Source organism: Ruegeria sp. HKCCD6647-2 (assembly GCF_057221075.1).
In genome coordinates, this window is record NZ_JBWVBD010000003.1 from 230,352 (window position 1) to 345,694 (window position 115,343).

A 115,343-nucleotide genomic window follows, 5' to 3' on the forward strand; every position below is an offset into this window, starting at 1 on the left:
CCCAGCGTGCCGGAACGCGCCGTCAGATCGGCTGACAGCAGACCAAAGATGCAGGCCCAGGCGGTGATCAGAAACGCATTGTCGCCGGCTGCGATAGGTGTGTGATGCCCAAGGGCAAACAAGGCCGAAGGCAGTACCATCCAGATCAGCGGCGACCGGAACCGGGCCGCCAGGCTTTGCTGAATGTAACCGCGAAACAGGATTTCCTCGGCGCTGGTCTGAACCAGAACGGCGGGGATCGACAGGGGTAACAGCACCAACCACATGGACCATGACAAGTTGGGCACCAGGGGAGCCCCCATATCATAAGGGGGTAGGATCAGCAGGACAGCTCCCAGCAGAATCAAGGCCCGCAGTACCCGCCAGAACTGCCAAAAGGCTTCGATACGGTCTCCGACGATTGAACCAAGCGTCCGATGCTGCAGTTGCCAGGCGGCGATGCCAACTCCGAGCGTCGCAAAGGCAAAGCTGAAAAGAACAACAAGCAGAGAAATCGGTGTCGCGCCGTTCAGAAAGTCCGCGACCCAGTCCGGAGGACCAAGACTTGCAACGGTAATAAACAGCACGGCGTTCATGGCAAGTATGATGACTGTAACGACCACCAAACCGACGATCAGACGCCAGATTTCCGGGTAATGTCGGGCGTCCGCGACCAGCTGCTCGTGGCTGGCGTATACCCTTCCTGTCCGGTCAGCCAGCATTTTGAGACTCCGAAATCTGTGTCTCTTCTCCAACAGGCATATTTGATTCGCGCACCCGTTCTGCAAGGAGCGTCAGGTATCCCGCAACGGTTTCGAGCAATTGCATCGCCACAGTCGCATCACTTTCAATAACCGCCCGCAGTTCCTCGGCCCCGATCCTGAGGAAGGTGCAGTTTGTGGTGGCAACCAAGTCCATTTGGCGCATCTCACCCGTAATGATCGCGAGATCGCCAATTAGGCGGCCAGGTTCGACTGTGGATATCAGTCGTTTTTGACCATCCTGACCTTGCCAATACAGATTTGCCTCGCCCGAGATGCAGAGATAGGCAGCGTCCGGGACCTGACCACGCGCAAAGATGATTTGATCGGCGGCGGCTTCGTACCATTGGGCAGAAAACGCCAGCAATCTCTGGTTCCGACCGTCCAGGCGCGAGAAGAGCTCAGTAGACGATATAATCTTGAGTTTGCGGCTCAGATCATCCGAGCCGCTGTCGTCGGTCTCGATCCGCGTGCGCGAAACACCGTCGATGCGGCCGTCCTTGATTTCTACGAACAGGTCATAGGCTTCGGGATGGGCAAAGTGATCTTCCATGAAGATCATGATGGAATCTGGCAGCAATTCCCGCAGCTTTAGTCGCGTGCGCAGGCGGCTTTCAGAATCGTGACTGGCCAGCGCCTTGTCGAGAATCAGGACATCGGGGCGTTTGATTCCGGCCCGCGAGAACGAGGCACGTTCCTGAAACACCGTCGGAAGGTTGTTGCCACCCAGACCTGACGGCAGATCATAGATGATAGCGGCTGCACGTCGACGAAGCCCAGCCTCGTTCATGACTTCGGCGACAAGGTCTTCGATTGCTTCGGCATGCGAACCAGCCATTATGGAAACCCGCCCATACAACGCGTTTTCGAGCGCAGTCAGGCGCGGCAGATAGGCTTCTGGCGAAACGGGAACGAACATCCCGCCCATGGCGTTTCTCAGGTCTTCGGCCTGGTTTTGGCGAATGGCCAGAATTTTTTCTTTGTACTCCTCCGGGAAACTCGGTCCGATCTGTTCGGCTGTCAGCATGAAAGGCACGGTCAGCAGCAACGCGCGGTCTTTGTCACTAAGGTCGGCCTCACCCTTTGTCCTGCGCCGCTCCCAGATGTCCAGAAGGCGGTGAAACATATCCTTTGACAAACCCAGCCGCAGGAAAAGCGGATGGTCAGCACCATCGCGTCCAAAGGTCTGGTTCAGCGTTTCCAGGACAGCTTCGGAAATGCCAAGCGCATCATCGTCCAGCCCGTGCGCGGTCAGCAAAGACAGGAAACGCCCGTCCCCGGCCAGCAAATCCGGAGAAATGTCATGGGACGGGGCCGAAAACAAAAGATTTCCACCCAAAGGAACCGCCGGGTTAAAGGCAGCGGGATCAAATCTGTAAACGTATTTGTCCAAACCTTTTTCCCGCAGGCGATCAGCCACGATGCCTCGGAGGTTCACGATTTCCTGCGCCAGAACCGGATGCAGATCAGGGTCAAACTGCGACCGCAGGGTGCGGCGGAACATGAACTCGTCAATTCCCATCGCTTCGACCAGTTTGAACCACCAGTCGCGGATATCCTCAATATCCTCCAGTCCGGCCAACCCCGGATCGACCCATTCTTCGCTTAGCGAATCGGGTGAGTTTCCGGAGCGCACGGCTTCGATCTGACGCCGCGAAGGGACTTTTAAGGCCTCATCTTCGTGGTGCGGATGGGTGCGCAGCGGCATCAACAGGTTATCACCCAGCGTACCGTCAAACAGATACGGCCGGGAATAGGCGTAACCGATGCGGGCTGCGATTACCTTTTGATGCAGGTCGTTGAGGTTATGGCCGGCCATGATGACCTCGCCCTGCGCCGGCATCAACTCGCGCGTCAGCAGCTGTGCCAGAGCACTGCGTTCGGACGCATGCGTGGATTGAATGGCCACACGCGCACCCTTTGGGATGGTCAGATCGATGTCTTCCAGGATCGTCTTGCCGTCATCATCCCGCACGGTCACATTGCGCAGTTCGATTTCGCCGGTCAGACGGGGAATGGTCTCGGGCTCGCCGTCAAAAAGCTCTTCCGGGATCATGTTCGAAGGGGCGAAGCGTTCGGTGACGATCTCCCACCGAAGGGACATATCCTGAACCTGGTTGTAGTAGGTCAACAGGTCTTTCCACGGACCGCTCAGATCCTTGTAGGCCCCCAGCGCGGCCACCAGGGCGCCCACCGTTACTTCACCCGTGATCGCCAGATAACCGCCCACCGAATAGAATAGGAACGGGGTTATCTGAGTGATCAGGTTGTTCAGAAATTTCATGAAAAATTTCTTGTTGTAGATCTTGTACCGGATCTCAAACAAGGTGCCCAACCGGTGGCTGAACTGGGCCAGACGATAGCGCCATCCACCATTGGTGCGCAGATCGCTGATGCCCGCGGCACTTTCCCCGATTTCAGAGCTCAGCCGCCGGACTTCCTGAATGCGGTCCTTGTTCAGCAAGTTGATCTGACGTTGCAACTTGGGGATCAGCCATGCTTGGAGAGGGATCAGTGCGATACTGGCGAGGCCGAACCACACACTTTGCATGAACAGAAACGTGACAATGGTCATCATCTGGCCGAACTGGAACACCGGCTGTGCGATGGCGTCGCCCATCAGCCCCCCCATCGGTTCCGCCTCGGAGGTGATCATCGAGACAAGCTCGCCCTGGCTGGTGGTGGCAAAATAGGACTTAGGAAAGCGCATGGACCGGCTGATCAGTGTGAACCGCAGGCGGCGCAGCATGCGTTCGGCCAGCACACCTTTCATCGTATTGATGCGCATTTTCATGAGGCCGCTGGCAATCACGGTAGCCAGAAAGGCAAAGCAAAGGATCATCAGGTACTGAACCTGAGTTACGGTCCATCCGAATATGGTTACCGTGTTGGTAGGCGCACCAATCGCATCATTGATAATCTGCTTTGGCAACTCCAGCGAGGCGTACAGAAACGGGAAAGACAGCACGGTCAGCACCAAGAGGACCAGTTGCTGTTTTTTTGAGTATTTCCAGATGAATGAAAATAGGGTGGGTTCCATGCCCTGCCTTATCGCCTGTTTCGTTGACCTGCGGCACCATGTGAGTATGCCTACGACCAGAGCGCAGACGGTAAGCCGCGTATCACCCTATTGCAAGAATGCGGGCTATGAGAAATCCGCAAAATACCTGCGCTGGTATCCGACCCATTCACAATTCAGGCATTTTCCGAAAGTAATTTATCAAGACGGGTTTAACCCGCGCCTGATCTTTGACTAAAGAGGATCAATTACGGACGATAACAGCATGGGCAGACTTCTGGACCGTTTCTTGAACCAAAAGGTTCTTTCACGCTGGCGCCTGGCGGGGCAACAGGCAGACAAGGCCGCATTGCCCACGCTGCGTCGTCAGCGCGATGCGGCTCGGGTGCTGCGGGTGCAACTGGATCGTTTGATCCAGAAGGCAGATGGTCGGTTGCTTCGTCCAATGATCGGTTCAACGCAGTTTCCCAAACCCCTGGGCACGGATTGGTCCTGGCGCCCGGATCTTTGGCGTGGGCCTTTGGCCCGACCAGGCATAGCGTCGGCTTCGCGCAAGGCAGCGATGGACGGGCAAGTGACACTGTTTCACGATTGTGACCTGGCAGAGATTGCCGTGCGGCAACTCCGAAACCGAAGGGACAAGGATCTGGCGCCTTTCAGTCTTGCGCTTGAAGCATTCGAGTTTCAGGGGACTTTTTTGTCCCTGTCCATCGAGTTGCCGACCGAAGCCGCGGCGGGCTTGACCCGGCAACACCTGATGCGGGTCGATGCGGTCATCGAGGCCGAACGACCCACCGGAGGTTTTGCCCGGCTAAACATCCAGCACGGGCCCAACACCGAGCAGGTCCTGAGGGAATTGGAAATGACCAACCCAGACGTTTCGGTGGATTTTGATCTCGCGCACCTGAACATCAACGAGCGCAGGATTGAAAAAGTCTGGCTGGACCTGATCCTTGACCGGCCAACCATGAACCGGATAGTCCTGCGCGATCTGACCTTCTGTCGCCATCACCGGGCGGACATGTAAATGGAAAACCCATGGCCGATATCACATTGACCCCGACCCGGTTCGAAAACGGTATTTGGGAAGGGCATCTGTCCAGCCCGAAAACCCCAGAGATTGAGGTTCTGTGCCACAGCGAAACGGTTCCGGGCGTTGAGGTCGCGCCAGACAGCGACGGGTGGAACTTGCGCTTTCCCGTTCCGGTTTCGGCCTTGTCCGAAGGCATTCATACCTTTGTTATCTGCGATGCCACCTCGGGTCAGAAACTGGAGTCCTTTTCAGTAATTGCCGGGTCTCCTGCAGCGGATGACCTGCAAGCCGAGGTCGCCCTGTTGCGCGCCGAGCTGGACATGCTGAAACGCGCTTTCCGTCGAATGCAAAGCCAGGATCGGTGAACACTTTGGGGTATCAGTGACGGCCCAGAAGGAATTTTCCTGTTATTTCCGCATTTTCCGTGCATCATTAAAGGATCGGGATCAAGCGGGGTAACCCAATGGACCGCACGAGCATCGTTAAGGTCATCACTCTGATGGTGACGGCATTTGGCATCGGCATCGATTTCACGGGCGCGCTGATGCTGGTCCCGGCCATTGAGAACAGCTTTGATGCGGATATCACCAGTACGCAATGGGTGCTGAATATCTACGCGCTGTTCTTTGCGATGACGATGGTTACCGGTGGACGCCTTGGCGACATGTACGGACATCGCAAAGTGATGATCATTGGTCTGTCGATCTTTCTGTTCGCGTCGATTCTTTGCTTTGTGTCGCCGGGGCTGGACTATCTGATCGGTGCCCGTGCGTTGCAGGGGATCGGCGCGGGATGCGTCTGGCCCTGCACACTGGCTTTTGGCGCGACCAAAGTGTCCAAACCTGAACACCGGGCGATGGTCATGGGGCTAATCCTTGCAGGCGTGACCACCGGCAACGTCTTCGGCCCGATGATCAGCGGCGCGGCGGTCGACTTCGGTGACTGGCGGTTTTTCTTTCTGGCGAATGTCGTGTTTTCGAGCATCTCGATAACGACAGCGGTCCTGCTGATGGAAAAGGAAACTCAGCACAAGCAGGGCGAGCATATCGATTTCGCCGGATTGGGCGTTCTGTCCTTTGCGGTTTTGCTGTTGCTCTACGGCCTGGATGTTGGCGCGGATTGGGGATGGACCTCTGTTCCGCTGCTCCTGTTGTTCTTCGTCAGTGCGGTTCTCTTCGTTCTATTCCCAAGGGTCGAAAAGCGGGTAAAGGAACCGCTGCTGCTGCCTCAACTGATGCAGAACCGAGAATTTCTGATCACGTTGGGGCTGAATATGTTCAACGTTTCAGCAGCCTTCGTTGCGCTGCTTTATTTTCCACAATACATGCAAAAGGTGCTTGGCTGGTCGGTTTTTCAGTCCGCCTTAGGGCTTGCGCCGTTGACGGTATTGCTGGCTGTCGGGTCCATCATCTCAGGTACATTGTACAATGACTTCGGCCCCAAACGCCTGCTGTTTTGGGGCTATATTTGCGCCACCGTGGGCGCGGCAAGCATTGTGGTGATGCCGGAAAGTCTGGGCTATTTCCAGATCCTGCCGGGCATGGCGCTGATCGGGCTTGGCGCAACCCTTACTGTGGGTCCGTCGGGCACTGCAGCGGTTTGTGCCGTAAAACCCGAGCGTGCAGGACTGGTAGGCGGCCTCAGCTTCATGACGCATCTGGTATACGGTGCAATCTCGGTCGCCTGCGCTACTGCCATCATGTATGTCGCCAGCCTGTCCAGTCTTCGCGATCTGCTCAGTGAAGCTGGCATAAAGATGTCCGAAGCCGATCAGAAAACCATAAACGGCGGTACGCTGGACACGGCTTCGGCGCAGGTAGTCATGCAGAAACTGAGTTCAGCCGAGGCTGAAAAAGTCAAAACTGCAATCGCGGCCGCATTTGATACCGGCATGAACATGGCTTTTGTCTTTGCCGCATTTTCGGTCGCGTTCGGGATCGTACTGGCGTTGATGTTGGACGAAAAGAAATTGCACAAAGTCGAAGGCTGAACGCCAAAAAAAAGGGCCGCTTCATGCTGCGGCCCCCTGATCGTGTTCCCGGTTACTGCGAGGGCCCGGTAGGATTCATTGCCGCCAACCCTTTCAGGATGTCGATGGCATAAGCCAGTTGATAATCCTCTTTGCGCAATTCGGCGGTTTTTTCCGCTTTGGCACGATCTTCTTCGATCTGACGAATTTCATCGTCGCTGAGGCTGTCATTATTCAGGCTGCCCCGCAGTTGCGCCTCGGAGCGGGTGCGGGCATTCGACTCGTCTTCCTCTTCGTTTGCAGGCGCGGGGCGCGGTTGTTCGACGATAATGTCGGGGCTGACACCCAATGCCTGAATCGAGCGGCCAGACGGAGTGTAGTACCGCGACGTGGTAAGCCGCATGGCTCCATCGCCGCGCAGGGGCATGACTGTCTGGACCGATCCCTTGCCAAAACTCTTAGTGCCCACAACGATGGCCCGGTGGTGATCCTGAAGCGCACCGGCAACGATTTCCGAGGCCGAAGCCGAACCTCCGTTGATTAGAACCACAATAGGTTTGCCTTCAGCCAGATCGCCGGGTGTTGCGTTGAAACGCTCGCCATCCTGGGGATCGCGACCACGGGTCGAGACAATCTCGCCCTCATTCAGGAAGGCATCGGACACTTTGATTGCCTGTGTCAGCAAACCGCCCGGGTTGTTTCTCAGGTCCAGTACGATCCCATTGACGTTTTCGATGCCGCCGGCCTCTTCAATCTGTTCCTCAAGCCCGGATTCCAGATTGGGAAAGGTCTGGTCGTTGAAAGTGGTCACACGCAAGACAACGCTGGTACCTTCGGTGCGGGCCCGAACAGCAGTCAGCTTGATTGTGTCTCGGATGATGGTGATATCGAAAGGTTCCTGTTCACCTTCGCGCACGACGGTGATCACGATCTCGGACCCGACCGGCCCGCGCATCAGTTCCACCGCCTTGTCCAGCGTCAAACCCAGAATGCTCTCGCCATCCACATGCGTGATGAAATCACCCGCTTCGATCCCCGCGGCGTCTGCTGGCGTGTCATCGATGGGAGAGACGACTTTGACATAGCCCTCTTCCTGTGTGACCTCGATACCCAGACCGCCAAACTCGCCGCGAGTCTGCACGCGCATCTGCTCGGCATCATCAGGCGACAAATAGCTGGAATGCGGGTCCAACGAGGTCAGCATGCCATCAATTGCGGCTTCGATCAGTTCTTCCGGCTCTACCTCTTCAACGTATTGGGCGCGTATGCGTTCGAAGATGTCTCCGAACAGATCCAGTTGTTCATAGACGCTGGCCTTGTTTTCAGCCTCCTGCGCAAGCAACGGTCCCGCGATCTGAGTTGTTGCGATCATCCCTGCCAAGGTCCCGGCTATTCCGGCGATCAGAAATCTTTTCATACTCGTCTATCCATTCCTATCCGTCTGAAACCACGCTTCCGGGTCAACGGGAGTGTTATCTTGTCTTACCTCTATATAGAGCGTTTCTGACCGATCAGTTCCAGTGCCATCACCGCTTGTTGACATAATTGCGCCGATTCCGGGTGTCTCTCCGGGCATCAGGCCCACCGGAGTGCCTTCGGGAATCACCTCTCCGGCCTGACCATAGACCTCCTGCAGGCCCGAGAACACAAACAACAAACCCGGTTGAGGCTCGAGGATCACAAGATTGCCCAGATCCAGCAACGGGCCGCGGTATCGGATGGTCGCCGCTGTTGGCGTGGTAACCAACGCCCGCGGGCGTGTGCCAAGAAGAAGTCCGGGCCGCGTGACGCCCGCGGCGTCCGTTTCCCCGGCCCTATGCAGCAACACGCCCTGTACCGGCAGCGATATGCCGCCCTTTCTGTCTGAAACGCTGGCGTGCGACTCGATTATCTCACCGGCTGAAATCTCTGACAATCCGCTTGCAAACCCATCGAGCGTTTCCGTGGAAGAGATCAGGATTGCCGTGCGCACCGGATCTTCCACAAAGCGGCGTGGAAGGTCAGTCCGATCCGCTATGGCTTCGCTTAAGCGAGTACGGGCGTCCTGAACACCGGTCAGGCCCTCAGTCAGGGTCTTTGCGGCGCTTTGCTGCAACTGGCGCAGGGTTTTGACTTCGTTCAGATCATTTGACAGCGCCTGTGCCTGCGCAGACAGACCGGGCGTGACTTCAGATAGCATCATCCCTGTACGCGCTGCACCCAATGGCCCGGACGGGTGCAACATCAATACAGGTGGCGCGGTCGTTTCGATCGTTTGAAGTACGCCCAGCAACTGCGCAATGTCCTTTTCGCTGGCCCTCAGTTCGGCGCTGAGTTGCGCTTCGCGCAGGGTTGCCTTTCGCAAACCGTCCCGCATGACTGTCAGTCCGGCCTCGAATGCCTGGATCGTTTCTGTCAGGGCGCGCACTCGATCCCGGGCGCTGTCGGCCTCGGTCAATGCGATCGAAGCTTTTTCCAGCATCCGCGCAGCTTCCAAAGCCGCCTGAGACGGGTCACTTTGAGCCTGAGCGGGAACCGCCCAGAGAAACAAAGCTACGGCAGCGGCCGTTACCCTCATGTCAGCAGACTTTCCCCGGTCATTTCCGGCGGTTTGGGCAGACCCATCAGTGCCAACAAAGTGGGTGCCAGATCGGACAGGCGACCGTCCCGCAAGCGCGCACCCTCTGGCCCGCCGACCAAAGCGACAGGTACCGGATTCAAAGTATGCGCCGTATGGGGACCCCCCGTATCAGGGTCCACCATGACCTCGCAATTGCCGTGATCCGCGGTAACGATCATCGCGCCGCCAGCCTTTTGCAGGGCGGCAACCACCTGGGCCAGACCCTTATCCACCGCCTCGCAAGCTCTGATGGCGGCCTGCAGATCACCGGTATGCCCAACCATGTCCGGGTTGGCATAGTTGGTGACGATCAGATCATATCCTTCCCCAATCGCCTCGACAAACTTAGCCGTGACCTCGGCCGACGACATCTCGGGCTGCAGATCATATGTCGCCACTTTCGGCGATTTGGGCATATAACGGTCTTCACCTATTTCAGGTGTTTCCTTGCCGCCGTTCAGAAAAAAGGTGACGTGCGGATATTTTTCGGTCTCGGCGAGCCTGAATTGACGAAGACCCTGTTTCGCAACCCACTCGCCCAGAGTGTTGACGATGTCGCGTTTGGGAAACACAGTCGTCATATAGGCATTGTGATCGTCAGAGTATTCAACCATGCCCAGCAAGGCCGACAGGTGTGGGTGCGCACCCGTGTCGAATTCGGCAAACCCAGGCTCACCAATGGCGCGCAGTATTTCACGGGCGCGGTCAGCGCGGAAATTGAGGCAGAAGAACCCGTCGCCATCCAATAGGCCGTGGTAACCATCCAGAACGCTCGGGGTAATGAACTCATCGGTCTCGGACTGGTTGTAGGCGTGATCGACTGCGGAATGAGCGTTCGGAACCACACGCCCCTGCCCTTTGACAATGGCATTGTAGGCTTCTGACACCCTCTCCCACCGATTGTCGCGATCCATTGCGAAATAGCGTCCGCTGACCGTGACAACCCGCGCGCCTTCAGGCAAGCGGTCTTCCAGTTCCGCAATGTAGGAAAATGCAGATTTCGGAGCCACATCGCGCCCATCGGTGATCGCGTGCAAAACAACCGGAACGCCTGCGTCGTCAATGGCATTGGCCGCTGCAACAATGTGGTTCAGATGCCCGTGGACACCACCGTCCGAGACCAGACCCATAAGATGCGCGGTACCTCCCGCGGCTTTCACCTTAGCGATGAATTCCTTCAGGGCCGCATTGTCAAAGAACGTCCCGTCCTCGATTGCCAGGTCGATTTGTCCGAGATCCATCGCCACCACGCGACCAGCGCCGATATTGGTGTGCCCGACTTCGGAATTCCCCATTTGCCCGCTGGGCAGACCCACATCGGGCCCGTGGGTGATCAGTGTCGCATGCGGCCCATTGGCCATGATCGCGTCAAAAGTCGGCGTATTTGCCAGAAAGGGCGCGTTGGCCGCGGTGTCATCCGACAGGCCCCAACCATCGAGAATGCACAAAACAACTGGCTTGGGCGCGGTCATTGGGGACTCCGGTTACTGCTCTTGGCCATCTTCTACCCCCTGCCCGCCTTGGCGTGAACCGCCTTTCGGGCAATCGGAGAGGAATTGTGTGGCTGGTCTGGCAGCCCCAGCCTTAGCTTTCCATCTGCTGCAGTATCTTCTTGGCGCGTTTGCATTGCAACTGATCGCGCAGGGGACTGTCGGGATCGATGTCCTTTTTACAGACCACGCATTTGTCGGCGCCGGAAATCGCGTTCAAACCACCGCAGCTGCCCTTGATGGTCTTGCCCATCAACAGCACACCCAAGGACATACCGACCACAATGATCAGCAAAAGGATGAATGCCAGAATAAAGGTGCTCATCTCGGTATCCGCCCCTCAGTTCGATCCCAGTGTATCACTGAATGCGCTGCTTTGTACCGTGATATAGGCATCATCTCCAGCATTGACATCTCGCGAGATGAAGAACACGGCAAGATCATGCTCTTCGGCCAGTTCCAACCCTTTTTCCTGCCCCAACGCCAGCATCGCCGTCGCCCACGCGTCAGCCAGCATTGCATCTTCCGCCAGAACCGTGACTGAGGTTGTCCTGTGGGTGATCGGACGGCCAGTGGTTGGGTCAATGATATGCGAATACCGAATGCCATCCTGTTCGAAGAAATTCTTGTAGTCGCCCGAGGTGGCCATGCCCAAATCGTCCAGTGGCACAATCAACTGAATGCTTTGTGAGCCGGTTTCGGGTTTTTCCACGCCAATACGCCAGCTTTCGCCTTTTTCGTTTTCGCCCTTGGCAACCAGATCACCACCGATCTCGACCATGTAATTCTCGACCCCGGCTTCTTGCAGGGCAGCCGCCACTGCATCAATGCCATAGCCCTTGGCGATGGCCGACAGGTTGATGCCAACGGCCGGATCGGATTTCGTCAGGGTGCCAGCCTCACGGTCGAGATTCAGCAGACGCGCCTGCCCCACCGATTCCAAGGCCGTGCGTATATCGACCTCGGCCGGAACCGGATCTTCGGGCTTGCGCGGGCCAAACCCCCACAGCTCGATGAGCGGGCCAAGCGTAATGTCGAATGTTCCGTTGCTTTTGGCATGCACGTCGTTCGCCGCTTCGATCACCAGCGCGAATTCGTCGGAAACCGCAATCGGGCCCGTGTCTTTTGAGGCTGAGAATGTCGAAACCTCGGAATTCGGATCCCAGTTGGACATCTTTGCATTAACGCGCGCCAGCGTGTTCTGCACGGCGGTTCCAAGCGCGGTTTCGTCCAGATCATCTCCAATAGCGGTGATATTGAAGGTTGTTCCCATCGTCTCACCCGACAGGCGCACGACATCGGGTTCTTTGTCAAACAGGCAGCCAGAAACAAAAAGTGCAAAGGCCAGAGCCGTCAAAAGGCGCATTGGGCGTTCTCCTGGAAAAAACCGTGCCCGGCATATGCCAGCGGCCCCAATCAGAGTCAAACCGGCCTAGAGTTTCAACGGCACGAACCCGAGTACAAGTAGCCCGAGGGCCGCCGGAACTCCGAACAGCCATGCACGCTTCTGCCATCCAGGAGGCTGCTGTTTCCACAGCTTCCGAAAATTGTGCCCACAGATCACGACGCCGAAAAAGATCAAAGCGGCTATGGGAGGGGTGAGATACAACTGGCTCACGTGGCCGGATTTCCTTGTAAAGTGGCGGAGTTGCGCCAGTTTATGAATTTGCACCCTATACAGAGTTTGTCCCTGCGCTAAGGTGAACCAGACAGCCAAATTCTGTGAAAGAGGAGACCGCCAATGGCCCCAAGCTCTTACCAGCCCCCGACACGCGGCGACAAGGGCGAGCCCGCCACCCGCAGCCAAACCGTCGAGTCGAATTTGTCGCAGACACAGTCAACCGTGGCCAAGCTTCTGGAAGGCAAGGGGGATGCGGTTTTTGCCGTTCGGCCAAACGACACGATTCATGCTGTCGTGGATATTTTGAAGGAAAAACGTATCGGTGCGGTTGTCGTGACAGATCAGAATGGCGCATTGCAGGGCATTTTGTCGGAGCGCGACATCGTGCGGCGCATGGCAGACACGCCGGGGCAAACCCTGCCGCAATCGGTCGAAGACCTCATGACGCACGAGGTGCATACCTGCGCCCCCGAGGATCGGCTGATGGACGTACTGAAAACCATGACCGAAGGACGTTTCCGCCATATGCCGGTGCTCAGCGATGGCCATTTGCGTGGAATAATAACCATAGGCGACGTGGTGCATTTCCGGCTGAAAGAGCTGGAATATGAAGCCCTTAGAATGAAGCAGATGATCGTTGGCTAGTTAACCTCGGGTTCCGAGGAGCTGAGACTACGTGCTCCAGGCATTGTCCTGGTGCCAATTTCAGCAACGGTCAAATAAATCGCAACACCAGCCTGCGCGATCACCGATGCATCGTGCAGTACCAGACGAAACGATCGTTTCTTGGCAAATTGGTTCTCAGGCCATCCTCGCACAGAATTGGGCTTGAGACAGATGACCCGGCATCCGGTGATCTGTCGAGGCCTGAATCTGCGTGGAAAGCACATACGGCTGACACGCTATCGCACATTCAGGTCCAAATCTCATGGATTTCGCGTTCTCGCGGTTTGCGGCCCATCACCCAACGCTTGGCGTTTTGAATGACAACTGGCCACTACAACCGTTCATCAGCCTGTTGAAATGAACCGAGCGTTACCGACGGAAATTTCGACCGCTGTCAGACGTCCAGTCGCGAACGCGCCCGTGTCGATGGAAATGACGCCGTTTGCAGCACTTGGGTCCGCGACGATGGTATGGCCGTGAACCACCCATTGTCCGTCGCTGCGTCGGATCTGCGAAAACTGGCGGCGACCCCATAGGCATGTTTGCCTGTGCTGGTTCTCAATGGGACGGGCCGGATCAAGGGCCGCGTGAACCGCCGTTACATTGCCGCTGGTCCAAATCAGCGGGCGCTTTTGGACCCAAGTCAAAAGCGTGCCCCCCATTGCCTGTCGCAACCGGGCTGCAACATCGACGAATTCTTCGTCGTCAAGCGCCTCGTCGATCCCTGTCACACCAAAGGATGCCAGGGTTTGCACCCCCCCGTTTCTCAGCCACAATCGGCTGCTGTATTCGGGCGTATTCAGAAATTGCAGCATCATTTCCTCATGGTTTCCCATGAGACAGACGATCCGCCGATCGGTTTGCGTGTCGAGGTTATGCAGGAACCGAAGAACTTGCGCACTTTGGTTCCCGCGATCGATGTAATCTCCGACAAAGACAAGAGGGCACCCGGGATCCAAACGGTCCAGAAGCGATTGAAGAAGGTCACACCGCCCATGAATGTCGCCAATTGCAAAAAACCGCTCGTCAGGCGCAAGCGCCGACAATTCCTCACTTTCTGGTGCCGGTTTACCGAACAGTTTTTTGAACCAAGTCAGTCTCATTAGATTTGATCAGTACCTTGGTGAGCATCCCGGGGCAATTGTCCCTTGGGGCTCGGCGTGTACCGTCCGTTGCGCAGATTTCGGGCAAACCTCGTTCAATCAAACATAACGTTTGGCTTGCAAACTCAATCCCGACCGTTGGTGATGCGGAACGAGTCGTTCAGAATGGTGGGTTCATATGTGGCTCTACGGGGACTCCGGACCCGTTGACGAAAACGCAGAAAGGTCACCAAGCGCCGCTGTGGATCTGGCGAATGGCTGACAAACTGGGAAAACCTCTTGACCTTGCTCAAGGGAAAGTATCCCTGAGAACCAAGAGTAAGTTATGCATCCGAGGGTTACATGAAACGAGTTCTGGTCACTGGTTCAGCGGGATTTATCGGGTTTCACCTTGCCGAGCTGCTGCTGTCAGAAGGGTACCGTGTGCATGGCTACGACGGAATGACGGACTATTACGATGTCGCACTCAAACAGCGCCGCCATCAGATGCTGTTGCAAAAACCCGGCTTCACCGCCACCGAAGACCTGCTGGAAAACCACGAGCGCCTGATGCAGGTGGCCGAGGAGTTTCAGCCCGAAGTGATCGTTCACTTGGCCGCACAGGCCGGAGTACGCTACAGCCTTGAACACCCGCGCAGCTATATCGACTCGAATGTCGTGGGCACCTTCAACGTTATGGAGATTGCCCGACAACATAAGGTGGATCACCTGCTGATGGCCTCGACTTCTTCCATCTATGGCGCCAGCGAAGATATGCCCTTTACCGAAGTGCAGAAAGTCGACAACCAGCTGACCATCTATGCCGCGACCAAAAAGGCGAATGAGGCGATGGGCCATTCCTATGCCCATCTTTGGGACCTTCCGACAACCATGTTCCGGTTCTTCACGGTCTACGGCACCTGGGGCCGGCCTGACCTGGCCTATTTCAAATTTGTGGCGGCGATATTGGATGGCCGCCCAATAGACATCTACAATCACGGCGACATGTTTCGCGATTTCACTCATGTGGAAGACCTTGTACGCGGCATCCGGTTGTTGATGGACGTTCTCCCGGTCCGGCCGGCCAGCAACGATGAAATTGAGGATGGCGACAGCCTGTCCCCGGTCGCGCCCTATCGCGTCGTTAATATCGGCAATGGCGACAAGGTGCGCCTGATGGATTTCATCGAAGCCATCGAAGATGCGGTGGGTCAGAAAGCCATCCGGAACTATATGCCGATGCAGTTGGGTGACGTTCCGGCAACCTGGGCCGATAACAGCCTGTTGCAACGACTGACAGGGTACCGGCCGCAAACTGCGTTCAAGGACGGTATTAACGAATTCGTCAAATGGTATCGCGACTATTACGGCAAGTGACGACGTCCGAAACCGGACTTTCCTGCCCCTCACCCCAAAAAGTAAACCGGCGCTTTAGGCGCCGGTTCCTTTTTTCTTATCCGCCAAAATCGTCGAGCATGATGTCTTCGCGATCCACGCCCAGATCCAGCAACATGTTGATGACCGACTGGTTCATGATTGGCGGGCCGCACATGTAGTATTCGCAGTCTTCCGGCGCCGGGTGGTTCTTGAGGTATTCCTCGTACAGAACATTGTGGATGAAGCCGGTGTAACCTTTCCAGTCATCCTCGGGCTGCGCGTCGGACAACGCGACATGCCATTCGAAATTCGGGAATTCCGCGGCAAGCTGGTCGAAGTCCTCGACAAAGAACATCTCTTTCTTGGAACGCGCACCGTACCAGAAGGTGATCTTGCGATCCTTGTTCTTCAAACGCTTGAGCTGGTCGAAGATGTGGCTGCGCATCGGCGCCATGCCGGCACCGCCGCCGATGAAGACCATCTCTTTGTTGGTCTCGCGTGCGAAGAACTCACCGAACGGACCCGAGATCGTGACCTTGTCACCCGGTTTCAGGTTGAAGATATACGAGGACATCTGGCCCGGCGGGATACCTTCCGAGCCCGGAGGCGGTGAAGCGACCCGGACGTTTAGCATTATCATGCCCTTTTCGTCCGGATAGTTGGCCATCGAATAGGCACGCTCGATCGGTTCGTTCACCACGGACTTGTATTGCCACAGATTGAAGCGATCCCAATCTTCGCGGTACTCCTCTTCGACATCGAAATCGGTATAGGCCAGCTGGTGTGCAGGCGCTTCGATCTGGATGTAGCCACCGGCGCGAAAGTTGACGTCTTCGCCTTCAGGCAGGTCCAGCGTCAGCGCCTTGATGAAGGTCGCCACGTTCTCGTTCGAACGAACGGTGCATTCCCACTTCTTGACGCCGAAGACCTCTTCGGGAACTTCGATGTTCATGTCCTGCTTGACCGCCACCTGACAGGACAGGCGGTCGCCACAGGCGGCCTCGCGCTTGGTGATATGGCTTTCCTCGGTCGGCAGGATCGAGCCGCCACCCGAGTGCACCCGAACGCGGCATTGGGCGCAAGTGCCACCACCGCCGCAGGCGGACGGGACGAAGAGTTTCTCGGCCGCAAGCGTCTGAAGCAACTTGCCGCCTGCAGGAACCGAAATTGTTTTCTCACCGTTGATGGTGATGTTGACGTTTCCGGTCGACACCAGTTTGGACCGGGCGGCCATGATGATCGCCACCAATGCCAGAACGATCAGCGTGAAAAGGATGACGCCTAAGCTAAACGTTTCCATCGGCCCCTCCTTACAGTTTCACGCCCGAGAAGGACATGAAGGCCATCGCCATCAGTCCCGCGGTGATGAAGGTGATCCCCAGACCCTGAAGGCCATCGGGAATGTCCGAGTATTTCAGTTTTTCCCGAACGCCCGCCATCGCGGTGATTGCCAGCGCCCAGCCAAAGCCGGAAGACAGACCATAGGTCGCGGCTTCGGCAAAGTTATAGTCGCGCTCCACCATAAACAGCGAACCACCCAGGATGGCGCAGTTCACCGTGATCAGCGGCAGGAAGATCCCCAGCGCGTTGTAGAGCGGAGGGAAATACTTATCCAGGATCATCTCGAGTATCTGAACCATCGCTGCGATCACGCCGATATACGAGATCAGGCCAAGGAAGGTCAGGTCCACATCCGGGAAGCCGGCCCATGCCAACGCACCCGGTTTCAACAGGTAGTTCAGCAGCAGGTTGTTGGTCGGCACAGTGATCGCCTGCACCAGCATCACCGAGATACCCAGACCCAGCGCGGTCGAAATCTTCTTGGACACGGCGATGAATGTACACATGCCGAGGAAGAAGCTGAGCGCAAGGTTTTCAACAAAGATGGCCTTTACGGCCAGAGAGATGAGCCCTTCCATCAGTGCGCCTCTACCTGCTGGATTTTGTATTCACGCTCTTCCACCTGGTTCGGCTTCCATGTGCGGAATGCCCAGATGATCAGACCGATGATGAAGAACGCCGAGGGCGGCAGCAGCAGCATGCCGTTGGGCACGTACCAGCCGCCATTGTTCACGGTCTCGAGGATTGTCACACCGAACAGGGATCCCGCTCCGAACAATTCGCGAATAAAGCCGACCAGCAGCAGGATCAGGCCGTAGCCCATTCCGTTGCCCATGCCGTCGATAAACGACGCAACCGGTGGGTTCTTCATCGCAAACGCCTCGGCGCGTCCCATCACGATACAGTTGGTGATGATCAGGCCAACGAAGACCGACAGGGTTTTCGAAATCTCAAAAGCGTAGGCCTTGAGAATCTGATCCACCAGGATCACCAGCGAGGCGATGATCACCATCTGCACGATGATCCGGATCGAACCCGGGATCTGGTTGCGCAGGCACGAGATGAAGAAGGACGAGAACGAGGTCACAAAGATCACTGCCAGCGCCATCACGATGGACACTTGCAGCGAAGAGGTCACCGCAAGCGCCGAACAGATGCCCAACACCTGCAGCGTGATCGGGTTGTTGTCGACAAGCGGGTCGACCAGCATCTCTTTCTTGGTCTGAGACATCAGAATTCTCCTGCTTGCAGTTTGGCCAGGAACGGAGCGTAGCCCGCGTCGCCCATCCAGAATTTCACCAGGTTATCGACACCGACCGAGGTCAGCGTGGCGCCGGCCAACGCATCGACATAGAATTCGGGTCCGGCGGCGGGTTGCGTTTTGGCGACGGTAATCTGAAGATCGCCGGCATCGTCACGCAGTTTCTTTCCGCTCCACAGTGCTTTCCAGCGCGGGTTGTCCACCTCGGCCCCAAGGCCGGGGGTTTCGCCATGCTGATAGAACTGCAGGCCGAAGATATCGTTGCCGTTGTTTTCCAGCGCGATAAAGCCATATAGCGTGGACCACAGGCCATAGCCGTGCAGTGGCAGGATCACTTTGTCCAGATCACCAGCGTCGTCGCGCAGCAGATAGATCACGCGGTACTTGGACTTGCGGCCAATGCCCGCTGGATCATCATCGAGTGCCACGCTCAGCTCAGGATCGCTGGCTGCGGCAATATCGTCGAACGTCGCCGGGTCGAATTGGTCATCGACGAATTCGCCAGTGGTCAGTTCCAATACGTGTGGCTCGAACGCTGCGAAGGCTTCGGTTACGTCGATGCCGGGTTCATAGACACCGGCCACCTGCAATACGTTGACCTGCTTGTCCTTTAGCGCGTTGGCCTCCTGCACCGGGCGCAGGCTAACCGCAGCGGCGGACACGATCATCGACGCGACGAGGCAGACGGCGACGGCGATAAAGATCGTCTTGCCGACGGAATCCGGCGAAGCCGCCAGAAACTTGGCAATCGCGCCTTTGGGTTCCGGGGATTGCGTATCAGACATGGCGACGCGCCCTCCGTTTGATGTTTGCCTGCACGACGAAATAGTCGATCAGCGGTGCGAAGACGTTGCCGAACAGAATGGCCAGCATCATGCCTTCGGGGAAGGCCGGGTTCACCACACGGATCAACACAACCATGACACCGATCAGCGCGCCGTAGATGTAGCGGCCCATGTTGGTGTGGCTGGCGGAAACCGGTTCAGTCACCATGAAAGCCAGACCAAAGGCGTAGCCACCCAATACAACATGCCAGTACCAAGGCATCGCGAACATCGGGTTGGTATCTGATCCGATCAGGTTCAGCAGCCAGGTAAACACGATTGTCCCGGCCAGACAGCCGACGATCAGGCGATAGTTGGCAATCTTGGTGATCAGCAGGAAGGCAAGACCGATGATACAGGCCAATGTCGAGGTCTCACCAAAGCTGCCCTGAATGGTACCATAGAAGGCGTTCCACCATGTGATGCCGTCGGCGGCCAGCGCCTGATATCCATCTGCTGCCGAAACAGCCAGTGCGGTTGCGCCCGAGAATCCGTCAACAGGTGTCCATATCGCATCGCCCGACATTTGTGCCGGATAGGCGAAATACAGAAAGGCACGACCCACAAGCGCGGGATTGAGGAAGTTCTTGCCGGTGCCGCCGAACACCTCTTTGCCGATCACTACCCCGAAGATGATGCCCAAAGCGACCTGCCACAGGGGCGTGGTCGCAGGCATTATCAGCGTGTAAAGCATTGAGGTAACAAGAAAACCCTCGTTCACTTCATGGCCGCGCACGGTGGCAAAGATAACCTCGAAGATACCGCCTGCGACAAGCGTGACGATGTAGATCGGCAGAAAGTACAGCAACCCGTGCACCACGTTCGCAAAGATACTGGACGGGTCCAGAGAAATGCCGAACAACTGCAAAAGTGCGATCCGCCAGCCGGTGGCCGAGTCCGGACCCAGCGTGGCAATGGCCGAATTGGCCTGATAGCCGGTGTTCCACATCCCCCACAAGATACAGGGGATCGTCGCGATCACGACGTAAGTCATGATCCGCTTCATATCCACATAAGACCGCGCGTGGGGGGCGACAGTGGTTACGGTTTTCGGAGTATAGATGAAACTTTCCACCATCTCGTAGATGGGGAAAAACTTCTCGTACTTGCCGCCCTTGGTAAAGTTCGGCTCGATCCGGTCAAAGAAGTTGCGCAAACCCATTCGGATCAGCCCTCCTTTTCAATCTTGGTCAGGCAGTCGCGCAGCGCCAACCCGTATTCATATTTCGCCGGGCAGGCAAAGCCGACAAGGCCCAGATCCTCTTCGTCCAACTCCAGCGCACCCAGCGCTTGTGCCGTGTCGGTGTCCATCACCAGCAGCGCGCGCAGCAACTGCGTCGGCAGGTAATCCTGCGGCATCAGCTCCTCGAACGTGCCGGTGGGCACCATCGCCCGGCGGCCACCATTCAGGTTACTGGTGAAAGCAAACAGTTTCTTGGCAAAGGCCGAGCCCAGAACCGGCTGCACGGCGTATTTCGATGGCATCGGACGAATCCAGCCCATCGGGATCTGGTCGGGGTCCTCGCGAATGATGGTGATCTGGCGCGCAAAACGCCCCAAATACGCGGTCGGTCCTTCTGCATGCTGCCCGGACAGGACCGATCCCGAAATAATGCGCGCCGTCCCGTCAATATTGACCTCATGACGGGTCAGATCCTCGGTCGAGGCCCCCATAACGGTTCGGATCAGGCGCGGCTGCCGGGCACCCGGCCCTGTCAGGCCGATCACGATGTTCGGATCCAGATGCCCGGATTGCATCAGGCGACCAATGGCGATTACGTCCTGATAGCCGACGGTCCAGACCTGCTTATCTCCGGCCAGAGGCTCAAGAAAATGGATATGCGTACCTGCCAGCCCTGCAGGATGAGGGCCGGAAAACCCGGCTGTTTCGACACCCGGCAGATCGGCACCGAGGATCGAGGCACCGTCCTTCTGGCAGAGATAGGTCTTGCCATCCGTCAATTGCGACACGGCAGCTAGACCCGCTGCGAATGCCTCACCGGCATCAGCGATAATCAGGGCTGCATCAGGCGCCAGCGGATCGGTGTCCATGGCAGTGACGAAGATCGAAGCTGGTTTACTACCGGGTTCCGGCATTTTCGAGTACGGTCGGGTCCGGAAAGCCGTCCACAAACCGGCGGCACAGAGTTTTGCGGTAACGCCTTCGGCACTGCCCGCATCGCCGGTGCCCGAGAAATCGACGCCTGGGTCATTGGCGTCGGAAACTTCGATCACAACGCTTTGCAACACGCGGCGGGCGCCGCGATTGATCGCGACGACCTTGCCGGTAAGGGGCGCGACCATCATAGCGTCCGGTGCATCCTTGTGACAGAACAGCGGAGTGCCGCGCTGAACCTCGTCGCCTTCCTGCACCAGCATCCGGGGTTTCAGGCCGATGTAATCACCGCCCAATACGGCCACCGTGGAAAACTCCGGTCCTGGCTGGATGGTCTGATCGGGTGCGCCTTCTATCGGCAGGTCCAACCCTTTTTTCAGTTTGAAAGTTTGCATGTGGCTACGTTCTTCCAAGCTTTTTTCCTGCGCCCGCTGATTGCGACGTCCCGTTAGGGGTCATCCAATAGCTTGGCTTTTTTCGGCAACGGTCGCAAAAGCGGCGAAAACCGTCCAAAATCCGTAGGCGTTATTCCGATTACGGCTCCTTTACGCGGGGATGGGGCCAAACGCAAACCTGTTACCGCAGAAACTGGTGGCCGATCAGCATTTTTTCTATGGATATGCCGCGATTCCGGGCTGTTTGACCACACTCATTTGCCGGTCGCACCCAATGGCTATCCGGTGTAAGCAGCCAAAATGGAAAATGCCGATGAACAAGAGATATTCCTGATTGCCACACCAGGGCTCGAAGCGCCTTTGTTCGCCGAAACCGTCCAAAACGGATTCGCCGCTGCGCGGATCGTTCCTGGCGGTGTCGTTTGCCGGGGAAGCTGGCCTGAAGTCTGGCGGGCAAACCTTGTGCTACGGGGGGCCAACAAGGTTCTTGTTCGTCTGGGCAGTTTTCCGGCCGTGCATCTTGCGCAGCTTGATAAGCGCGCCCGCAAGTTTCCCTGGGCCGGCGTGTTGCGCCCCGACATCCCGATCAAAGTAGAGGCGACCAGCCGAAAATCACGCATCTACCATGCCGGGGCTGCGCGTCAGCGCGTGGAAAAAGCCATAGCTGAGACGCTCGGCGCTCCCATCTCGTCCGATGCCACATTGCGCGTCCTGCTGCGAATCGAAAAGGACATCTGCACGTTCTCGGTCGACAGTTCGGGCGAGCCTTTGCACAAACGAGGTCACAAATCCGCGGTGGCCAAGGCACCGATGCGCGAGACCATGGCGGCGATGTTCCTGCGTGAGTGCGGGTTCGATGGAACCGAACCTGTTCTGGATCCCATGTGCGGCTCGGGTACATTTGTGATCGAAGCGGCCGAGATTGCGTCCGGCTTGGTTCCCGGCCGGTCTCGCCACTTCGCCTTCGAAGATCTTGTGACGTTTGACGAGCAGGGCTGGCAGGACATGCGGCGCAACGCAATCGCGAATTCGACAGACCTTAAATTCTGGGGGTCGGATCGGAATGCAGGCGCCGTCGAGGCATCGTCGACCAACGCCTCGCGGGCGGGTGTTGCGGAGTTTACGCGTTTTCAGCAACGTTCAGTCAGTGATCTGAAACCGCCAGTGGGACCGCCGGGCCTGGTCATGGCCAATCCGCCCTATGGCGCGCGGATCGGCGACGAAAAACGCTTGCGCTCGCTTTATGGCAGCCTCGGAAAGGTTCTGATGAGCCGTTTCCACGGCTGGCGCGTCGGGATTGTCACCAACAATAACGCACTGGCCCGCGCGACACGGCTGCCCTTGCTGCCTCCCGGCCCGGTTGTTGATCACGGGGGCACAAAAATCCGTTTGTACCGAACTGACCCCTTGCCCTGATCAAGGTCCGGCCCAGAACACAGATCTGACCGCTAACCGGAAGTGGATCGGGGTGTGGCCTTCGATTCAGACTGGGGGCAAACGCGCCCTGGATCACGCATCGCGCTGAGCGATCCAGTCATGATCAGGATCGTTTTTGAAGCGCCATTTACGCAGCGGTCCGGCCATGACGTTCAGATAATACATCTCGTACCCGTAAGGCGCCCCACATGGATGGTGACCGCGTGGGACAAGCACGACATCGCCATCCTTGACCGCCATGGTTTCGTCCAGGCTGCCATCTTCGGAATAGACCCGTTGAATCCCAAAGCCCTGCGCGGGGTTCAGCCGGTGGTAATAAGTTTCCTCCAGATAGGTCATGTTGGGAAAGTCATCCTCGTCATGACGATGGCTGGGATATGATGACCAGTTGCCATCCGGTGTAAACACCTCGGTCACCAGCAGGCTGTCGGCCACATCACGACCCTCCATGGCGATATTGTTGATATAGCGCATGTTTTGACCGGTTCCGCGGGGGGTCAGCTCGATACCCTCCGGCCCGAGACACCTGGCCGGGTAGTTGCCCTTGCCCGGCGCGCTGCACACGGCCAGGACGCATCGTGTGGTGGCAGTCGCGGACCACGCATTTTCATTCGGGACATACGCGCAGTGCGGCGGTGTCTTTTCAAACACGCTCATCCGCCCGCCCATTTCTCCAAAATCCAAACTGTCGCAGGACAGTTTCGCCTTGCCTTCGACCAAGACCAGAATGACCTCGCGGTCACCGGTCGCCTCGGACACGGTTTCGCCCGGTTCAAGATGATAAAGGCCAAATCCGACATAGCTCCAATCAGGACTCTGCGACCCTTTTGCGTTGGCCGCGGTGATGTCATGCACTTTGCCTGTGGACGACGTTGGTTTCCGCAGCAGATCAGTCATCCGAGTTCTCCGGTTTGTAAGTCAGCAACAGAGCGTAGACGCACCACGCCCCTACCCCTCCAAACACAAGCGCCCATACCGGAGCGCCAATTAATAATTCAAGTACCGCCCAACCCAGACAGGCCACAACCAAGGCGACCCGCACCCAGAGCGGTCGAAACCAGGGGTGAGACGTGTCGAACATTGCGATCTCAGCTCCGATCCAACCCGAGGTCGTGGGTGGCTTGTTTCAGCCCGGCCAGCCCCATGGACTGATCGCCAAACGTGTTTTGAACCTCGGGGGCTTCACAGGCTCCGGAATTGCAATGAGCTAAGCAGAACGGCAATCTAGGCGCCGGACCGGTAGCGATCATGAAGGCGTCGGTCTCGTCCACAGATTCCACCTTAGTTCCCATGTGGTGATGATATACCGGATCAAGCTCTTGTTCCCCGCAGTATTGAGCAAACTTTTCGACTTTTTCTCCAAACTCCGCCATCTCATTCGCGCCCGGAACCGGTGCGTTGTCTATGGGTGCATCAAGCGCCTTCGCCAATTTCGCGGATTTCCACACATTGCACGGTTTGCCGCCATTGTGCTTGTTCAGATGCGGCTGAATTGCGGCCTTTTCACCCTCAACCGAATGCGCCAGAAGGTTCAGAGAATGACAGCCCGAAATGAGCTTCAGCCCATGCGCGCCCAACACTTGTTTCAGTGCTTCGAATAGGATCATGTGACTGTCCGACTTAACATCCAGCTCATGTGCGCAAGCGTGTTTGGCATTTCTGGCGGACCTCATTCCGTTCGTCCCTGTCACTGAGATCGTGCACCGTACAGATCCACCAAATAACTGTTAATGGCGATAGAATTGAATGCCCAAACTGCGGTTCGCTCAGAGGATTTCGCTCATCGCAACGACACGACCTTCCGCCACGGACTTCAACGCCGCTTCCGACAGGGCCAGCGCCATCATTCCGTCATAGCCTGATGGCGAAGCGACCGCGCCGTCGCGAATTGTGGCGACAAAAGCCGCGATTTCAGCCGCATAGGCTTCGGTGTAGCGAGTCATGAAGAAATCGTGCAGTGGCGGGCGTGTGTACCCGCTGCCATTTGCGATCTCGATCGAAACAGGTCGTTGGTTTTCAGCCGAGACCATACCTTCGGAGCCGAACACCTCGATCCGCTGGTCATAGCCATAAGTGGCGCGGCGCGAATTCAGGATAGTACATTGCTTTCCCGTTGCGGTTGTCAGAACCACAGTTGCAGTGTCGAAATCATTGTGTTCGGCGACCTTGGGATCGACCAGAACCGAAGCTGTGGCCTGCACCGTCGCGATTTCTTCGTCCAGCAGGAAACGAGCCATGTCGAAATCATGAATCGTCATATCCCGGAAAATACCGCCGGAGACATCGATATATTCGAAAGGAGGCAAACCCGGATCGCGCGAGGTGATGGTGACCTGCTCGACTGCACCGATTTTGCCATCGACGATTGCCTGTTTCACGGCACCGAAATGGGGGTCAAAGCGGCGGTTAAAGCCAAGCATCAGCCGGGCATCGTTTTCCTTAGCAACTGCGAGGCAAGCCTTGACCCTGTCCAGGCTCAGGTCCACCGGCTTCTCACAGAAGATCGCCTTACCGGCTCGCGAGAACTGCTCGATCAGGTCTGCGTGCGTATTGGTGGGCGTACATATTATGACCGCTTCGACGGCTTCATCACCGGCGATTTCATCAATGCTGCAAACCGCGCAACCGTACTGTTCAGCGATAGCCTGCGCAGCCTGCGGATATGCATCCGAGACCGCAACCAGTTCAGCATCGGGGTCGCCTGCAATTGCCTGAGCGTGAACCCTTCCGATCCGTCCAGCACCAAGCAGAGCCATTCTTGTTGTCATTATGAACCTCATCGTTTCACCCGGCGGCGCCGGGACTGATTGTGTGCTTCTTTCATCATGCCCGTCCGGCATACCGAAGACCGCGGATCAGAGTTTGTCTGACGCCAGGTCGATTCGAATCATGACACCACCGCACCAAGATCGGCCACCAAATCGGACAGGATTCAATATCTGTTTCTGACCACGGTCGTATAGCTCAGGACGAATGTGAAGGACATGACGATCTCTGCCTGTTTTGCGGGCGGTCAACAGCAAGAACAACTGTCAGGACCAAATAAACCAAACGGCTATGGCTTCACATCTTCCTGGCGACCGCTGCCTTCGCTCGCATTGAAGTGAAGCATGTCTTCAACAAACAACTCGACGGCCCGCCGGCTCGCATGCGCCAATCGGGTTGCAAGAAAAAAGGTCGAGTTCCAATTCAACCGCTCCGGGGCAAGATCCCTGAGCTTGCCGTTGTGTTCCCAGCTCTGCGCAAAATGCACAGGAAGTGTCCCCAGATAATGACCGGTCTCAATCAGTGCGGCCATTGCCTCCATATTTGCTACGACGGCAGGCAATTCAGAGGTTGCCAGTTCCGGTGAAACGAACATGTCGTAGGAGCGTTGGCAAATCTGGTACCGAGACAAAACTTCCGGGCCGATCTCCTTGTCCGGCGTTTCGAAAAGTGGATGACCGCGCCCGCAATACAGCCGGTGTTCCTCATGGCAAAGTTCGATGTAGTTGAGCTCGGGCACCTGATTTCGGAACGGCGCAACAGCGACGTGCAGGTCGCCAGTGATCAATCGCTGGGTCAGTTCGGTTGGCGAGGCGACCACGATCTCCAACCGAACCTCGTTCGGGCGATCCAGAAATCTCTGCAAAGATTTGGTCAGGTGCAGGTCTGCCAGTGTACTGACCGTATCCACCACTCCAATGCGCAAATCCCCGGTAATGGCGTCGCGCAGTTCCAGCAGCTCTGCATCGAAATCCCGAACGTTTCGCAAAATCTCACCCGCTTTCCTGTATGCAATGTCACCTCGTTCAGTCAGGCGAAAGCCACCCCGTCCTCGCTCGCACACACGGTAGCCGAGCGCTGCTTCCAGATCACGGATTCGTATGCTGATCGCCGACTGGGTGATACCCAACGCATATTGCGCATCCGTGAATCCACCACATTCGACGACAGTCACGAAGGTCTCCAACAACGTATTTCTAAGCAGTTTCAACAGGTATTCGCCCTTTAAGATCTTTCGTTTTAGTTACATGAAAAGTCCTTATGTGAACATAATCAATATGATATTTTTTTGTGTAAATTTCTGTGCTGTCCTGACCCTCGATCTCCAAACCGCAATTGATCAATGGGAGGAAACCAGCATGACATTTACCCTTCGGCACGTAAGAAACTCCGCTGCCGCCACTCTGCTCAGCCTGGCGCCGCTGACCGCAGTGGCCGAAGACTGGAAATTCGCCATCGAAGAGATTCCAGGCTCGATCATGGACGCCTATGCGCAAGAGTTCAAATCGCGCATCGAGGCCGCCACGGATGGCGAAGTGACCGTGACCGTCTATCCGATGGGCACCTTGGGCACGCCGACCGAGACGGTCGAGCAGGCCGCCGATGGCGTCATCCAGTTCACCAATGTCTCGATCGGAAATCTGGGTACCGTTGTGCCTGAAAGTCAGGTCTTTCTGCTTCCCTACCTGCTGCCGTCCGATCCGGCTGCGATCTCGAATATTCTCAGCAGCTCGGAAACCATCTATGGGCCGCTGAACGAAGATTTCCGCAAGCGTGGTCTGGAGGTTCTGACCATGTATTCCGAAGGTCCTCAGGTCTGGACCACAAACCGCGAGATTCGCACGCCCGAAGACTTCGACAACTTCAAGATGCGCGTGATGGTGTCGCCGATCCTATTGGAAACTTACAAGAACATGGGCGCCAGCCCGACACCGCTGCCGTTTGGCGAAGTGTTCGGTGCGCTGCAACTGGGTGCTGTCGACGGTCAGGTCAACCCGATCCCGACCATCGAAGAGATGAAGTTCTACGAAGTCACCAGCCACCTGATCTGGGCTGGTGAGCAAGAGCTTGTCACCACAGTTGTAGCCGGGTCCGACTGGTTCGAAACCCTCAGCCCCGACCGTCAGCAACTGGTGCGTGACACGATGGCCGACATGACCGGCTTCATCGACGGTGTAGTTACCGATTTCAATCAGCAGCGTCTGGACATCATCAAGGAAGCCAAGCCGGATATCGGTCTGGTCGTCCTGAGCGAAGAAGAGCGTGACGCGTTCCGCGAGCGCAGCACCGGCACCTCGGCGGCCTATGTCGAGACCGTCGGCGACCGCGGTCAGGAACTGCTGGACGCGCTGCAGGCGGAACTGTCGGGCAACTGATCCCTCCCCCACCACTTACGCAAAGCTTCCTCACGCGCCCTGCGCGTGAGGCATTCAAAAAAGGGAGGACACCATGCACAGCAGCACTGCCACTCCCTTCGGCTTTCTGGGAAAGATTGACGCCGTCATCGAACGGGTCGAAGTCTGGATCCTGGGCTGGGGGATCATCCTGATGGCCGTCAACACCATCGCCAATGTCTTTGGCCGGTATGTGTTCAACCAGTCCATCTATTTTTCCGAGGAACTGAACGAGTTTCTGATCGTCATCGTTACCTTCATGGGGCTGGGCTATGCCACCCGCAAGGGCATCCACATCCGCATGTCGGCCATCTATGACGCACTGCCGATCAAGATGCGCAAGGGGCTGATGGTGGTGATCGCTGCAACAACTGCCGTCGTCATGGCCGTTCTGGCATGGTACGCGCTTGAGTATGTTCAGAAAGTCGCTTCGCGCGGACGGATCACCCCGGCGCTGCAACTGCCACTCTATTTAACCTATGTCTGGGTGGTTATCGGTCTGGCACTGGCCTCGTTCCAATATCTGCTGACGGCGATCCGAAACCTGAATTTCGCCGAGGAGGAGGTCTACGTCTCCTACCTCGAAGTCGACAGTTACGAAGATCCGGAAACCGCAGCAGCTATCCAACGCTTTGAAGAATCCGCGGAGGCAGACAAATGACCGAGTTGATGCTGGTCGTCATGATCGTCCTGCTGCTGGCAGGTTTCCCGATGAAAATGCCGCTGATCGCGGCGGCGGTGCTGGGATTCCTTGTTTATTTCCCTGACATGAACATGCAGATCCTGATCCAACAGATGATCGGCGGGGTGAAACCCGCCGCGCTGATCGCGGTGCCGATGTTCATCCTGGCCGCCGACATCATCACACGGGGACATTCCGCCAACCGACTGATCGATCTGGTGATGAGCTTCATGGGTCATATCAAGGGCGGGCTGGCGATTTCGGTCACCAGCGCGTGTGCGCTGTTCGGCGCGGTCTGCGGCTCGACCCAGGCCACGGTTGTGGCCATCGGTGGCGCCATGCGGCCCCGGATGCTGAAATCGGGTTACAGCGACAGTTTCTCGATTGGCCTGATCGTAAACGCCGCTGACCTTGCCTATCTGATCCCGCCCTCGATTGGCATGATCATTTATGGTGTGGTGTCAGGCACCTCGATCTCTCAGCTGTTTATTGCTGGCATCCTGCCGGGTCTGCTGATCGTGGTCCTGTTCTCAGCCTATTGCATGGTCTACGCCTATCGCCATGACATACCCGTCTTGCCCCGCGAGGGCTGGGGGCAGAGATTCACAGCCCTGCGAAAGGCACTGTGGCCCATGGGCTTTCCTGCCATCATTGTTGGCGGCATCTATGGCGGCGTCTTCTCACCGACCGAGGCGGCGGCGATCTGTGTGCTCTATGCTGTCGTGCTGGAGGTTGTGATCTTCCGCTCGATTAAGGTTGGTGACCTTTTTGATATTGCCTTGTCCACCGGAGCAATCACCTCGGTCGTCTTCATCCTGATCGCAGCGGGTGCGGCGTTTAGCTGGACGCTCAGCTTTGCTCAGGTGCCACAAACCATCATCGCCGCGCTGGGGCTCGAACAGGCAAGCCCGCTGATGGTGCTGCTTGCCATCAACGTGGCCTTTTTTGTCGGTTGCATGTTCGTGGACTCGATCGTAGTCATCCTGATCCTCGTCCCGATCTTCGCCCCAATGATCAAAGCCAGTGGTTTGGATCCGGTATTGGTCGGCGTCCTGATCACGCTTCAGGTCGCCATCGGAGCGGCCACACCACCTTTCGGCTGCAACCTGTTCACCGCCATCGCCGTCTTCCGCCGCCCCTTTGTCGAGGTCGTGCGCGGCGTGCCCCCGTTTCTTATCATCCTTTTGATTGTGACGGGCTTGCTGGTAGCCTTCCCTCAAATCGCCCTGTTCCTTCCGGAACTGGCCTATCGTTGAACCACAATAAACGGAGAATTCATGTCGGGACATGGTTATGAATCTGGTCGCCTGAACCTGCCCTTCGTCGGCATCTCGACCTTTGGCAAGAAACCCTATGTCGAGAACTGGGACGAAATTGATGCGGATGTCGCGATCCTTGGTGCACCGTTTGACTTTGGTTGCCAGTTCCGATCCGGCGCACGGTTCGGGCCGCGGTCTGTTCGCGAGGCTTCGACCCTGTTCAGCTTTGGACACGCCGGAGCCTATGATCACGAGGATGACGCCACCTATCTCGGCAGTGATGTGCGTATCGTCGATCTGGGCGACGCCGATATCATCCACACCAAGACCGAAGAAAGCCACGCCAACATAGAATACGGCGTCAAAAAGATCCTGGATGCGGGCGCCATCCCGGTCACGATCGGCGGAGACCATTCGGTCAACATCCCCTGCATCAATGCCTATGCCGAGGATTGTGCCCGGAACGGTCCGATCCACGTCGTCCAGATCGACGCCCATCTGGATTTCGTCGATGAACGTCACGGCGTGACGGTCGGACACGGCAATCCGATGCGGCGCGCGATCGAAAAGGACTATGTCTCAGGCATGACGCAGTTGGGGATTCGCAACGTCTCGTCCACCGCGAAAGAGGGCTATGATGATGCCCGCGCGCGCGGCTCGGATATCCTGTCAGTGCGCCAGGTGCGAAAGCTGGGTACTCAAGGCGTTCTGGATCGCATACCGGCAGGCAGCCGCTATTACGTGACAATCGACATTGATGCCTTCTGCCCATCAATTGCCCCGGGCACCGGGACGCCCAGCCATGGTGGGTTCCAGTATTACGACGTACTGGAAATCCTGCAGGGCCTGACCAAACGCGGTGACGTCGTCGGCATTGATCTGGTCGAGGTCGCGCCGGCTTACGACCCTGGCGAGAGCACTCAGATACTGGCCGCGCAGCTATTGTTGAACTTCATCGGGTTCATCTTTCACAATAAGACCTGATCGGGCAAATCCAGCCATCCAAACAAGGCGTTTCGTGCGCCTTGTTTTACTTCCAGAGTTGCATGTGACTATGGGGAACTGCGCTTACTCAGGATTTGAAGGGTCTGCAACATATCATCCAGCCCGTGGCAAGGCTTTACCCCAAGGGCCGTCAGCTCATCCGAAACGTCCACAGGCATATCCGAGTTGGATTTGTCGGCAATCTGGTTCAGTTTACCTCCGATCAAAACGGGCATCACCTGCCTCCGACGGCGAAGCTGGTTCTGAACCTCATGGGCGTAGCCAAGCGCGATTCCGTTATAGGTGCTGACCGCAATTACATCTGCCTCGGCCTCGCAAGCGCTGGCCACAAGTGTTTCGGGGTCCAGCGCAACTCCAGCATCCGTAACCCGCACTCCCAGTCCTTCGAGCGCTTGCCGCACTAGATAAGCCCCATGCTCATGCACATCTGTTGTTCCCAGAACCACGTGTATGCCTTTCAGACCTTCGCTCCGCTGGAGGTTCCTACGAACCCAACCCCGCGCCATTTCATCCAACTCCCGTGCCCAATCCGCCGGGACGAGCGGCCGGTGGTTGGCATCGGTCGGATGCCCCTGCCCCCACAGCGCTTCCATCCGTTTGGCACCCAGCCTGCGAATGGCCAGCATCAGAGCAGCGGGGTCCGAGATGTCGACCCCACGCTCGGCCAGACCAGCCAACGCTGCCCTTGCAAAACCACGCCCACCCCGGACCAGTTTTTGTGCCATGGCATCAACCAACGCACGATCAATCAGTTGTGCGTGGCCCGGAGCGTGTTCCACCAGCCGCGCCGCAAGAGTTTGCGCATCCAGAATCTCATCCACATCCGGAATCCGGATATTTTCCGTGACCGGAACCGGATTGATCGCGTGACCGGTATGAGCATTTGTCAGCGCACAAATATCGGTCAGCAGGTAAATGGCGAGGCTGGCATGATTTGCAGCCGGTTCGCCTTGATAAGCGACCGTGTTGCCAAAGATCATCGTACCCGGCGTTTCAATCTCTTGCGCCAGCGCGGCGTGAAAGGCCGACCGTGTCAGCGGGTCGCAAAAGTGGTGCCCAAAACAAAATGAGGCCCGGGCTCCGATCAGATCTTCGACGATGTACTTTTCGACCAGCATCATGCCAAAGGCACTTGTCACGTCCAGAAACAGTCCCGCAAATCCATCATCCAGATTGGAATGCACCAGAATTTCAACCGGTTGCGCGGCAATCAGCCCAAGCGATGTGACTGTTGCCTCGGTTGTGGCCACGTCGTCGTCCCAGAATGGCAGTCGAAACGTGAAATACTGCCCCAGATTGCCAATGGCTGTCACCCCGGCTGCGATGGCAGCTTTTGTGTTTTCCAAAGCCCCGGGTAACCCAAGCATGAAATCTCCGAAATGCGCGGCGGCGGGGCTGGCATTGGCGATCCGTTCGAAATCCTCGGGTCCGGACAGCACGATGCCGGTACCCCGCCCGGCAGTCGCGCGATGCTCGGGCGGATAGCCCATCGACCAATCCAACGTAATGCCGAAACGGTCGATCTCTAAACCACGCGCCAAGCCCATCTCGTGCAATCGGGTCATCGCGTTCACCGTGCGGTCAATGCTGCGAAATCCGATATGGGCGTGTTGCATGATGCAACCTTTGGCGGCCTGCGCGCGTTTGTACTCTGCTTCGGATTCCACATTCTTGCTGTCCAGAAACAGGTTTCGGCCCAGAGCCCACTCTGCGGCCATGGCTCGGCCCCGCTGCAAAAGTACCGTGCCCGGCACCATCTGCTCGGCAATCAGCTCCGGATCCGATGTCACGAATGCCCCCTTTGGCTGTCTGAGCCCTCCTGTCGAGACAGATCCACTGTTTCACGTCAATGCAATAAGCGTAAACCGCAAAACCAAGCATGGATTATCATCCGAAACGGCTCCTAGTCCGGCGCGGGCTCCACTCGCTGCAACCTCTCGCGAACGGCCAGAACCGAGGAATACGTCGATACGCAATATGGCACGACAAAGGTGAGGGCAATTTTTAGGATCACCCCCGCATCGACGGACCCCGTTAATACCCGGTCTCCGTGATTGATTACTGCCAGTACGGCACCAACAATGAACGCAATTCTAAGCGCCCGCATCACCACGCTGCGTTCGGTGGCAATATTCCAGAACCCTTCGACTTCACCACTGTTGGACATTTTTCGATCCTGACCCCTGGAGCCTTGGTTTTGCGATCACACCGCCGTTCGATAGCAGCTTCACAGAATTGATCCAAGTTTTGGCAGGCAATGTGACTTGATGAAAAATCTCGCCGGTTTTGCTGAGGTGTCGCGTTTTCAGCGCCAACGCTTTGGCACGCCAGACCCCACGTTCGGCCGCCAATGTCGCTTGGATTTCCAGCACGGTTGAAACCCTAAACCGCACAGGAATAGGGAAAATCAGCGAAACTGGTATATACAACTCGAAAATCACGACTGTATGTTTGGGCATCGCCCCGACCATTGTCGGTGCCCTGCCATAGGAGGTGACCCGTGCTGAATATGACGCTCCCCATCCCTCTGATCCTCGCTGCCGCGTTGCCGGCGGTTCTGGAGCGATGTTCCGGAACGGACACGAGTACTGCACTGGGTGTTCTGGCGCGTGACAGGGTGGCACTGACAGCAACGGCCAACGAAATTGTCGTGGACCTGCCCGTTCGCGAAGGGACGTTGGTCAAGGCGGGCGACGTTCTGGTTCAGCTTGACGGTACGCTGCAGACTGCAAAGCTAAATCTGGCGCAGGCAGAGCTTGAGAAGGCAGAGGCCACGCTTCTCAAGCTTCAGGTTGGTCCACGCGTGGAAGAGATCGCAATTGCCGAGGCAAAGGTCGCTGGTGCCGTCGCACGGTTGGTCGATGCCGAAGCCATTTACGACCGAAACTCCAAACTGGTCGAGAATTCCGTCGTTACAGAAGCGCAAGTCGCAAATGATCTGGCCTTGCGGGATTCTGCACGGGCTGAACTGGCCAGTGCGCGGGAGTCTCTGAAGGAACTGCAAAACGGCACACGCCCTGAAGATCTTGCCGTGGCCGAGGCAAATGTCCGGGCTGCGAACGCATTGGTCGAAGCCGAGCAAAACGTGCTCAACGACCTGACCGTGGTTGCAACCCGCGAAGGCGTGCTGGACTCCCTGCCCTGGAACCTTGGCGAACGGGTCACCATGGGCAGCCCGGTTGCTGTCGTGGTTACCGGACAGACGCCTTATGCCCGTGTTTATGTTCCTGAGCCGCATCGCGTGAACATAAAACCGGGTGACAGTCTTGAGGTCCGCGTCGATGGGTTGGATGACCCGCTGGAGGGCATCGTCCGCTGGATCAGCGATGATGCCTCTTTCACCCCATATTACGGGCTGAACAAAGACGACCGGACCCGCCTGGTTTATCTGGCGGAAATCGACCTCCCCGGCGCCTCGCCGGATTTACCGGCCGGAGTCCCGGTGCAGGTCAGGATGCCATGACGGATCTGGTGGTCTCGACGCAAGGTCTGACCCGGCAGTTCGGGGAAAAGACGGCCGTCAATAACCTGGATCTGGAAATCAGAACCGGCCAGATCTACGGGTTCCTCGGGCCCAACGGCTGCGGCAAGACCACAACAATGAGAATGCTGACGGGCTTGCTGACGCCGAGCAGCGGTTCGGTTTCGGTTCTGGGCAAATCGATGCCCGAGGCTGCTGAGCCGCTGAAAAGCGAGATCGGTTACATGACGCAGATCTTTTCGTATTACCGCGACCTGACGGTGATGGAGAACCTTCGGTTTGCAGCCGAGATTTACGGCATTCCCCGGAAAAAAGCCGCACCCCGGATAGATGAACTGCTTCACACTTATGACCTGACCGACAACGTCAATCAGCTAAGCGGCAGCATGAGTGGCGGGCAGCGTCAGAAACTGGCCCTTGCGGCGACGGTCATGCACCACCCGAAGCTGTTGTTTCTCGACGAACCTACTTCGGCCGTTGACCCGGAAACCCGCCGCACTTTTTGGGAGCAGTTGTTCGATCTGGTCGACGACGGCGCAACGATGATCGTGTCCACACATTTCATGGACGAAGCAGAACGGTGTCATCGGCTGGCCATCCTCGAACATGGTGTCAAGAAAGCCGATGGCTCACCCCGGCAGTTGATGGAGGACCTGCAGGCCGTTGTCGTCGAAGTCGAAGGCCCGAACCTGCGAAAGGTCAAGCACGAGCTGGACGGCAAATCCAAGGTTCTGTCGACCGCTCAGGTCGGATCAAGATTGCGGGTCCTGGTCGACAAATCCGAATCCGAACCGGTTGCAATGCTGCAATCGCTTCTCGGTGCGTTTCCGGATCTGTCGCTGACCCCCCAGCGTCCAAATCTCGAGGACGTGTTTGTCAGCGCGACACGAGGGGTGGCGTCATGAATTCTCTGCGCCGCATCACCGCTGTCCTGCGGAAAGAGCTGCTGCAACTGCGCCGCGACAGGATGACTTTCGCGATGGTGATCATGATCCCGCTGATCCAGTTGTTGCTGTTTGGATATGCAATCAACACCAATCTGCGCCACGTCCCGGTTGCCGTTGTCGACCAGGCCAATACGGAGTTGTCCCGAACCCTGGTGCAACTGGTTCAGGCCACGCAAGTTGTGACCGTGACCGAACAGCTCGTAAACCCGCAAGAAGCTGAACAGGCTATCACGGAATCCCGAGTGCGCGCTGCCTTTATTATCCCGCCGGACGTGGACAACCGGATCGCGCGCAGCCCCTCTGTCGGACTGGGTCTTCCTGATGCAACGGACCTGACCAGCAGCCGCCCGGTCGCACATTGGATCGTCGACGGCTCGGATACGATGGTGGCCAGCGCGATCAAATCCCTACGCGTGATGCCATTGACCGAGTTGCTGAAAATGCCACCGAACCGGCAGGTTCCGACATTCGAGGTCACGCTCTATTTCAACCCCGAGCAAAGATCTGCGGTGAATATCGTACCGGGTCTAGTCGGAGTGATCCTGACGATGACGATGATCCTGTTCACCTCGGCCGCGATCGTTCGGGAACGCGAACGAGGAAACATGGAGATGCTAATCAATACACCGATCCGATCGATTGAATTGATGATAGGAAAGATCATCCCTTACATCTTTCTGGGCCTGATACAGGTCGTGATCATTCTTGGCCTCGGGCACGTGCTGTTTGCCGTCCCGATCAATGGCGGGCTCGGAGCACTTTTTGTGGTGACGCTGTTGTTCATTATTGCCAGTCTGTCTCTGGGGTTGGTCATCTCCACCCTGGCCCAGAACCAGCTTCAATCGATGCAGATGACCATTTTCGTGTTGCTGCCTTCGATCCTGATGTCGGGGTTCATGTTCCCGTTCGATGGAATGCCAAAACCCGTACAGATCATCGCTCAGATTCTGCCGGCAACACATTTCATGGACATGATCCGAGGGGTAGTTCTGCGGGACGCGTCCCTTTATGCCCTGCGTTGGGAAATCCTCTGGATGATTGGCTTTGCCGTCTTCGGCTTGCTGGCAGCAACACTCAGATTCAAGAAGCGCCTGGGCTGACCTGCGTGCCATCTGTATTGCATGACTAGCCGATTGCGGTGTTCCCGAGCTCTCGAATTGGAAAGCAACGCCGGATTTCGCGGTCCAAGTCTTCCGGGATGTGCGACGGCGGCGGATTAGACAGAAGCTCGCGCGTACGCGCCCGAGCGCGTTCCAGCAGATCTTTGTCCGGTGCAGCGGCCCACTCTTGCGGGGTGCGCCGGTCCGCAAGCGCGGGGTAGAAATAGTCGCTTTCCATACGGTTCATCGTCTGATCGTGCCCGAGGAAATGCCCCGGCCCGCCGACACACACATCCCGGATGGTTTCCAGTGACAGCGTTTCTTCCGTCACTTCGAAACCGCGTACCGCCCGCATGACCGAACCGATCAAATCATTGTCCAGCACAAAGCTCTCCAATGAGCAGCCCAAAAGTGAGCCGTACATCCCGGCAGCTTCGTAGACAAGATTGGCACCGGCGAGCGCGGCCAGAAGCTCGGTATAGCCTTTCTCATATCCGGCCTGAAAGTCCGGCATCTTGCTATCGGTCATACCTGCGCTCACGGAACAAGGGATGTCGTAGAACCGGGCCATCTGGGCACAGGCCGCCATGAGCAATCCCTGCTCGGCTGATCCACCAGACATGGCGCCCGTTCGCAGATCGCTGACGAAGGGAAGCCCGCCGAACGTGGCCGGATGGCCGGGGTTCAGTAAGTTGACGTATACGATCCCTGCCAGCACCTCGGCCGTTTGTTGTGCAACAGCTCCGGCCAGCGGCGCCGGGCTGGTTGCACCCGCCTGCCCGGCTGATACCAGCTTGAGCGGCATGCCGTGACGCGCGGCACATTCAATCACACCTAACGCCTCTTGGGCGAAAGTGAGCGGCGGAACAATGAAACAGGTCGAAACGCAAAGTGGAGGGCGGGCTCGCAATGCATCCGGGCCACCCATGATGATGGTCATCATTCCAACAGCTTCTTCCATCACTTCGGCTGAACCGAAGGACGTGCCGGTGGGCTTTGCAGTACCTTTGAGACAGGCATAAGCGGTGTTGAGGTCCATCTCACGCGGGTCCGTGATATCCCGCGCCACAACCGTGCGCTGGAACATGTGAACATTGGGCAACTGATCGGCAAGCCTTGCCATGTCGTACAGATCGCGCAGGGTCGTATCGCGGATCTGGCCAGTTTCACTGTCGATGATGTGCACAGCTGCGCCGGAAGTGCCAAAATGAATGCGCGACCCGGAAGGGTCGATGTCATGTTTGTGCTTCAACCCGCACAGTTTGAAACCACGCCCGGCTGTCTTCAACGCCTTGCGCACGAGGATTTCGGGCAACAGCAGCCTTCCGTCGTCCGTCAGGGACCCGCCCGCGGCACAAATCGTATCCACGCAGGTTTGCGTCGCTCCTTTGAGGCCAATCTCTTCGAGAATTCGCATTGCTGTCTGGTCGACCATGGCGAGCTGGGCATCAGTCAGAGGCCGGTATCGCCCGCCTTCAATCCCAGGCCAGATTGCCGTGGTCGGCCCCGAACCGGCCCCCGCAACCCTTGCCTGCCTGCGCGCGGCGCGCCCGCCTGTGCGTTTGCGGTCTGTCATCTGGACATCCTTTGAAAAAACTCTGCAATATCAGCGGCGTGAGGCCAGTCGAGCAACTCTGTGAAGCCTTCGGTCGGGCGGCTAGTCAGGGCAGTAAACTTTTCACCCAACTGCACACTGTTCATTGGGTTTTGCGGCGCGCCGAGCGGATAGGCACAGGTGGTTTCAAGCACATCCCCACCTTCCAAAGTAATGCGCAGGATGTCCGGCTGAGCCGGGTCAAAGTTCAGGGCGCGGTTTCGGGCCGGTTCCGGAATGACGGTCGTAGACTTGATTAGCCGGCGTACCAACGGGTCAAGCCAGAACGCGCGAGCGCTGTCGCCGAGGGTCAGCCCTGCGTTGACCAAAACCTGAGCAACACAAGCAGGGGCTGAAAACAGAGCCTCGTTGCGTGTGGTAGGTGAGTTGAACGGCAGGATTTCAGCGTGAAAATCCGGAAGATACGCCTGAATCGCGATCACCCTATCCAGTCTGCCCGACAGTTTGGGCCGCAACTCCAATGCTGCCGTCATAAGCCGATGCGTGTATCCGCAGGACGGCCAGGGTTTTAAGATCAGGCCATAGTCGTCAATCGCCCAAGGTGACCCCAAGCGGGACAGGGCACGACAAAACCGATCCGGTTCGGGGCTACCCATCAATCCTGCAAATCCCCGTGGATGGTCCAGCACATGGAGCTGCGCCGAAACTCCTTGCGCAGCCAGCAGCGCGGCTTCCAACCCGTTGCGCGCAGCCCACCCCGCCTGAAGCGGTTTGGCACTTGAACCAAATTGCAAGGTATAGCCGGTGGCTTGTGACACGGACAAAGCCATCGCGTGGGCGACCTGTGTTTCTGACAGCTTCAAAAGCCGCGACGCTGCTCCGGCCACACCGATTGCCCCAAGGGTGGCCGTCGAATGAAACCCGCGCGCGTAATGATCCAGCGTCAACGCCTCGCCAAGGCGCATGATGATCTCTGCCCCCACGGCGTAAGCGGCAACAAGTTCAGTGCCACTCGCCGGTTTCAGATGCGCGGCCGCCAGAAGAGCGGGCAATAGAACAACCGTTGGATGCGTGTTTCCCGGCTCCTCCCAATCATCCAGATCCCAGGCGTGGCCGGCCACAGCATTGACCATCGCCGCGTAGGGGGCGTTCAGCCTCTTTGTGTGACCATAAAGTGCAACCGGCCCGGCACCAAATGGCTCCAGCGCAGAACGCACCCGACTGGCAACTTCACTGTCCGCCCCGGCGAGAATGCACCCAAAGCAATCTGCTACGGCTGGCGCGATCACATCGGTCAACTCTGGTCCCGGATCAGCGGAAACAGCAAACCGGGCCAGCCGCTCGGCAGCAGTCACGACACCTTGTCCAGCGCTTCGAGAAACTTGTCCTTTTCCTCAGCATGCATGCGGATGTTGTTTTGCGGATAAGGGAAACTACCGTCCTTTACCGCGCTACCGAAGGCGGACATCGCCGCAGTGCGTTCGCTGCGGATCTGATCGTGCAATCGCTGCAAGTTGCCGAACGCGTGGGCGTGCTTTGGCGGCTTGTCCTCTTCACTGGCCTCCCCGCAGATATCTTTCACAAAGCTGAAGATCGCATCACCCGCATTACCCGAGCCCAGAGAGAACGTGACGATTGAAGTTTTGTCGTTCACCGCCTCCAGCACTTCTTCGGCGATACATTCAGCCTCAACCGCGAAAACGCCCACGTCTTCCATGCGTTTGAGCGTGCGATATATCTCCATCGCCTCGCCCGCCGTGCGGCCCCAACCGCGCAGCCCCCCGCAATAATGGCTGAAGGTCGGGATCAGCCCAATATGCGACTGCACCGGAACGCCCTCCTTGGCCAGGGCCTCCATCACATCGAAGGAGCGCAGGGTGTAATACATGTCCGCGCCCTTTCGCATCATGTCAAAGGCGTGGTCCATGATCTCCTGCGTCGATCCGAACTGCGCCCAGGTGCTGCCGACCCCGGCAAATATGTCCGGCGCGACCTCACGGGTGTGTTCGATATGTTCGTCCCAGACCACCAACAAGTCGATGCCTGCGTCCAAACAGGCCTGAAGCTCGTCCGGGGTAGACGGGTTCGACATCGACAGTTTCCGGCCTGTACCTTTCAGGGCCTTCAAGTCGGCAATCGTGTAATTGCGCACCGCCGGGCGTCGCCCGAAGTCATAGATACGTTTCATACAATCTCCTCCCTCATTCTTCGGTTGCGGCGCCTTTGCGGGCTCAGGCAAATGGATCGGGTTGCTGGGGATTTGTGGACAACCAGACGGATTTGGTCTGCAGAAAGCAGCGCATCCCTTCGAACCCGTTTTCGCGGCCGTAGCCCGATTGTTTCATGCCACCGACCGGCGATTGTGTGGCAGCGTTGAAATAGTTGTTGATATAGACCGTGCCGGCCTCGATCCGGTCGGCAATGCGCATCGCTTTGGCGACATCGCGGGTCCAGATACCTGCGGCAAGCCCGTAGATCGTGTCGTTGGCGATGCGAATTGCTTCTGCCTCGTCCTCCCAAGCCTCGGTGCTGACCACTGGGCCAAAAACTTCATTCTGTGCCAGATCGGAGGTGTTGGGGACATCTGCGAAAATCGTTGGCCCGACGTAATAACCGCTATCCCGGCACGCGGTCCGACCATCCAGCAACAACCTGTGACCCGCTTGCTCGGCCGCAGAAATGCGCGCCAGAACGGTTTCGTAGTGCCGCCGGTTGGCCATCGGCCCGATCTGCGTTGCCGGATCCAGAGGATCACCCACACGGGCTTTTTTCGCCACATCAACCAACCTTTCGGTGAAGTTGTCGATGATGTCGCGATGTACAAGCACGCGTGAACCCGAGATGCAGCTTTGTCCACCCGGAGGGAAAATTCCCGCAGCGACCCCGTTTACAGCCAGCTCTAGATCGGCATCGGGAAAGACAACTTGCGGCGACTTGCCACCAAGCTCCATCACCACCGGCTTAACTTGCTGCGCCGCCGCGATTGCGGCGGCTCGACCGCCCACTGTACCGCCCGTGAAACTGACCATCCTGACATCCGGGTGTTCAATCATCGGCTGGGCCGTCGTCGCCCCTAATCCGGTGACCACATTCAACACCCCGGGCGGCAGATCGGCCTCGAGCAGAACCTCCATCAGCTCCAGCGTCGATGCGCTGGAATGTTCCGAAGGTTTCATTACGACTGTATTTCCCGCCGCAAGACAGGGGGCGAGTTTCCAGAACAGGGTTCCCAGCGGTGAATTCCAGGGCAGTACCTGAGCGACAACGCCGAAGGGTTCCCACTTTACGTAGTTGTGGATGTCGGGTGCTTCGGCGGGGATGATCCGGCCCTCAAACTTGTCGCACATACCGGCGTAATAGTGGAAACTGTCAACCAGCCACTGACCCGCGCGCAATCCCGGAGTGATCATCGACGGCAGCTTGCCGTTGTCGCGGGTTTCGATCGCCCCCAATCGGTCGGCATGGCGAGAGATCACGTCACCCATGCGTCGCAGTATCCTACCCCGTTCGGCTGGCTGCATCCGGCCCCAATGACCTGCGTAATAAGCTGAATGCGCCGCACCCACAGCGAGATCGACATCCGCCTGCCGACAGTCGGGGATACGCGCCCAGACTTCGCCGGTGGCAGGGTTTTCACTGTCGATATATCCCCCGCCTGCGGGTGCGTGCCATGCGTTGCCGGCAAAGAAATCGAAGGTGCGGATGTCGGTCATCGGGTGTGCTCCGTTGGGTATTCCGGTGGCAATGGTGGGCGGCCAAGGATCATGTCGGCAGCCTTTTCCGCCATCATGACCACTGTGGCATACAGGTTGCCAGTGATTTGCATCGGCATCGCCGAAGCGTCGCAAACACGCAGCCCCTCGACCCCATGCACCCTTAATTCATGATCCAGCACGTCGCCCATACGTGCGGTGCAGGCCGGGTGGTGACCCGTATAGGCCGTCTGACGGATCGCCTGAACGATCGCGGCATCGGTGTGGGCGTCTTTCCAGGGCCCAGTCTCACCCGAAACCAGGCTTGCAATCGGTTCCTGCGCCATCACGTCTCGCATAACCTGAACACCGCGTTTCAGATGTTCGGTATCCTGCGGATCCGCGAAATAGTTTGGATCGATCAAAGGCTTCTCACTTGGGTCGGCGCTTGCCAGGCGAACTGTCCCAACCGAGCGGGGCCGCTCAAGGTTTATGTCTATTTGAACACCTGGTTTCGCCACCTTGCGACCGCGTACCAAAAGCCTGCGACCAAGCCGCTGTGTCAGCGGCGCGCGTTCTTCGCACCCATTGCCAAGGTTTTCTTCGACAACCATCGGGGTCATGAAAACTTCTAGCTCGGGCAGCGCAGGGTTGTCGAAGGCATGGAACAACACTGTCGAAAAGAATGCTCCTCCGCCGGGGCCTGAACCGTTCAGCAGCCATTTCCCCATCAGTAACGCCGCCCTGTCCAGCCTCTGATGCCGGGCATGACTGAGATCCGGCCGGTTCGAAGCGTATTGCATCGAAACATCGGGATGATCTGACAGGTTCGCCCCCACAGAGGGTAGATCAGACACAACATTAATCCCGTGCTGACAAAGATGACGGCCCGGCCCGATGCCGGACAGCATCAGCAGATGTGGCGTGCCGAAACTGCCCTGACAGACAATCACCTCGCGACGCGCACGGATCACTTCGCCATCAAGTGTTTCCACACCGATCGCACGCCGCCCGTCAAAAACTATTCGCGCAATCTGGCGCCCGGTGCAGAGTGTCAGATTCTTCGGTGGATTTTTCAGATATGCGATGGCCGCCGACTGGCGAACACCTCTCCAGACAGTCGAGTCATTTCGCGACACGCCTGTCCGCTCGGGCCCATTGAAGTCACTGATCTCGCGATGCCCGGCAGCCCTGGCCGCCGCTATGAATGCGCGCTCAAACTCTCCGAAATTTCTGGCGGGCTCGGTTTTCAACGGGCCGTCGCGCCCATGCCAATCGTCACAGCGGTCGCGTGCGCCCTCTGAGCGGCGGAAATACGGAAGAACGTCCGCATAGGACCAGCCCTCAAGCCCCGACTGCCGCCACATGTCGTAATCCGCCGCCACACCGCGCATGTAAATCATGCCGTTGACGATGGAGGATCCTCCCAAAGCCTTACCACGTGGATAGTAGAAGCTGCGACCATTCAATCCCGGCTGTGGCACAGAATGATAACCCCAATCGAGCCTGGGGTTGCCGAAGACGAACCCGTTCCCGGCTGGCATCCGGATGAACAGGTCTCGACCCCGACCACCGGCCTCGACCAGACAGACCGAAACCTTCGGGTCTTCCGCCAGCCGTGCCGCCAATACGCAACCGGCCGAGCCGCCCCCAGCGATTACATAATCGAACGCCTTCACCCCGAGAGCCTTTCGAGAATGGCATTCGTCATCTCGGCCCCGGTGGCCTGCCCGCCCAGATCAGGTGTCATGATGCCCACGTTCAGCGTGGCTTCGACTGCGGATTCCAGAAGACTGACGACATGGGGCTGGTCAAAACTGTATTGGAACATCATCGCGACGGACAGGATCGTGCCCACAGGGTTGGCAGTACCCAGACCTGCGATATCCGGCGCGGAACCTGCGGTGCTCTCATACATGCCGAATACTGGCCCGTCCGCCGGGTTCGCAGCCAGACAGGCCGAGGGCAGCATACCCAGTGAGCCCGCATATACTGCCGTCAGGTCGCTCAGCACGTCGCCCATCTGGTTGCAGCCGATCACCACGTCGAAATCCTCGGGCCGCCGCATCAGCTGATACGCGCAATTGTCCGCAAACATGTTTTCGAAGATTACATCCGGATATTCTTGCGCAACCTCGGTCACGACCGTGCGCCAAAGTTTGTAGCTTTCCATAACGTTTGATTTGTCACAGCTCACCAACCGACTCCGTCGCGACCGGGCCAATTGAAACCCGCCATGCGCAAACCGAGCAACTTCGGCCTCATCGTAGGCAGTCATGTCATAACCCTGCCGCAGACCATTCACCTGGCGTTGCCCCCTTTCGGTGGCAAACATGGCGCCACCACACATCTCGCGCAGGATCAGAACATCCGCGTTCTCAGCCAGTCCGGGTCGAAACGGGGTTTTGGACATGAGCGGCACCCAAGCACGGGCCGGGCGCAACCCCAGATAGGTTTGCAAATGATGGCGCAAATACATCAAACCGTCCTGACATTCGGCGCCGCCGGGCACCCGGATGCTGTCCCATTTCGGGCCGCCGACTGCCCCAACCAATATCGCGCCGGATTTACGCGCCTGATCAAGCACCTCTGGGGTGCAAAAGCTTCCATGCACCTCCCAGGACGCGCCGTGCAAAAGGCCGTGCCGAACGGACAAACTGATGCCTGAAAGTTCTGCCAGCCGTCCGGCGACGCGCAATCCCTGCTCCAGGATTTCCGGACCAATCCCATCGCCACCAAGGGCCAGAAGTGTCTTTTCCACCGATCATTCCTGCTTTGACGCCAGCAGCAGGATTACGTACTTGATGTGATCGAAAAAGACGGAAATGGTGAATGACAATCATTCGCCAAAGGTATGATGATGTCACGACCGATTCCGGTACCTCAGATCAACGCGTTCGAGGCAGCGGCGCGACGCCTGAGTTTTTCGCGTGCAGCGGAGGAGTTGAACGTACAGCAACCCGCCATCAGCCGGCATGTCTCGGCATTGGAGGCCGAGCTGGGGCTGAAACTCTTCCTGCGCAGCAAGCCGCGCCTGACCCTGACCAAGGAAGGAGAAATTCTGGCAGAGGCTGTGTCACAGGGATTTGACGCCATACGGAAAGGTTTGGAAACTCTGCGCGCGCATAAAGATGACGGGACAATTATCGTCAGCGCCAGTATCGGATTCACCAGCCTTTACCTGTTGCCTCGACTGGCGGAGTTTCAAAGCCAGTATCCAGACACCAAACTGCAAATCATCACCCGGGATCAAAACGCCGATTTCGACGCCGGTGCATGTGATGCAATCATTCTTTTTGGTCATAGTGGCCTGGAAGGTGCGGCCAGCAGGAAAATCTTTGGGGAAAACATGGTTGCCGTCTGCCATCCCGGTCTTCTGGAAAACGGTCGACCATTCACCCGATCGGAATTGGCCGACCGCAAACTCATTCACTTGTCCGGCCCGGATCACAATGGCGACTGGAAGCGATTTTTCGAGGGAACCGGGATAGACATTCCGAAACCGCCACCACACGACAGCTATCTAAGCTACATGGTTTATCTGCGGGCAATCCAGAACGGTCTGGGCATCGGTATTGGATGGCGCCCTCTGCTGAACGAGTATCTTGTCAACGGCTCACTGGCACTGGCCTGCGAGCACGAAAACAAAACCAACCGAGGGTATTTCTGTTCGGTTACCACATCGGGCGCTGCAAGACCCGGAGCCAGTCACTTTTTGGACTGGATCGGACAGAACGGGCCGTGATCTGTCAAGGATGACCGATCACCGTTGCACTGTTTGCCAGACAAAATAGGCATCTGCCGGCAGTTGAGACCGCAGAGCAACCTGCGATCCCAAAACCGGACTTGCTCAGTAAAAGTGGGGCAGGTTTTTTGCACGCGCGGCACGAACCCAGTTGGGCACGAATGGGACGATCTTGTCCTGCGACGGCACCATCATCTCGATGAAATTTGCACCGGGATTGGCGATGGCGTCTGTCAGCATCGGTTCGATATCCGCCTCGCTTGTTATGCGCGCAGCCTTGAAGCCGAAACCCTCTGCCACCTTGACATAATCGACGCGTCCGAAATCGGTCGACCAGGGTTCGTCAACGTCATCCAGCAATATCGCTTCTCCCCGGATCCAGCCGAATGTATCGTTGCGGGTCAGGATCACCGTGATGTTTTTGCCGCTGCGCTTCAGTGTCTCCATATCTCCGATTACGAACCCAAGGGAACCATCGCCCGTGAAAGAGATGATCGGCCCGTCATTGGCGTAGGCAGCGCCCAAACCTGCCGGAACCGAATACCCCAAAGCCCCCATCGAATAGTTGGTGATGTAACGGCGGCCGGGCTTTCGGAAGGTCAGCAAGGCGGAGGGGTAGATCGCGCTGACACCCGGTTCGGACGTCACCACGGCGTCTTCCGGCATGATCTTGTCCAGAACCTGAGACAGTTTCACCGGTGAGATCGTGCCTTCTGGCATTGGAATGTTCGAGTTGAACACCTTGTTCAGAGCGGTTTGCTTGACCGGGTTCAGATTGATCGGGTCGCGAGAAAGTGCCGTGTATTCCGACCTTAGAATCGCGACCATGTATTCCACGCTGGCGCGAGCGTCGCCAACCAGCCCGACCTTGACCGGGAAATTGTTGCCGACATGTGCCTCGGCAATGTCCAGATGCAGGAAAGTTTTATTTCTGGGGTCACCATAAAGCTTCCAATGATCCGTCGCCGCGCTATCCGTGTTCGAACCAATGAAAAATATGGTATCCGCATCGAATACGTACTGGTTGGAATATTCCATTCCACCACGGCCTCCGATCACCCGCAGGGCAAGGGGGTGATCTTCCGGAATTGTTCCCTTGCCCGGGGTGGTGGTGCCAACCGGTATTTGTAACAGCTCAGCCAGCTCCAGAATCGCGTCCGTCGCATTGGAGATCAAGGCACCCTGCCCGCAGACGATGGCAGGCTTTTTTGCCGCGAGCAGAACATCTATGGCAGCCCGGATCTTGGAGTGATCGGCCACCGGCCGGTGAGCCGGATAAAAGCTGTAATCCGGTTCGGCATAGAGATCCCCGACCTCAGCTTCTTCACCAAAGATGTTGATTGGGACACGGATATGTACCGGCGCCGGCCGACCTGAGGTCGCAACACGAAACGCTCGGCGCATCAGGAAGGGGATTTCTTGCGCATTGGTCAGCACAAATGACTCCTTGCAGATGCTGTCGTAAAGTCTGGTCTGATCAACACCGGTCAGCCCATGTTTTTTGTCCTGATTGATTGGGATGTCGGAACTGAAAAAGATCACTGGAACAGAGCTGAGGAAGGCCTCGGTGATGCCAGGGGTACAATGGGTCACGCCCGGGCTGGGTGCCTCGAGCACACAAGGGCGACCGGTAATTTTGGCATACGCTTCAGCGGCGAAGGAGGCTGTGCGTTCATCACGGGTTAGCACGAATTCGATGTCGCTGTGCTCGCGCCATTCCTTGTACCATCCTATTGTTGTTTCGCCGGGCAGACCAAACACGTGTTTGACGCCATGAAGCTCAAGCATTTTAAGAATGATCTGTGCGCCGTTCATACGTTTGGATTCTGAGTTTTCCATTGGTTTGCACCTTTCCGGGGCGAACTGCATACAATTTGGTATGCAGATTTTTCGCAGTTTTTTAGTTAAGCCAGTGGGGTGTCCACGGCGTATTTCTCAAGCATTTCGGGATCGACTTTTACGCCCAGACCAGGACCGGTAGGAACGTGAACCCTTCCGTGTTTGACGGGGAAAGGTTCGGTCAGGATGTCTTCGGCGGCGTAGTAAGTTGCCATGTAGAATTCGCATTGCAGCAGAAGGTCCGGCACCGCCGCCATCAAATGCGCGCCAGCCGCATGGGCAAGTCCGGTTTCGAACATGCAACCGCCGTAGACTTCGATCCCGGCCGCCCTGGCAATTGCCGCAACTTCCAGCGCCCGGCGGATGCCCCCGGATTTCATGATCTTGAGCGAAAAGATGTCTGCGATCCTGTGCTGGACACCATAGAGCGCGCCCTTGGGGTCGAACACGCTCTCATCCGCCATGATCGGTGTGTCGATCACATGGGTGATATGGGCCAACACCTCGCGTTCGTGCATCCTGACCGGTTGTTCCACAAATGTCGGGCGGAATGCTTCCAGATCGCGAATACATCGAACTGCATCATAGGCCGGCAAACCCTGGTTATAGTCGATGCGGATATCTACCTCGTCGCCATAGATTTCGCGCAGCTTTTCGCAACGCATCAGGTCGAACTTGTGGTCTGCAAAACCCGTCTTGAACTTGTAGATTCGAACACCGTCTTCCCACATCGCCGCGATGTCATCGAGATCGGCATCAAAATCCGGGTTGGCGACAGAAAAGCTCATGCCCATACTGTCGCGCATTCGGCCGCCGACCAGTTCACAGACCGAAAGGCCGGAGATCTGACCGGTGATGTCCAGCAACGCCATTTCCAGCGCGGCCTTGGCCTCGGGATGACCAACCACCACCTTATCGGCCATGTTCATGTGCTTTTCGACTTGCACCGGATCCTGACCGATCAAATGTGGCCGCAAGTGAACGTGCAGGGCTGCGGCATTGCCCTCGGCGGTACCGGTAAAAACCGGCCAGGGCGAGGCTTCCCCCCAACCGGTGAGGCCCGTGTCCGTCACGATTTCCACAATCGCTACGTTGATCCCCGCCACATCGCCGCTGCCGTGGGAGTGGACAGCCTTGGCCGGGATCGAAATTCGGTGAACGCGAATTTCCTCTATCTTGTGATCGCTCACACTGGTCTCCATCAAGAATAAGCGGGGTGCGGTTTATTGCGGCCGGACAACCAGAACGCTGCAGGATGCGTAACGAGAAACACGCGCCGCATTCGGGCCGATAAACAGATCCGTCACCGATGGCCGGCTGGCACCGATGACAACAAAGCTGGCACCGACTTGATCTGCATGCTCAATCAGCTTTTCATAGACCACTCCGCGCAAAACCTGTGCGTTGTGCTCCACCCCGTGCCAGTCAAAGGTCTCGCCATAGCTCTGAAGGTCATCCAGCGCCTCAACGAGCACTTTTTCCCGCATGTCGGCCGGAATGTACTCCTGAACGTAACTGTTCTGCTGATCCGGGATCACAAACACCAGCTCGACCTTGCTGTCATGGGTTCGCGCCAGCGAGATTGCCTCTTTGACAACAAGACTGTCTGCGTCTTTGTGGACCAGATCCACGGCCGCGAGAATAATGCCTTTGGTCATCTTACCGCCCTCTTGATGCCGATTATTCCGAGAAGGGTGGCTGGCCGACTAGCGGCCAACCGAGTTTACCATGTTATCCGGCAGATAGGTCGCCAGCTCGGGGAAGCCGATCAGGACGAACACCATCACCACCATGATCAAGAAAAGCGGCAGCGCGGTTTTGGCTATGTACCCCATTTCGTGTCGGGTTATCCCCTGCATGACGAACAGATTGAATCCGATCGGTGGGGTGATCTGTGCCATTTCCACAACCACGACGATGAAGATGCCGAACCAGATCAGATCAATCCCTGCGCCTTCGACCATCGGCTGAACGATCGCCATGGTCAGAACCACCGAGGAAATTCCGTCGAGGAACATGCCCAGCACGATGTAGAACAGCATCAAGGCCAGCAGCAGCGAAAAGCGCGACAGGTTCAGGGCTTCGATGTATTCCGCCAATGCACGCGGCAGACCGGTGAAACCCATGGCCAGTGTCAGAGCAATCGCACCCATCAGGATAAAGGCGATCATCGCCGATGTCCGCGTCGCACCCAGCAGGCTTTCGATAAAGGCTTCCTTGGTCAGCGATCCCTGCAAACCGGCCAGAATGAAGGCGCCGACAACGCCGATGGCCGCGGCTTCGGTCGCAGTGGCAAAACCGCCATACATCGAACCGATGACAACCAGGATCAACAGGATGATCGGGATCAGAAACCGGCTTTCATTCAGCTTTTGACCAAAGGTCATCTTGTCGGCGATCTCCGGCACTTCCTTTGGCCGGATGAACGACCACCCGGCGACATAGGCCATGAACATACCGGCCAGAAAAATACCGGGCAGAATGCCCGCCATGAACAGCTTCGAGATCGATTGCTCGACCGCAACACCGTATACAATCAAAGTCAGCGACGGAGGGATCATAAGACCCAGCGTTGCCGCGCCGGTCAGCGTTCCGATGATCATGTATTCCGGGTACTTGCGCGCCCGAAGCTCCGGGATTGACATCTTCCCAACGGTGGTCAGCGTCGCTGCGGAAGAACCGGAAACAGCCGCGAATATCGTGCATCCGACGATGTTGACATGCACCAGACCGCCTGGCATGCGCTGCATCCATGGGCTGAGACCGCGGAACATATCCTGTGATAATCGACTTCGAAACAGGATTTCACCCATCCAGATGAACAGCGGCAAAGCCGTCAATGTCCAACTGGACGATCCGGTCCAGATGCGGGTTAGCATTGCGTCGCCCGCAGGGCGGGACGTGAACATTTCAAGGCCCAGATAGGCGACCCCAAACAACGCCAGTGCCACCCAAACGCCAGTTCCTAGCAGAAGAAACAGAGCGAACAGGAAGATGAGTACGAGGTAAACTTGATCCATGACGTCACTCCGCGTGCGCGTCGACCCCAAGGGATCGAATGTTGTCCTTACCCGCGAAGAGGGCGCAGATCAGATTGTCCAAGGCACAGATCGCCAACAGAACCGTGCCGATCACCATCGACATCTGTGGGATCCAGATCGGCCAGGCATCCTGACCCTGGCTGATGTCGTTGAAGCGGTAACTTTCGTAGGTCAGTTTGATTGCGTAACGCGCGAACAGGAAAGTCAGGTAGCTGGCGATGGCCCAGCACCAGATCTCGCCGTATCTGCGGTATCTCCCCATCACGTTGAGCAACAAATTCACCCTGATATGGCTGCCGCTGTTCATGGCGTAGGGCAATGCCAGAAACGACGCCGCCGCCATGCAATACCCCGTGAAATCAGGCCCACCGACAACAATCTCACCGACCCAGCGGGACACCATTTGCATTGAGACGAAACACAGGATCAGGATCAAAAAAACAGCTGCAACGTATCCGGCCCATCGATAGATGGTGTCCAATACAGTGCGCAGAAGACTGAAAAACGTCACGACCACCCTCCTTTATGTGTGCCCCGGCATCGATCCGGCACCGGGGCAATTATCAAGTGGTTGGGTTTATTGGGCCGCTTTGAAGGCGTCGACGATCTGCTTGCCTTGATCGCCCGCCGATTCCAGCCATTCGGCAGTCATGGTCTCACCAATGTCACGCAGCTCGGCCGCAAGCGCGTCACCCGCGGGGCCAGTGGTCATCCCGTTTTTCGCCAGTTCGTTCACGGTGAACTCGGTATACTGGATCGAGCGCCAGTCCCCTGCATATTCGGCAAGCACGGCACAGCCGTTCACGACGTTCTTGGTGGCCTCGTCCAGACCGTTCCAGGCGTCCATGTTTACCATCACGTAGTTGCGGGGCATCCATGCGTCCACGCCATAATAATGCGAGAGGCTTTCCCAGACTTTCCGGTCGTAGCCGGTGGACCCCGAAGATACCATCCCCTGTGCGACACCAGTAGCGAAAGCCTGGCTGATTTCGGCGGCTTCGATCTGCACCGGCAGCATTCCGGCCAGCTCGGCCAGACGGGCGCTTGCCGAATTGTAAGCACGGAATTTCAAGCCTTCGGCATCCGCCAACGAGTTTACTTCACGGTCGAAGTAGAGCCCCTGCCCCGGCCACGGAACGGAATACAGAAGATGCAGATTTTGCTCGGCCAACAACTCTGTCAGCGGACCTTTGGCGGCTTCCCAGAGTTTTTCGGAGTCGTCGAACGAAGTTGCAAGAAACGGAACCGAGTCAAATCCGAACAGCGGGTTTTCATTCTGGTGACCGGACAACAGGCGTTCACCAATATTCACCTGACCGGTCTGAATGGCGCGTTTGATTTCCGCACCGGCATAGAGCGAACCACCGGGATGGGTCTGAATGGTTAGCGCACCACCAGTCCCGATCGTCACGCATTCCGCGAATTCCGCACCTGTTGCCGAGTGAAAATTGGTGGCCGAATACGCCATCGGCATATCCCAGGTTTCCGCCGACGCAGCAACGCTTGATACGGTGACGACAGCGACGCTGGCGGCGAGCTTGGTAAGTGTGGTTGACATGTTTGGCTCCCTTGTTGCCTTGGTTTTGCTCTGCTGGCAGAGCATTCTTGATTATTCAGTCAGAACCGCATCGGATCATAAGAACTCAGGTCGATATTGGTGCGGTCGTTGGTGATCAGTCCTGCCAGAATCCGGCCCGTTTTGGGCCCGGCAGTAAGACCGATGTGATGATGCCCGAACCCGGCCAGAACGCCGGTATTTCCAATTTCCCCAATCAGCGGCAGGCTGTCCGACGGAGCCGGGCGATGCCCAAGCCAGCTGGTTTCGCTTTCGAATTTCAGGTTCGGGAAACTCTCCAACACCTTGCGTTTCAAGAGGTCCAGCGGCGCTTTTGACGGCCCCGCTTCAAGACCGCCAAATTCGACCACACCGGCGCATCGCAACCTGCCTTCCATCGGTGTGGCTACGAATTTGCCAGTGGTCACCATCAGCGGGGTCGCCGGGCCGTTTTCTGGTGCGGTAAATTCCATGTGGTAGCCGCGCTCGCTTTCGATCGGCACGGAAATCCCAAGCTTCTTGGCCAGCGGCTTGGACCAGACACCTGTCGCCAGAACGACCTTGGTGCAGGGCAATCTGCCGTCTTTGGTCACAACAGCCGTGACCTGCCCATCGGTCAGCTCAAAATCTACAACTTCTGTCTGGTGAAAAACGGCACCAAGCCTTTCGGCCTCGCCGGCCAATGCAGCGACATAGGCACCCGGATTTCGGCTGAACCCATGATCATGCATTACCGCGAGCAAATTCAAGTTCGGGGATAGGTTGGGCTCGAACTCCCGAACTGCTGAACCTTCCAGAATCTCGGGCTCGAACCCTGCTATCCTGCGCAGCATCCAGGTGTAGTCGTCATCCTCGAACGCCGCCCGCGTCGGGTAGACAAAGCTGTAGTCGCTGGTCTGAATCCACTCCGCCGCCCCAGTATCCTTGGCCAGGGACAAATGCTGTTCGACCGAGTCACTGGTTAGCGGTGTAAGCCCCTTCGCAATGCGCCGCGTATCCTTGTCGTTGGCATTCGACATATACTTCAGAAGCCAGGGCAAAAGGCGCGGCAGGTAGGACCAGCGCAGAAACAAAGGGAAATCTGGATCCAACGCCATCCGCGGGCCTTTGAGCACCAAGCCCGGCGCCGTCACTGGCGCTACGGAACAGGCAGCCAATACGCCGGCATTTCCGTAGGAGGTGGCTTTGGCATCGCCAGGGGGGTTGCGATCAACGATGGTGACATCGACACCCTTGCGCCGCAACCAGATGGCCGTCGACACGCCGACGATCCCGGCTCCGATAATGACCACTTGTTCGCCGCTGAAGCTCATCATCCCTCACCGTACCCAGAATCATTTGGGCGGGTACTATATTCTGCCCTGTATACAGACTTGTAGGATTCTGTGAAGACAATTGTTTATTTCGCGGCGATCTCTGTTAAATAAGGGCAACTGAGACCACCCAGAGAGTACGATGTCCAAAACGGAAGGCAGTGTTGAACGGGCCTATGAGGCGCTGCGCAAAATGGCGATTAGTTTCGAATTCAAACCGGGCGAACGGCTGAATGAAACAGCGCTGACAAAACGGCTGGACGTCAGTCGGACGCCGCTGCGCGAAGCGCTTAACCGACTGGTATCCGAAGGTTTTTTGACATTTGAGCTTGGCAAGGGTTTCTTTTGCAGACCGCTGAGCCCCGATAAGGTGTTAGAGCTATACCAGCTGAGATGCGCGCTTGAGACCGAGGCGTTGATCCGCGCAATCGAATCCGCCGCAGAACAGGACATCGACTCGGTTGTGGCCTATCTCGACGAAGTGGAAAATTCCTATTCAACATGTCGTGATTTGGATGAGTTGCTGCGGATGGACGAGGAGTTTCACATCAAACTGGCCTCCCTTTCCGGAAATCAGGAACTGATAAGACTGCTGTTCAATGTTAATGAGCGCATTCGCTACGTCAGGTTTATCAACCTCCGCCTGCTGCAAAGTCGACGTGACAAAGCTGATACTGATCAGGCCTCGATGTCAGCACACCGGGTCATTTTGGACGCCGTCAAAGCGCGGGACAAGGATCGAGCAGTGGCGGCCTTACGCGGCCACATTGAACGGCGCAGCGAACAGACTGTCGAATTGGTCCGTGTCGCCTATTCCCAGCTTTACGTACCGGGTATTTAAACCGGCCTTGGTCTCGGACGGTGTTGCAGTTCCAAAAGGAGTCACCTCAGGAATTGCGCCCGGCCAGACCAAGCAACGGATCATCGAGTTCGCTCGGAAAGCGATCCGGTACCAACGCCTGGTGGAACCATCGAACGAAACTGTAGATTGAAAACACCGGCAGTCCCGTCAACCTGCGAACGTCGGCGGCGTAAGGTGTCATGTTGGTGCATTCCAGAATAATGGCGCCAATTCCTTCGTGCTGTGTCATCAGTTGCCGCGCAGCATCCAGCATATCCTCACGACAGGCTGTAAAGTCGATTTCGGGCGCATCGCCCAGAATATCGCGGGTAAAGACGCGCCCGCCCTCTGTCCCGACGATCGGCGTATCCAGTGGAACATTCGCTGCCTCCAGATGCTCCAGAGTCAGAGTTTCTTTCGAAATGGTCAGAATACCGGGCCGCTTGCCCGGTGGCAGCATGGCTTGCACCATCGGGGTTTGCATCAGGGATGAGGTTGCAACAGGAACAGGGACCGCTTTGGCGAGTTGATCCTGCACGATGGAAAGAAACCCGCAATTTGTGGTGATGCCGTCGCAACCACTTGCGACCAGGTCCTGCGCGGCGTCGATGAAAGCATCGACAAGTTCGCGCGCATCGTTGCGCACGACGCGATCCGGCGTCGCGCTGCGCACGATGCGGTATTGTACGGGAAAGGGCCATGTCGTGGCGTTGCCGATATCTCCGGGAATTCTCGGAAATTGAGTTTCAAGCATGAGGATGCCAAGATTGGCGCCATAAACGGTTTTGCCGCCGTGACAGTTGTGCATTGAGGCCCTGCCTTCTTCATCGAAGATTTGTAGACATTTCTGTATACAGTTCTGAACGGAGTCAATCTGAAATCGGCTGCCCTATCGGCCACAGTGAAAAAGTGCGGTCAGTCGCGTGTTTTGCCTGTCTCCTTGAGGGCCTGTGCCAGAGCGCTCATTTCCTTGTAAATCGACCCAGCGACCGGGTGCCACGCGCTGACGTCGCGGCCTTGTTGGGTCACGACATGTTCATCACCTCTGGACGCAGGCCCCGTCAACGCCTTTTGCGGACCGAATGACATCACATTGTCGGCCGCACCCTGCAGCAACGACTGATTGAGTTGTTCCGCGATGTGGTCTGGCACCCCGGCTTGAGCCCAAGCCTCGCGTGCAACTGATTGCAGGACAACCGTGAAGTTATTCGCGAAAACGGCGGCTGCATGGAAGAGACTTTTCTCTGCCGACTGGATGTCAAAGCACCGGGCGCCCAGATGCTCAAAAACAGGGCGGACAAACGCCTTGGCGTCTTCGTCACCCTCCAATCCGCAAAGAGCACCCTTGAACTGCTCCCTGGCGGTCGCCGGATCAGCAAAGGACATTGCGGGGTGAACACTTGCCAGCCGCCACTGCAAGTCTTGCAGAGGAGCCATTTCCGACGCGGGGAAAAAACCACTGCAATGAATGACGACTGCGCCACCTTCCTCCCTTCCTTGTCGCGCTCTGGCGAGGTCAGCGGCGACAGTCCGGATTTGACCGTCGGGCACTGCCAGAATCCATAGATCCGCGCTTTCAAGCTCGTGAAACCCCGAGACTACCTGCCCCGACCCCGCCAATTGCACTGCTTCATTTGCTGATCTGGCGCTTGAGCTCAGAACTGATTGAATTTCACAATTCGGATCGTCGCTCATCAAACTGATCAGCGTTTTTCCGACGCGTCCGGCGCCAATGAGGTTTACTTTGATCCGAGACATTGCGCGGGGCTCCCATTCGGATGGCTCGATTGAAAGAATGCACTAATGGCTGGCCCAGCTTACGTCACTTTGTGCCATCCCGCTCGGCTACAAACGCATTTGCCCAACAACCCGGTCCGGTTATGTCAGATGAGCTGTCGCTTCGATCTCGACCAGAGCTTCATCCTCAACCAAGCCTGCAACGATAATCATCGACATGGCCGGGAAGTGCCTTCCAAATACTTCCCGATACGCCGCACCTACTTCGGCTTGACGGGCGAGGTACTCACTTTTGTCAGTCACAAACCAGGTCAACCGGGTTACGTCAGAAACCTGCCCTCCTGCTTCTTCGACAATGGCCGCGATGTTCATAAGGGCCTGCTTCATCTGTTCGATGAATCCACCTGGCACGAAGTTCTTGTTGGCATCCCAACCGATCTGGCCGCCGATATGCAGGGTTCCGTCTTTGGTCAGGATACCGTTGGCATACCCTTTGGCGGGCAACCAACCGCTTGGATGAATTGTTTGATGACTCATGACGCTTGGTCCTTGAATTCGGTTAACTTGGTACGGAGTGTTTCCGGCCACGCCGTAGAACGACCGTTTGCGCCGACATGCACAAGCGTGGCTGTCGTGGCAAAGCGCAACTCACTTCCGCAATGTGCGGTCAGTTTGTATTCAACTGAGCTTCGGCCGATCCTAGTAACAACAAGTCGCAGAAACAGGTGATCGCCGTGTCTGCTGGGCGCGGTAAACCGAGTCTCGATCTGCGCCGTGGGCACTCCACCGCTCTGATGCATTTCTTCAAAGGGCGCGTTCAGCACTTCGTCAAAAAACGCTTCGACGCAATCGTTCATCATCTCGAAATATCGGGGATAAAAAACGATCCCGGCCGGGTCGCAGTGTTTGAACAACACTTTCTGTTGAAACTCGAAAGCCATCAAACCCCCACGTATCTTTCGGAAATCTCGGGTGTCAGATCCGCCATGAGACCCGACCAGACAGTTTTGCCGCGCTCCAGAATAACGGCCTTGTCCGAAACGGATGCGAGTTCTTTCAGAGATTTGTCGACCAGCAGAATGGCAACGCTGGTTTCCTGTTTTAGCCGGCGCAGGGCCGCCCAGATTTCTTGCCGTATGATCGGCGCAAGACCTTCAGTCGCTTCGTCCAGAATTATCAAGCGTGGATTGGTCATCAGCGCTCGACCGATCGCCAGCATCTGCTGTTCCCCACCCGACAGAGACGCCGCCCGTTGCCCCTCTCGCTCACCCAGTCTCGGGAACAGCTCCGTCACTTTGGTCATGGTCCAGTCGCCAGGGCGCGCGGCAGCAATCAGGTTTTCGCGCACGGTCAGGTCGGCGAAACAGCGGCGTCCTTCGGGAACGAGGCCAACACCTTTGCGGGCAACCTTGTGACTGGGAAGATCGTGCAGATTCAATCCATCCAGCGTCAGTGTCCCTTCGGACCTGATCATCTGGCAGATCGCTTTGACGGTGGTTGTTTTGCCCATTCCGTTGCGCCCCATCAACGCAGTCACTTCCCCTTCGGTCATGGACAGATCGACACCAAACAATGCCTGACTGACGCCGTATGTGGCTGTGAGGTTCCGGACGGTCAGAAAGCTCATGCCTCGTCCCCCAGATAGGCTTCGCGCACCTCACGGCTGCTGCGGATCTCATCCGCTGTCCCGGTGGCTATGACCTTGCCATAAACCAGCACACTGATCCGATCCGCCAACGCAAAGACCGCATCCATGTCGTGCTCGACCAGCAGGATCGGAGCTTCCGCACGCAACCCATCCAGAAAGCCCGTCAGCCGTTTGGAGCCTTCCGCCCCCAGTCCCGCCATCGGTTCATCCATGATGAAAGCACGCGGCGAAAGCGTCAGGGCAACGGCGACTTCCAACTGTCGTCGTTGCCCGTGGCTGAGATTGGCGCAGCGTGTATCGCGTTCATCTGCAAGGCCAACGCGTTCCAGTGCGGCTTCGGCTCTTTCGCGTAGGGCACAGGTCTTCAGCGCACCACGCCAGAACCGCCAGGCTGCGGCTTCGGCACCCATGGCACCAAGCACCGCGTTTTCCAGAACGGTATCTTCCATGCAAAGGTCAGAAATCTGGAATGTGCGTCCCAACCCGGCACGCGCGCGCGCCTGGGTCGTTGTGTTGGACACGTCCTGCCCACACAGCGTAACACGGCCGGAATCCGGCCTGAGGCCACCACATATCTGTTTGATCAGCGTGGATTTTCCAGCTCCGTTCGGCCCGATAATCGCGTGGATTTCCTGTGGCTTCAGGTCAATCGACACGTCGATCGTTGCCTTGAGCGCACCGAAGCTTTTGTTCAGGCCATGAGTTGCAAGGATCGGTTCAGACATGCGCGCCCTCCTTGCCAGTCAACAAACCCGTCACGCCGCCGCGACCAAACAGGACGATGCACAGAAGGATAATGCCCAGGTAAACATGCCAGAACTCTGTCAGCTCACCCAGAAAATGCTCGAGTGCGACAAACACACAGGCACCAATCACCGGCCCCATCAGGCGACCGACCCCGCCGATTATGATCAGAACGATCAGTTCGCCGGATAATTGCCAACTGAACATCGTGGGTGACACAAATCGGTTCAGGTCGGCAAATAATGCTCCGGCGAGCCCGGTGATCGCGCCCGAGATGATAAAGGCCACTAACTTCAGGCGCATCGGGTTCAGTCCAACGGTCTCGACCCGCGCGTTGGTTTGACGGGCCGCGTTCAAAGCCAGACCGAAAGGTGACGTCTGAAGCCGCGCAAAAAGGAAAAGCACAATGCACAGCAGGGCGAAGCAGATGCCGAAGAACTGGATCGGAACCAGCGTGTTCAATCCCGGAAAGCTGTTGCGGACATAGATTGAAAGCCCGTCTTCGCCGCCATATTGCGCCCATGAGATCGCGAAGTAAAAGAACATCTGACCAAAGGCGAGCGTGATCATGATGAAGTACACGCCGGACGTTCGCAGCGACAGCAGGCCGATGAAGAATGCAACAATCGCCGACAGTATCATCGCAACAAGCCAGATGACCGGCATTGAATTGGTGCCATCAGTCTCAAAGAGCCCAAGATCCAGCGCCGTGTAGGTCTGCGCATGATAGGCAAGGATGCCCATCGCATAACCGCCTATCCCAAAGAAAACGGCGTGCCCAAAGCTGACCATTCCGCCAATGCCCAGTATGAGATTCAATCCAACCGCCGCCAATGCAAGGATCACCGCACGGGTCACCAGCGTGATTGTGAATGGCTCGTCCATAACCAGCGCCCAAAGCGGCAGCGCAAGAAGACCCAGCAGCACGACGGTGTTGATATGTCGTTCATCTAGCCTCATGCGCGCGCTCCGAACAAGCCGGTGGGACGCCAGATCAGGACCAATCCCATCAGGATGTAGATTCCCATGGATGCGATGGCCGCGCCGCTTTTCTGGGCCGCGCCTGTGTCCATGAACAGTTTGAACAGTTCGGGCAGGAACACACCGCCCAGCGTGTCGGTCAACCCGACCAGAAGCGCCCCGATGAACGCCCCCCGGATCGAGCCGATGCCGCCAATAACAATGACGACAAAGGCCAGGATCAGCACCGGCTCACCCATGCCGACCTGAACCGATTGAATTGCGCCGACCAGCGCCCCTGCCAAACCGGCAAGCGCGGCGCCGAGAGCAAAAACAAGTGTATAGAGTTTGGAGATATCGACACCCAATGCGGCGATCATCTCGCGATCATTTTCGCCCGCGCGTATCTGAATCCCAATTCGGGTACGTTCGATAAGCAGCCAAAGCCCGCCCGCAACCGCCATCCCGATCAGGATAAGGGTCAGGCGATACAGCGGGTATTCGATCCCGCCGGGCAAAGTCACGGGGCCGGACAGGGCCTCTGGTATGTTCAGAAACAGGGGAAAGGATCCAAATACCCAACGCGTGCCCTCTGAAAAGATCAGGATCAGGGCAAAGGTTGCAAGAACCTGATCCAGATGCGCGGCATCATAGAGCCGCCGAATGACCACCATTTCGATGATCGCGCCTGCCAGTGCGGCAGCCGCAAGCGCCGCAACAAGCCCCAGAAAGAAAGAGCCTGTCGCACCTGCTACAGCCGCCGCAGCAAATGCCCCGACCATGTAAAGCGAGCCATGGGCCAGGTTGATCAGCCCCATGACACCGAAGATCAGCGTCAGGCCGGCAGCCATCAAAAAGAGCATAACGCCGAATTGCAGTCCGTTGAGGATCTGCTCGATAATCAGGATCGAGGACATGAAAACTCCGGGTAGCTGCCTGCCTACGTGGTCGAAGGCAGGCAGTGATCGATCACATTTTGCAGTCAGCCGCGTAGGCGTCCGAATGACCTTCCAACGCCGTGCCGATGATCTTGTTGGTGAAGACGTCGCCTTCCTTGATCACTTCACGCGCATAGATCGTCTGCACCGGGTGGTGGTTCGGACCGAAGGCGAAATCCCCGCGCGTACTGTTGAAATCAGCGGCCCTCAGCGCCTCGCGGAAGGCGTCGGCATCCGACGGATCGGCTTTCTCAAGCGCCGACAACAGCAGGTTTGCGGTGTCGAACCCCTGGCTCGCATAAAGCGAAGGCAGGCGACCGTATTCGCCCTGGAAGCTTTCGACAAAAGCCGCGTTGGTCGGGTTGTCGATGTCCTTGTTCCACTGCGAGGTGTTCACAACGCCAAGTGCTGCATCACCTACCGCCTGCAGGATGCCCTGATCGAAACTGAAAGCAGGCCCAACGACCGGAAGGTCGATGCCGCTGTCAGCGTATTGCTTGAGGAACGAAATCCCCATGCCGCCGGGCAGGAAGAAGAACACGCTGTCCGCATCGCTCGCCCTGATCTGAGCGATTTCTGCCGCATAGTCGGTCTGACCCAGCTTGGTATAGACCTCGCCTGCCAGATCGCCCTTGAAAAACCGCTTGTAGCCGGTCAGCGCGTCAGTGCCGGCGGGGTAATTCGGTGCCATGATGAAGGTCTTCTTGTACCCTGCATCATTGGCATAGGCCCCTGCGGCCTCGTGCAGATTGTCGTTCTGCCACGCCACGTTGAAATAGTTCTGATGGCAGCCTTTACCCGCAAGTGGCGAAGGTCCGGCGTTGGGCGACAGGTAGAAGACATTCTGGTTGACCGCCGCCGGAACGACCGCCATCGCAAGGTTGGACCAGATGATCCCGGTCATCACATCAACGCGCTCGGACTGAATCATTTTGTCCGAAAGCTGAACGGCGATGTCCGGTTTGCGCTGGTCGTCTTCGATTACGACTTCGATGTCATCACGACCGGATTGTGCGATCGCCAGCATGAAACCATCACGAACGTCAATTCCAAGACCCGCGCCGCCACCGGACAACGTGGTGATCATCCCAACCTTGACCTCGGCCAATGCGCCTGTCGCGCAGAGGGCCGATGCCGCAGCGGCCAATAACAATTTATTCATGTGTTTCTCCCTTGTTGGTCTTTTCTATTTCATACAAGACTCGGGCGTTCTGCACACCCGTTCGAGACCCATTCTCGGACGAAATCTCAGGCACATCACCGCGCACCTCCGGAAGAGGTCCTCAGCTTGAATCGTTGCACTTTTCCGGTCGGTGTTTTGGGAAGGGTCTGGCAGAAGCGAACTGAACGGGGATACTTGTAAGGCGCAATGACGGATTTGACGTGGTCCTGAAGCGCCTTGACTGTCTCGTCCGACGCTTCGGCATTTTCAGTCAGAACCACATGCGCTTCGACGATGTTACCCCGCTTCTCATCCGGTGCTCCGATTACAGCACATTCAGCGACGGCCTCGTGCGATAAAAGGGCCGCTTCGACCTCCGGCCCGGCGATGTTGTATCCCGACGAAAGGATCATATCGTCATTCCGGGCCGCAAAATGGAAGCGACCATCGGCATCTTTGAAAAAACTGTCGCCGGTAATGTTCCATCCATCCGTCACATAATCCGCCTGACGTTCGTCGTTCAGGTAACGACAACCGGTGGGACCCCGCACGACCAGCCTGCCAACCTCATTTATCTCGGCCTCGGATCCATCGTCTCGCAATACTTTCGCCTCGTAGCCTGCGACAGGTTTTCCGGTGCAGGCGGGCCGATGATCATCGAACCTGTTCGATATGAAGATATGAAGCAGCTCGGTCGCACCAATACCGTCAAGCATCGGTTTGCCGGTCCGCTCGATCCAATCGTCGTAAATGGGCTTGGGCAAGGTTTCCCCGGCCGAAACCGCGGCGCGCAAGCTGGACAGATCAGCGCCCTCATCCATTGCCTGCAGCATCACGCGATAGGCAGTCGGCGCCGTAAAGCAGACCGTCGCCTTATACTTCTCGATTATCTCGATCATGCCCGGAGGCGATGCCTGTTCCAGCAATGTTGCAGTCGCGCCAAATCGCAAGGGAAACACGGCAAGCCCGCCAAGACCAAAGGTGAAGGCAAGGGGTGGAGATCCCACGAAGACATCCTCCGGCGTCACCCCCAGAACTTCGCGCGCGTAGCCGTCGGCGATGATCAACAGGTCACGGTGAAAATGCATCGTTGCCTTGGGTTCACCGGTCGAGCCCGAGGTGAACCCCAACAGAGCCACATCATCGCGTCCGGTCTGGACGCAATCGAATTTCACCGGTTTTTCAAGCGCCAGTCGATCAAGCTCGGCCTCGTGATTGGAAGTACCGTCAAAACCGATCACTCTGGTCAGAAATCGACTGTCCTTGGCGCAAAGGTCCATTTCTTCCATCAAGCGCGTATCGCAGAGGGCAAACTGGATTTCGGCCTTGTCGACATACTTGGTCAACTCACCCGCGCGCAGCATCGGCATGGTATTGACCACAACCGCACCAACCTTTGTCGCCGCCAGCCAGCACGCAACCATGGCCGGGTTATTGGCGGACCGGATCAGCACGCGATTGCCGGGTTTGACCCCAAGATCTTCGACCAGCACATGGGCCAGACGGTTGGTCCAATCGGTAAGTTCTTTGTAGGTCCGTTGCCGTCCGTTGCCGATCAGTGCGGTGTTGTCGCCAAACCCTTTCCCGACCATTGCATCCGTCAGCTCATATCCAGCGTTAAGAAGTTCCGGATACTCGAACCCTTCAAGCAGGAAATCGGGCCATTGGTCGACCGGGGGCAGACTATCGCGCGCAAACGTATCGGTATGAGCTGACTGGCTAAGCACTACAAACCTCCCTGATGGGCCATCATGGCCTGTCGGGCGATGATGACCTTTTGCACATCCGACGCGCCCTCGTAGATGCGAAGGGCTCGGATTTCGCGATAGAGCGTTTCGACGGCGGTTCCGGACCGAACCCCGTCACCTCCAAAAAGCTGAACCGCTTTGTCGATGACCTTTTGCGCCTGATCGGTCGAAAACAGTTTGGCCATGGCCGCCTCTCGCGAAACGCGGGCTGCACCACTGTCCTTCGTCCATGCTGCGCGGTAAACCAGCAAGGCACTTGCATCGATATCCAGCGCCATTTCGGCGATGTGGCCCTGCACCATTTGCAGATCGAACAACGGCGCGCCCTGGACGTGCCGATCAGCAACACGCGACAAGGCCTCATCCATTGCGCGACGCGCAAAGCCGAGGGCGGCAGCCGCGACCGTGGAGCGGAATACGTCCAACACCGACATGGCAATCTTGAACCCAGCCCCGGGCGCCCCAATCATGGCCGATGCCGGTACGCGGACTTCATCAAAGCGCAGCGTCGCAAGTGGATGAGGCGCAATGGTATCGAGCCGCTCGGCCACTTCGAAACCCGGCAGATCAGGTGTCACTACAAACGCCGAAAGCCCCTTTGCGCCAGGTGCTTCGCCGGTGCGGGCAAAGAGTGTGTAGACATCGGCAATACCGCCGTTTGAAATCCAGGTCTTTTCGCCACTCAGGACAAACTGGTCGCCATCGCGGGTCGCTGTCATGGTCGAGTTTGCCACATCCGACCCCGATTGGGGCTCGGTCAGGGCAAATGCCGAAATCGCCTCACCGCTTCGCGTGAGAGGTAACCATGCGGATTTTTGCGCCTCTGATCCAAACAGGGAAAGCGCACCTGTGCCCAATCCCTGCATCGCAAATGAGAAATCGGCCAACCCATCATGGCGCGCCAAAATCTCGCGAGACAGGCACAGCGTGCGCACATCCAAAGCACCGGATTCGTTTGCTGTTGGTTGCAAGATACCTGCGGCGCCCAGTTCCTTAACCAGCACACGGCACGCCGCGTCGGTGTCCGAGTGATCAATCGCGATCCCCTGCGCCACCTCTTCGACCCGTCTGGCCCAGTCACGGTGACGGTCTTCAAAAAATGGCCACGAAAGAAAGATTTGATCCGCCATCAGTCGCCCTCGAACACCGGCTTTTCTTTGGCGACGAAGGCGTTGTAGGCCCGTTCAAAGTCGCCGGTCTGCATGCAGATGGCCTGTGCCTGCGCCTCGGCCTCGATCGCCTGTTCGATCGACATGGACCATTCCTGCGCAAGCATGGTTTTGGTCATCATGTGCGCGAAATTTGGACCCGCAGCGATGCGGCGCGCCATTTTTTGCGCCTCGGCATCCAACTGAATGGCTTCGACCACCAGGTTATAAAATCCCCAGGCGGAACCCTCTTCCGCACTCATGGATCTGCCGGTGTAAAGCAGCTCGGCCGCGCGCCCCTGTCCGATGATACGAGGCAGGATGGCGCAGGCTCCCATATCGCACCCTGCAAGCCCGACGCGGGTAAAGAGGAACGCACATTTGGCCTCGGGCGTCGCGATGCGCAGGTCCGAGGCCATTGCGATGATCGCCCCTGCCCCGACGCAGACACCATCCACTGCCGCAATAACCGGTTTACCGCAGTTCACGATCGCCTTGACCAGATCCCCGGTCATTCGCGTGAACGCCAATAGGTCTTTCATATTCATGCGCGTCAAAGGGCCGATAATATCGTGCACGTCCCCGCCCGAACTGAAATTTCCACCGTTTGAGGCAAACACCACAGCGTCTACGTCATCTGCATAGACCAGATCCCGAAACCAGTCGCGAAGCTCTGCGTAACTGTCGAAGGTCAGAGGGTTCTTGCGATCCGGCCGGTCCAGCCTGACGGTTGCCACGCGGTCGCTGATCTCGCACCGGAAATGTTTGACGTCACTTCGCATCGGAAACCTCTGGCAAGCTGAATTCTGTGGTAATCGCGCGGGCTTCTTCCGCAGAGAAATGACCCAACAACTTGTTGATCCACGCCTCATGGGCTGCTGCCTGACGCGCGAATTCCTCGCGTCCTTTTTGGGTCAACAAGACGCGATGCGCGCGCCTGTCGCCCGGCACGGCCATCCGAACCAGTAGTCCGTCATCCGCAAGGCGATCCACGATCCCGGTGACATTGCCATTCGATACCCGCAACACACCCGAGATTTCACTCATCTTCAATCCGTCTTCAAAGCGGGATAATGCCGCCATGACATCAAATCTGGGCAGGGTCGTTTTGAACTGATCGCGAAAATTCTCGCGCAACGTCGCCTCGATGAACCGCGTGGTCTTGAGCAACCGCAGCCACAAGCGCAGCCTTTCCTTCGAAGCATCCTCCAGCGGCATCTGAGCAAGATTCTGGCTCATATCTCGCCTCCTGAAATGCTGAGCGTGTGCCCGTTTACGGATTTTGCGGCATCTGAGCACAACCACATCACAGCACTTGTCACTTCGCCCGGTTGAATAAAGCGACGCTGAGGGTTGCCCTGATGCAGCGTTGCTGCTGCCTGATCCGGGTTCATTCCCGTTTTCTCGACAATAGTATTGATCGAACGTTCCAGCATGGGCGTTTCTATGAATCCCGGGCAGACGGCATTGACCGTCACACCTGTTTTGGCCAACTCAATTGCAAGTGATCGGGTAAGTCCAACCACCCCATGTTTTGCGGCGCAATAGCCGGATACGTATTGGTAGCCCTTCAATCCTGCCGTCGATGCGACAGCAACCAGCCGCCCGTTGCCCGCATCCAGCATGTCCGGCAGCGCGGCCTGCCAAACATTGAAGACACCAATCAGGTTGACCTCAATCATCACGCGCAGGTCGTCCGACGTCATTTTATGAAACGGAGTCGTCGTTGCTGCCCCTGCATTTGCGATCACGGCGGTGATAGGTCCCCGGTCCGCGCGCGCCGTTTCAAACGCAGATTTCACTTGCCCCGCATCCGTCACGTCGCAGACCTCGTAGGGTAATGACTGGGTCCTTAGCGTTGCCTCGGTCCGACCCAGTATCGTGACGGCCGATCCGTTCTTGTCAAAGCTTTGCGCGATGTCTGCCCCAACACCGGTTCCCCCGCCAGAGATCACAACATGGCTCATACCTTGCCCACCATTTCTGCTTCGCGATCCGCAAGGCGCCAGGCCTGATCACGACCAGCCTCGTAGGGTTTGGGCCACGCTTCCTGCCGATCGCCAAGCGCCGTGGCCGCATGTAATGTCCAATAGGGATCACTCAGATGTGGGCGTGCCAGACAAACCAGATCCGCTCGACCCGCCATAAGGATCGAATTCACGTGGTCCGGCTCGTAGATATTGCCGACTGCCATCGTTTTGATGCCGCGCTCATTGCGGATGCGATCCGAGAAGGGCGTCTGGAACATGCGGCCATAAACAGGTTTGGCCAGCGTCGACGTTTGACCCGCTGAAACATCAATGATGTCCGCACCGGCAGCCTCGAACATCGTCGCAATTTCGACGGCGTCTTCTGCGGTCACTCCATCATCGCCAGCCCAATCGCTGGCCGAAATGCGCACTGACATCGGTTTTTCCTTGGGCCAGACGGCACGCATTGCGGCGAAAACCTCCAAAGGATAGCGCATACGGTTTTCCAGGCTGCCTCCGTATTCGTCATCGCGCCGGTTCGAAAGCGGCGAGATGAAGGACGAGATCAGATAGCCGTGGGCCGCGTGCAGCTCGATCATGTCAAATCCTGCGCGATCGGCCATTTCAGCCGCTGCTGCAAACTCGGCCGTCACAGCATCCATATCACTGCGGTCCATGGCCTTGGGCACAGCGTTTTTGTCCGTCCATGGGATCGCGGAGGCCGACAACAACGGCCAATTGCCCGAGTTCAGTGGCTGGTCCATCCCTTCCCATCCAACTCGGGTTGATCCCTTGCGACCCGCATGACCAATCTGACAACAGATTTTTGCATCCGTTTCCGAATGCACAAACGTCGTCAGCCGTTGCCACGCGGCTTCATGATCCGGAGCGTAAAGCCCAGGACAACCCGGCGTAATTCGCCCGTCCGCCGAGACACAGGTCATTTCAGTATAGATCAGGCCGGCACCACCTTTGGCTCGTTCGCCATAGTGGATCAGATGCCAGTCGGTCGGACAGCCATCGACCGCCTTGTATTGAGCCATGGGTGAAACAACGATCCGGTTCTTCAGCCGCATGTCTCGCAGGTGGAACGGTGCAAACATCGGTGCGCGGGCAGGACCGTTCACACGTTCCCCTGCCTGTTCCATAAACCAGGCCTCGGCGCTTCCCAGCCAGTTGGCATCCCGTTCGCGCAAATTTTCGTGGCTGATCCGCTGCGACCGAGTCAACATTGAGTAGTTCAATTGAACCGGATCGAGATCGAGGTAACGCTCTACATCCTCGAACCACTCCAAAGAGTTCCGGGCCGCCGATTGCAAGCGCAGAACCTCCAGACGGCGTTCATCCTCGTACCGGGAAAACGCCGCTTCGAGCGTGTCCTCCCCAACAATATATTCGGCCAGTGCAATGGCACTTTCCATCGCAAGCTTGCTGCCTGAGCCGATTGAAAAATGCGCGGTCGCCGCCGCATCGCCGAGAAGAACCACGTTCTTGTGACTCCACTTTTCACACAACACACGCGGGAACCTGAGCCAAGCAGAGCCGCGAATGTGGTTGGCATTGGTCATCAGATTGTGACCACCCAGATGTTCCTTAAAAATCTCCTCGCAAACGGCAATCGACTCCTGCTGGCTCATGTCGCCAAAGCCATAGGCGTCAAAAGTCTCTTGCGTGCACTCCACGATGAAGGTCGCCGTGTCCGGATCGAACTGATAGGCATGCGCCCAAACCCAACCCTTGTCTGTGTTTTCAAAGATAAAGGTAAACGCATCATCAAATTTCTGATGCGTTCCCAGCCACACGAACTGGCACAAACGTTGATCGATATCGGGCTTGAAGACGTCGGCAAATTCCATCCGCGTCTTCGAATTCAGGCCATCGGCACCGATAACAACATCGAAGTCATCCATGTACACTGAAGTCGCCTCGACTTCGGTCTCAAAACGCATGTCCACGCCCAACTGACGCGCCCGCTCCTGCAGGATCAACAGCAACTTCCTGCGTCCGATGCCACAGAATCCATGTCCGCTCGATACGGTTCGCCGACCTTTGTGGACAAGCGCCACATCATCCCAATACGCAAAGTTGTTGCGGATGGTTTCAGCGCTGACGGGATCGTTCCGCCGAAGGTTGTCCAGCGTTTCGTCCGACAGGACCACACCCCAGCCAAACGTGTCATCAGCGCGGTTGCGCTCGAACACAACGACCTCTGCCTCAGGATCGCGAAGCTTCATCGAAATCCCAAAATAGAGACCGGCCGGGCCACCACCGAGACATGCAATGCGCATTGCTGGCGTTCTCCTATCAGTGTCGCTGACAGGAACGGTAGACCGAGTCGATTAACGCTTCAAGTTAAAATATTTTGCACTTGAAGTTTCTGGCCTCGATCAGCGGTGCCATCTCTTCATCAAGAAGACCTACTATCACGTCGGTCACTGGCGCCCGGAGAGAAAAACTGTCGGCATGATTTGGGGGTAACGCAGGCAAGCACGTTCCATTCGGAGTATCGAGCCTTTAGCTAGCACAAGTCTCACGGCAAAAACTGCCGAACAGGTCACAAATCGCTCAACCAGTATCGGAACAAATTTGAGGCGATTTCGTCACTAAGTGCCATTCTGGTTTAATTATTGCACCAGAACTCGCCGACGACTCTGGCGTCGAGCTCTCCAATGGCGAAAGCATAGAAGCTCTCACCGCGGCGCACTTTCTATTGAATGTTTTTCACAACGTATAACTCGGAATTCGCTTCGGTCTCCCGAATACTGAATTTGCTGTTAGTAAAACTCCAACTCAAAAAGCAACGCAGAAGCAAAATCCGAGCTGCAGGTCTATTGCATTGAAGCTGGACGTCTTTTTGAAATATATATTTAATATCCATTATCTCATTAAACTTGGCCGCACGAAAACCTTTCAGTCAAATTTTTCGGCTGAAGAAAACTGTGAGATAGCGCATCGTGACGCCGGTTGGAGCATGAGCCATCAACTTCCTCAGATCCGTGGACCGTTACGGTGCGGCTGCCAAAGCAAAGGCTGGACAGTTGCGGCGAATGTCAGGTTTGATCAGCTACTCCGAAATATCTTCGATCTCAGATGAAGGGCGGCTTGGTCCGTGCTGGACTCGCTGGGTTGCGCGATTTACCGGCGGGCAGTAGGTTTGGTTGAGACGACTGTTCATTTTTTCATATCTCAGTTTGGAGCTTTATGATGAACGCGCGCACCCCCCCTCTACTCCGTCCCCGGCCTGCTCGAATGGTTTCGACGGCACCAATCTTCTTTCGACGGACCGCGTTGAATACTCTGTGTTCGCTCGGATTGCTTTCTATCCTGAGTGGCAGCTTACAAGCCGACGAACTTCCCGCGACAGAGGACTTGGTAGATACGATTTGGGTAACCGAAAGTGGATATTCTTATGTCGCGGTAACAACCGACGGGGTCGTTGAGTCATTTTCAGGTGCTGATTTTTATGTTGAATTTCTGGAGGTAAAAAATGGGGTACTGGTGGCAAGGGTTCGGTGGATCAGCCCGGAAGAGCACCTGAGTGAATTTCAACATTTGCTATTCGTTCCTGACGGCGCCGGCGGGTTCTCATTCCAGACCGCAGGAGCGCTAAACGTGGTTGGTGGCGCAGCAAATGGCAAATTACGCACTGTGGACGATGACACAGCCTTGTTCACAAGCTTTAACCTGGAAAACGATCGGGCCGGATCGATCAACACAACCTTGACCAAGGTCGACATGGTTCCACCGAAGTTCGAGGCTGAAAAATAGCGGACTGGTGGCCTTCTGCCGCTTCCGGCATCGCACGTTTCCGCCAAGGGTTATGCGCTGTGAAATGGTCCGAAGCCTTCTGCGCCAAGTAACCCATGATCTATGCTACCAGGTGGCCTGTCTGAACTTCCAAAGATGGGTGCAGAAGGGTTAAAAAAAACAGTCTAGGAATTGTTGTCTGTGGAACGGTCTGAGATGGTGTTGAAAATCTGGGTCAACTGTCCTTCGGAGAAAATTGCCGATGAAATTGCCGATCGACTTCTTGAGCAACGTCTGATTTCTGCGGCTAATCGATATGCGGCAATCAACAGCCGCTATGTGTGGAAAGGAAACATTGAAACAGCTCGGGAGATCCCTCTCTTGCTAAAAACCCGAAAAGACCTTTTTGAGGATGTCGCCGACGCGGTCCGAAACATTCATCCATACGATGCGCCCAGTATCCTCGCGATTGAGGTGGCACAGGTCAACGAGGAGTACCTCTCATGGATGGTCGAAAGCACCCGCACTAGCGAGAATTAGCTTTGGAAATCGAAGACAACAAAGCGCCAAGTGCGAATGTGGAACTGCGGAGCAGACATATTTAGCGCTACAGCGACTCGCGACCGTATACACTCCAAAATTCAAGACCTGACGGAGCCGTGACACAAAAAATCGCAGGTTCAAGAATCCGTTATTACACAAGATCCAGCGTTGGACTTCGCTGTGCCAAAGTTTCCGCAACATCAAGCAATGCACTCTCAAACATAGTCAAAGAGTGAGGTTTTGAATCGGAAACGGGGTAGAGAAGGCCAAACGTCATCCAGCGTTCAGGTGTCACCGGAACGAGGGTAAGCTTAGTTGGCTTTGACTGAGCGGCGACCAATTCATCTGCGATTGTCACACCGGCGCCTTCAGCCACCAGCGAGCAGGCAAGCTGAGATGCGGCGACTTCGCAAGTTTGCCTCGGTGTCACACCTGCTGAACGGAAGATGTCATCCAGTTGGTCGCGCAACAATAGCCCGTGCATAAGGCGAATGACGGTTTCCTGTGCCAATTCACCGGCTGTAAGCTGCGTTCTGGATGAAAGTGGGTGATCCGAAGGTAAAACGGCTTGTGCCCTTACCCTCAACAAAGGTTTGGTGACAATGCCGGGATGATCGACCGGCAACGCACCAATTCCGATATCATACTCCCTGCCGGCCAACCACTTTCCTGCTTCTCGCCTCGCGCGGACATCGAGACTGATATTGGTGTCAGGGTTATCCTTCATGAACCGCGCCACGGCCGGGGCAGACAGGGATTGCGCAATCCTGGGCATGGTCACGATACGGAGCGTTTCCGTCCGACCAGCCTTGATTTCTGCGGCAATACGGGGAACTTCATCAAGATTGTCGAGAATCCTGCCTGCCTCTTTATAAAAGGCCAATCCCTCGGGCGTTGGTGTCAGGTTGCGCCCACTGCGATCAAAGAGTGTCAGCTTGAGTTCCGCCTCAAGCCCCGAAATCAAACGACTGACTGCGGGTTGGCTGAGGTGAAGTATTTCCGATGCGGCGACCAGCGAGCCTTCGGATAACGTGGCGCGAAACGCACGGAGGGCTTTTATGTTCATTTTCCGTTGCTTTCAAATTTTGCAAGAGTAGATAACACCTTTGCATTTTTTACAATTGAAGAATTGACGTAGATTGAACCCAAGTGAAATTGGGAGGTAATTTATGAAACGCAGAACTCTACTTGGTGCCGCAATCGCTGCCATCGCAGTCACCGCAGCGGCCACAACAAGCCTTGCGGCGGACTGGCCGAAACGCCCGATCAATCTGGTTGTTCCATACAAAGCCGGCGGAGGCACTGACGCCTACGCCCGCGCCATTTCGGCAGCTGCTGAGGGCGTGCTGGATGTGCCGGTGGTCGTTGTTAACAAACCCGGATCGGGAGGGCTGAACGGCGCCAATGCTGTCGTTGGTGCGCGCCCCGATGGCTACACGATGATGATGACGTCCGGCGGGTCGTTTCTGTTGTCAACCATGACGCGTGACACAGACATCGATGCACTGGAAAGCTTTGATTTCGTTGCTCAGGTCGGGCAATTGCAAACGTCGTTAATGGTTCCGGTAAGCAGCCCGTTCCAGACTGTTCAGGATGTGATCGACGCGGCAAAGGCGAACCCCGGTGAACTGCGGTGGGCACATTCGGGTCGCGGTGGTTTCCATCACGTGGGCGGCAAGGGCTTCTTGGCCAGCAACGGGATCGAGGCACAGGATGTTCCGTTCAAGGGGGGTGGGCCAACCCGTGCCGCTCTGATCGGTGAGCAGGCCGATTTTGGCTTCCTCGGCGTTCAGCAGCTTGCGGGATTCGAAGAGCAATTGCGCGCACTGGCCGTCAACAGTCAGGACCGCGACGGTATCATGACAGATGTCCCTTCGTTCGGCGAGTTGGGCATTCCATTTGCCGCCGTTTCTTCGCCGGTTATCGTGTTTGCCCCAAAGGATACGCCGACCGAGGTGATTGCGGCGATGGAAACCGCGCTGGAGCAGATCGCCGCCAAGCCCGAGTTTGCCGAGCTTCTCGCCTCACGCGGGACCGGGCCGGTCTATCAGAATGGTGCAGATGCCAAAACGACGCTCTCCGCCATGAAAGAGGACGCCACTCCCTTGGTCCAAAGTCTGACCAACTAATGTCCTCGGGGCCGGGCGGGTCGTGACCCACCGGCCTTTTTCCACCCACAGAAGCTCGCGAGGAAAGTCATGCGTTCCTATGCAGAAGGTTTGGTGCTTGCTCTTATTTCGATTGTTGCCATTTGGGGTGCGTGGCAGGTGCCAGCTGCGTCTCCGGGGGATACCTGGGCCGGGATCGTGCCGTTCTCTGCGTCGATCGCCCTGCTGTTCCTGTCGGGCCTGATGCTTGCAGGAGCCGCCCGTCAAACCGCAGGGTCCACTGGCCATGAGCAGGATGACGGAGCAACACTGCAGATCATCGGCCTGTTCATTACCGCCCTGATCTATCAGCAGTCCTTCCGCTGGTTTGGCTACCTGCTGCCGACGGCTATTGTTGCGCCGATCGCCCTATACTTCTTCGGAGTGCGCAACTGGATCGGGCTGAGCTTGTCAGTTGTCCTCTGCCCGCTGGTCTTCCACCTCATCTTTTTTGTCCTTCTTGGCGTGTTCCCGCCCTATGGCGAGGTCTTCGATCTGCTTAGCTGGATTCAGGGGTAAAACATCATGGAAATATTTCCCGCCCTTCTTTCGGTGATCACCGACCCCACGCTGCTCTTTGCAATCGTCCTGGCTGCAGTCGTGGGTATGGCTGTCGGCGCAACACCCGGTCTGACGGCCTCGGCAGCGATTGCGATGTTGTTGCCCATCACCTTTTACATGTCGCCAATTTTTGCGCTCGCTTTCCTCTATGTGATCGGAAAATCCGGACGTTATGGCGGTTCGATCGCGGCCATTCTGTTCAACACCCCGGGCACGGCGGCAAGTGCCGCGACACAGATCGACGGCTACCCTCTTGCGCGAGTTGGCAAGGCCGGAAAGGCAATGAAAGTGGCGACCATCTCGTCCATCATAGGTGACCTGATGGGCGATATCCTTTTGGTCATCGGCGTTGGTTTCATCGCGGCCATCGCCCTCAAATTAGGACCGCCCGAAACCTTTGCCATCTACTTCGCTGCCTTTGTCGTCATCGGATCGGTCATCGGAAATTCCATCGTCAAAGGTCTGGCGTCCGCGCTGATGGGGATTCTGATCGCCATGGTCGGCCTCGACCCGATCTCCAGCGAAGAGCGCTACACTTTCGGTTCATTCGAATTGTCCAACGGCATAGGCCTGGTGCCACTGATGATCGGCGTGTTCGTTCTTGGCGAGGTATTCGCCCAGCTGGAATCGCGGCGCAAAGCGACCGGAGAGACCGAAGAAAATGAAAGCACCAAAGACGGCAATACGCTGACCTGGGAAGAATACAAACCCTGCCTGCCGCACGCGGTCCGCGGTGGATTCATCGGTGCGGGTATCGGCGTGCTGCCCGGGCTGGGATCGGCCATCGCGGCGTTCATCTCGTACGGTGAAGGCAAGCGGCGCGCCAAATACCCCGAGATGTGGGGCAAAGGCGCATTGGAAGGCGTCGCCGCGCCCGAGGCTGCCAACAACGCTGTCTCCGGCCCGTCGATGGCGCCGTTGCTGACTCTGGGCATTCCAGGTTCGACCATCGGGGCGATCCTGCTGGGCGTTTTCCTGATCCATGGCATTCAGGTTGGTCCGACCCTGTTCCTGACGGATAAAGAGCTGGTCTACAAACTCTTCGCCTGTGGCATGCTGGGCATCCTTGCCTACGGCCTGATCGGTTACTTCGGCGCTACACAGGTCGCGCGCCTGATCTTGAAGATCCCGACCAACGTTCTGTATCCGCTGATCTTCCTGACCGCCTTCGTCGCAGCCTATTCCGCGCGCGGGTCGATGTTCGATGTGACAGTAATGACATTTGCAGGATTTGCCGGTTGGCTGATGCGGAAATACGACTTCAACGTCGCAGCCTTCGTGATCTCCTTCGTTCTTGCCAAAGGCGCCGAAGAAACCTTCCGCCAATCCCTGCTGATGTCCGAAGGTGGAGCGATGATCTTTGTGGAACGTCCAATTGCCCTTGCATTCATCATCGTCGGCTTTGCAGCTATGGCGTTCCGAATCCGAGGCATCGTCAAAGAACGCCGTATCGCGCGCGGAGGGTTGGAAGATGCTTGACTATGGTATCTACCGGGATTGCTTTTCCAGCGCAGACATGCGTTCGATCTGGTCCGAGCAGGCAACAATTTCTGCGTGGCTCAAAGTCGAACAGACGCTTGCCGAGCATCAGGCAATCGCCGGCCTGATCCCGGCCGAAGCGGCTGTGGCGATCAAGGCTTTGTCCGTTTGCGACTTGAACCGCTTCGAATTGCAGAACGAGATGAATCTCGTGGGTCGTCCTATCGTTGGTTTGACAAAACAGCTTCGCAAGCTCGTTCCGGACCACGCGGATCATGTCCATTTTCGCGCGACCACGCAGGATGTCATGGACACCGCAATGGTTCTTCAAATGAAGTTGGGGCTTGAGCATATCCACGCGTCCCTTAGCGTCGTAATTGCTGCCATCGACCAACATATTTCCTGCCATCCGAACACAATGATGATGGGCCGCACCAACGGACAGCATGCCGTTCCCATGCACCTAGCGACGAAACTAAAAGTCTGGCGATCTGAACTGGACCGTCGGTCACAAGCTTTGGAAGACGCGGCAAAAAGGGGCCTAAACGTTCAGATTGGAGGACCGGTCGGAGACCTGCGCGAATATGAAAATGGATCCGGCCAGCGGGTAAAACAGGGCGTTGCGGCTTCGCTTGGACTGAATATTGTCGAGCCGCATTGGCAAAATGCCCGCGACGGTGTGGTTGACATTGTCGCAGCCCTCGGTGCCCTATGTGGGACACTTTGCAAAATCGCACACAACATCAATCAGCTGTCATCGTCCGACATCGGCGAATTCTCCGAGGCGCATGAAACCGGCAGGGGAGTGTCCTCGGCCATGGCCCACAAACGAAATCAGCGGGCGTCGGAATTCGGCGAGGCCGTTGCCCGCTTGGGACGCCAGCGCGCCGAACAAATTGGTGAATTGACGATGCATGAGCACGAACGGTCTGGGGGTGTTTGGATTTGTGAGTGGATTGTAGTGCCAGAGACTTTTCTTCTGACCTCGGGTGCCTTGCACTGGTCAATTCAGATGTTCAAATCGTTGGTCATCGATGAAGAGGCTTTAAAGAGATCCATTGGGAACAAAGTTCCGGATGACAAAAATATACGTCACTGATGTGATTGCGGTACCTGAGTTCGGCTTCAAGGTAGGCTACCAGACGCCCCGCACTTTTTCACTTGGAAAACTGCGGCATCGCCTTTTTCGGAGTTCATTCAAAGAGCCACAAGTGCGGTTACATTTTCGCATCAGGCGATTTGCCGACAGTCGCCAAGGGATACCGGTTCGATCATTTCCGCTGTTTCCGGATAACGACTGATCTGTACGGTCGAACGGAGACATTGGGCCCTATGCGAACACTACCGCAAAGCGGACAGAAAAGTTTTGGTTCAAGGCAGGCATTGAGACCGATACACATTGGGCTAAGTCTAGCGCATTGGATAGAGCAGTTGGGTGCAAAGGTCTCGCTTGACCCAGTGTGGAGAAAAAAATGTCGACCCTAAGGAAGTCTCGCCGCAGTTTGCTTGCTGGAGTTGCGGGCCTGGTTGGAAGTAGCGCCCTTGCGGGCAGCGCTGTTACCGTCCTAACTCCTGCAGCCGCAGAAGGGCCCTTCTATCCCAATCCTTCCATGCGGATGCCCGATATCGATAATGACCTTGTCAAAATCGATGTATTGGTTGAGGAGGCTGGCGGCGAAATCTTCATCCTGCGCGGCAAACTCTCGGACCGAAACGGAAGGCCACTTGCCGGACACCGCATCGAGATCTGGCAGTGCGACATGAACGGCAAGTATCTGCATCCAGGTGATAGACGAAACGTCCAATATGATCGCGCATTTCAAGGGTTTGGTCATGACATAACGGACGAGTTCGGAAGATACGTGTTTCGCACGATAAAGCCAGAGCTCTACCCGGGGCGCGCACCGCACATTCATGTAAAAGTACTTGAAGGTAAGCGCGAGTTGCTGACCACCCAGTTCTATATCAAAAATAATCCAAACAATGCGCGCGACGGATTGTTCAATCGCATGTCAGACGCTGAAGTCGATATGGTTTCGATGGATTTCATCAAAGGTGAAGCTGGGCCAGAAGCAATTATTGACATTGTCATTTGAACACGAGCTTCTAACAATAAAATCCCGGATACTTCATTTCAGCATAAGATTTCAAGAAACACGGGGCTACCAGTGCTGTGCTGCTCAGCTTAATGCTCAATTGGAACACCCAAGAGTCTCGCTGGCGCGGTTTTCTCGAATCCAACTGGCTGCGAACAAACTTCGCACAGTTACTTTTCGAAACGTCGCAGATATCGTAGCGAATAGATGTCTGAAAACAACAAAGGCGCCCTTGAGCGCCTTGTTTTATTGGTCGGAGTGAGAGGATTCGAACCTCCGACCCCTGCCTCCCGAAGACAGTGCTCTACCAGGCTGAGCTACACTCCGACCGTAGCGGGTGATCTATACTTGGCGACATGGATGTGCAAGAGCGAAAAAGAGAGTGGCGTTTGAGTCGGCTAATGCAGTGATTATCGCAGCCACTTATCTCAATGTCATGGACTTGAACTGTATCCATTTGGTGAACGATTACCGAACAGCGTCAGAATTTCACACATTGTTTGGCTTACCGTTAACCGGGCTTGGTCATGGGTCAGCGTACAGTATGGCATTCCCGATGTGGGTATTACGCTCCACTTAGAGTGCGTGGATCACTCGATCGTGGTTGCCCGCAACAAATATGGCAATCGAAACATGTTTCCATCCTATCTAAGTTTTTGGGGTGAAAATGGGGACCAGTGTGTTAGGTTTCTCGCTGTGTATTTAATGAGTTTTGACTTGGAGTGCCATTTTGCTGCGTCAGTTTTTTTCCGAGTTCTGGGCAGATCTTCCCACGATAGCTAGTAACCTCGGTCAGACAATTCGTGACTTTATGGCATGGCTGGTTGCGGTCAGGGTCGACATATTGATCGCCTTGGCAATCGGGATCGTCACTGCTGCTGTAACGTATTCGTTGGCCGAGCGCGTGCCCGACGCAGTTTATGACGTCGAGATGGACCTGTGGCTTTGGTTCAATGCAGACACCCTGAGAGTCAAGAGCACGATGATCAGCCTTGGAGGGGAACATTTCAGAACCCAGGTGCATCCGCTGGCGTCGATCATTATGTATCCGCCTACTAAAATCATGCTAATGGCCGGGGTCGAAGAACGTGACGCTTTAACTGCCTACTTGGTTGCCATCAATTTGATGTGGACAATGGCGCTTTATGCCGCGGTTCGCGGGTTGACGCTTCGGCGCACCGATGCGCTTGTATTTACGATTTTCGGAAACACGACTGCAAGCGCCATATTCTGGATGCCGATCGTCGAGGTGTATAGCACAGCGTCGCTCACGGTCTTGTTGACACTGGCATTGGGTACGCTGATCCCAAGCGGAAGGTTGCCCCAGTTCATGCAATCCGTGACAAGCGCGCTTTCACTTTCGATGACGACCACCAACTGGATGGCCGGATGGTTTGTCACAATGGCGGGAAACAACTATCGGCGGTTTCTGCGTATCACCTTTGACGCGTTGCTGATCGTCACGCTGGCTTTTGCCGTTCAGAAAATGCTGATCGCAAAGACCGTCTTTTTCGTTCCAAACGTCAGTTTGGAAATGACTTATATGTTCCATGATTATTCGCTCGGCATACCAGAGAAGTTGCGCGCATTCTTCCTTTATGCCTTTGCCGCGCCGTTTCCCGACTTCCAGGTCCACATAGAAAATGACGGCCTGATCGGACATTACCTGAGCTTTCAGGGCTCATCACTATGGGAAATGAGATGGACCGGTTTGATCGGTCTTGCTGCGGCAATTCCGTTGCTGGCTTGGGGTGTCTGGACCGCCTTGAGCGGTGCGAACCCCTCTCGCTTGGTCGGACAGGCCATATTGTCATTTGTTGCCCTGCAATGCCTATTTCACTCCGCTTGGGGTGATGAAACGTTTCTGTACTCGATGAACTATTTACCCGGGATCATCCTTCTTGTGGCGATGGGTGCACTAACCAAGGCCCGCAAATTGGTTTTGGCTGCCACGGTATTTGCAAGCGTATTTCTCGGCCTTAACAACTTCGCGGCGTTCGAGTCTTCGATGCAGGAAGTAGAAGCCTATGCTGCTGAAGAGGTAGAAAAATCGGCAAGCACATCAAGCACCCTGTTCGCACCGTTTGCGCAAGGCTCTTCTGTCGTGCCTCAAAAACACACAAGTGGCTGAATCAAGGAACCCTGTCATGAATAATCTGAAACCTGTAGCGGCCTGGCCAGTATTCGAGCTCCGCAACCTCTGCCAATGACGAGATCTTTCATGTCACATTCGGTTGGTCGGCTTGCTGCCATTTGCAATGGCTTAATTCTTCTTTTCATTTTATTCAGCGCATTGCTTCCAACCAATTTCGCCACTGCATTTCTTATCAATGCTTTGATCTATTTCGTACCCGGTATTGCTTGGCTGGGTCTGGTTGCCTCGCGCATCAAGCATGATTTCATGCTTACAGTTTTTGCAGTCGTTTTTTCGGCGCTCGCCTGGTGCATCATCATCTTGGCGCTTTATGCGCTTGGACTCACGCCAGAGAAGGCAACCTTTCTTATTGCGTTGTTTTGCCTTACCAATCTTGGCTTCTTGGTCACACGCCGGGCCGACCTCAGCGGTTTTTTTCTGGTGCGACTGCGCGATTCATCCGATGCACGCACGGGGCTGAGCCTTTTCCTGGGGTCCTTCGCAGCACTTTACACGGCAGCGGCGTTCTATGGACCAGGCATTGATCATGACTATGAGGTCCCAGGGGCGGCACCCGGAATGATCACCGAATTCAAGCCGTACTTCGCCTATAACTTGCACAATAACGTACTGTACTTTGCGCACCCGCCCATGGGGATCGTGAATGTAGGTCTTGGTGTTTTGTTGGAAGACCGCCTCGATGAGTTCGAATTTTATCTGATATCAGGAAAAGCGAGCCGAAAAGTTGTTGAAGCCGCTGAGCAACGCACAACAGCAATTTACCCGGATGCGGGTTCAGGTCTCGGTGAAACCAGAATTGTGTCCGAACTACTTCCCGACCTGCTTGTCAGGGTTACGGAAACGAACGAACGTGGAAATTTGACCGATCTTTTCGTTGAAGGCGGTCAATGGGTGCCATCAGATGTGGACATCATCCAGCAGACCGAAAACTCGATAACCTACCAGTTTCATAAAGACCGAATTTCGCAGTTCTTTTTTGCCCACGACCTGCAGCGATTCAAGGGGCTGGACCCCATTTTGACTGTCCGCACCGGAAACATGTTTCCTACGGCAATTGCTGCGCTTCTTATTTTTCAGATCGCGATGCTGGTGTTGGGGCGGTCGCCGCCTGCAGTGCTTTTGGCACTTGCATACCTTCTGTCGGTCGGGATTTTCACGCGTTCGGTCATGGCCGGGCATGTCGGCATCTCGTCACTCGCCATTCTCATGCTGTTCCTTCAAAACTGGTCCCAGCGTGAATCCGACAGCTGGAAAGCCTCACCGTTTCTCATGCTGCCGCCAATATTTGCAGCGTGGTGCGATCAAAAGTCGATTGTTGTCCCTATCGCGATCTGCGCCTACTTGGGGCTTCGTTACCTTGTCGCCGACAGAACCTGGGCCGGGCTGGTAAACACGATCCGCCTCGCATGGTTCAACCCGATCAACATGGGCTGGGCGATAGGGCTCATGCTATTTGGACTCTACGGTTATCTGGTTGCGGCCTGGCAGTTCAAAGTATTCTTCCTGTATGTCCACGTATTGGACCGCCTCAACCCTTTGCCGGACGAGCACCTGACCAGTCTGTCCCAACTGTTTCAAAATGTCTTGGTTGAAGCCCCACAACTGCTGTTTGCACTGGTAATAATTCCCTTGCTTCTGCTTCGACGAAACCGCGACATGTTGGAGCCACGCTGGGCAATTCCTGCAATTGCAATCGCCATTGGTGTACTTGTCTACAGCTTGATCGATTGGCGCCAGTCAAAGCACTATATGACGCTTGTCCCAGCGGCATCATTGATACTGCTGCTTGCCTTTTCGCTTGCACCAAGAAACGTTGGCCGATGGCTTTTTGCACTGGTTTCAGTATTTGTGGTGTTCGGAGCAGGTTTTTTGCTGATGCTGGGTTACAATTTTTCGTTCTACCGGCCAGCGGGTCTTTGGTAGGCGTTGATTGTCGAACCGAACGCATACGTCGCTGTAGTGAAAATTCGCATGCCTAGCCTGTAACTAGCGATACTCCAGTTTCGGGCTGCAAGGACTTTCGACCTTCAGATTCCAAGACCCAACAATCGTGCCCCTCAAAAACGGCGGCGGTCAGCGCATGGCCATAAGATGCACCTGTATCAAGGTTGACACGGTTTCCGTGATGTTCGGGTTTCGGTACATGAGAATGCCCGTGCACAACAAGCCAGGGATGCACGCGGCGATCATTCAGAAACTCTTCGCGGATCCAGATCAGGTCATCGAGGTCCTGTTCATTTAGCGCTGTTCCGGGCCGGATTCCGGCATGAACGAAAAGCAAGCCGTTTTCCTGATGATACGGGGTCAAATTGGTCAGAAAGTCGATGTGAGACTGAGGTACGGCCTTTTTTGCCCTTGCGTGGACTTGATAAACCCGGTCCCCATCTTCAACTTCCACCCCGTAGGACTTTAGCGTTTCAACGCCGCCGATCCGAGGATGAAGCCAATGGTACCCGACCAGGAACCGGGCGTCGCTGCGTGGATAATCTTCCAAGAACATCGCACAAATCTGATCGTGATTGCCGCGCAGAAAAATCCAGTCTCGCCCGCTGTTTTGCCCTTGAATCAACAAATCCAGAACCTCGCGGCTTTGCGGGCCACGATCGGTGTAATCGCCCAGAAAGACAACCTTGGCGTTTGGCCCGCCATCTTTCTCAACCCGTGACAGGACATCCTCAAGCATGCCCAGCTGACCGTGAATGTCTCCGATGGCATATATCGGATCTGTCATGGAGGTCCTTTTTCTCAGTTCTGGTGGTAAAAAATCTGAGCCTAATCAGCCCAGTCGATACTGAAGTCTTCGCGAAACGCAAACCGAGAAAGATGGGATTCAATCACCCCCTGCCAACTGGGCATATCGCCCCTTGGTCCGGTTTCGGCCATAAGCGTCAAACTGAAGTCATCGGCGCGCATTGTAACCCGGTTTCCCCCGGGAAAAGCCACCCTCCCCTGATTTGCATCGAAAGAAACGTCGGCCTTATGAGACCAGTGTTTGCAAAGTTGCTGCAGGTATTTGCCGCCCGATGGCGTTCGGGCAATCCCGGACATCTTCTGATCCGGCAACAGGGTCAGCGCTCGGTCGGCGGCTTCGCGCAATGACTTGGCAAACAAGGTCACGTCGATATCGGTCGCAAGAAATGTAACGCCCAGTTCCAGGCATTTGCGCTGCATCGCAGGATCCAGCGTCAGAATGCCTGCGGCCCTGCCGGCCGCAACAATCCGGTTCAAACCATCCAAGACCGCTTCGACCACATCAGGGTGTCCGGCGTTGCCCATGTGACCCATATCTGCCGCCAAGTCTGAGGGCCCGATAAACACGCCATCCACATCGGTGGCCAGAATGTCATCCAGCGCCTCCAACCCAAGACGGTTTTCGACCTGAACCAGCAGACAGATCTGGTCATCAGCCGTCGTCAGGTAGTCCGGGATACCCGCAAAACGCGAAGCGCGCGCCAAAGCAGACCCTACGCCACGGACGCCGTGCGGAGGGTATCGGACGGCCCGCACAAGCGCGCACGCCTGATCCCCGCTCTCGACCATCGGGACCAGAAGGCTCTGTACGCCCGCGTCGAGGTATTGCTTGATCAGCCAGGTTTCACCGATCGGCAAACGCGCCACTGGGTGACTGCCGGACCCTTCGATCACCCGTACCTGCTCGAGGATCGAACGCAAGTCGTTCGGTGCATGTTCGCCATCGACCAGCAGCCAGTCGAAACGTGCGGTCGCGGCGATTTCGGCGGCATAGGCATTTGCCATCCCGACCCAGCATCCGATCTGAGGATCTCCGGCCTTTAACGCGGCCTTGAACGTGTTCTTCGGCGCGGGCATCACGGCGCTCCTTTACGCGAAGTTGATGTCGACCGAACCAAACGGTCCGAAATCTGCATGGATCTCTGTGCCGGGCGGGCATTCGATCGGGCGGATGAAGCTGCCGGACAGAATAACGTGACCGGGCGCGATGCTTTGGCCGTATTGCGCCATGCGACGGGCCAGCCAGACGACACTTTCCACGGGATCATTCAGCACCCCCGCGCCCAGTCCGGTCTCTTCGATCTCGCCACTGCGAAAAGTCAACGCGCCGACCCAACGCAGGTCACAGGCGTCTACTGCGTGACGCTCGCCGCCCAGAACGATGCCCGCGTTGGCGGCATTGTCGCTGATCGTGTCAATAACTGTGCGGGCCGAGCCCGTCTCAGGGTCCACACGTTGAATGCGGGTGTCGAGGATTTCGATAGACGGCGCGACATATTCAGTCGCGGCGAGGATGTCATCGCGGGTTACGTCCTCTCCACCCACAGCGGATTTCATGACAAAGGCGATCTCGGCCTCGATCCTTGGCTGGATGAATCGGCCGGCGGGGACGGTGCCGCCCGTTTCGAACACCATGTCATCGAACAGAATTCCGCTGTCGGGGATGTCGATGTTTAGCGCGTATTGCATTGCCTTCGACGTCAGCCCGATCTTCCACCCGATCACCTTGCGCCCCTCGGCCAGTTTCAGACGGTAGATGGCATTCTGCACCGCGTAAGCGTCGTCCATCCCCATCTCCGGGTGGCACAGGGACAGAAGGCCGATCTGTTCGCGGTTGCGTTCGGCCGCCAGCAGGTCGGCCGCCGCACGGGCGTGATCTTCATGGGTCATACCTGCTCATCCTCAACCGTGTTGCGCAAGGTGCCGATGCCTTCGACCGAGACCTCGACCACATCGCCGGGGACCAGGTATCTGGGCGGATCAAACCGCGCGCCCGCGCCCGTCGGCGTGCCAGTGACGATGATGTCACCGGGCAACAGGGTCATAAAGGTCGAGATATATTCGATCTCGCGCCGGATCGGGAACATCATGCGGTTCAATGTATCGTCTTGTCGTAGCTCACCATTCACGCGGGTCTGAATGCGGGCCTCATCCAGTTGAGCGGCATCAGTGAATGGAACAAGCCACGGGCCAATCGCGCCCGAATTGTCCCAGTTCTTGCCCTGCGTGACGTTGAACTTGGCATGTCGCACCCAGTCGCGGATGGTCCCTTCGTTGCACAGTGTCAGTGCGGCGACGTGGTCATAGGCTTTATCCTGAGAAATCCGACGCCCGGCCCTTCCGATTACAACGGCCACTTCGCCTTCATAGTCCAGCGTATGATTTTCCGGCGGGCGGATCAGAGGTCGGTCATGGCCGGTGAAGCCGCTGGCGAAACGCGGGAACAGCGACATGAACTTTGGTTGCGCACTGCCATCTTTGTACTCGGCGTTCCGATCGGGAAAGTTCACCCCGACGCATAGGATGCGGCGGGCATCGGGCATCACCATCTCATAGGTGAAATCGGTATGGGTCACGGACCTTCCCGCCACCGCCTTGTTCAGTTGGTCGAATGCACCCGCGGCAATCACCTCATACAGGCTGGCGTGAGCCGGAAATGCGTCATTCAGCGCAATCGCGCCCTCATGGGTGATCGCGCCAAAGTAGGTTTCACCATTGGCGGAATAGGTTGCAAAACGCATCTGGCCTCCTTGGCGCATAGTATTCCACGTCAACATTACGGCGCGATAATGGGTGAGGCGGCAAGATCAGCCTCGGTCACATCCACGCCGACAAAGGGCGTGCCGTGTTCGAACCAACTGCGCGGCGCTGGCGCGCCCCAAAGCGTCTGTCGTTGCGGGTCTTTCAGATCCCATTTGATCGGTTCCAGATCCGGGTCGACGGTCTGGTAATCCGAGCAATAGATCTCGATCCGGTGCCCGTCCGGATCGAGGACATACAGGAAAAACGCATTCGAAATCCCATGTCGCCCGGGCCCGCGTTCGATATTGTCCACATAACCGGTGGTGGACATCAGATCGAGCAGGTCGATGATGTTCAGCGGCGTTGGCACCCAGAAGGCCACATGGTGCATGCGCGGACCCCTGCCATTGGTAAAGGCCATGTCATGCACGCCCCCCTTGCGGTGCATCCAGGCCGCCCACAGACGCTTGCTCTCTTCATCCTCGGTGTATTCCGTCACGCGAAAGCCGAAGTCGCTGTAGAACGCCACGCTGTCATCGACATTGGTCGAAAAGCAGTTGAAATGGTCGATCCGCAGCGGCTTTACCCCACGATAGAGCGCATATTTCTGGTGGATAGGCCCCAGCCGGTCCATCTTGTGATAGAATTCCAGCGGTATCCCCATATTGTCCGATGTCAGCAATGTGCGACCCTGAAAGGGGCGCTTAACCCATTCCGTCGGCCGCCCTTTTGACCGGAAATAGACCTCGGCCCGGTCCAGATCCTCTTCGTCGAAGGTCTTGAACCCCATCACTTCGACCGTACCGGGCTGATCGGATTTCTGCAGGATCACGCAATGATGCCCGCGTTCCTCCATCGCGCGCAGATACACATGGCTGTCGCTTTCATCCGAGACCTGAAGGCCCAGAACCTCGGAATAGAATTTGCGCGAAACGGCCAGATCACTGACATTCAGGCAGACATGGCTCAGCCGTATGGTATTGAAATCCGGGTATAGATTGGGGGCGGGAACGGGCATGGAAGCCTCCTGTCAAACTGGGAAGACGACGTTGGTCTGGCCGGTGCCTGAACTGGGGAAATACTCGGTCACGACCTCGCATTTCTTGTCGTATGCGTCCCATCCCAGCGCTCCGTACAGCATCGACGTGTCATGCATCGATCCTTCTCCGCAGCAATAGGTGGCATATTCACCCAGCATTTTCAGGAAGGTGGCATGATCGCCGTTCTTCCACATCTCAAGCACGTGCAGGTCCACCTGACGGTTGAATTCGGAACTGATGGTGAAAGTGCCGTTGTTGGCGGCATAGTCCTTGTTGGCCCAGATCTTATGGGACAGCGAGCCGGAGGCCACCAGCAGCACCTTTTCGTCGCTGGCCTCGACCGCCTCGCGAATGGCTTCACCTACAATGCGGCTTTCGTCATGGCTGTGTACCGTGGCCCAGGCCGCGACCGAAACGACCTTCATCTCGTGCTCGCGGCTCATGAACCGCATCGGGACCAGCGTGCCATATTCCAGTTCCAGACTGTCAAGGTGATGTGCCAGCGTATAGGCACCCTTGTCCGAAGCGATTTTCGCAATCGCATCGCCCATTTCAGGGTTCCCCTTGTAGGAATACGGTAGATCCTGAATGAACTGTGGAAACTCGTTCGAGGTGAAAAGCCCCTCGAACCTGTCATTGGCGTTGATGTGAAAGCCCGCGTTTATCACCCAATGGGTATCGCAGATGATCGCCGTGGTCGCGCCAAGCTCCTTTGCCCGACGGGCAATTTCACGGTGGCCGTCGATGGCCGGCTGGCGCTTGCCTTTCAACGGACCCTCCTGCTCCGACATGAGCAGGGTCGGAACGTGGGTCATTTTTGCGGCAAGAACGATTTCTCCCATAGTCTCCTCCCGGAGTTGACGTTGGTTGGCGCGTTTCCAAAAGGTCGCTTGTTACAGCTTGCCCAGTTGCATGATCTTGTGCTGACCGGTGGCAAAACCGATGTGCTTTTGTTCCATGTAGAACTCAAAGCTCCAGTCGCCGCCGTCCCGACCGATGCCCGACGCCTTGACCCCGCCAAAGGGTGTCGGCAGGTGGCGGACGTTTTCCGAGTTCACCCAGATCATCCCCGCCTCAAGCCTGTCCGTGAAACGCAGCGCGCGGGTCAGATCGTTGGTCCAAACATAGCCTGTCAGACCGTAAGGCGTGTCATTGGCGATCTGCAACGCGTCTTCTTCGGTCGAGAACGGGATTGATGTGAGGACCGGCCCAAAAATCTCTTCGCGCGCAATACGCATATGGTTTTTGGCGTCGGTGAACAGGGTCGGCCGCACGAAATACCCCTCGTCACCAACCGTCTCGCCACCGGCCGCGACGGTCGCGCCGTCCTCTTTGGCGATATCGAAATAGCTGGTGACTTTGTTGTAATGCTCCTCGGTTACAAGCGGGCCGATTTCAGTGACCGGGTCCAGCGGATGCCCGACCTTGATGTTGTTCACCCGTTCGATCAGCTTGGCTTCAAACGCCTCCTTGATCGTATCCTGCACCAGCAGGCGCGAAGAAGACGTGCAACGTTCGCCATTGATCGAGTAGATCATGAAGATCACCGCATCCAACGCCCGGTCCAGATCGGCATCGTCAAAGACGATGGCCGGGTTCTTGCCGCCCAGCTCCAGATGGTTGCGCTTATGGGTATCGGCCCCCTGTTTCACGATCAGGCTGCCGGTGCGGCTTTCACCGACAAAGGCGATGGCCTTCAGCAGGGGGTGTTCACACAGCGCCTTGCCGGCATCCGGGCCAAAACCGTTCACGGTGTTCAACACGCCCCCGGGCAGACCGGCCTCTTCGGCGATTTCCACCAGCAGGCGGGCCGTCAGAGGCGAATCCTCGGCAGGTTTGTGAACCACTGTACAGCCTGCGGCCAATGCTGGTGCGATCTTCCAGGTGGACAGCATGAATGGCGTGTTCCACGGGGTGATCACGCCAACCGGGCCGATCGGCACGCGGGTTGTAACATTCATCAGAGTTGGCGATTTCAGATGCTGCCCGTCCCGCGCTTGCACCACTTGATCAGCGAAGTACCGAAAGTTCTCTGCCCCGCGCAGAGCCGCCTTGGACATGAATCTCAAAGTCTGACCGGTATCCCAGCATTCGCACAGAGCGATTTCCTCGGCGCGGGCTTCGATGGCGTCCGCCACATTCAGAAGGATACGACGGCGCTCGGTTGCGGGCATGTCGCGCCATTCGGAAAATGCAGCATGCGCAGCTTTGGCAGCGGCGTCGATATCATCTGCAGTGCCGTGGGCGACATTGCAAATCACCGATTTGTCCACTGGCGAGACGGACTGGAACACCCCCGCAGCGCCCTCCCGGTCCTCACCCGCAATGCGGTTCTTGATCCCTGTGTTCTTGAACCGGGCCAGAAAGCCCTTCAATTTTTCGATATTCGTGTCCAGGGCGCTCATTTTTCAGGTCTCCTGCGTGGTCGCGCGCAAGTGATCGCGGATCGTGCCGGTCTTGGGCGAAAGGTCGGGGTCGATATCGCGCATCTCAAGTGACAGCGCGATTGAGTGCTTTGAGAAGGCCGGGGCCAGAAAAACCTTCACGGCATCAAAGATGCGATTAGATGCATCCTGCTTGACGTCGTCGGACCGCCCCGCGCGCAGGCGGACCGAAATATCGATAAAGCCATGTTCCGGATTACCATCAGCGATGGCATAATGATCCACGCGTGTCGCGCGAACGCGAATACCGGGAAGCGGAATGGTGTCGATCCCTGCGGCCGTTTCCCGAATGCATTCACACAAACCACCCATGTCGATCCGGTCTTCCAGATTGCCTGAATATTCGACATGGAAATGCGGCATGACCTCTCCCTTTTCGTTAACATGTTTAGTAAATAAAATGGCGCCTGTCAAGAGCTTGCTTTGTTAATCTTTGCAATTCCCAAAGTGACACTCTAGAAGGCGTCATGAACACTCAAAGCCACACAAAAAGCACGTCCCGATCCCTTCCGATCGCGCTGTTGCGCGCACGGGAAACCGTCATGGCACCTGTTCGCGACATGTTGCAGGACATCAATCTGACCGAGCAGAAATGGCGTATCCTGCGCGTTCTGGACGAACTAGGCGAAGTGGAACAAAGCACCATCGCCAATGAGGCCTGTCTGTTATTGCCCAGCCTCACCCGCATTCTGCGCACGATGGAGGCAGAGGGGCAGATTACACGCCGCCAGGACAATCAGGACAGGCGCCGGACCATGGTGACAATCACCAAAGCAGGCCGCCGTATTCTGGAAGACAACCTTGTGACTTCGCTGGCGATTTCCAGTAGCATCGAAGCGCAGATGGGACGGGAAAAGCTCGATCACCTGCTGGACTTGCTTGAGGAATTACAGGCTGTGAAGGTCTGACTTCACCGATATCTTGCAGAGTCTCGATATGCCCTACACACTCACCGGTATCCAAGCCGACAGGATCATCGTTTCTTCAACCGAAGTGATAGCCAAGGGTGGCGCAAAACAGAATTATTCGCCGAAACGCGGACCATCTCACCATCCTCAGCAGACTCCTTCCGAACCAAGTATGAGACATTCTTGTCAACCGGCGTTTTGATGGCGCGGTCCAAACCGGTTCCAACGTGCACATCACGCCTTTAGTCACGCGTACGTAGCAAATCACGTCCTGTTAACTGTCCAGCCTTTTCGGAGCGGTAAACAATTCAGACCCTCAGGCGCTTTATCTCAGGAAGTGCCGCTAAATTGGTCACATAAGCTCTCTCGGACGGGTGCTTCGACGGGATGATTGCCACGGCTGGAGCCATGGGACAAAGGGCGAGAATGCCCATGACCCGGAAGCACTGGCTGATATGATCGGCCAAGCCGGGAAAGTGATGCCCCGTCGCGACGCCATGACAGGGTTTGATGCAAGTATCTTTGATACCACATTTAGTGATGCGGTGCTGGCTCAGCCGCTGTTCCGGAACAGAAAACGTGCAGTACACGCGCGAGTTTTGACCCGGTTTCAGGCACCTTCCGAGCGAACAAGGCGGGCCGGCAACAAACCAACCGCTTCCGATCCTATTTCAACGCTCTGGCCAGAAATCTGCGTGTCGAATCTTGCGACGGCGATCCAAACAGGACATCAGGCGGACCTTCCTCGATAATGCGGCCATCCTTCAGGAAACACACCTTGTCAGCCGCCTCGCGCGCAAATCCCATTTCATGTGTGGCCATGACCATGGTCATCCCCTGCCCTTTCAGCATCAACAGAACGTCCAAAACCTCTCCGACCAGTTGCGGATCGAGCGCCGAGGTAATCTCGTCGAACAGCATGACTTCGGGCTGCATCGCAAGCGCGCGGACAATCGCAACGCGCTGCTGCTGCCCACCCGAAAGCTGATCGGGATAGTTGTACATCTTGTCTGCAAGCCCAAACCGGTGAAATAGGCTTTCGACATCCGGCTGAAGCTCTGCGCGCGACAAACCCCGCACGCGACGGGGTGCCAGCATCACGTTCTCAAGCGCATTCATGTGCGGGAACAGATTGAAGCTCTGAAAAACGATACCAATCCGCGCCCGGACAGATTGCGGGTCCCGGCCGGGGACAGAAATGTCCTCTCCATCCAGGAAAATCGCCCCATCTTCGATCGGTTCAAGCAGGTTGATACAACGCAGAAGCGTGGATTTTCCGCCGCCTGAAGCCCCGATCAGACAGACCATTTGCCCCTCTTCCACAGTCAGGTCGATTCCATCGCAGACAGTGCGGTCACCAAAGCGTTTGACCACGCCTTGCAAATTCAGTTTGGCCATCAGGTGCGCTCTCGCATTTGTCGGGCCATCAGATGATCCGCATAGCGCGTCGCCGGAATCGTCACGACCAGAAAGATGATGGCCGCCCCGACATATGGCGTGAAATTGGCCAGAAGAGATTTGAACACACCGGCTTGTCGGAAGATTTCCACTGGTCCGATGAAACTCAGCAGTGAGACATCCTTTTGCAACGCAATCAGCATGTTCATTTGCGACGGAACCACGTTGCGTATCGCCTGAGGCAGCACCACATCACGCATCACCTGCCTTTCGGACAGTCCCAGCGACAAGGCCGCTGCCCTTTGACTGTGGTGGACACTGTCGATTCCCGACCGGAAGATCTCGGCCACGTAGGCCGAATATGTCAGGATCAGAGCGAGCGACCCCCAAATATACGGTGAGTTCCACGGGCGCGGCAGCCCCAAACCGGGGATGCCGAACCCGATCAGGTACACGGTCAGGATCACCGGAACACCCCGAAAAATATCCGTGAAGGCCGCGCCAAAAATACGCAAGGGGAACAGGGCCGGGGATTTTGCATCGCGAGCCAGCGCAATGAGAAGGCCAAGAATAGCAATCGCTGGCGCCGACCATGCGAAGATCATGACGTTGACCCGAAAGGCTTCCAGCAGCTTGGGGGAAGTCTTGACCAGCACCTCGCCGTTGAAAAAGCTTTGCTGCACCTTGGCCCAGCCCGGTGCCAATGGCACCAGTAAGTAGAGAGCGGCAATTACAGTAATCGTACTTGTTGCGGCGATCGCCATGGATCGGCGCCTCTGCTGCGCCTCATAGCGTTCGCGGCGGGTCATCCCCGCCGCACGGGACCTGGTCATGTTACTTGATCAAGGGAACACCCGTGGTGTCCTGCAGCCATTTCGCCTCGATCTCGGCCAGTTTGCCGCTCTGTGTCAGGCTCGCCAGAGCGTCGTCGATACAGGGCTTCAGAGGATTGCCTTCCTCCATCAGCATACCGAACTGATCTGGGTCATCGCTCTGATCCGGCGCGAATTGGCCAATGACCTTGGAGCCTTCGATCATCACCGCGCTCAGAAACAGGGCCGTCGGCAGATCAAACAGCGCCGCGTCGATCTGATTTGCGGTCATCGCAGCGTTCACATCCGCGTTGTCGCCGTAGAGAAGCGGTTCATTGTCCGGCTGAATGACGTCCGCCAATTTCGGTACAGCCGTCGTTGAGCCGACTGCACCCCATTTCAACCCTTTCAATGCATCAAGCGTCGGAGCCGTTTCAGCTGCATTCGGGCTGACCAGAACGGCCATTGGGGCGGTGTAGTAAGGTGCCGAGAAATCGACCACCTGATCCCTTTCAGGCGTGATCGAGTACTGTTGGATATTGACGTCAAACTCCTTTGCACCGGGCTGAATTGCCTCGTCAAAGGACGATCTCACCCAAACCACGTCGTCGTTGGAAAACCCCATTTCTTCAGCCACGGCATAAACCACGGCAGCCTCGAACCCCTCGCCCTTTTCCGGAGCGTCATCAAGCACCCATGGATAATAGGCAGGATTCCCGGTCGCCACGGTAAATTTGCCTTCTGTCAGGGTTTTGCCGGCGGCACAGTTCTCCTGAGCAACAGCCGCCGTTGCAAGCGCAAACGAAGCTGCGGTGATCGCTAATATCTTGGACATCAATTCAAACCTCCTGTTAGGCAGTTTTGCAGCTACGGTAGTTCCGCCCTTGGACACTGTCCAGCGGGTTGGTCCGACTGGCTCTGGTGCGCCCCGGCCCACCTGTTTCGAAGCACCACACAAGAAAGCCAGCATAATTGCGGCCAGAATAACGCCGCCGGAGGACAACACGGGGTTCACCGCGACTCGCGCCGGCCGGAGTCTTCTCGAAAGAAGGCTCAGATTCCACACGGCCAAGACGAAAGTTCTGTCCGGTTCTTGTGGAAGGGTAGAGTCAAAACCAAGACCGGCACGATGTTGCTGACCGGACCCAAAACTTCATGACCCAGCGTCGTCTAACGGCTCCATCCGGTTGGAGCTGTTTCAAATGACTTCAATTTCTCTGTTTCTGAGCTCTGGTCTCGTGTTCGCGAATCCGTCGCCGATACGACTTTGCCGGGCGTTTCCTCGGCATATTTTTGCTGGATTTTCACTTTCCGGCTTATGGAACTGGCCCATTAAAATCAGTGAGATTACAAACCCCCGTTGTTCGTGTTGAGCGCATCGATATACAGTGTTGATATGTCGGGCATCGAATTGGGCCGTCACCACCGGTCGGGCTCAACTGGGGATAGTAAGGACCAACAGTCGTGATTTTTAGAAATCGTATGTCCGCGCCGCGGCGACAGGAACTGCTGAATGTGGGCAATCAGGGGATCGCGTTCATAGCTCTCGCCTTTCTGTTCAGCATATTCGTGAACCTGCTGATGCTGACAGGGCCGCTTTTCATGCTTCAGATCTACGACCGCGTTCTCGGCTCACGCTCGGTCGAGACACTGACCGCTCTGTTCTTGCTGGTGGCGCTGCTTTACGCATTGATGGCGATGCTTGATTACGCGCGTGGCAGGATCGTGGCGCGATTTGGCGCCCGATTCCAGTCCATGCTCGACGAGCGGGTGTTCGATGCGACCATGCGCCGATCATTGTTCCCGCAGGTCAGGTCCGCTCCGGCAACCGCTTTGCGCGATCTGGAATCGATCCGCTCCTTATTTGCGTCTCCGGTCTTTCTTGCTGTGATGGACATTCCCTGGACGCCGATCTTTCTGGCGGCCATATTCCTGTTTCACCCGTTGTTGGGATGGCTTGCCGTCGCCGGCGGCGCGCTTCTGATCGCGATAGCCGCTGTGAACCAGGCCATGACTCACCGTAAAGTGGCCGAGGCGCAGGTCGCCACAGCGCAGGCAAACTCTTTTGCGGAACACGCGCGGCAAGCGGCCGAAGTCGTGCGTTCACAAGGGATGCAAAAAGACGTAACAACCCGTTGGCTCAAGCAGCGAACCGCAGCGCTTTCACAATCCATTGCCGCAAATGACTGGACCGGCAGCTTTTCTTCGCTGACCAAGTCGCTGAGGCTGTTCCTGCAATCCGCGATGCTGGCTCTGGGCGCCTGGCTGGTTTTGCGCAACGAAATGACGCCAGGCGCCATGATTGCCGGCTCGATCCTGCTTGGGCGGGCTCTGGCACCCGTGGAAATGGCGGTGGGCCAGTGGGCGATGGTTGAACGCGCCCGCACGGCGTGGCTGTCGCTCAACAAGTTTCTTGATTCCACGCCTCCCGAAGCACCGCGAACCAAGCTTCCGGTTCCATCAGGCCGCCTTGTGGCAAAAGGGCTGACGGTGATCCCGCCCGGCATCAAAACCCCGACCCTGCGAAACGCCTCGTTAATTCTTGAGCCGGGGCGCGCCCTTGGTGTGATTGGAAAAAGTGGCTCGGGCAAAACCACGCTGGCTAAAGCACTGTTGGGTCTCTGGCCCCCTGCGGCGGGTGAAATTCGTCTGGGCGGAGCAACTCTGGATCAGTACGAACCCGACGACTTGGGAAATCACATCGGATACCTGCCGCAGCAGGTGACACTGTTCAACGGGACAGTTGCGGAAAACATTGCCCGCATGTCCGAGACGCCGGACGCAGCGGCCGTCGTCGCCGCGGCCAAGAAGGCGAACGCTCACGAGATGATTCTGAGTCTGGAAAAAGGGTATGACACCTTTCTCGAAGGCAACGACAGCCAGTTGTCGGGTGGGCAGAAGCAGCGGATCGCGCTGGCGCGCGCGCTGTATGGCGACCCGGTTCTGCTGATCCTCGACGAGCCCAACTCGGCCCTTGATGCCGAAGGAACGGAAGCGTTGAACGCGGCCGTTCGTGGCCTCAAGTCAGAAGGAAAGGCTGCGATCATCATGACGCACAGACCGCAGGCCATTTCGGAGTGCGATGATCTGGTCGTGGTCGAAAAAGGCCAGATCGTCAAATCCGGCCAACGGGACGAGGTTCTCAACTCGATGGTGCAAAACGCAAATGTCATCAAACGGCACCTGAACAAGGTGGGTGAAAAATGATCGGCTCATTTGAACGTACGGCCTGGAACATCACTGTTCCGGCTATCATCGGGTTCTCGGCTCTGGCCGTTCTGGTCATCGGATTGGGAGTATGGAGCATTCGGACCGAGCTGGCCGGTGCGGTCATCTCGCAAGGTATCGTCGAAGTGCAAAGCAACCGGCAGGTGATCGAACACCCCGATGGCGGTGTTGTAGGCGAAATCTTCGTGCGTGATGGCGATACGGTAAAGCGCGGGGATCTGTTGTTGCGGCTGGATGATACCTTTCTGGCGTCCGAAAACACCATTGTGGAATCGCAGTTGTTCGAGCTTCTGGCCCGCAAGGCCAGACTCGAGGCGGAACGCGATGACGCGGACGAAGCGGGCCTTTCCGCACGGCTGCAGGAACTGAAGTCTCAAGAGGACATCGCCCCCGAACTGCTGGACGGGCAGCTGAGGTTGTTTGCTGCACGGCTCGAGACTTTGAACCAGAAGACCGAGCAACTGGGCAAACAACGGATCCAGATTGAAAGTGAAATCGAAGGAACTGAGGCTCAACTGCTCTCCTTGCGGACTCAACTTGAGCTGATCGCCAACGAGCTGACCGATCAGGAAGGGCTTCTGAAAAAGGGGCTGACCCAGGCCAGCCGTGTCTCGGCGCTGCAGCGTGAACAGGCTAGCCTGACGGGTGAGATCGGGCGTCTGGAGGCATCGGTCGCTCGATTGAAAGGGCAGATTGCCACCACCGAAATTCAGATCGTCGAGCTGAAGGCAACGCGTCGCGAGGAAGCGATAACCGAACTGCGGGATGTCGAGGCCCGGGTCGTCGAACTGTCGGAACAGCGCTTGTCGCTGTCCGAGCGCATGTCGCGGCTTGACATTCGCGCCCCGGTCGGAGGAACCGTTTACGACAGTCAGGTCTTTGCCATTCAGTCCGTTGTCCGTCCCGCCGAACCGATGATGTATGTGGTGCCGCAGGATACGCCACTGGTTGTGGCCGCGCGTGTGGACGCCCTGCATGTCGACCAATTGCATCGCGGGCAGGAAGTTGCCCTGCGGTTCCCTGCATTCAACCAGCGTGAAACGCCCGAGCTTTATGGGCACGTGATCAACGTCTCGGCGGACACCTTCACGGACGAACAAACCGGGTTCACCTTCTACCGGGCCGAAGTCGTCCCTGATGATGGCCAGCTTGAAAGGCTTGAAGGCCAGGAGCTGCTGCCCGGAATGCCGGTTGAGGCGATGATCAAGACAGATGAGCGCACACCGCTTTCCTATCTGGTGAAACCTATGTCCGACTATTTCTACCGGGCGTTCCGTGAATAGCGGAAGCAAGCTTGCGCGTCGCTCAGGCGGCCTCGATATTGCCCAGCAGTATCGAGGTCATGTCTGCCGACACCGCTCCATCCACGACTGTGACGGAAACGCCCGTATCATATGACACATTGGATTTGGTAATCGCCGACAGATCGGCTGCGGCGTCCAGAAACACCCATTCCGCATCATGGGCTGTTGGCTGCCGGACGGCGACCTGCAATATCGCCAGGGCGTCCAGTGCATTGACCGCCCCATCGCGCGTGATGTCCGCCGCAATCAGGTTTTCAGCGGATGCCGACCCGAATGTCGGGTCAAGGCCAACCGAAATACGCAAAACCTGCAGCGCATCCAGCGCTGTTATTTCTCCACTGGCCGTGGAATAGGATTTGACGATATCCAGCTCGCCGGAAAAGGTGCCCGACGGCATATCCAGAGTGAACTCTCCCTGATCGTTTGCCTGTGCAGTGATGGTCGATCCCCCTTGCGGCGTAAACTGGACTTCTGCTCCTTGTAGCGCGGGGTTTGTGGTACTGGAGTCCAGCCTCACCGGGCCTGTTACGCCGGGCGAGGCGTTGTTGTCCGGGCCACTGCTCAGATCCACCGGGATGTGGTCCGGGCTGTCGAACCCTGCCCCAAAGAAATCTGTAATGGTCAACGGCCCGCCTGAGGCCGAGGTTACATCGATCGTTTTATCCCGATACTGTATTTGCGCGCCCTGAGCGGTGGACGTGAAGCTCAGCTGGGCCGGTGACCGCAGGAAAGGGAAATCGGTCAGGTCCAGCCGGTCCGTGCCAACCTCAAAATCGGTGATCGTTGTTGGACCGCTGCTTTCACGCAAAACAAAGATATCCGCACCCGCGCCGCCAGTCATTGTCGTCGCGCTGGTGCCGGTGATCAGCATGTCATCCCCTGCCCCGCCATCCAGGGTTGTGTCCAGAATGCCGCCGCTCAGAATGTCATCCTTCGCCGTGCCGGTTAAGGTACCGTAGCCCTGACGTACATCGCCCAGATTCGAGACATCGACGCTCAGTTGAGTCAGTCCCGCGTCCTGCTGGGATGCCGCGAAAATCTGCAGCTGATTTCCGACATGCGCAACGCTCAGGGATTCGACATTTTGCAACCCGCTGGACAGTGTGTCCGCGAAACTGTCCATGTGGATCAGTTGACCATCCGGTGTCAGCGTGAACAGGGTGATCCCGTCGTCTCCACCGCCCGCGACAACGAAGACACGGCCCGAAACCTCGACCAGAGACATGTCCTGTACGGCCCCAAAGCGAGTGTGCAGCGTATCCAGAACGTGATCCGTCGCCGTCAGTTGACCATCGCTGCCCAACTCCATGACACTCAGCGAGTTGCTGCCCGCCCCTGCCACGACCACCCAAGACTCACCATAGGCTTGAATGGCCTCGACAGCGGTGGGTGCGTTGATTCCAAGCGTCTGAATTGCGCTGCTCGTGGCGATTTCAGTGAGCTGCCCGGTGCTCGAATCGACCGAAAAAGTGGACATGGCGCTGCTGGTTGTGTCTGCGGCAATCACGAACTGGTTGGCTCCCGATTGCAGCGTTTGCAGAACATCTGCCTGTGACATCGCCGACCCGGCTGCAGTCAAGGAACTGTCAATGTTGATATGATACGTTCTGAGTTGCCCGGTATCGGAATGTGCCAGGGTCAGCAGGTCGGTTGCACCAAGCGATACCTGCACCGCAGCCGAGATATCCCCGCCGCCGGAAATGATTCCTGTTTCCCTCAGTGCGCCAAAAGTTCCGTCTGTATTCAGCTCGTAACTGACAAGCCCGGTCGCCGTATCCACATCCAGTAGCAGATGATCCTCACCGGACAGTGTCACTGGCACACCACTGCGACCGACCTGATGACTGATTGTGACGTCGAAATACTGCTGATCCTGAACAATCGGAACGGCCCCGTCCACCAGGCGCCACGAAACAATGCCTCCGCCGGGCCCGGTTGTGCTGAAGAGATACGTTTCCCCGTTAAACGTTTTTAAAGCCGTATCGCCGATACCTGAATCAAGCGCCGCGGTCCCCGTTGCCACCACACTTTCGAACTGAAGCATCATCACACTCACCCCAAGCCACCCCTGGCTGTGACAACAGGTTGAGCTGATGCCCAGGCCGAAACCAGAGCACGAATGTGGTGAAAACGAGGAGTTCGGTTTCAGTTTAACTCAAGTTTTTCGGTTCGACCTCTTGGAACACCCGGCCGCAAGACTGATTAACAAATTCCTGCAATTTCCGGGGCATATCCCGGCTTATTGCACCCGTCAAATGTGAGGGCATCATGACCAAGAAACCCGTTTCGACGACACGCGCGACCTCGGAAAACCTTACCGAAACAGGGCGCAATCGCCACGTCCGAAAGTGGATCGATGGAAAGTTCCGGAAATGGGTCGGGCGCAGCCTGGCCGGAGGGCTGGGTTCGACCTTGATGGCCCTGCCTGCACTTGCGCAGGCCACGGATGCCGAATTGGTAGCCTATCAGTTTGCGGAATCCATACCGGGCGTCCGCTCGGCCAAATTGCTGTCTAACGGCGATCTGCAACTGAAAATGGCAGACGGTCGAACCGTGATCGTGGCCGCCGAGAATGTGCACGTCCTTGAAAATGGCGCGGTTATGATTGCCGACGCCGCCGTTGGCGAAATCGTGGAATTCAGCGTTGCCGCCGAGGCAGGCGGCGCTGCGGCTGCAACTGGCGGCATCAGCGGAGCAGGTGCTGTTCTGGGTGGCATCGGATTGGCTGGCGCCGCAGCAGCAGGCGCCGGAGGCGGCGGCGGTGGTGGTGGAGACAGCGATGGAGGTAGCAGTTCGGTCACTCCTCCGGCCCCAAAGCTTCCCAGTCTCAACCTTGCTGAACTGCAGGCGAGCGCACTGAACAACGGCAGCGCAAATCTAACTGTCCCGGAGGGCACCGCTTCGGTCGAAATCACGATCGGGTCTTTGACAAAGGTCGTCACACCGGACGCTGACGGAAACTGGAGCTTGTCGCTGACCGAGGGTGAGGCCAAGGGGCTTTCGCAAGGGGTTTCGACAGTCACAATCCGGAATCTGGACAGCGGCGGCACGGAAATATCAACTCAGACAGTGGAATACGTTATTGATACAGTTCCACCGACGCTCAGCATTTCCGCATTCTCAGCAGGGACAATCCTGAACTCCGCAGAGCAAGGCACAGACCTGAGTGTCACCGGGACCACAGATGCTGAAAACGGGCAGTCCGTAACCGTTATGATCAACGGGCAGACTTATACAGGCACTGTAACGAACGGGACGTGGGGCGTTGCGGTCCCGGCGGCGGATTTGGCTTCGCTTCCTGATGCCTCGACAATCTCCGTGACCGCAGACGTCTCTGACGCGGCAGGCAACCCGGCCAGTCAGGCTGCCAGCAGCTTCGACACCGATTTCAGCGCACCCACAATCACTCTGGATGCCGTGGCCGGAGGTTCGATCGACCTCGTGGACCTGGGCAGCGATCTGGTTCTGACCGGCACCACAACGGCCGAAGACGGGCAGGCCGTCACCCTAACCTTTGACGGGCAGGTCTACACTGGTGCCGCCTCAGGCGGAACATGGAGTGTGACTGTTCCAAGCGCCGATATGGCGGGCTTGTCGACCGGGACCCCGGCTTCGATCAGCGTGACGGTCAGCGACACGTCCGGGAATCCCGCCACTCCGGTTTCTGTAAATGTGCCGGTTGACTTGACCGGGCCCTCAATTTCGATTTCGCCTCTGCCCGTGGGTACCGCCATCAATGCGGCTGAGGCCGGATCTGACCTGATCATCAGCGGCACGACGGGGAATGTGTCGGACGGTCAACAGGTTACCGTTTCTCTTGACGGGCAAACATACACCGGAACCGTTGCTGGCAACAGTTGGACGGTGACCATTCCCAGCGCCGACCTGGGCACACTCTCCGATGGCGGAAACTTCACGGTAACGGCCGACGTCTCGGATAGCGATGGTCTCGCTGCTCCGCAGGCCAGTGTCGGTGTATCCAAGGACGTCACTGCCCCAAACCTGAGTATCGACAGTTTCTCGGACGGCGCCGTGATGAGTGCGGCGGAACAGGGAACGGACCTGATCATTTCCGGATCGACTACAGCAGAAGATGGACAGGTCGTAACTGTCAGTTTGAATGGCCAGACCTACACAGGTGCGGCAATCAGCGGTGCATGGAGCGTAACGGTCCCGGCCGCCGATCTAACCGCGTTGCCGGACGGCGCTACAATTACGGCTACAGCAGACGTCGCCGACGCAGCCGGAAACCCCGCCGTACAAGCGACGGGCAGTTTCGATACGGATTTCACAGCCCCCACATTGACAATTTCCGCCCTGTCTGACGGCGCTGTGATGAATGCGGCCGAACAAGGCACTGATCTGACGATAACCGGCACGTCTGACGCATCTGACGGCACGATGGTGTCAATCGACATTGTTCGCCCTGACGGTACAGTTGATGTCAGCGGCACCGCAATGGTTACCGGCGGAGTTTGGGTATTTACAGCCCCGGCCGCTTCGCTGAGCAGTTTGCAGGACGGCGTGTCCTACGATGTCAACGCCTCGGTTTCGGATGCGGCGGGCAACGGCGCCAATACCTCGGCCAGTTTCGGAACAGACTTCACTTCACCGACAATTGCGTTTGATCCGCTACCTGTAGGTGCAGTGCTGGACATCCTGGAACAAGGAGCGGATCTGGCTGTTTCCGGAACAACATCTGCCGAGGACGGTCAGACCGTCACAGTCAATCTGGGGGGACAGAACTACACGGCCATTGCTTCCAGCGGGACATGGGTGGCAACAATTCCCCCTGCAGACTTAGCGGCCTTGGCAGATGGCACTGGCTTTACGGTCACGGCCTCTGTTCAGGACGTCGCCGGAAATGCCGCGCCGAACGCAACTGCCTCACTGACAACGGATTTCCGGCCGATCCTGAGCATTGACCCGGTCGGCACAAACGATGCTGTTGCGTTGGGCAATGCGCAGACCGCGGGCCTGGCTGTCACCGGTTCTTCGGTAGGCCTGTCGCCAGGCCAAACCGTGGATGTGACGCTCAATTCCGTATCCATCGGAAACGCCACCGTCGCAGCGGACGGCAGTTGGAGCCTGAATGCGCCAGCATCGGCCTTCGCAGCGCTTGGCGCCGGGGACGCGATGAATTTCCAGGCTCAGGCGACGGTCTCTGGCGGGCCAGACCCTGACCCAGTATCCGATCAGGCCACCGCACATGTGCCTGCGGCCTATGTCATCACTCAAACCGGCCAAAGCGGTTCGACCATTACATTCGAACTCTACGCCGACACGGGCCGGGACATTACCAGCGGTCTGGCCGTCACCGCCGATCTTGGATTTGACCCATCGGTCGTGTCCTTTGACAACGGGTCAGATGTCGAGAACAGCGATTTCGACCTGTTCCTCACCAATCCCTCCGGTCCGTCCACAATCAGCTTTGCGGGTGCGGCAACAAGCTATAGCGACCTGTCTCAACCAGTCGTCACCTTTACCATGACGGTTCAGGATCCAACCAAGCCCATCGAGTTGACAATCACGACACCTGACGGTGGCCCATCGCAGTTTCTACTGGGCACCAGCGGCGATGACACTCTGACCGGGTCCAATATCGATGACGTAATCCGCGGAGGAGGAGGCGACGACACCATCGACATTTCCGGCTCAGGCCGCGACGTCGTGATCATTGAAGCCAACCCGACGGCCAACGGTGTAGATACAATCAGCGGCTTCACGCTTGGTCCGGCTGCGGACATATCCGACGCGCTGGTTTTCCATGGGTTGGACGTGGCCTCGTTACGTGGGAACGGAACAGGAGTCGAAACCCTGAATGTCGGAGATGTCCTGGGAACCAATACCGGATTTGTCGGCCTTCAGACGACTCTTTCAGATTTGACAGCGGGCACCATAGCAAGCGCGGTCGAGGGGCTTACAGGCGCTCAAACCGGCGACGAGATTTACGTCATGGCAACCGATGGAACCGATAGTGTCCTGGTCAAAGTCGATTATTCCGCACCGGATACGGCGTCCGTTGAAACGCTTGCTCAGTTCGACGGGCTTTCTGATCTGAGTGGTCTGAGTTCCGACAACATCCTGCACACGGATCCAACGGGCGCGTCAGCCTGACCGCGGATCAAAAAAACAGCAATGCGATCCCGAATGCATCGCTTCCACAAACACGAAGGGTTCACATGGCAAAGAATGGCCTTTTCCCAGTCAGCATCGATCGCCACCGCGATCGCTTCTGGCGTCGCTACACCTCGTATGATTTCGCATGTCACATCTGCGAATGCCTCCTTGTCAGGGCTGAAATCCTGATGGCTGCTGCGACGTTCCCCATTGTGTTTCGAAAAGAGGCGCAAGGCGTTTTTCCGTTTGCCCTGCTTTCGATGGTCGAGGGTGCAAAAACCCCGTTTGTGTCTCCTGAGGGGGGTTGGCTGGCGACATATGTGCCGTCCGCTCTGCGTTGCTATCCGTTTCTGGCTGAACCGGTAGATAGATCTAAGTCATTTGGGCCCCATACGCCTCGTTTGTATGTAAATGAAGCGTCTGGCCTTGTCACAACTGACAAACGTGATCTGGCTTTCTTTACCAAAGACGGCACACTTACAAACGAGCTGCAGAGCGTATTTAGGTTTTTTCAGAACCGCCAGTTTTCACTGGTTGAAACGCGCCAAACCTGCAAGATCCTGGATGAGATGAAGCTGTTCACACCTCTTGAGCGGCACGAAAGCATCCCCCTTCCCAACAACCTGCTCGGAATTGATGAATCGCGGCTGGGGCACCTGCCCCAATCGCACATTTCCCTTCTGTTCAACAGCGGAGCCATGCAGATCGTCCATGCGCATCAGGTTTCCCTTTCCCACTGCAAATGGCTGTCTCAGGCACATCAACGCGTTTCTTTTCAGCCTCAACCTGCTGAACCCAAAGTTGAATTGAACGGGTTCCTTTCAGCGTTGGCCACAGACTCCGCTCTCTCTCAATCGGATTTGAGGATCAGCCATGCCGTTTAGATGGATCGCAAGTGTGATGTCCACTTTGTGCTTGATACTCCTGGTCTCTGCGTGCACCCCCGCGCCGGATTTGTCGGCAGTAAAGATGTCCTTTGCCGAAGGTAGCACCGGGGCCGGAGCCGTAAACACATCAAGTCGGATTACGGAAAGCTCGTTCGGAAAACGGGTGCGTCTGGCCGTACAGGACAGCCCAAATCTGGCGCAAAGCGATACTCGGATGGAAATAGCGCAAGCTGAACGGGACGCCGCGGAAGGGGCGTTTCTGCCGCAGGTTTCGCTGGGTGTAAATGCCCGGTCGGAACGTATTGACTCAGATGTCGCGGACGTGTCGCCGTATCTTCGGGTTTCTCAATTGGTCTACGATGGGGGCGCAGCGCGTGGCGATCTGACGGCTGCGCGCGCCCGCGTTCTGGAAAGTCGAGGGGACCAGATTCAGACAGCGGCGGCGACAACTCTGGCTGCCATCGAAACTTATGTACTGGTTTTGGATCGCCGCGAAATCCTGAAGATCACAAGCCAGAACGTCAAAGTCCACGAAGAGATCGAACAGCAGATCACTGACCGGGTTTCCGGTGGGCTGGGGTCCAATGCGGACGTGCTGACCGCGCGGTCCCGGGTCGCCGACGCTCGAACCAGATTTGCCGACGCCATAGCCCGGACAGATCGTGCCGAAGCCCGATTTCGTGAGGTGTTCGGGGCAAGTCCGGGCGAATTATCCCCTCCGGTTGCGGCGCCGGAAATAAAGCGCAGCAATGCTCAAATCGTCATGGACAGCCCACAAATCCGTCGAGCAGATGCCAACCTGGTGGCCGCCAGGGCCGAATGGGCAGCTGCACAGGCGCGCCGCCAACCACACATTCGGGTTGCCGCCTTCGCCAATCAGGATGACAGCAGAGACGCAAATTTTGGTGTCGATCTATCCTTTAACTATGAGCTGGACAGTACAGGCAAACGGCGCGCGGCCATTGCAGCTGCCGAAGCCCGTGTGAAGGAAGCCGAAGCCAGCCGCGAAGCTTTGATCAGGGAAATCAAGCGCGAGCTGGATTTCATTCGCTCAGACCAGAAGGCGGGCGCTGACCGTTTGCGCGATGCTCAAATTGCAGTACGCGCCAATGCAGACAGCGTTGCTGCGGCTCGGGCGCAGTTCACTATCGGTCGACGAAGTCTGATCGAGATTCTGGACGCGCAACGCGACTATGTGAATGCACAGGAACGTCTGATTTTGGCAAAGCAGAATTTCTTTCTGACAAACTACGCTGCGCTGAGTCTGACAGGCGACATTCTGGATCTGTTCGGTATTGCCCTTGATCCCTGGGAGAAACCACAATGACCGGCTTGCGTCAGACTGATCTGGAAGCATGCGTTTTGCATGTGGCCAGCACTCTTGAACGTCCGATGACGATTGCTGCTTTGCATGCGGTGCAGACCGGGTCAGAGCGCGCCGTTACAGTCCGCGATGCGATTGCCGCAGCAAACCAGGTTGGGCTTCAGGCAGGTTTCGGGGCGCGAAGGCTGGGCACGTTCGATGCGGCCCTGGCTCCGGCCATTCTGCTTTTGGAAAACGGCAGAGCTGTGGTTTATCACGGCCGCACCCCGGCCGGGGATATGCTGATATTTGACCCAGCTATCGGTGACGGCATCGGTGAACTGGGTGAAAGCCTACTTCGTGACAGCTATACGGGGTATGCTCTGTTGTTTCGGCGCGTGCATCGTGACACCAACGCATCCGGCTCCGAAGTACAGAATGGCCACTGGTTCCGGTCCGCATTGGCGGCAAACCGATGGTCCTACACGCAGGTTGCGCTGGCGGCCGCGATTGCAAATATTCTGGGATTATCCACCTCTGTCTTCATTATGATTGTCTATGACCGGGTTCTGCCCAACGAGGCGACGGAGTCCCTGATAGCTTTGACCACCGGTGTCTGCCTGGCCCTTGTCTTTGATTTTATTCTCAAAATACTACGCGCGGGCTTCATTGACCGCGCGGGCCAGAATGCTGACATGTTCATGGGCCGGCGTGTTTTCGATCAGTTGCTGAACATTCGCATGACCTCTCGCACCGGGTCGACGGGCGCCATGGCCAGCACGGTGCGGGAATTTGAAACCCTGCGTGAGTTTTTTACCTCGGCCACTCTGGTTGCGGTCGTAGATTTGCCCTTCATCGGCCTGTTTGTCTTTACGATCTATTTGGTGGGCGGCCCACTGGCGATGATACCCGCATTGGCGGTTCCGCTTGTCTTGCTGACCGGTATTGCGATTCAACCCGTATTGTCCCGCCTGGCGGACAAGAGCTTTGCAGACGGGCAGTCCAAACAATCTGTGCTGGTCGAAACAGTCTCGGGTCTTGAAACCATCAAGACGACCGCAGCGGGGCGACACATGCGCAACCGCTGGGAAGGCGCGATTGAACGGCAGACTGACCACGGAATGCGCAGCCGGGCCGTGACCCAGTTTGCGTTGAACCTGACCGGCTTTACCCAACAAGCCGCACAGGTTCTGATCGTGTTCTACGGCGTCTTTCTGATTGCAGAGGGCCAAACCAGCATGGGCGCGCTGGTTGCTTCCGTCATGCTGACTGGCCGCGCGTTGGCGCCTTTGGGACAGCTGGCCCAAACGCTGACCCGCATGAATCAGGCGCGTAGCGCGTTTCGAAATCTGGACACGTTGATGAAGGCAGAAAGCGAACGACCTGTCGGGCGAAATTGGATCAGTCGGCCAAGATTTGATGGCCGCATCACGTTCAACAACGTGCATTTCAACTATCCTGATCAGACGGAAGACGCGCTGAAAGGTGTATCCTTTTCTGTCGCTCCCGGTGAAAAGGTTGCAATCCTCGGACGTATCGGCTCGGGGAAAAGCACAGTCGCACGGCTGTTGCTGGGCCTTTATCAACCACGGGTCGGATCGGTGATGGTAGACGGTCTGGACATCCGGCAGATCGATCCGGGCGATTTGCGCCGCAACATCGGTTCGGTTCTGCAGGACGTCTGGCTGTTTTCTGGAACGATACGGGACAATATCAGCGCGGGGGCCATACGCCCCCGCGACGAAGACCTGATCCGGGCGGGCCGGATTGCCGGGGTCGAAGAGTTTGTGGCCCGCCACCCGAGCGGATATGACATGCAGCTGGCTGAACGAGGCGAGGGTCTGTCGGGCGGTCAGCGACAGGCCATCACCTTGGCCCGTGCCCTGATCGGGCGCCCGCCGGTTCTGTTGCTGGACGAGCCTACCAGCGCAATGGACGTGAAAAATGAGGCAGAGGTCATCGCCCGCCTGAAGGAGGCCACAAAAAACACGACGATGGTAATTGTCACGCACCGCACCAGCCTTCTTGAACTGGTCGACAGGGTCATTGTCATCGAGGACGGCAAGGTCGGAGCGGATGGGCCGAAAAGCTTGCTGACCCAGCACGCCGACAAATCCCGGGGGCATCTGAATGTCGCGGCATCCTGATCTGGATATGCTGGCGCGCGATATGCGCGGGCGTTCTTCACTGCGCGGGTCGATGTTGTTGATGGTGATCCTGGGATGTCTGCTGACAGCAGGACTGTGGGCCAACTTCACCGAATTGGATGATGTCGTACGCGCGGATGGGCGCATCGTACCGTCGGGCGACATTCAGTTGATCGAGGCCACCGAACCCGGCGTTCTGCAGGCTATTCATGTTCGCGAGGGGCAGGTCGTCGACGCCGGAACCTTGTTGATGGAGTTCGACGCGACCCAGATCGACAGCGAGCTCAGCCAGGAGCAACAGCGCGCCTTTGGCCTGATGGCCCGCGCTCAACGTCTGCAGGCGGAAATCGACGGTTCCGACCTATTGTTCCAGCCGCAATTGATCCGAGAGGCGCCAGAAGTCGTCCGGTCGGAAACCGCATTGTATCAGGGGCGGATGGCAGAATTGATGGCAGAGATCGCGATCCTTGAACGCCAACGTCAGCAGCGGCAACAGGAATATGAAGAAGGTCTGGTTGATCAGGTGATGGCAAAAGAAACCTTGCTGGTTTTGGCCGAAGAACGCGCGATGATGGCACCACTGGTCGAGCAGCGCATGGAGCCTGCCACCACATTGCTCGCCCTGCGCCGCAGCGAAGCAGAGTGGAAGGGTCGAATGGTCCGGGCCGAGGCCGTCATAACTCGGTTAAAATCTGGTCTGGATGAGGTCGATGACCGTATCAAATCCGTCCGCAGCCGGTTTCGCACCGCAGCGCTAACCGATCTGGCATTGGTCACGGCAGAACTGGCGGCACTGCAACCGTCCCTTCCGGCTCTTCGCAACCGCGCTGAACGGGCTCAGGTGCGCGCGCCTGTTCGCGGGGTGGTCAACAGGATTTATCGCTCAACCATCGGAGGGCTGGCACGCAGCGGCGAAGAATTGATCGAAATCGTCCCGCTCGACGATTCCCTGCTGGTCGAGGCCTATGTCCGGCCGGAAGACATCGGGTTTCTGCACGCGGGACAACGCGTCAAGGTCAAGATCACAGCATATGATTTTGCAAGATATGGCGGTCTGCACGGTGAGATCATTCGCATCGGGGCCAACACGATCACGCGATCAGAACGCAGCGATGAGGAGGTGTTCGTCGTTGAAATCCGCACCGAGAATACCATGCTTGACGCTGGCGGTGTCGCCGTCGAGATCATTCCGGGCATGATCGCCGAAGTCGACATTCTGTCGGGCCGCAAAACTGTTCTGGAATACCTGATTAAGCCGGTATTGAAGGTCAAGGATCAGGCATTGCGTGAATAGCTTCCGGTCACATTCAGGGTCTATGGCTGTCTGATCGCTATCGGGCTCTTGCGAAATGCCTTGAACAACTGGCTTAGTTTCAATTCATCACCGCCACTCGACATCGCCGAGAAATATATATCCCGCTCCGTATATCGTCTTGATCAATCTCGGGTTTTTTGGGTCTTCGCCAAGTTTAGTGCGCAATCGCGAAATGCGCACATCCATAGCGCGGTCGAAACTGTCGCCCGCGCCGCCCCCCAACATTTCCTGCATACGGGCGCGACTGATCAGCCTTTTCGGGCTTTCAAGGAACAACCGCAAAACTTCTCCCTCTGCGTGGCTGAAAGGGGTTTCTGAACCCTCGGAGTTGATCAGGACGTAGCGATCAAAATGTGCAGTCCACCCATTGAACTTCGCCACATCCGAGACCTGCACTCCGCTTCGCGGCGCGCGCAGGCGTGCGCGAATTCGGGCTACAACCTCGGCCGGATCAAATGGCTTGGTGATGTAATCGTCCGCCCCAAGCTCCAGCCCGGTTACCCGATCCTGAACCTGAGCGCGACCCGAGATTATGATCACTGCGGCCCCTTGCTCCAGAGCCAGGCGATGCACAAGCGCCAGCCCATCGGTGTCGGGCAGCGACAGGTCAACCAGGCACACATCCGGAGTGACCCGTTTCAGCGAAGCTTCGAACTCGCGGGCGCGGGAAAAGCTTTGGGTGCGAAACCCGGCCTCTTCCAGAGTATCGGTCAGGATGCGCCGTATTTCGGGTTCATCGTCAAGGATGGTCACCAGCGGTTGAGTCATCAGGCGGCCTCGGTTCTGATAAGCGCTGACAATTGTGCGCGGGAAAAGGGTTTGCGCAGCACCGGTGCCAGGGCCAGGGCCTGACGGTGCAGCGGATCGGTGTAGGACAGCGATGTCATCAGAATGCAAGGGATTGCGCCGTCCACCTGTTTGATAAGGTCAAGCCCGGTTTCCGCACCCTGAAGGCGAATGTCCGAAAGCACAAGCGCGATATCCCCGATATCGGTAATCAGCGCCATTGCCTCATCGACCGACGTCGCCTCGATCACCGCGCAACCCAGATCGACCAGCATGTCGCGGAACTGGCTGCGCAGATCGTCCTGATCCTCGACCAGAAGCACAAGACCGGATTGCGCGGGTGGCGCCGGCCTGTACGGCAACCGCAGAATGACGGAAGCACCCGAAGGTGTGTTGCGCAATTGCAGGTCGCCGCCGGCCAGTTTGACAGTGTCATAGACCATCGGCAGGCCCAATCCGGACCCGTCGCTGCCCTTGGTCGTGAAAAAAGGGTTCAAAGCCTTGTCCAGCGCCTCGGGCGAAAACCCCGGCCCGGTGTCCGAGACGGTAATCTCCGCCCAGATCTGACCGATGGCATGAGCACTGATTGTGATCTGTCCCGAGGTGCCACAAGCATCCCGCGCGTTCAGAACAAGGTTCAAAAGCGCGTCCTGAACCATGCCGGGATCCAGCATCAACGCCCTGTCTGGCAGTGTATTGACGACCGAAAGCCCCATGCCCCGTGGCAACGAGGGCGAAGCCAGCGTGCGAAGATCCTCCAGCAGGGCCTTCATATCCGTTGCCTGTGGCTGTGGTGTGCGGTGCCCCGTCATGTCCGCGATCCGGTTCAGCAGCTGACCGCCACGGCGCGCAGTCTGTTGCGTGGCGGCGATCAGCGTTTCGGCCTCGTCCGGCAGATCCATCTTGGCCAGTTTCGATTGCATCCCCAGAATAATCGTCAAAAGGTTCGAGAAGTCATGCGCAAGCCCGCTGGTCATCTGCGCTGCCATTTCCCTGCGACGCGTCTGTTGCAAGGCAACGCGCGCTTGCGTTTCTTCGGTAATATCCACGGACATCACGTAAACGCCGCCCGCTCCATCCGGTGTGAAAGATACGCGAATGCGGCGTTGATCCTGATCCTCGGTAAACTCGAAAACCGAAGTTTGGCCGCCATATGCCTTGTCCAGATGAGGTTTGACCCGTTCAAATGCGACTGCCCCCAGCGCCTGCGAAACGTGCAGTCCCAAAATATCCGACGGGCGACCGGGCATGACAGCGCTGAGGCGGCGGTTGGAATAGTCATACCGCGCGTCAGCATCCAGATGGGCGATATGGGCAGGCATCATCTCGGTCGTCAGGCGCGTGCGCGCTTCGATTTCAGTAAGCTGCCGTTTGGCCTCCTCCAACGCCGTGATGGTGGCGGCCAGTTTCCGGTTCGAAGCCGACAACTCTTCAGCCCGGTTCAGCAATTGACCGGACAGTTCCTCGGATCGGGCCCGCAGCATGTCTTCGGCCTGTTTTGTGCGGGTGATGTCCGTATAGACAGCCACCCAACCGCCCATGGGCAAGGGTGCGCCTTCAACGGAAATCACCTGCCCGTTCGGGCGGGTACGCTCCATATAATGTGGCTCGAATGCCAAGGCTTGTTCGACCCGTTGCGATACCATTTCATCAATGTCGGGCGTATCACCATACTCGCCACGGTCGGCCAGAAAATGAATCGTATCCCGGAACAGGGCGCCGGGCTGGATAAGATGTTCAGGCAAATCGAACATCTCCTGGAACCTTTGGTTGCACAGCACCAGCCGCAATTTGCTGTCATAGATCGACAGGGCCTGACCGATCAGGTTCAGACCCGCCGTGGTCATCGCCTTGATGCGTTGTTCGCTGACGTCCAAATCATCCTCCCCTGCGCCTATGGGTAACACCAGTTCCGACGCAGGTGTAGGGGTCTGATTCAGCCGTGCAGCGGCAGGTTGTTGGCCGCGCGATATGCCTGAACATAGCCCCGAGCGACCGATCGTACCGCAGTGCCAATTTGCGAATAAGCCTCGTCCGGCAGGTTGGCGAAGGATACCCTTGCCGACCACCCCGGCGCGTCGAAGCCACTGCCATTGAGCAGCACGATGCCGTAGTCTTCTGCCAGCTTGAACGCAATATCCAATGGATGAACGTTCTGCTTGATCCAGGTAACGACATCTTCGCCGACGTATTTCCGCAGCCAGAATTCGAAATCGAGAATGCCGTAATAGGCGTCATAATGCGCGCCCGCCGTGACGTCGATCCCCATGGCGTCCGTCAGCAATTTGAAGCGCCGGTGCACCAGTTCCATGCAAGCGGTTTGATAAGCTTTTTTCGTGTCCACCAGCTCACAAAGCGAAAAAAGCGTCATCATGACCTGCTGCGGCAAAGACAGACCGGCGGTGTGGTTGAGGGCTACATCACGGCTGTCAGCCACGAGCCGGTCGATGAAACGAATGTCGCGCGGCGTCAGGCTGAGCGTGCCATAACGTTTGTCAAGCGTCTGTTTGATCTCTTCCGGGTGGTTCGCCAGTTTGAGATCGAAGATGTTGTCCTGCGCCACCGCGATCACACCCAATCGCCAGCCGGTACACCCGAAATACTTGGAATAGGAATAAACCCCGATGGTATTGCGCGGCAATTGCCCCATGACCGAGGTAAAGTCATGCACGAATGTCCCGTATACGTCGTCCGTCAGAACAATCAAATCGGGGCGGTGATTTTCCACCAGATCCGCCAGCTTCTGCAATGACGCCGTGCTGAGCGCAACCGAAGAAGGATTGCCCGGATTGACCAGAAAGAATGCCTTGACCTTCGGATCTTTGAGCTTTTCGACCGCAGCATCGGTCAACTGGAACCCGTCCGTCTCGTCGGTCTCAACATGCACAGAGTCCAAGCTGTAGTCTTCCAGCTCGGGCATCTCCAGATACGGCGTGAAGATCGGAGTGCACAGTGCAATCGTATCGCCCGGATTCAGCAGCCGGTTGGCCTTTAGCGTTTTGAAGATATAGCACATTGCCGCTGTTCCGCCTTCGACGGCGAACAGATCGAATTGCGCATCGGGGCGGCGGCCCGAGCACATGGCCCACATCAGATATTCATGCGCAATGGCGGCATTGTGCTTCAGAATTCGATCGGGCACCGGGTAATTGTCGCCGATGATGGAATCCGTCAGTTCGTGAACAAACTCATCCGCATCAAAGTCGAAGGCCGCGATGGCATGGCCGATGACTTCGACCAAAGTATCGACGCCCGGTATAGCGGCATTCTCTGCCGCCCAGTCCAGCAAGCGCGCGTGGCACCCTTTCATGGCTGGCATCCCACCCAGACCTGCGGGGTGGTTCATCACTCGTTTGGATTCCGTGATGGCAAACTGGCCCAATGCAAAGAATGCCTCGCGCGGGCGGGTGGCGACCCAGTTGGGATTTCCGCGGCCTGCGTTCAGAAAGACAGTATTGGCCTTGCGCGCCTCGGCCGAGGCCAGCTGGATCAGTTCATCCTTGATCTGAAACGGGCTGAGCGCTTCGTAATCGTGCAGCTTCACTCTATCCATGATTAAGACCTTTCCAAATCAACTGAGGATCAAAACAACGACCATGCCGAAGATGGTCAGCAACGTGTTACCGATGGCGTAGGGCATGCCATAGCCAAGCGCCGGAATGCGGCTTTGCGCGGCCTCCTGTATCATCCCAAGCGCGGCGGTGGTTGTGCGCGCACCTGCACAGGCACCGAACAGGATGGCGGGGTGAAATTTGAATACGTAGTGACCGACATAGACCGAGAAGATCATTGGCAGCGATGTAGCAACGATCCCCCACAACAAAAGGGCCACGCCCGCTTGTTGCAACCCGGCGACAAAGCTCGGGCCGGCAGTAATCCCGATCACCGCGATGAAGACGTTCAGGCCCAGAGTGTTCATCAACCATAACGACGGTCCGGGAATGCGCCCAAAGGTCGGATGCACCGTGCGCAGCCAGCCCAGAACCAACCCGGAAAGCAGTGCACCGCCCGTTGTCGACAGGCTGATGGGAAAGCCACCCATCATGATGGCAATTGTCCCGACTACGCCACCAATGAAGATACCCCATCCCACAAAGGCCAGATCGGTCGTGTCCACTGGTCGATCTGCATAACCGATTCTGGCAATTGCGGCCTCGACATGACGCTTGCTGCCTTGCAGGGTCATGATATCACCACGATGCACGACGGTGCCGGGCAACAACGGCAACTCGACCATGTTCCGCATCAGTTTGGTCAGGTAGACGCCGCGTGCGCGCGACATCTTGCTGAGCTCTTCCAGCGTTTTGCCATGGACGTCCTTGCTGGTGATCAGCACATCCAGCTTTTCCGACGGGATGCTGAGCAGATCCGGTGCGTCGGCCTCCTTAAGATTGGCCTCGAGCAGCCCGACCAGATCGGCCCGTCGGCCCGAGAACATCACGACATCTCCGGCCTCCAGCACCGTGTCATCACCCACTTCGATGATCTGGTCGCCCCGGCGCAGCCGTTCCGCATAGATGCGAACACCCGGCAGCAGATCCTTGACCGGCTGGCCCAGCAGATCGCTGCCTTGAGGAATTTCAAAAGCCCGCGCCTCGATTGCGCGATAGGCCGACACGATACCTTCGCCGGTTTCCAGATTGGCGCCACCGCCCAGCTTGGCTTCGTATTCCTTACAAGCGGCAACCAGATCGACACCGATCAGACGCGGGCCGATTTTTGCCAGAATGATCGCCGAACCAATGGTGCCATAAATGTACGTTACTGCGTAGGCGACGGGGATCTGATTGGCGTACGTTTTGGCTTGTTCGGCTGACAAACCAAGTTGGCCAATCTGATCCGTGGCCACGCCGATTGCCGCCGAGATTGTCTGCGACCCGGCATACAGACCTGCCGCATAGCCCAGCTCGAGCCCTGCCACCTTGGCCGCGACAACCGGAATTATCAGGCACAGAACCAGAACGCTCAGCGCAAAGAACACCTCGCGCGCGCCGTCGACCTTGAGACCACGTATGAACTGCGGGCCGACGCCGTACCCAACTGCGAAGATGAACATTATGAAGAAGGTCGATTTCACTGCGGAATCGATATTGATATGCGCCTGCCCGATCACCACTGCTGCCAGCAATGTCGCGGTCACGGTTCCAAGGCTGAAACCCATAAGCCTCCAGGGGCCGACCAGAAACCCGATGCCGATCGACAGGAATACCGCCAGTTCCGGATAGGTTTGCAGAATATTCACAAGCCAATCGATCATGAATTCCTCCTAAGCGCACGCATGCAACAGACCGGTAGAAACGTCCACGGGCAGGTCTTCAGATGACCCGGTCAGATGCCGGACGCCACTCAATCAAAACTAGAATTCTCGGAGGCAACGATACCTTTAGTATCTCGTTTGTCTACATTTTTTGGAATATGTCGGGATTTCGGCAAACCGGTTCTACTGTAGCCACCAAGCACCCTGATCCCAAAATTTCCAGCAGGTTGGCACAAACACGTTGCAGCGTTCCGGCGTTTCACTTCACATATGCCCATGACACGACCCACGATAACCTCGGACAGCGATGCAACTGGTGTTTGCATTCGGATTACCGGTGATTTGCTGACGCAATCGCTCGAGTTTGTCGAAGGCGCGTTCAGGAATGTCAAACCTTCCGGTAAGGAAGTGGTTCTGGACCTGTCGCAGGTTCAGGGTCTGGATACCGGCGGGGCGTGGCTGATTGCAAACCTGCAAAAGCGACTGACCTTGGGTGGCGCGGACGTGCAAATCAAAGGGGCACAACCAGCACATTCCGATTTGATTGAAACTGTCGCTCGGAACATCCCCGAAGAAATCGGCGAGCAGGCGCCGCCGGGCGGTTTTGTCAATTGGCTTGCGCGGTTGGGCCAGCGCACGGCCTCGGGGTGGAAGGACACATTGTCCATTCTCGACTTCCTGGGTCTGACACTGCATCGCCTCGCGCGCACGCTGGTTATGCCGTGGCGCCTGCGCCGCGCGGCGCTGGTTTCTCAGATGGAACAGGCCGGGTTCAAGGCGCTACCGATTGTCTCGCTGATGGGATTCCTGATCGGCGTTGTCCTGGCATTTCAAGGCGCAACACAGCTGAAACAGTTCGGAGCCGAGATTTTTGTGGTGGAACTGATCTCGATCTCTGTGCTGCGTGAGCTGGGCGTCCTGCTGACCGCGATCATCGTTGCAGGGCGGTCGGGATCAGCCTTTACCGCCTCGATCGGATCAATGAAGGTGCAGGAAGAGATCGACGCCATGCGCACGCTGGGTCTGGATCCGATTGAAGTCCTTGTTATCCCGCGCGTTGTCGCCCTGCTGATCATGCTGCCGATCCTTGCCTTTGTGGCCGATATGGCCGGGCTGATTGGCGGCGCCTTGATGAGCTGGATTGACCTCGGTGTCAGCCCGGGCATGTTTCTCACCCGCCTGAAAGAAAACACGGATGTCTGGCAATTGGCCGTGGGGCTGATCAAGGCTCCGTTCTTTGCGCTGGTGATCGGGGTGATTGCCTGCTGGCAGGCGATGCAGGTCAAAGGCTCGTCTGAAAGCGTGGGGCAAAGAACCACTGCGTCGGTCGTGCAATCCATCTTTATGGTCATCGCCATCGACGCGCTGTTTTCGATCTTCTTTTCTGAGATCGGGGTCTGACATGGACGGAACCGTCATGCAGGACACCAACAAGGCCGATGCCCAACGCGAGGCCGTAATCCGGGTTCGCAACCTGACCAATCGGTTTGGCGAACAGGTGGTGCATGACAATTTGAACCTTGATGTCTGGCGGGGCGAGGTGCTGGGCGTCGTCGGCGGGTCCGGTACAGGCAAGTCGGTTTTGCTTCGGACGATTGTCGGACTGAACAAGCCGGCCGCCGGCAGTATCGAGGTGCTGGGCGTCGACGTTCTGAACGGACCTGAAGAGGAACGTCAGCGGATCGAGAAAAGCTGGGGTGTGGCCTTTCAGGACGGCGCGCTGTTTTCTTCCTTGACCGTGTTGCAAAATGTGATGGCCCCCTTGCGGGAACATACCGGCATCAGCGAAAGCCTGATGGAGGCGCTCGGAGGGCTAAAAATCAGCCTTGTCGGCCTTCCACAGCTGAGCTGCAGCAAGTTCCCGTCGGAACTGTCGGGCGGTATGCGAAAGCGGGCAGCGTTGGCGCGTGCCCTGTCTCTCGACCCCGAAATCG

101 protein-coding genes and 1 tRNA gene (2 of these 102 cut by a window edge) are annotated in these 115,343 nt (G+C 57.0%); 34 read left to right on the top strand and 68 right to left on the bottom strand.

The window, feature by feature from the left end:
* Nucleotides 1-701, bottom strand: the 5' portion of a protein-coding gene (locus AC2TDJ_RS10150) for a CPBP family intramembrane glutamic endopeptidase (RefSeq protein ID WP_480841801.1). Its footprint begins 199 nt before the window's first position; 701 of the gene's 900 nt are visible here — the first part of the coding sequence; it begins with the start codon at nt 699-701; its stop codon lies off the left edge, out of view.
* Entirely contained in the window at nt 691-3,780 is a 3,090-nt protein-coding gene (locus AC2TDJ_RS10155; protein ID WP_480841803.1) for an ABC transporter transmembrane domain-containing protein, read from the bottom strand. Before AC2TDJ_RS10155 ends, AC2TDJ_RS10150 begins: the two co-directional genes overlap by 11 nt.
* A gap of 244 nt (nt 3,781-4,024) precedes the next feature.
* Between AC2TDJ_RS10155 and AC2TDJ_RS10160 the strand changes: the two genes are divergently transcribed.
* From AC2TDJ_RS10160 to AC2TDJ_RS10170, 3 genes are all read left to right on the top strand, one after another.
* The gene (locus AC2TDJ_RS10160; RefSeq protein WP_480841805.1) at nt 4,025-4,786 is read left to right on the top strand and encodes a DUF6478 family protein; all 762 of its coding nucleotides are present in this window, start codon (nt 4,025-4,027) and stop codon (nt 4,784-4,786) included.
* Nucleotides 4,787-4,797: 11 nt separating this feature from the next.
* A complete protein-coding gene (locus AC2TDJ_RS10165) occupies nt 4,798-5,157 on the top strand; it encodes a hypothetical protein (RefSeq protein ID WP_480841807.1) in 360 nt (119 codons plus the stop codon).
* Nucleotides 5,158-5,255: 98 nt separating this feature from the next.
* Nucleotides 5,256-6,782 (top strand): MFS transporter, encoded by a 1,527-nt coding sequence (locus tag AC2TDJ_RS10170; protein ID WP_480841809.1) that lies wholly within the window; start codon nt 5,256-5,258, stop codon nt 6,780-6,782.
* A 52-nt stretch (nt 6,783-6,834) separates the two neighbouring features.
* Here the strand turns inward: AC2TDJ_RS10170 and AC2TDJ_RS10175 are convergent, their stop codons facing one another.
* The 5 genes from AC2TDJ_RS10175 to AC2TDJ_RS10195 all read right to left on the bottom strand — a co-directional run bounded on the left by AC2TDJ_RS10175 (nt 6,835) and on the right by AC2TDJ_RS10195 (nt 12,216).
* Nucleotides 6,835-8,178 (bottom strand): S41 family peptidase, encoded by a 1,344-nt coding sequence (locus AC2TDJ_RS10175; RefSeq protein ID WP_480841811.1) that lies wholly within the window; start codon nt 8,176-8,178, stop codon nt 6,835-6,837.
* 6 nt (nt 8,179-8,184) lie between these two features.
* The gene (locus tag AC2TDJ_RS10180) at nt 8,185-9,318 is read right to left on the bottom strand and encodes a murein hydrolase activator EnvC family protein (protein WP_480841813.1); all 1,134 of its coding nucleotides are present in this window, start codon (nt 9,316-9,318) and stop codon (nt 8,185-8,187) included.
* On the bottom strand, nt 9,315-10,832 hold the full coding sequence (gene gpmI, locus AC2TDJ_RS10185) for a 2,3-bisphosphoglycerate-independent phosphoglycerate mutase (protein WP_480841815.1): 1,518 nt from the start codon (nt 10,830-10,832) through the stop codon (nt 9,315-9,317). Before gpmI ends, AC2TDJ_RS10180 begins: the two co-directional genes overlap by 4 nt.
* A 112-nt stretch (nt 10,833-10,944) precedes the next feature.
* Entirely contained in the window at nt 10,945-11,175 is a 231-nt protein-coding gene (gene nqrM / locus AC2TDJ_RS10190; protein ID WP_480841817.1) for a (Na+)-NQR maturation NqrM, read from the bottom strand.
* Nucleotides 11,176-11,190: 15 nt separating this feature from the next.
* Nucleotides 11,191-12,216 (bottom strand): FAD:protein FMN transferase, encoded by a 1,026-nt coding sequence (locus AC2TDJ_RS10195; RefSeq protein WP_480841818.1) that lies wholly within the window; start codon nt 12,214-12,216, stop codon nt 11,191-11,193.
* A 375-nt stretch (nt 12,217-12,591) separates the two neighbouring features.
* Between AC2TDJ_RS10195 and AC2TDJ_RS10200 the strand changes: the two genes are divergently transcribed.
* Complete coding sequence (locus AC2TDJ_RS10200; RefSeq protein WP_480841820.1) at nt 12,592-13,116, top strand: CBS domain-containing protein; 525 nt, start codon at nt 12,592-12,594, stop codon at nt 13,114-13,116.
* A 365-nt stretch (nt 13,117-13,481) separates the two neighbouring features.
* Here the strand turns inward: AC2TDJ_RS10200 and AC2TDJ_RS10205 are convergent, their stop codons facing one another.
* Complete coding sequence (locus tag AC2TDJ_RS10205) at nt 13,482-14,240, bottom strand: metallophosphoesterase (RefSeq protein WP_480841822.1); 759 nt, start codon at nt 14,238-14,240, stop codon at nt 13,482-13,484.
* Between the two features lie 342 nt (nt 14,241-14,582).
* Between AC2TDJ_RS10205 and AC2TDJ_RS10210 the strand changes: the two genes are divergently transcribed.
* Nucleotides 14,583-15,596, top strand: coding sequence for an NAD-dependent epimerase/dehydratase family protein (locus AC2TDJ_RS10210; protein WP_480841824.1), 1,014 nt, complete (start codon nt 14,583-14,585; stop codon nt 15,594-15,596).
* 76 nt (nt 15,597-15,672) lie between these two features.
* Here AC2TDJ_RS10210 and nqrF read toward each other — a convergent pair whose 3' ends face one another.
* From nqrF to AC2TDJ_RS10240, 6 genes are read right to left on the bottom strand one after another with little or no spacing between them, the layout of a single operon-like run.
* Nucleotides 15,673-16,896 carry an NADH:ubiquinone reductase (Na(+)-transporting) subunit F gene (gene nqrF, locus AC2TDJ_RS10215; protein ID WP_480841826.1) on the bottom strand — a complete coding sequence of 408 codons (1,224 nt, stop codon included), beginning with the start codon at nt 16,894-16,896 and terminating at the stop codon, nt 15,673-15,675.
* Nucleotides 16,897-16,906: 10 nt separating this feature from the next.
* Nucleotides 16,907-17,515 (bottom strand): NADH:ubiquinone reductase (Na(+)-transporting) subunit E, encoded by a 609-nt coding sequence (gene nqrE / locus AC2TDJ_RS10220; RefSeq protein WP_170480069.1) that lies wholly within the window; start codon nt 17,513-17,515, stop codon nt 16,907-16,909.
* Nucleotides 17,515-18,168, bottom strand: a complete 654-nt coding sequence (locus AC2TDJ_RS10225; protein ID WP_171615090.1) for an NADH:ubiquinone reductase (Na(+)-transporting) subunit D — start codon at nt 18,166-18,168, stop codon at nt 17,515-17,517. The genes nqrE and AC2TDJ_RS10225 overlap by 1 nt, the downstream gene beginning before the upstream one ends.
* Complete coding sequence (locus tag AC2TDJ_RS10230) at nt 18,168-18,983, bottom strand: Na(+)-translocating NADH-quinone reductase subunit C (protein ID WP_480841829.1); 816 nt, start codon at nt 18,981-18,983, stop codon at nt 18,168-18,170. The genes AC2TDJ_RS10225 and AC2TDJ_RS10230 overlap by 1 nt, the downstream gene beginning before the upstream one ends.
* Nucleotides 18,976-20,184 carry an NADH:ubiquinone reductase (Na(+)-transporting) subunit B gene (locus AC2TDJ_RS10235; RefSeq protein ID WP_480841830.1) on the bottom strand — a complete coding sequence of 403 codons (1,209 nt, stop codon included), beginning with the start codon at nt 20,182-20,184 and terminating at the stop codon, nt 18,976-18,978. Before AC2TDJ_RS10235 ends, AC2TDJ_RS10230 begins: the two co-directional genes overlap by 8 nt.
* Before the next feature lie 5 nt (nt 20,185-20,189).
* Nucleotides 20,190-21,533 carry a Na(+)-translocating NADH-quinone reductase subunit A gene (locus tag AC2TDJ_RS10240; RefSeq protein WP_480841832.1) on the bottom strand — a complete coding sequence of 448 codons (1,344 nt, stop codon included), beginning with the start codon at nt 21,531-21,533 and terminating at the stop codon, nt 20,190-20,192.
* A 300-nt stretch (nt 21,534-21,833) separates the two neighbouring features.
* Here AC2TDJ_RS10240 and AC2TDJ_RS10245 point away from each other — a divergent pair, with 300 nt between their 5' ends.
* Nucleotides 21,834-22,949, top strand: coding sequence for a THUMP domain-containing class I SAM-dependent RNA methyltransferase (locus tag AC2TDJ_RS10245; RefSeq protein WP_480841834.1), 1,116 nt, complete (start codon nt 21,834-21,836; stop codon nt 22,947-22,949).
* Between the two features lie 93 nt (nt 22,950-23,042).
* On the opposite strand, the gene iolB is transcribed toward AC2TDJ_RS10245, so the two are convergent.
* The 5 genes from iolB to AC2TDJ_RS10270 form a co-directional block, all read right to left on the bottom strand.
* Nucleotides 23,043-23,867, bottom strand: coding sequence for a 5-deoxy-glucuronate isomerase (gene iolB, locus AC2TDJ_RS10250; RefSeq protein ID WP_480841836.1), 825 nt, complete (start codon nt 23,865-23,867; stop codon nt 23,043-23,045).
* Complete coding sequence (locus AC2TDJ_RS10255) at nt 23,860-24,051, bottom strand: hypothetical protein (RefSeq protein WP_480841838.1); 192 nt, start codon at nt 24,049-24,051, stop codon at nt 23,860-23,862. Before AC2TDJ_RS10255 ends, iolB begins: the two co-directional genes overlap by 8 nt.
* 7 nt (nt 24,052-24,058) lie before the next feature.
* A complete protein-coding gene (locus AC2TDJ_RS10260) occupies nt 24,059-24,577 on the bottom strand; it encodes an IolE/MocC family protein (RefSeq protein ID WP_480841840.1) in 519 nt (172 codons plus the stop codon).
* A 159-nt stretch (nt 24,578-24,736) separates the two neighbouring features.
* Nucleotides 24,737-25,738, bottom strand: coding sequence for an inositol 2-dehydrogenase (iolG, locus tag AC2TDJ_RS10265; protein WP_480841841.1), 1,002 nt, complete (start codon nt 25,736-25,738; stop codon nt 24,737-24,739).
* Nucleotides 25,739-26,025: 287 nt separating this feature from the next.
* Nucleotides 26,026-26,946: a LysR family transcriptional regulator gene (locus AC2TDJ_RS10270; protein ID WP_480841843.1), complete on the bottom strand. Its 921-nt coding sequence runs from the start codon at nt 26,944-26,946 to the stop codon at nt 26,026-26,028.
* Between the two features lie 148 nt (nt 26,947-27,094).
* On the opposite strand from AC2TDJ_RS10270, the gene AC2TDJ_RS10275 reads away from it, so the two are divergent.
* The 4 genes from AC2TDJ_RS10275 to speB all read left to right on the top strand — a co-directional run bounded on the left by AC2TDJ_RS10275 (nt 27,095) and on the right by speB (nt 31,054).
* Nucleotides 27,095-28,111, top strand: coding sequence for a TRAP transporter substrate-binding protein (locus tag AC2TDJ_RS10275; protein WP_480841844.1), 1,017 nt, complete (start codon nt 27,095-27,097; stop codon nt 28,109-28,111).
* Nucleotides 28,112-28,184: 73 nt separating this feature from the next.
* Nucleotides 28,185-28,790 (top strand): TRAP transporter small permease, encoded by a 606-nt coding sequence (locus AC2TDJ_RS10280; RefSeq protein WP_480841846.1) that lies wholly within the window; start codon nt 28,185-28,187, stop codon nt 28,788-28,790.
* Nucleotides 28,787-30,067: a TRAP transporter large permease gene (locus tag AC2TDJ_RS10285; protein WP_480841848.1), complete on the top strand. Its 1,281-nt coding sequence runs from the start codon at nt 28,787-28,789 to the stop codon at nt 30,065-30,067. The genes AC2TDJ_RS10280 and AC2TDJ_RS10285 overlap by 4 nt, the downstream gene beginning before the upstream one ends.
* Nucleotides 30,068-30,088: 21 nt before the next feature.
* Entirely contained in the window at nt 30,089-31,054 is a 966-nt protein-coding gene (gene speB / locus AC2TDJ_RS10290; RefSeq protein ID WP_480841850.1) for an agmatinase, read from the top strand.
* 68 nt (nt 31,055-31,122) lie between these two features.
* Here speB and AC2TDJ_RS10295 read toward each other — a convergent pair whose 3' ends face one another.
* The 3 genes from AC2TDJ_RS10295 to AC2TDJ_RS10305 all read right to left on the bottom strand — a co-directional run bounded on the left by AC2TDJ_RS10295 (nt 31,123) and on the right by AC2TDJ_RS10305 (nt 33,546).
* On the bottom strand, nt 31,123-32,865 hold the full coding sequence (locus AC2TDJ_RS10295; protein WP_480841852.1) for a cobalamin-dependent protein: 1,743 nt from the start codon (nt 32,863-32,865) through the stop codon (nt 31,123-31,125).
* Between the two features lie 113 nt (nt 32,866-32,978).
* Nucleotides 32,979-33,242 (bottom strand): nitrate/nitrite transporter NrtS, encoded by a 264-nt coding sequence (gene nrtS, locus AC2TDJ_RS10300; RefSeq protein ID WP_480841854.1) that lies wholly within the window; start codon nt 33,240-33,242, stop codon nt 32,979-32,981.
* Complete coding sequence (locus tag AC2TDJ_RS10305; RefSeq protein ID WP_480841856.1) at nt 33,226-33,546, bottom strand: hypothetical protein; 321 nt, start codon at nt 33,544-33,546, stop codon at nt 33,226-33,228. Before AC2TDJ_RS10305 ends, nrtS begins: the two co-directional genes overlap by 17 nt.
* Before the next feature lie 38 nt (nt 33,547-33,584).
* On the opposite strand from AC2TDJ_RS10305, the gene AC2TDJ_RS10310 reads away from it, so the two are divergent.
* The 3 genes from AC2TDJ_RS10310 to AC2TDJ_RS10320 are packed head-to-tail and all read left to right on the top strand — an operon-like array spanning nt 33,585 to nt 36,603.
* Complete coding sequence (locus tag AC2TDJ_RS10310) at nt 33,585-34,538, top strand: HlyD family secretion protein (protein ID WP_480842250.1); 954 nt, start codon at nt 33,585-33,587, stop codon at nt 34,536-34,538.
* Entirely contained in the window at nt 34,535-35,461 is a 927-nt protein-coding gene (locus tag AC2TDJ_RS10315; protein ID WP_480841858.1) for an ABC transporter ATP-binding protein, read from the top strand. The genes AC2TDJ_RS10310 and AC2TDJ_RS10315 overlap by 4 nt, the downstream gene beginning before the upstream one ends.
* Entirely contained in the window at nt 35,458-36,603 is a 1,146-nt protein-coding gene (locus tag AC2TDJ_RS10320; protein ID WP_480841860.1) for an ABC transporter permease, read from the top strand. Before AC2TDJ_RS10315 ends, AC2TDJ_RS10320 begins: the two co-directional genes overlap by 4 nt.
* Nucleotides 36,604-36,628: 25 nt before the next feature.
* Here AC2TDJ_RS10320 and AC2TDJ_RS10325 read toward each other — a convergent pair whose 3' ends face one another.
* The 6 genes from AC2TDJ_RS10325 to leuB are packed head-to-tail and all read right to left on the bottom strand — an operon-like array spanning nt 36,629 to nt 44,611.
* Entirely contained in the window at nt 36,629-38,179 is a 1,551-nt protein-coding gene (locus AC2TDJ_RS10325; RefSeq protein WP_480841862.1) for a trimethylamine methyltransferase family protein, read from the bottom strand.
* The gene (locus tag AC2TDJ_RS10330) at nt 38,176-39,513 is read right to left on the bottom strand and encodes an MmgE/PrpD family protein (protein WP_480841864.1); all 1,338 of its coding nucleotides are present in this window, start codon (nt 39,511-39,513) and stop codon (nt 38,176-38,178) included. Before AC2TDJ_RS10330 ends, AC2TDJ_RS10325 begins: the two co-directional genes overlap by 4 nt.
* On the bottom strand, nt 39,510-40,346 hold the full coding sequence (locus tag AC2TDJ_RS10335) for a 3-methyl-2-oxobutanoate hydroxymethyltransferase (protein WP_480841866.1): 837 nt from the start codon (nt 40,344-40,346) through the stop codon (nt 39,510-39,512). Before AC2TDJ_RS10335 ends, AC2TDJ_RS10330 begins: the two co-directional genes overlap by 4 nt.
* A gap of 43 nt (nt 40,347-40,389) precedes the next feature.
* Nucleotides 40,390-41,871: an aldehyde dehydrogenase gene (locus AC2TDJ_RS10340; protein WP_480841868.1), complete on the bottom strand. Its 1,482-nt coding sequence runs from the start codon at nt 41,869-41,871 to the stop codon at nt 40,390-40,392.
* Complete coding sequence (locus AC2TDJ_RS10345; RefSeq protein ID WP_480841870.1) at nt 41,868-43,529, bottom strand: GMC family oxidoreductase; 1,662 nt, start codon at nt 43,527-43,529, stop codon at nt 41,868-41,870. Before AC2TDJ_RS10345 ends, AC2TDJ_RS10340 begins: the two co-directional genes overlap by 4 nt.
* Complete coding sequence (leuB, locus tag AC2TDJ_RS10350) at nt 43,526-44,611, bottom strand: 3-isopropylmalate dehydrogenase (RefSeq protein WP_480841872.1); 1,086 nt, start codon at nt 44,609-44,611, stop codon at nt 43,526-43,528. The genes AC2TDJ_RS10345 and leuB overlap by 4 nt, the downstream gene beginning before the upstream one ends.
* 99 nt (nt 44,612-44,710) lie before the next feature.
* Between leuB and AC2TDJ_RS10355 the strand changes: the two genes are divergently transcribed.
* Nucleotides 44,711-45,595, top strand: a complete 885-nt coding sequence (locus AC2TDJ_RS10355; RefSeq protein ID WP_480841874.1) for a LysR substrate-binding domain-containing protein — start codon at nt 44,711-44,713, stop codon at nt 45,593-45,595.
* A gap of 105 nt (nt 45,596-45,700) precedes the next feature.
* On the opposite strand, the gene AC2TDJ_RS10360 is transcribed toward AC2TDJ_RS10355, so the two are convergent.
* The 7 genes from AC2TDJ_RS10360 to AC2TDJ_RS10390 all read right to left on the bottom strand — a co-directional run bounded on the left by AC2TDJ_RS10360 (nt 45,701) and on the right by AC2TDJ_RS10390 (nt 53,343).
* A complete protein-coding gene (locus tag AC2TDJ_RS10360; RefSeq protein WP_480841876.1) occupies nt 45,701-47,434 on the bottom strand; it encodes a thiamine pyrophosphate-binding protein in 1,734 nt (577 codons plus the stop codon).
* A 65-nt stretch (nt 47,435-47,499) separates the two neighbouring features.
* Nucleotides 47,500-48,624, bottom strand: a complete 1,125-nt coding sequence (locus tag AC2TDJ_RS10365; RefSeq protein WP_480841878.1) for an enolase C-terminal domain-like protein — start codon at nt 48,622-48,624, stop codon at nt 47,500-47,502.
* Between the two features lie 33 nt (nt 48,625-48,657).
* Nucleotides 48,658-49,092, bottom strand: coding sequence for a universal stress protein (locus AC2TDJ_RS10370; RefSeq protein ID WP_480841880.1), 435 nt, complete (start codon nt 49,090-49,092; stop codon nt 48,658-48,660).
* Between the two features lie 48 nt (nt 49,093-49,140).
* The gene (locus tag AC2TDJ_RS10375) at nt 49,141-50,454 is read right to left on the bottom strand and encodes a TRAP transporter large permease (protein ID WP_480841882.1); all 1,314 of its coding nucleotides are present in this window, start codon (nt 50,452-50,454) and stop codon (nt 49,141-49,143) included.
* 4 nt (nt 50,455-50,458) lie between these two features.
* Nucleotides 50,459-50,986: a TRAP transporter small permease gene (locus AC2TDJ_RS10380; RefSeq protein ID WP_480841884.1), complete on the bottom strand. Its 528-nt coding sequence runs from the start codon at nt 50,984-50,986 to the stop codon at nt 50,459-50,461.
* A 66-nt stretch (nt 50,987-51,052) separates the two neighbouring features.
* Nucleotides 51,053-52,033 carry a TRAP transporter substrate-binding protein gene (locus tag AC2TDJ_RS10385; RefSeq protein WP_480841886.1) on the bottom strand — a complete coding sequence of 327 codons (981 nt, stop codon included), beginning with the start codon at nt 52,031-52,033 and terminating at the stop codon, nt 51,053-51,055.
* A gap of 59 nt (nt 52,034-52,092) precedes the next feature.
* Nucleotides 52,093-53,343 (bottom strand): NAD(P)/FAD-dependent oxidoreductase, encoded by a 1,251-nt coding sequence (locus tag AC2TDJ_RS10390; RefSeq protein ID WP_480841888.1) that lies wholly within the window; start codon nt 53,341-53,343, stop codon nt 52,093-52,095.
* Nucleotides 53,344-53,485: 142 nt separating this feature from the next.
* On the opposite strand from AC2TDJ_RS10390, the gene AC2TDJ_RS10395 reads away from it, so the two are divergent.
* On the top strand, nt 53,486-54,184 hold the full coding sequence (locus AC2TDJ_RS10395; RefSeq protein WP_480841890.1) for a GntR family transcriptional regulator: 699 nt from the start codon (nt 53,486-53,488) through the stop codon (nt 54,182-54,184).
* Between the two features lie 46 nt (nt 54,185-54,230).
* On the opposite strand, the gene AC2TDJ_RS10400 is transcribed toward AC2TDJ_RS10395, so the two are convergent.
* From AC2TDJ_RS10400 to AC2TDJ_RS10470, 15 genes are all read right to left on the bottom strand, one after another.
* On the bottom strand, nt 54,231-54,992 hold the full coding sequence (locus tag AC2TDJ_RS10400; protein WP_480841892.1) for an aspartate/glutamate racemase family protein: 762 nt from the start codon (nt 54,990-54,992) through the stop codon (nt 54,231-54,233).
* Between the two features lie 107 nt (nt 54,993-55,099).
* Complete coding sequence (locus tag AC2TDJ_RS10405; protein WP_480841894.1) at nt 55,100-55,942, bottom strand: Rossmann-like and DUF2520 domain-containing protein; 843 nt, start codon at nt 55,940-55,942, stop codon at nt 55,100-55,102.
* Between the two features lie 120 nt (nt 55,943-56,062).
* Complete coding sequence (locus tag AC2TDJ_RS10410) at nt 56,063-56,458, bottom strand: RidA family protein (protein WP_480841896.1); 396 nt, start codon at nt 56,456-56,458, stop codon at nt 56,063-56,065.
* A complete protein-coding gene (locus AC2TDJ_RS10415) occupies nt 56,455-56,862 on the bottom strand; it encodes an acyl-CoA thioesterase (protein WP_480841898.1) in 408 nt (135 codons plus the stop codon). Before AC2TDJ_RS10415 ends, AC2TDJ_RS10410 begins: the two co-directional genes overlap by 4 nt.
* Nucleotides 56,862-57,548, bottom strand: coding sequence for an ABC transporter ATP-binding protein (locus AC2TDJ_RS10420; RefSeq protein WP_480841900.1), 687 nt, complete (start codon nt 57,546-57,548; stop codon nt 56,862-56,864). Before AC2TDJ_RS10420 ends, AC2TDJ_RS10415 begins: the two co-directional genes overlap by 1 nt.
* The gene (locus AC2TDJ_RS10425; protein ID WP_480841902.1) at nt 57,545-58,294 is read right to left on the bottom strand and encodes an ABC transporter ATP-binding protein; all 750 of its coding nucleotides are present in this window, start codon (nt 58,292-58,294) and stop codon (nt 57,545-57,547) included. The genes AC2TDJ_RS10420 and AC2TDJ_RS10425 overlap by 4 nt, the downstream gene beginning before the upstream one ends.
* Nucleotides 58,287-59,273, bottom strand: coding sequence for a branched-chain amino acid ABC transporter permease (locus AC2TDJ_RS10430; protein WP_480841904.1), 987 nt, complete (start codon nt 59,271-59,273; stop codon nt 58,287-58,289). The genes AC2TDJ_RS10425 and AC2TDJ_RS10430 overlap by 8 nt, the downstream gene beginning before the upstream one ends.
* Nucleotides 59,270-60,190, bottom strand: a complete 921-nt coding sequence (locus tag AC2TDJ_RS10435) for a branched-chain amino acid ABC transporter permease (protein WP_480841906.1) — start codon at nt 60,188-60,190, stop codon at nt 59,270-59,272. Before AC2TDJ_RS10435 ends, AC2TDJ_RS10430 begins: the two co-directional genes overlap by 4 nt.
* Before the next feature lie 52 nt (nt 60,191-60,242).
* Nucleotides 60,243-61,373 (bottom strand): ABC transporter substrate-binding protein, encoded by a 1,131-nt coding sequence (locus AC2TDJ_RS10440; protein WP_480841908.1) that lies wholly within the window; start codon nt 61,371-61,373, stop codon nt 60,243-60,245.
* A gap of 95 nt (nt 61,374-61,468) precedes the next feature.
* Nucleotides 61,469-63,100 (bottom strand): AMP-binding protein, encoded by a 1,632-nt coding sequence (locus AC2TDJ_RS10445; protein WP_480841910.1) that lies wholly within the window; start codon nt 63,098-63,100, stop codon nt 61,469-61,471.
* Entirely contained in the window at nt 63,100-64,251 is a 1,152-nt protein-coding gene (locus AC2TDJ_RS10450) for an acyl-CoA dehydrogenase family protein (RefSeq protein WP_480841912.1), read from the bottom strand. Before AC2TDJ_RS10450 ends, AC2TDJ_RS10445 begins: the two co-directional genes overlap by 1 nt.
* On the bottom strand, nt 64,251-65,051 hold the full coding sequence (locus tag AC2TDJ_RS10455) for an enoyl-CoA hydratase family protein (RefSeq protein WP_480841914.1): 801 nt from the start codon (nt 65,049-65,051) through the stop codon (nt 64,251-64,253). Before AC2TDJ_RS10455 ends, AC2TDJ_RS10450 begins: the two co-directional genes overlap by 1 nt.
* Nucleotides 65,041-65,508: a MarR family winged helix-turn-helix transcriptional regulator gene (locus tag AC2TDJ_RS10460; RefSeq protein WP_480841916.1), complete on the bottom strand. Its 468-nt coding sequence runs from the start codon at nt 65,506-65,508 to the stop codon at nt 65,041-65,043. The genes AC2TDJ_RS10455 and AC2TDJ_RS10460 overlap by 11 nt, the downstream gene beginning before the upstream one ends.
* Entirely contained in the window at nt 65,505-66,236 is a 732-nt protein-coding gene (locus AC2TDJ_RS10465) for an SDR family NAD(P)-dependent oxidoreductase (RefSeq protein ID WP_480841918.1), read from the bottom strand. Before AC2TDJ_RS10465 ends, AC2TDJ_RS10460 begins: the two co-directional genes overlap by 4 nt.
* Nucleotides 66,233-68,527, bottom strand: a complete 2,295-nt coding sequence (locus AC2TDJ_RS10470) for a bifunctional salicylyl-CoA 5-hydroxylase/oxidoreductase (RefSeq protein WP_480841920.1) — start codon at nt 68,525-68,527, stop codon at nt 66,233-66,235. The genes AC2TDJ_RS10465 and AC2TDJ_RS10470 overlap by 4 nt, the downstream gene beginning before the upstream one ends.
* A 1,024-nt stretch (nt 68,528-69,551) precedes the next feature.
* Between AC2TDJ_RS10470 and AC2TDJ_RS10475 the strand changes: the two genes are divergently transcribed.
* Together AC2TDJ_RS10475 and cutA are read left to right on the top strand one after the other, a co-directional pair.
* Entirely contained in the window at nt 69,552-70,007 is a 456-nt protein-coding gene (locus AC2TDJ_RS10475) for a hypothetical protein (protein ID WP_480841922.1), read from the top strand.
* Between the two features lie 195 nt (nt 70,008-70,202).
* Nucleotides 70,203-70,526, top strand: coding sequence for a divalent-cation tolerance protein CutA (cutA, locus tag AC2TDJ_RS10480; protein ID WP_480841924.1), 324 nt, complete (start codon nt 70,203-70,205; stop codon nt 70,524-70,526).
* A 154-nt stretch (nt 70,527-70,680) separates the two neighbouring features.
* Here cutA and AC2TDJ_RS10485 read toward each other — a convergent pair whose 3' ends face one another.
* On the bottom strand, nt 70,681-71,595 hold the full coding sequence (locus tag AC2TDJ_RS10485) for a LysR family transcriptional regulator (protein WP_480841926.1): 915 nt from the start codon (nt 71,593-71,595) through the stop codon (nt 70,681-70,683).
* Between the two features lie 103 nt (nt 71,596-71,698).
* On the opposite strand from AC2TDJ_RS10485, the gene AC2TDJ_RS10490 reads away from it, so the two are divergent.
* The 5 genes from AC2TDJ_RS10490 to AC2TDJ_RS10510 all read left to right on the top strand — a co-directional run bounded on the left by AC2TDJ_RS10490 (nt 71,699) and on the right by AC2TDJ_RS10510 (nt 76,812).
* Nucleotides 71,699-72,658: a tripartite tricarboxylate transporter substrate binding protein gene (locus tag AC2TDJ_RS10490; protein WP_480841928.1), complete on the top strand. Its 960-nt coding sequence runs from the start codon at nt 71,699-71,701 to the stop codon at nt 72,656-72,658.
* 69 nt (nt 72,659-72,727) lie between these two features.
* Nucleotides 72,728-73,195 (top strand): tripartite tricarboxylate transporter TctB family protein, encoded by a 468-nt coding sequence (locus AC2TDJ_RS10495; protein WP_480841931.1) that lies wholly within the window; start codon nt 72,728-72,730, stop codon nt 73,193-73,195.
* 6 nt (nt 73,196-73,201) lie between these two features.
* Nucleotides 73,202-74,716 (top strand): tripartite tricarboxylate transporter permease, encoded by a 1,515-nt coding sequence (locus tag AC2TDJ_RS10500; RefSeq protein ID WP_480841932.1) that lies wholly within the window; start codon nt 73,202-73,204, stop codon nt 74,714-74,716.
* On the top strand, nt 74,709-75,815 hold the full coding sequence (locus tag AC2TDJ_RS10505; RefSeq protein WP_480841933.1) for a lyase family protein: 1,107 nt from the start codon (nt 74,709-74,711) through the stop codon (nt 75,813-75,815). Before AC2TDJ_RS10500 ends, AC2TDJ_RS10505 begins: the two co-directional genes overlap by 8 nt.
* 373 nt (nt 75,816-76,188) lie before the next feature.
* Nucleotides 76,189-76,812 (top strand): dioxygenase family protein, encoded by a 624-nt coding sequence (locus AC2TDJ_RS10510; RefSeq protein WP_480841934.1) that lies wholly within the window; start codon nt 76,189-76,191, stop codon nt 76,810-76,812.
* Between the two features lie 250 nt (nt 76,813-77,062).
* On the opposite strand, the gene AC2TDJ_RS10515 is transcribed toward AC2TDJ_RS10510, so the two are convergent.
* Nucleotides 77,063-77,139, bottom strand: a tRNA-Pro gene (locus AC2TDJ_RS10515).
* Between the two features lie 604 nt (nt 77,140-77,743).
* Between AC2TDJ_RS10515 and AC2TDJ_RS10520 the strand changes: the two genes are divergently transcribed.
* Together AC2TDJ_RS10520 and AC2TDJ_RS10525 are read left to right on the top strand one after the other, a co-directional pair.
* On the top strand, nt 77,744-78,943 hold the full coding sequence (locus AC2TDJ_RS10520; protein ID WP_480841936.1) for a hypothetical protein: 1,200 nt from the start codon (nt 77,744-77,746) through the stop codon (nt 78,941-78,943).
* A gap of 90 nt (nt 78,944-79,033) precedes the next feature.
* A complete protein-coding gene (locus AC2TDJ_RS10525; protein WP_480841937.1) occupies nt 79,034-80,890 on the top strand; it encodes a hypothetical protein in 1,857 nt (618 codons plus the stop codon).
* A 52-nt stretch (nt 80,891-80,942) separates the two neighbouring features.
* On the opposite strand, the gene AC2TDJ_RS10530 is transcribed toward AC2TDJ_RS10525, so the two are convergent.
* From AC2TDJ_RS10530 to AC2TDJ_RS10565, 8 genes are read right to left on the bottom strand one after another with little or no spacing between them, the layout of a single operon-like run.
* Nucleotides 80,943-81,698 (bottom strand): metallophosphoesterase family protein, encoded by a 756-nt coding sequence (locus tag AC2TDJ_RS10530; RefSeq protein ID WP_480841939.1) that lies wholly within the window; start codon nt 81,696-81,698, stop codon nt 80,943-80,945.
* A gap of 41 nt (nt 81,699-81,739) precedes the next feature.
* Nucleotides 81,740-82,795 (bottom strand): aldolase/citrate lyase family protein, encoded by a 1,056-nt coding sequence (locus AC2TDJ_RS10535; protein ID WP_480841941.1) that lies wholly within the window; start codon nt 82,793-82,795, stop codon nt 81,740-81,742.
* A gap of 12 nt (nt 82,796-82,807) precedes the next feature.
* Complete coding sequence (gene hpaH, locus AC2TDJ_RS10540; protein WP_480841943.1) at nt 82,808-83,608, bottom strand: 2-oxo-hept-4-ene-1,7-dioate hydratase; 801 nt, start codon at nt 83,606-83,608, stop codon at nt 82,808-82,810.
* A complete protein-coding gene (locus tag AC2TDJ_RS10545) occupies nt 83,605-84,459 on the bottom strand; it encodes a fumarylacetoacetate hydrolase family protein (RefSeq protein ID WP_480841944.1) in 855 nt (284 codons plus the stop codon). Before AC2TDJ_RS10545 ends, hpaH begins: the two co-directional genes overlap by 4 nt.
* A gap of 35 nt (nt 84,460-84,494) precedes the next feature.
* The gene (hpaD, locus tag AC2TDJ_RS10550; RefSeq protein ID WP_480841946.1) at nt 84,495-85,478 is read right to left on the bottom strand and encodes a 3,4-dihydroxyphenylacetate 2,3-dioxygenase; all 984 of its coding nucleotides are present in this window, start codon (nt 85,476-85,478) and stop codon (nt 84,495-84,497) included.
* A gap of 12 nt (nt 85,479-85,490) precedes the next feature.
* Nucleotides 85,491-86,342: a 3,4-dihydroxyphenylacetate 2,3-dioxygenase gene (hpaD, locus tag AC2TDJ_RS10555; RefSeq protein WP_480841948.1), complete on the bottom strand. Its 852-nt coding sequence runs from the start codon at nt 86,340-86,342 to the stop codon at nt 85,491-85,493.
* A 51-nt stretch (nt 86,343-86,393) separates the two neighbouring features.
* On the bottom strand, nt 86,394-87,905 hold the full coding sequence (hpaE, locus tag AC2TDJ_RS10560; RefSeq protein WP_480841950.1) for a 5-carboxymethyl-2-hydroxymuconate semialdehyde dehydrogenase: 1,512 nt from the start codon (nt 87,903-87,905) through the stop codon (nt 86,394-86,396).
* Nucleotides 87,906-87,908: 3 nt separating this feature from the next.
* Nucleotides 87,909-88,307, bottom strand: a complete 399-nt coding sequence (locus AC2TDJ_RS10565; protein WP_480841952.1) for a 5-carboxymethyl-2-hydroxymuconate Delta-isomerase — start codon at nt 88,305-88,307, stop codon at nt 87,909-87,911.
* Between the two features lie 104 nt (nt 88,308-88,411).
* On the opposite strand from AC2TDJ_RS10565, the gene hpaR reads away from it, so the two are divergent.
* A complete protein-coding gene (hpaR, locus tag AC2TDJ_RS10570; protein ID WP_480841953.1) occupies nt 88,412-88,852 on the top strand; it encodes a homoprotocatechuate degradation operon regulator HpaR in 441 nt (146 codons plus the stop codon).
* Between the two features lie 666 nt (nt 88,853-89,518).
* On the opposite strand, the gene AC2TDJ_RS10575 is transcribed toward hpaR, so the two are convergent.
* The 3 genes from AC2TDJ_RS10575 to AC2TDJ_RS10585 are packed head-to-tail and all read right to left on the bottom strand — an operon-like array spanning nt 89,519 to nt 91,897.
* The gene (locus AC2TDJ_RS10575; RefSeq protein ID WP_480841955.1) at nt 89,519-90,250 is read right to left on the bottom strand and encodes an amino acid ABC transporter ATP-binding protein; all 732 of its coding nucleotides are present in this window, start codon (nt 90,248-90,250) and stop codon (nt 89,519-89,521) included.
* Nucleotides 90,250-91,083, bottom strand: a complete 834-nt coding sequence (locus tag AC2TDJ_RS10580) for an amino acid ABC transporter permease (RefSeq protein ID WP_480841956.1) — start codon at nt 91,081-91,083, stop codon at nt 90,250-90,252. The genes AC2TDJ_RS10575 and AC2TDJ_RS10580 overlap by 1 nt, the downstream gene beginning before the upstream one ends.
* 1 nt (nt 91,084) lies before the next feature.
* Complete coding sequence (locus tag AC2TDJ_RS10585) at nt 91,085-91,897, bottom strand: ABC transporter substrate-binding protein (protein WP_480841957.1); 813 nt, start codon at nt 91,895-91,897, stop codon at nt 91,085-91,087.
* A 647-nt stretch (nt 91,898-92,544) separates the two neighbouring features.
* On the opposite strand from AC2TDJ_RS10585, the gene AC2TDJ_RS10590 reads away from it, so the two are divergent.
* Nucleotides 92,545-94,269, top strand: a complete 1,725-nt coding sequence (locus AC2TDJ_RS10590) for a type I secretion system permease/ATPase (protein WP_480841958.1) — start codon at nt 92,545-92,547, stop codon at nt 94,267-94,269.
* Nucleotides 94,266-95,573 carry an HlyD family type I secretion periplasmic adaptor subunit gene (locus AC2TDJ_RS10595; RefSeq protein ID WP_480841959.1) on the top strand — a complete coding sequence of 436 codons (1,308 nt, stop codon included), beginning with the start codon at nt 94,266-94,268 and terminating at the stop codon, nt 95,571-95,573. The genes AC2TDJ_RS10590 and AC2TDJ_RS10595 overlap by 4 nt, the downstream gene beginning before the upstream one ends.
* A gap of 22 nt (nt 95,574-95,595) precedes the next feature.
* Here the strand turns inward: AC2TDJ_RS10595 and AC2TDJ_RS10600 are convergent, their stop codons facing one another.
* Complete coding sequence (locus AC2TDJ_RS10600) at nt 95,596-97,641, bottom strand: M10 family metallopeptidase C-terminal domain-containing protein (protein ID WP_480841960.1); 2,046 nt, start codon at nt 97,639-97,641, stop codon at nt 95,596-95,598.
* Nucleotides 97,642-97,862: 221 nt separating this feature from the next.
* Between AC2TDJ_RS10600 and AC2TDJ_RS10605 the strand changes: the two genes are divergently transcribed.
* The 5 genes from AC2TDJ_RS10605 (at nt 97,863) to AC2TDJ_RS10625 (ending at nt 107,345) form a co-directional block, all read left to right on the top strand.
* A complete protein-coding gene (locus AC2TDJ_RS10605; protein ID WP_480841962.1) occupies nt 97,863-101,711 on the top strand; it encodes a beta strand repeat-containing protein in 3,849 nt (1,282 codons plus the stop codon).
* 65 nt (nt 101,712-101,776) lie between these two features.
* Nucleotides 101,777-102,598, top strand: coding sequence for a SapC family protein (locus AC2TDJ_RS10610; protein ID WP_480841963.1), 822 nt, complete (start codon nt 101,777-101,779; stop codon nt 102,596-102,598).
* Between the two features lie 85 nt (nt 102,599-102,683).
* On the top strand, nt 102,684-103,928 hold the full coding sequence (locus tag AC2TDJ_RS10615; protein ID WP_480841964.1) for a TolC family protein: 1,245 nt from the start codon (nt 102,684-102,686) through the stop codon (nt 103,926-103,928).
* Nucleotides 103,925-106,051 carry a type I secretion system permease/ATPase gene (locus AC2TDJ_RS10620; protein ID WP_480841965.1) on the top strand — a complete coding sequence of 709 codons (2,127 nt, stop codon included), beginning with the start codon at nt 103,925-103,927 and terminating at the stop codon, nt 106,049-106,051. Before AC2TDJ_RS10615 ends, AC2TDJ_RS10620 begins: the two co-directional genes overlap by 4 nt.
* Nucleotides 106,035-107,345 carry an HlyD family type I secretion periplasmic adaptor subunit gene (locus tag AC2TDJ_RS10625; RefSeq protein ID WP_480841966.1) on the top strand — a complete coding sequence of 437 codons (1,311 nt, stop codon included), beginning with the start codon at nt 106,035-106,037 and terminating at the stop codon, nt 107,343-107,345. Before AC2TDJ_RS10620 ends, AC2TDJ_RS10625 begins: the two co-directional genes overlap by 17 nt.
* A gap of 87 nt (nt 107,346-107,432) precedes the next feature.
* Here the strand turns inward: AC2TDJ_RS10625 and AC2TDJ_RS10630 are convergent, their stop codons facing one another.
* From AC2TDJ_RS10630 to aspT, 4 genes are all read right to left on the bottom strand, one after another.
* Nucleotides 107,433-108,134, bottom strand: coding sequence for a response regulator transcription factor (locus AC2TDJ_RS10630; RefSeq protein WP_480841967.1), 702 nt, complete (start codon nt 108,132-108,134; stop codon nt 107,433-107,435).
* Entirely contained in the window at nt 108,134-109,999 is a 1,866-nt protein-coding gene (locus AC2TDJ_RS10635) for a PAS-domain containing protein (RefSeq protein WP_480842252.1), read from the bottom strand. Before AC2TDJ_RS10635 ends, AC2TDJ_RS10630 begins: the two co-directional genes overlap by 1 nt.
* Before the next feature lie 89 nt (nt 110,000-110,088).
* Nucleotides 110,089-111,705, bottom strand: coding sequence for a bifunctional aspartate transaminase/aspartate 4-decarboxylase (locus tag AC2TDJ_RS10640; protein ID WP_480841968.1), 1,617 nt, complete (start codon nt 111,703-111,705; stop codon nt 110,089-110,091).
* Nucleotides 111,706-111,723: 18 nt separating this feature from the next.
* Entirely contained in the window at nt 111,724-113,409 is a 1,686-nt protein-coding gene (gene aspT, locus AC2TDJ_RS10645; RefSeq protein WP_480841969.1) for an aspartate-alanine antiporter, read from the bottom strand.
* A 276-nt stretch (nt 113,410-113,685) separates the two neighbouring features.
* On the opposite strand from aspT, the gene AC2TDJ_RS10650 reads away from it, so the two are divergent.
* Both AC2TDJ_RS10650 and AC2TDJ_RS10655 read left to right on the top strand, forming a co-directional pair.
* Nucleotides 113,686-114,810: an MlaE family lipid ABC transporter permease subunit gene (locus AC2TDJ_RS10650; RefSeq protein ID WP_480841970.1), complete on the top strand. Its 1,125-nt coding sequence runs from the start codon at nt 113,686-113,688 to the stop codon at nt 114,808-114,810.
* Between the two features lies 1 nt (nt 114,811).
* On the top strand, nt 114,812-115,343 hold the 5' portion of the coding sequence (locus AC2TDJ_RS10655; RefSeq protein WP_480841971.1) for an ABC transporter ATP-binding protein. Its footprint extends 284 nt past the window's final position; only the first 532 of its 816 coding nucleotides appear in the window; the start codon lies at nt 114,812-114,814; its stop codon lies beyond the right edge, outside the window.

Bases quoted from the DNA above. Each gene is read 5' to 3' on its own strand.
- AC2TDJ_RS10155 (WP_480841803.1), bottom strand. From the start codon at position 3,780: ATGGAACCCACCCTATTTTCATTCATCTGGAAATACTCAAAAAAACAG.
- AC2TDJ_RS10160 (WP_480841805.1), top strand. From the start codon at position 4,025: ATGGGCAGACTTCTGGACCGTTTCTTGAACCAAAAGGTTCTTTCACGC.
- AC2TDJ_RS10165 (WP_480841807.1), top strand. From the start codon at position 4,798: ATGGCCGATATCACATTGACCCCGACCCGGTTCGAAAACGGTATTTGG.
- AC2TDJ_RS10170 (WP_480841809.1), top strand. From the start codon at position 5,256: ATGGACCGCACGAGCATCGTTAAGGTCATCACTCTGATGGTGACGGCA.
- AC2TDJ_RS10175 (WP_480841811.1), bottom strand. From the start codon at position 8,178: ATGAAAAGATTTCTGATCGCCGGAATAGCCGGGACCTTGGCAGGGATG.
- AC2TDJ_RS10180 (WP_480841813.1), bottom strand. From the start codon at position 9,318: ATGAGGGTAACGGCCGCTGCCGTAGCTTTGTTTCTCTGGGCGGTTCCC.
- gpmI (WP_480841815.1), bottom strand. From the start codon at position 10,832: ATGACCGCGCCCAAGCCAGTTGTTTTGTGCATTCTCGATGGTTGGGGC.
- nqrM (WP_480841817.1), bottom strand. From the start codon at position 11,175: ATGAGCACCTTTATTCTGGCATTCATCCTTTTGCTGATCATTGTGGTC.
- AC2TDJ_RS10195 (WP_480841818.1), bottom strand. From the start codon at position 12,216: ATGCGCCTTTTGACGGCTCTGGCCTTTGCACTTTTTGTTTCTGGCTGC.
- AC2TDJ_RS10200 (WP_480841820.1), top strand. From the start codon at position 12,592: ATGGCCCCAAGCTCTTACCAGCCCCCGACACGCGGCGACAAGGGCGAG.
- AC2TDJ_RS10205 (WP_480841822.1), bottom strand. From the start codon at position 14,240: ATGAGACTGACTTGGTTCAAAAAACTGTTCGGTAAACCGGCACCAGAA.
- AC2TDJ_RS10210 (WP_480841824.1), top strand. From the start codon at position 14,583: ATGAAACGAGTTCTGGTCACTGGTTCAGCGGGATTTATCGGGTTTCAC.
- nqrF (WP_480841826.1), bottom strand. From the start codon at position 16,896: ATGGAAACGTTTAGCTTAGGCGTCATCCTTTTCACGCTGATCGTTCTG.
- nqrE (WP_170480069.1), bottom strand. From the start codon at position 17,515: ATGGAAGGGCTCATCTCTCTGGCCGTAAAGGCCATCTTTGTTGAAAAC.
- AC2TDJ_RS10225 (WP_171615090.1), bottom strand. From the start codon at position 18,168: ATGTCTCAGACCAAGAAAGAGATGCTGGTCGACCCGCTTGTCGACAAC.
- AC2TDJ_RS10230 (WP_480841829.1), bottom strand. From the start codon at position 18,983: ATGTCTGATACGCAATCCCCGGAACCCAAAGGCGCGATTGCCAAGTTT.
- AC2TDJ_RS10235 (WP_480841830.1), bottom strand. From the start codon at position 20,184: ATGGGTTTGCGCAACTTCTTTGACCGGATCGAGCCGAACTTTACCAAG.
- AC2TDJ_RS10240 (WP_480841832.1), bottom strand. From the start codon at position 21,533: ATGCAAACTTTCAAACTGAAAAAAGGGTTGGACCTGCCGATAGAAGGC.
- AC2TDJ_RS10245 (WP_480841834.1), top strand. From the start codon at position 21,834: ATGGAAAATGCCGATGAACAAGAGATATTCCTGATTGCCACACCAGGG.
- iolB (WP_480841836.1), bottom strand. From the start codon at position 23,867: ATGACTGATCTGCTGCGGAAACCAACGTCGTCCACAGGCAAAGTGCAT.
- AC2TDJ_RS10255 (WP_480841838.1), bottom strand. From the start codon at position 24,051: ATGTTCGACACGTCTCACCCCTGGTTTCGACCGCTCTGGGTGCGGGTC.
- AC2TDJ_RS10260 (WP_480841840.1), bottom strand. From the start codon at position 24,577: ATGATCCTATTCGAAGCACTGAAACAAGTGTTGGGCGCGCATGGGCTG.
- iolG (WP_480841841.1), bottom strand. From the start codon at position 25,738: ATGACAACAAGAATGGCTCTGCTTGGTGCTGGACGGATCGGAAGGGTT.
- AC2TDJ_RS10275 (WP_480841844.1), top strand. From the start codon at position 27,095: ATGACATTTACCCTTCGGCACGTAAGAAACTCCGCTGCCGCCACTCTG.
- AC2TDJ_RS10280 (WP_480841846.1), top strand. From the start codon at position 28,185: ATGCACAGCAGCACTGCCACTCCCTTCGGCTTTCTGGGAAAGATTGAC.
- AC2TDJ_RS10285 (WP_480841848.1), top strand. From the start codon at position 28,787: ATGACCGAGTTGATGCTGGTCGTCATGATCGTCCTGCTGCTGGCAGGT.
- speB (WP_480841850.1), top strand. From the start codon at position 30,089: ATGTCGGGACATGGTTATGAATCTGGTCGCCTGAACCTGCCCTTCGTC.
- nrtS (WP_480841854.1), bottom strand. From the start codon at position 33,242: ATGTCCAACAGTGGTGAAGTCGAAGGGTTCTGGAATATTGCCACCGAA.
- AC2TDJ_RS10305 (WP_480841856.1), bottom strand. From the start codon at position 33,546: ATGGTCGGGGCGATGCCCAAACATACAGTCGTGATTTTCGAGTTGTAT.
- AC2TDJ_RS10310 (WP_480842250.1), top strand. From the start codon at position 33,585: ATGACGCTCCCCATCCCTCTGATCCTCGCTGCCGCGTTGCCGGCGGTT.
- AC2TDJ_RS10315 (WP_480841858.1), top strand. From the start codon at position 34,535: ATGACGGATCTGGTGGTCTCGACGCAAGGTCTGACCCGGCAGTTCGGG.
- AC2TDJ_RS10320 (WP_480841860.1), top strand. From the start codon at position 35,458: ATGAATTCTCTGCGCCGCATCACCGCTGTCCTGCGGAAAGAGCTGCTG.
- AC2TDJ_RS10325 (WP_480841862.1), bottom strand. From the start codon at position 38,179: ATGACAGACCGCAAACGCACAGGCGGGCGCGCCGCGCGCAGGCAGGCA.
- AC2TDJ_RS10335 (WP_480841866.1), bottom strand. From the start codon at position 40,346: ATGAAACGTATCTATGACTTCGGGCGACGCCCGGCGGTGCGCAATTAC.
- AC2TDJ_RS10340 (WP_480841868.1), bottom strand. From the start codon at position 41,871: ATGACCGACATCCGCACCTTCGATTTCTTTGCCGGCAACGCATGGCAC.
- AC2TDJ_RS10355 (WP_480841874.1), top strand. From the start codon at position 44,711: ATGTCACGACCGATTCCGGTACCTCAGATCAACGCGTTCGAGGCAGCG.
- AC2TDJ_RS10360 (WP_480841876.1), bottom strand. From the start codon at position 47,434: ATGGAAAACTCAGAATCCAAACGTATGAACGGCGCACAGATCATTCTT.
- AC2TDJ_RS10370 (WP_480841880.1), bottom strand. From the start codon at position 49,092: ATGACCAAAGGCATTATTCTCGCGGCCGTGGATCTGGTCCACAAAGAC.
- AC2TDJ_RS10375 (WP_480841882.1), bottom strand. From the start codon at position 50,454: ATGGATCAAGTTTACCTCGTACTCATCTTCCTGTTCGCTCTGTTTCTT.
- AC2TDJ_RS10385 (WP_480841886.1), bottom strand. From the start codon at position 52,033: ATGTCAACCACACTTACCAAGCTCGCCGCCAGCGTCGCTGTCGTCACC.
- AC2TDJ_RS10390 (WP_480841888.1), bottom strand. From the start codon at position 53,343: ATGAGCTTCAGCGGCGAACAAGTGGTCATTATCGGAGCCGGGATCGTC.
- AC2TDJ_RS10395 (WP_480841890.1), top strand. From the start codon at position 53,486: ATGTCCAAAACGGAAGGCAGTGTTGAACGGGCCTATGAGGCGCTGCGC.
- AC2TDJ_RS10400 (WP_480841892.1), bottom strand. From the start codon at position 54,992: ATGCACAACTGTCACGGCGGCAAAACCGTTTATGGCGCCAATCTTGGC.
- AC2TDJ_RS10405 (WP_480841894.1), bottom strand. From the start codon at position 55,942: ATGTCTCGGATCAAAGTAAACCTCATTGGCGCCGGACGCGTCGGAAAA.
- AC2TDJ_RS10410 (WP_480841896.1), bottom strand. From the start codon at position 56,458: ATGAGTCATCAAACAATTCATCCAAGCGGTTGGTTGCCCGCCAAAGGG.
- AC2TDJ_RS10415 (WP_480841898.1), bottom strand. From the start codon at position 56,862: ATGGCTTTCGAGTTTCAACAGAAAGTGTTGTTCAAACACTGCGACCCG.
- AC2TDJ_RS10420 (WP_480841900.1), bottom strand. From the start codon at position 57,548: ATGAGCTTTCTGACCGTCCGGAACCTCACAGCCACATACGGCGTCAGT.
- AC2TDJ_RS10425 (WP_480841902.1), bottom strand. From the start codon at position 58,294: ATGTCTGAACCGATCCTTGCAACTCATGGCCTGAACAAAAGCTTCGGT.
- AC2TDJ_RS10430 (WP_480841904.1), bottom strand. From the start codon at position 59,273: ATGAGGCTAGATGAACGACATATCAACACCGTCGTGCTGCTGGGTCTT.
- AC2TDJ_RS10435 (WP_480841906.1), bottom strand. From the start codon at position 60,190: ATGTCCTCGATCCTGATTATCGAGCAGATCCTCAACGGACTGCAATTC.
- AC2TDJ_RS10440 (WP_480841908.1), bottom strand. From the start codon at position 61,373: ATGAATAAATTGTTATTGGCCGCTGCGGCATCGGCCCTCTGCGCGACA.
- AC2TDJ_RS10450 (WP_480841912.1), bottom strand. From the start codon at position 64,251: ATGGCGGATCAAATCTTTCTTTCGTGGCCATTTTTTGAAGACCGTCAC.
- AC2TDJ_RS10455 (WP_480841914.1), bottom strand. From the start codon at position 65,051: ATGCGAAGTGACGTCAAACATTTCCGGTGCGAGATCAGCGACCGCGTG.
- AC2TDJ_RS10460 (WP_480841916.1), bottom strand. From the start codon at position 65,508: ATGAGCCAGAATCTTGCTCAGATGCCGCTGGAGGATGCTTCGAAGGAA.
- AC2TDJ_RS10465 (WP_480841918.1), bottom strand. From the start codon at position 66,236: ATGAGCCATGTTGTGATCTCTGGCGGGGGAACCGGTGTTGGGGCAGAC.
- AC2TDJ_RS10470 (WP_480841920.1), bottom strand. From the start codon at position 68,527: ATGCGCATTGCATGTCTCGGTGGTGGCCCGGCCGGTCTCTATTTTGGG.
- cutA (WP_480841924.1), top strand. From the start codon at position 70,203: ATGGTGTTGAAAATCTGGGTCAACTGTCCTTCGGAGAAAATTGCCGAT.
- AC2TDJ_RS10485 (WP_480841926.1), bottom strand. From the start codon at position 71,595: ATGAACATAAAAGCCCTCCGTGCGTTTCGCGCCACGTTATCCGAAGGC.
- AC2TDJ_RS10490 (WP_480841928.1), top strand. From the start codon at position 71,699: ATGAAACGCAGAACTCTACTTGGTGCCGCAATCGCTGCCATCGCAGTC.
- AC2TDJ_RS10495 (WP_480841931.1), top strand. From the start codon at position 72,728: ATGCGTTCCTATGCAGAAGGTTTGGTGCTTGCTCTTATTTCGATTGTT.
- AC2TDJ_RS10500 (WP_480841932.1), top strand. From the start codon at position 73,202: ATGGAAATATTTCCCGCCCTTCTTTCGGTGATCACCGACCCCACGCTG.
- AC2TDJ_RS10505 (WP_480841933.1), top strand. From the start codon at position 74,709: ATGCTTGACTATGGTATCTACCGGGATTGCTTTTCCAGCGCAGACATG.
- AC2TDJ_RS10510 (WP_480841934.1), top strand. From the start codon at position 76,189: ATGTCGACCCTAAGGAAGTCTCGCCGCAGTTTGCTTGCTGGAGTTGCG.
- AC2TDJ_RS10520 (WP_480841936.1), top strand. From the start codon at position 77,744: ATGGACCTGTGGCTTTGGTTCAATGCAGACACCCTGAGAGTCAAGAGC.
- AC2TDJ_RS10525 (WP_480841937.1), top strand. From the start codon at position 79,034: ATGTCACATTCGGTTGGTCGGCTTGCTGCCATTTGCAATGGCTTAATT.
- AC2TDJ_RS10530 (WP_480841939.1), bottom strand. From the start codon at position 81,698: ATGACAGATCCGATATATGCCATCGGAGACATTCACGGTCAGCTGGGC.
- AC2TDJ_RS10535 (WP_480841941.1), bottom strand. From the start codon at position 82,795: ATGCCCGCGCCGAAGAACACGTTCAAGGCCGCGTTAAAGGCCGGAGAT.
- hpaH (WP_480841943.1), bottom strand. From the start codon at position 83,608: ATGACCCATGAAGATCACGCCCGTGCGGCGGCCGACCTGCTGGCGGCC.
- AC2TDJ_RS10545 (WP_480841944.1), bottom strand. From the start codon at position 84,459: ATGCGTTTTGCAACCTATTCCGCCAATGGTGAAACCTACTTTGGCGCG.
- hpaD (WP_480841946.1), bottom strand. From the start codon at position 85,478: ATGCCCGTTCCCGCCCCCAATCTATACCCGGATTTCAATACCATACGG.
- hpaD (WP_480841948.1), bottom strand. From the start codon at position 86,342: ATGGGAGAAATCGTTCTTGCCGCAAAAATGACCCACGTTCCGACCCTG.
- hpaE (WP_480841950.1), bottom strand. From the start codon at position 87,905: ATGAGCGCCCTGGACACGAATATCGAAAAATTGAAGGGCTTTCTGGCC.
- AC2TDJ_RS10565 (WP_480841952.1), bottom strand. From the start codon at position 88,307: ATGCCGCATTTCCATGTCGAATATTCAGGCAATCTGGAAGACCGGATC.
- hpaR (WP_480841953.1), top strand. From the start codon at position 88,412: ATGAACACTCAAAGCCACACAAAAAGCACGTCCCGATCCCTTCCGATC.
- AC2TDJ_RS10575 (WP_480841955.1), bottom strand. From the start codon at position 90,250: ATGGCCAAACTGAATTTGCAAGGCGTGGTCAAACGCTTTGGTGACCGC.
- AC2TDJ_RS10580 (WP_480841956.1), bottom strand. From the start codon at position 91,083: ATGACCAGGTCCCGTGCGGCGGGGATGACCCGCCGCGAACGCTATGAG.
- AC2TDJ_RS10585 (WP_480841957.1), bottom strand. From the start codon at position 91,897: ATGTCCAAGATATTAGCGATCACCGCAGCTTCGTTTGCGCTTGCAACG.
- AC2TDJ_RS10590 (WP_480841958.1), top strand. From the start codon at position 92,545: ATGTCCGCGCCGCGGCGACAGGAACTGCTGAATGTGGGCAATCAGGGG.
- AC2TDJ_RS10595 (WP_480841959.1), top strand. From the start codon at position 94,266: ATGATCGGCTCATTTGAACGTACGGCCTGGAACATCACTGTTCCGGCT.
- AC2TDJ_RS10600 (WP_480841960.1), bottom strand. From the start codon at position 97,641: ATGATGCTTCAGTTCGAAAGTGTGGTGGCAACGGGGACCGCGGCGCTT.
- AC2TDJ_RS10605 (WP_480841962.1), top strand. From the start codon at position 97,863: ATGACCAAGAAACCCGTTTCGACGACACGCGCGACCTCGGAAAACCTT.
- AC2TDJ_RS10610 (WP_480841963.1), top strand. From the start codon at position 101,777: ATGGCAAAGAATGGCCTTTTCCCAGTCAGCATCGATCGCCACCGCGAT.
- AC2TDJ_RS10615 (WP_480841964.1), top strand. From the start codon at position 102,684: ATGTCCTTTGCCGAAGGTAGCACCGGGGCCGGAGCCGTAAACACATCA.
- AC2TDJ_RS10620 (WP_480841965.1), top strand. From the start codon at position 103,925: ATGACCGGCTTGCGTCAGACTGATCTGGAAGCATGCGTTTTGCATGTG.
- AC2TDJ_RS10625 (WP_480841966.1), top strand. From the start codon at position 106,035: ATGTCGCGGCATCCTGATCTGGATATGCTGGCGCGCGATATGCGCGGG.
- AC2TDJ_RS10630 (WP_480841967.1), bottom strand. From the start codon at position 108,134: ATGACTCAACCGCTGGTGACCATCCTTGACGATGAACCCGAAATACGG.
- AC2TDJ_RS10635 (WP_480842252.1), bottom strand. From the start codon at position 109,999: ATGACCACGGCGGGTCTGAACCTGATCGGTCAGGCCCTGTCGATCTAT.
- AC2TDJ_RS10640 (WP_480841968.1), bottom strand. From the start codon at position 111,705: ATGGATAGAGTGAAGCTGCACGATTACGAAGCGCTCAGCCCGTTTCAG.
- aspT (WP_480841969.1), bottom strand. From the start codon at position 113,409: ATGATCGATTGGCTTGTGAATATTCTGCAAACCTATCCGGAACTGGCG.
- AC2TDJ_RS10650 (WP_480841970.1), top strand. From the start codon at position 113,686: ATGACACGACCCACGATAACCTCGGACAGCGATGCAACTGGTGTTTGC.